The following is a 96596-nucleotide window of genomic DNA, read 5'->3' as shown; positions in this document are numbered from 1 at the left end:
CTCGCTTCGCTTCGGGCACCCTGATGTCACTTCGGACGATACCGCCTTTCCGCGCTGGGGTACTGTGCGGGTGCGGCCGCGTTTTCCGGATGCGCCCTCAGGGTGTCAGCCCGGACGCTCTCCGCAGCGAAGCAAGGAGGGAGCGGAGCGTCCGGGTGACGGGTGCCCCTGCGTAGGCGCGGAGGAAATATGCGGCGCCCCGCCCCTGCTTAGTGAGGGGAGGAACGAGGACGGTCACTGCCCCTCGCCTGTAGCCCTAACCAAGCAGAGAGAGGACTAGTCCTCGTGCGCAACCTTCACGGTCACGCCGTTGAAGGTGACGGTGTCGCCGGGGTGCAGCTGCTTGCCGCGTGCTTCCTCAATGTCGCCGTTGACCTTTACCAGGCCGTGCTGAATGACCTCGCGTGCCTGCGCGCCGTCCTCTACGAGGTTGGCGAGCTTGAGGAACTGGCCGAGGCGGATCATATCGTCGCGAATAAAAATTTCTTCCATGCTTCCTAGTTTATCCCGCCGGGTGCATACTGGCGTCCGGCAAAAATGGGGGAGTGGTGGGTCGGGTAGGCATACCCAGGGGTGGGGTGGTGATGGTACCCTAGTGTCTTGCATCAAAAAGTGTGTATATTGCGCCGATGAGCGCGAATACGGGCGCCCCGTTCTGGGTTGCGTCCCTTATGAACCCGAACTCACGCACGTCACAGCCGGTGGCGGGGCAGAAGGAGTAACTATGGCTGAAAAGTCCACCCTCGATAACGTTATTGCGCTTGCGAAGCGCCGCGGCTTTGTTTTCCAGGCCGGTGAAATTTACGGCGGTTCCCGCTCCGCATGGGACTACGGCCCCCTCGGTGCAGAGCTGAAGGAAAACATCCGTCAGCAGTGGTGGCAGCGTTTCGTCCGCTCTCGTGCGGACATGGTTGGCCTGGACTCCTCTGTTATTCTGCCTCGTGCGGTGTGGGAGGCGTCCGGTCACGTGGCGACCTTCACCGACCCGCTGGTTGAGTGCCTGTCGTGCCACAAGCGTCTGCGTCAGGATCACCTGCTGGAGAACTTTGAGGCGAAGAAGGGCCGCGCGGCTGAGGGCATGGAAGAGATTGCTTGCCCGAACTGCGGTACTCGTGGTGAGTGGACTGAGCCGCAGAACTTCTCCGGTCTGATGAAGACCTACCTGGGCCCGGTTGATAATGAGGAGGGTCTGCACTTCCTGCGCCCGGAGACCGCTCAGGGTATTTTCGTGAACTTCAACAATGTGGTCACTGCTTCTCGTAAGCGCCCGCCGTTCGGTATTGGCCAGATTGGTAAGTCGTTCCGTAACGAGATCACTCCCGGTAACTTTATTTTCCGTACTCGTGAGTTCGAGCAGATGGAAATTGAGTACTTTGTGCACCCTGATGACGCTGATAAGTACTTCAATGAGTGGGTTGAGGACTGCTGGAACTGGTTCGTTGACCTGGGTATTAACCCGGATAACATGCGCCGCTTCGACGTTCCTAAGGAGGAGCGTGCACACTACTCGGCTGGCACTATTGACGTTGAGTACCGCTTCGGCTTCCAGGGTTCCGAGTGGGGCGAGCTGATGGGCGTTGCGAACCGTACCGATTACGACCTGGGCGTGCACAATGAGCACTCCAACGCGAAGCTTGAGTACTTCGACCAGGCTACCGGTGAGCGTTACGTACCGTACGTGATTGAGCCGTCCTTCGGTCTGACCCGCTCCATGATGGCGTTCCTTGTTGACGCGTACGTCGAGGATGAGGCACCGAACACTAAGGGTGGCGTGGACAAGCGCGTCGTGCTGAAGCTTGATCCGCGCCTGGCACCGGTGAAGGCTGCTGTTCTGCCGCTGTCGAAGAAGGCTGAACTGTCTGAGCCGGCAACTAAGCTGGCGAATGAGCTGCGTGGCCTGTGGAACGTGGACTACGATGAGGCGGGCGCTATTGGTCGCCGTTACCGCCGCCAGGATGAGATCGGTACCCCGTTCTGCATCACCGTGGACTTTGACACTCTTGAGGATCAGGCTGTGACCATCCGCGAGCGTGACACCATGAACCAGGAGCGTGTGGCTCTGGATCAGGTGAAGTCTTACCTGGCTGCACGCCTGGCAGGCTAAAAATAATTTATAACATGGTCGGCGGGTAGCCTCTTAGTAGCGAAAGAGGCTACCCGCCGTCGTGTATTTGGGCTACCCTGGTTAGACTGATTGGCACGTTTGACGCGAGCGAAGGAAAGGTGCACGGATATGGCTGAACGCCTCAGCGAAAAATTTGAGATTCGTCCTTGGCAGGAGGGTGATGACCTTGCCCTGCTTGAGATTTGGAACTCTGCCCGCAATGAGGTTGAGGAGCGCCAGCGTGGCCTTTTCGGCCCGGACAGTGACGCGCCGTTTAGCCGCACCCTGGTGGTGACTGTTTCTGGTGTGCCGGTGGCTGCGGGTACTGTGGTTGCTTCGCTGCTGCATCCGACGCGTTTGTGGTCGTATGTGGAGGTCGCAGCTGATCACCGCCGTCAGGGTATTGGTACTGCCCTGTTGAATGCGCTACGTGAGATTGCGGCTGCGCACGGTCAGACCACTGCTCTGCGCGTGAAGCTGTCGCCGTTTAGTGACGGTGAGGAGTTTGCGCATGCTGCTGGTATGAAGCTGATTCAGCGTTCCCGTATGGTACGTGTGGAGCCGGGTGCGATTCCTCCGGTGTCTTTGCGTGAGGACGCTGACGGTAACGAGACTCAGGCGATTGAGGATTTGGCGACCGGTTCGGTTGAGCTGACAGCCGCGCTGTGGGATTTCTACCGCCGCGCCCACGAGTGGGATGTTCCCGCCGAGGTGGGTTTGGGCACCGTGAACCGCTACTTCCTCTCGGATGAGGTGCGTGCCTTTGGTGCCGTGGTGCTTCGTGACCATATTCGTGAGGCTGCTGCCGAGGGTAAGAAGGGCCCGATTGCGGCGTTTGCGGTGAGCTACCACCCCTTCGAGACTGACCCAGAGGCGGCGCTGGTGAATGAGAACACCGCCACCGAACTGCTGCTGGGTTACGACTTCGATAATGAGGGTGCCGTGGAGGCGATTATGCAGGTGCTGTCCCTGCTGAGCGCTAAGTACCCGGTGCTGGTTGAGGTTGACGACGCCATGGAGGCGCTGGTTCAGGTGACCGACGTGCTGCTGCGTGCCGGCACTGCCTCGGTGGAGGGTGACCCGACCTATATTTACGTGACTGAGTAGATTCTTTAGTAGGTTCGTAGGTTGCCAAGTAGATTCTCGGTATCGAGCCTGCTGGCTGACTCTTGCTGAAGGGGCGGGGAAGTGGAATGCTCCTCCGCCCCTCTCGCGTACCTGCGCCTCCCCACGGTTGCTGAGCTTGCACTGCGCTCCTGTACCCCCTCAGCTGAGTCCGGTTCTCGATTTGCCCCCATATGCCACAATATAGGGGTGAATTCTGAAGCACCCCGTCTTACCCTTCCGCCCCTGAAACTGGGCAATCTGACCGTTGATACTCCCGTGGTTCTCGCCCCGATGGCTGGCGTGACCAATAAGGCTTTCCGCCGCCTCTGCAGTGAATATGGCGGCGGCCTGTACGTTACCGAAATGGTGACTGCGCGCGCCCTGGTGGAGCGTAAGCCCGAGTCCATGCGCATTATTGAGCATGACCCGGACGAGAAGATCCGCTCTATCCAGATTTACGGTGTGGACGCGGTCAACGTCGGTAAGGCTGTGCGCATGGTCGTTGAAGAGGACCGTGCCGACCACATTGACTTGAACTTTGGCTGCCCGGCTCCTAAGGTGACTCGCCGCGGTGGCGGTGCCGCTCTGCCCTGGAAGACTGACCTGTTCACTGCGATTGTGCAGACCGCGGTGAAGGAGGCGTCCCGCAATGATATTCCGCTGACTATTAAGATGCGTAAGGGCATCGACGATGACCACATTACGTTCTTGGAGTCCGCCAAGATTGCGCGTGATGCCGGTGTTGCGGCGATTGCTCTGCACGGTCGTACTGCAGCTCAGCATTATTCGGGTAAGGCGGACTGGGATTCGATTGCGCAGCTGCGTGAGCTGATTCCGGATGTGCCGATCCTGGGTAATGGCGATATTTTCTCCGCCGAGGATGCGGTGCGCATGGTTGAGCAGACCGGCGTGGACGGCGTCGTGATTGGTCGCGGTTGCCAGGGTCGCCCGTGGCTGTTTGGCGACCTGCAGAATGCGTTTGAGGGTTCGTCGGAGCGTATCCGCCCGACCCTGACTGAGGTGTCGGACATGATTTACCGCCACGCAGAACTGCTGGTGGAAACCTTCGGCGATGAGACCCGAGGCCTGCGCGAGATCCGCAAACACGTGGCGTGGTACTTCAAGGGTTACCCGGTTGGCGGTGAGCTGCGCGCGAAGATGGCTCAGGTGCCCGACCTGGCGACGTTCCGTGAGCTGATTGCTCAGCTGGACCACTCGATTGGTTACCCGGGTGCCGCTGTGGAGGGTTCGCGCGGTCGCGCCGGTAGCCCCAAGCAACCGCACCTGCCCGATGGCTGGCTGGATTCGCGCATCCTGGGGGACGCTGAGCGTCTGGGCCTGGCGGAGGCTGAGCTGGATATTTCCGGCGGCTAAACACCTGACTTGTGTGCCGCGGCGTGCTGTTTGCGCGTCGCGGCACATCCTTTTTACGCCTGTTCGTGCGTTATTTCCCGTGCCCATAACGCCTGCAGGCGCTACCTGTTGACCCTCACCGTAGAATTGAGTTTATGGCTGGATTAATCCGCAAAGAAGACATTGATGAAGTCCGCGCCCGTACCGATATCCGCGAAATCATTGAAGGCTATGTGAGCCTCAAAAGCGCCGGTATAGGCACCTTCAAGGGGCTGTGCCCGTTCCACGACGAGCGCACGCCCTCCTTCAATGTGCGCCCGCAGGTCGGTTCGTACCACTGCTTCGGCTGCGGTGAATCCGGTGACGTGTACTCCTTCGTCATGGCGATGGAACACACCAGCTTCGTTGAGACGGTGGAGCGTCTAGCCGCCCGTATTGGTTACACCCTGCACTACGAGGGCGGTAAGCCCGGCGACCGCTACGAGGCGGGTATGCGCCGCCGCCTGCTCGACGCGCACAAGATTGCCGCCGAGTTCTTTGAACGCAACCTCTACAGCGCTGATGCTCAGGAGGCGCAGCGCTTCCTCGGCGCCCGCGGTTTCGATCCCGCCGCAACCCGCAAGTTCGGTGTCGGCTACGCCCCGCGCGGCTGGGACCACCTGCTCAAGCACCTTCGCTCCCAGGGTTTCACGGACGAGGAGCTGAAGGCGACCGGCATGTTCTCAGAGGGCAACCGAGGCCTGTACGACCGCTTCCGAGGCCGCATCATCTGGCCGATCCGCACCATCGCCGGTGAAACCATCGGCTTCGGTGCCCGCCGCCTCTTCGACGACGACCAGGGCCCCAAATACCTGAACACCCCCGAGACGCAGCTGTACAAGAAATCCCAGGTGCTTTACGGCATTGACCTGGCAAAACGCGATATGACCAAGACCAAGCAGGTCGTCATCGTGGAAGGCTACACGGACGTCATGGCGGCACACCTCGCCGGCATCACCACCGCCGTTGCCACCTGCGGCACCGCGTTCGGTCCCGGCCACATCAAGATGGTGCGCCGCATGATTACCGACGACGGCTCCGGCGGCGAAATCATCTTCACCTTCGACGGCGACGCCGCAGGCCAGAAAGCCGCCATGGCCGCCTTCCAGGAGGACCAGCGCTTCGTCGCGCAGACCTTCGTGGCGGTTGCCGAGAACGGCATGGACCCCTGCGACCTGCGCCTACACAAGGGCGACGCCGCCGTGCGCTCGCTGATCGCTTCGCGCCGCCCGCTCTTCGAGTTTGCGATTGATTCGACCCTCGCCAAGTACGATTTGGCGACCCTTGAGGGCCGTGTGCTGGCGATGCGCGCTATCGCCCCGATTATTGCCGGCATCAGGGACCGCGACTTGCGCCCCGCCTACATGCGTAAGGTATCCGGTCAGCTCGGTCTGGAGCTTGACGAGATTCAGCGTGCCGTGGCATATGCGCAGAACCACCCGAAGCTTTCTCGCTCCCAGCAGGCGGAGGCTCCCGCAGCCGCGCCGCGTTACGAGCGTCTGAACGAGGGGCCGCAGGGAGTGCCGGGCACGCCGGGCTATGCGGGCGCTCAGGGTTACGTGGGCGCGCCGGGTTACGCGGGTGCTCAGGGCGCAGTTCATGCTGACGCGCCCTACGACCCCGCCTACGACGCACCGCCACCAGAAGACCACGCCGCACCCAGTGCCTACGCCGGTCAGAACGCTGCCGCGCACCCGCCGAGCAGCATTCAGCCCGCCGCACCCCAGCCGGAGGTGACCGCCCCCGCCGTCGAGGAATTCCTCACCCCCGACCCGCGCGACCCGGTTGCCCGCCTCGAAAAGGCGGCGCTCGAGATTGCCCTGCAGCACCCCGAGCTCATCAGTGTGGAACAGTGGCGTAACCTCGCCACCGTGCAGTTCCGCTACCGCACCCACCGTGAGGTGGCCGCCGGCATTATTCACGCGGCAACCGTCATGGCGCCCACCCCCGGCATCGAATGGATTAACTGCGTGCGCTCCGGCGCTGTGGAGGGCGTACATCCCGCCATCGCGGAGCTCGCCGTCTCACCGCTACCGGTCAGCAGCGCTGAGCGTCTGCCCGGTTTTGTGACTGGCGCACTCAATGCCCTGTTTGAACAGCAGATTGCCCGCCAAAAATCCGACCTGATGATGCGCCTAGAGCAGCTCAGCGCAAACCCCGACGACGAAGAGTTCGAAGCGGTACAGCGTCAGCTCCTCGAGCTGGAAATGCGCCGCCGCCAGCTCAGCGCACAGCGCGGCTAAGTACGGTTCCTTGTGAACGCCCCGGCTACCTGCCGAATGTCCTGTGTTCTGCAGGTTGCCGGGGAATACCGCGGGGTAGAAGCCTCCCTCACCACCCAAACCAACCACACACCCCAAAAGTGATGCACTTCATAGCATTTCAAGTTGCGGAGCCCAAACAGCCCCGGTATAGTTATTACTCGTTGCAAGGGAAACCAGCAACGAAAACAAAATAATCCCCCGTAGCTCAATTGGCAGAGCATTCGACTGTTAATCGAAGGGTTACTGGTTCGAGTCCAGTCGGGGGAGCGCATAAAGCAAGAATCCTCAGGGCTCCGCCCTGGGGATTCTTGCTATATACGTTCCTCTGACTCGAACCAGTAACCCCTCGGGCTTGCGCCCTCGGCGAGGCAAAGATTTTTGTTTCCTCGCGCGCTCGGAAAATCTTCGCCTCGCTAGTTCGAGTCCAGTCGGAACGTTCTCCCCAAGTCGTGAACCAGCAACCCCTCGGGCTTACGCCCTCGGCGGGATAACGGTTTTTACTTCCTCGCGCGCTCGGAAAAACCGTCACCCCGCTGTATCGAGTCCAGTCGGAACGTTCTCTCCAAGTCGTGAATGAGTAACTCCTCGGGCTTACGCCCCCGGCGAGGCAAAGATACTTCACCCTGCAAAAATGTGAAGTCTAACGCACAGAGAAGTTCCTCGCCCACATCAACCACACGCCCACTCGGCGCGTAACGGGGGAGCGGCGCATCGGCATCCTCTTACGCCTACTCCAGAGCAAATCCACAGGCGCAACCAAACCCAGAAACCTACGCCTGCAGCTCAACACAACCTCCAGAAAGTCGAAAATACCTGAAGAGATAGTGCAAACCCCCGCCCAAACGGTCACGCGGAGGTATCATAAGGGGCTAAACTATAGGAGGTGGAGTGCGAAAAAGAAGCCTCCAAAAACACGTCACGGAGAGGTGGTCATGACCACTACTACTAATCCCAAGGCACCTAAGCGTTTCTTTGCTGGCATTAGCGGGATTAAGTCCGGCGTCGCGAACATCATCGACGCTGGCAAAACCTTCAAGACCCTCGGACCCAGCCAGGTCAAGGACGAAATCCAGATTGCAAAGCACGAGCTGAAGACCAAGGGCATCGCCGTTGGTAAGGGCGCAGCCTTCTTCGGCGTCGCAGCAGTCTTCGGTCTGTTCCTGATCATTGCGCTGGTCGCCGCAGCAATCCTCGGCCTCGGCACCGTCATGCCCTACTGGGCATCCGCGCTGGTCTTCGCCCTCATCTTCCTCATCGTCCTGGCAATCTGCGCCCTGGTCGGTCTGAAGAAGGTTAAGGCTCAGCTGCCGTTCAAGCCCGAATCCGCAATCTTCGGTCTGCTCTTCGACCTCGGCGTACTCAAGGAAGGTACCGCTATGTCCGCTGAGCGCCTGAAGAAGGAACAGGCAGAGCGCGCTGAGCAGAAGGCTAAGGAAGCTGAAGAGGCAGCAGAACGCGCACGTCAGGAAGCTGAAGAGCGCAAGGCACGCGGTGAGGAAGAGCCCAAGCCGCCGACCTTCGAAGAGCTCAAGCAGCGCACCGCAGAGCGTCGCCAGCATCTGGCAGCCCTGCGCGACGACCTGCAGTCCTACACCGGCGACGTTCAGAACAACACCCAGCAGGCTCTGGACGCTCTCAAGGCAGTGCCCTCCGAGGTTGCCGCAGGTGCAGCAGCTACCGGCCGCGGCCTGGCAGAGAACGTGCGCAAGCCCGAGGTTCTGCAGGCACGCTGGAAGTCCTTCGCAGCACTGGGCGCATCCATTGCAACCGTCCTGCACTTCCTGAACCGCCTGGTTCGCCGCTAAACACTGTTCGCCGCTCAACCGGCACCGGTTAACGCCAAGCGTCTAAACGCCCCGATACTCGTATCGGGGCGTTTGTGCGTCTACGGGCAGGGCGCAGGCTCCAGCCTCAACGTGAGGTTTAGAGGCAACTCCCAGCCAAAGGCCCCGGCCACAAGTCGGAGAAGGACGCAGCTCACAGGTAGAATAGACAAGTGCTGTACGTACTGGACCCACCCGGTTCACGCGGCAGGCAGAGGTAGAAGCGGCGCACCGTCGCACCCGAACCCCCAAAGTCACCGACACACTACACCCCGATGAGGAGCCCCGTCATGGAACAGGCAAAGACGATTCTGATTGGCGCAGAAACCTACCCGCCGGACATCAACGGTGCGGCACAATTCGGTCACCGCCTCGCCACCTCCATGCTCAAGCGCGGCCACTCCGTACACGTAGTCGCAGCCAGCCCCATCCCCGGCCCCAGCTACCGCACCGAAGTAGAAGGCGGCATCGTGGAGCACCGCCTGCGCTCGCACCTGCCCCCGACCCATGAGACGAACCGCATCTGCCTGCCTTGGGAGATTTGGTCCGAGGTCGGCGCGATTCTCGACGAGGTGCGCCCGGACGTGGTGCACGTGCAGTGCCACTACATTATTGGCCGCGCCCTGATTTTCCAGGCGAAGCGCCGAGGTATTCGTGTTATCGCCACCAACCACTTCATGCCCGCGAACCTTGATCCGTTCCTGCCCTTCCCCTCTCCCGTGAAGCGCGTGATTGAGAAGGCAACCTGGAAGGATATGCGTTTCTGCTTCTCCAAGACCGCGGTCGTTACCACCCCCACCCAGATTGGTGCGGATGCGATGCGCGACCTGGGTCATTTTGATCGCCCCGTCATGCCGGTTTCTAACGGTATTGAGATCAGCGACTACGAGCTGGCTGAGGGTGCTGACGCCGGCAAGGTTCCCGGTGAGCTGCGTATCGCCTTCGTGGGCCGCCTGGCTGAAGAGAAGAACGTGGACGTGCTCATCGAGGCGCTCTCCCTGCTGCCGGATACTCTCGAGCACGTGGTGCTGGATATCGCCGGTGGCGGCGAGCTGCGTGAAGCTCTCGAACAGAAGGCGCACGATTGCGGCGTGTCCGACCGCGTGATTTTCCGCGGCTTCGTTCCGGAGGAGCATCTGCCCGAGGTGTACCAGATGGCTGATGTGTTCTGCCAGCCCGGTACCGCCGAACTGCAGTCCCTGGTTTCCCTGGAGGCGATGAGCGCCTCCACCCCCGTGGTGCTCGCGAACGCGCTGGCTCTGCCGCACCTGGTGGAGGACGGTGTGAACGGCTACCTCTTCGAACCCAATAACGCTCAGGATTTGGCGAAGAAGCTGGAGGCTGTGCTCTCCCTGCCCGCTGCTGAGCGTGAGCAGATGGGTCGTGAGTCCCGCCGCATCGTGGGCTTCCACAGCGCTGAGAACACCTGGCGCACCTTCGAGGAACTGTACGTGAGCGACGCTCCGTACCAGCGTTACCTGGATTCGCGCCGCTAAGCTTCTCTAGCCCCTGGGCGGCGGATTGAGCGTTTTTCGTTCTCAGTCACCGTTCAGGTACTCTAGAGGATGGTGCTGGCGTCCATTGCGCGCCGTCACTGCACCGGATGGGGAGTTAGCTCAGCCGGTTAGAGCAGGGGACTCATAATCCCTTGGTCGCGGGTTCGAGCCCCGCACTCCCTACGGCCCCGCCCGTCGACTTCACCCACTTGTCGGCGGGCGGGGCTTTTTCGCGCCCTCTTTTCGTGCTCTTTTGTCATGCTCTCGGAGGCGCGTATTTTCGTGCATGGAATGCATCAACGGTGATGAAAATGAGTAAATGACGAACGAAGACGCACCATAGCGTTCAATACGGTAGGGTTGAAGAGTCTTGTCACGAAAGACAGTGTGATGCCGCCGGTAGATGCCGATTCAGCCGGTAGGTGTTGCTTCCACACACCATACGAGAGGATCTCAATGTCGGAGAACACTCCCAACAACCCGTCGCAGGGTGCCGCCGGGGGCTACGGCTACGATGCTGGCGCGCGTCCCGCACAGGATGCTTCGCTGCCTGCTCAGCCGCAGCAGCCCGTGCAGTCGAGCCAGCAGGGTAATGCTGCTCAGCCTGCCGCACCGGCAGCACCTCAGCAGCCCGTCCAGCCTCAGCAGGCACCCCAGCCCACTCCTGCGAGCGCTCATGCACAGCCGAATGCTGAGGCTCAGGCAGCCCCCGCACAGCCCGGTCAGCCTGCCGCCGCACCCCAGCCCGGTACTGCTCAGCCTGGGGCCGCGCAGCCCGGTCAGCCCGGCCAGGCAACCTATGCGCCGAGCGCACCGCATCCGGCGGTGAAGGCACTGGGCGCTACCTGGAACGCGTTCCTGGACGTTTTCTCCAGCAACCCGGCGACCGCGCACGCCCGCATCTCTGCCGCCGGTGCGTGGGGTTGGATTGTTCCCACGACTCTGCAGGCGCTGGTGGGTGCCTTCTTCTTCAGCCAGCTGATTATCCTGGCTGCCGTTATCGCGATGTCCATGGTGGGCTACATGTTCGGCGGTCGAGGCGGTGCCGCTTACGGTGGTGCCTACGCCGCACAGGCCGTGCCGACCGGACGCATGATTCTGGCGTACGTGCTGATGGCTCTTGCAATCTTCGGTGTGCAGGTTCTGCGCGGTGTGCAGCTGCAGCTGACCGCGCGTATCGGTAAGGCGCCGACCTCCTTCACCGCGAGTATGCACGCCGTGTCGGTGTCTTCCCTGGCGCTGATTCCTTCGTTCCTGGTGCTGAACCTGCTCGTGTTCTTCCTGACCCTCACCCGTAGCGGTGGTGGTGCGTTCTTCCTGACCATGCTCATAGTCCTGGTGCTTGCTTTCGCCGTGTTCTCGGGTGAGGCTCTCACCTATCTGGGTCTGAACCGTCTGGGCCGCTTCGCGAAGTCCCCGATTATCATGCACGCGGCGCTGAGCACCGCATGGGTTCTGGCGTCCATGGTCGTCTATTACGTGGCGATTCGCCTGATGGGAGCCTAGTATGCACGCGATGACTCACGCCCCGAGCGCGCCGACTCGTCAGCGCTGGATGTTCCTGGCGGTTCTGTTGACCATTGCCGCCCTGATTCTGAGCGCCTGCAGCGCAAAGATTGAGACCCAGCTGGGCCTTGAGAGCGCTGAGAAGGGTACCCGCACCATTCTGGTTTCCTTCAACATGAAGGATAACCAGGACAAGGTTAAGGGTGGAACCCAGGCACTGGATGCGTCCGTACGTAAGCACCTGCCCGAGGGCCTGGAATACGAAGGTATTCAGTCTGAGGGTGACAAGGCTCGTGCGACTTTCAAGGTATCCTTCTCCTCCGTGGACGAGTACCACTCCAAGGTGACCTCTCTGCTGAAGGCTTCGGGCTCCGACATCAAGCCGCAGATTAGCATCGTCAACTCTGACCAGGGTCTGGTGCAGGGTATTCAGGTGAAGGAAAACTTCAGCTCGGGCGATCTGCTGGGCTGGCTTCCTGAAGCTCTGGTAGTGGACGGTGTTGTGTCTGCTTCCAATAAGAACAGCGTTCTCAGCAGTAGTGATGAAACCACTGTGAAGTTTGGCGAGAAGGAAGTGAAGAACTCCGGTGGGTCTAAGATTTCCGCGAAGGATGTTCAGGACCGCGGTTTCCGTAACGTCATCCTTGACGTGAAGGAGAAGGACGGCGGTTATGACGTCGCCATCTCCTTCGTTGCGAAGGAAATCATGAACACCGAGACCGCCGCTGCGGTCGACGCCTACCTGAACCAGGTCAAGCCTGAGGGCTCCGAGCTGAAGAAGGGTCTGGAATCCTCGCAGGCGAAGGCATACGCTCCTTCCGCATCGACCGCCAGCGCGAAGGAAGAAGTGGGCCGTACCCTGACCTTTAGCGCTTCTTCGATTGAGGATTTGGGAAATGGTCTCAAGAAGCTGTTTGGTGCAGGTAGTACCGATCTCTCCGCTAGCCGTGAGGTAGTGGCGAAGGATAATAACTTCACCGTTCAGAAGAAGATTTCGGGTCTGCTGGACTGCGCGCTGCTGTGCTCCCCGAGCGGTGATGGCCTGACCCTGACCATCGTGGACAGCAACGATAAGTCCTACATGGTTGACCCCGAGGGTCGCGCTAGCTCCTCCCGTTCGGGCGGTAGCAGTACTCTCATCGCGGTTGACCGTGTTTCTTCACGTCAGATTGAGATGAAGAGCATGAAGGTCGCTACCTCCCTGGGTCTGGACGGTTCCATGGAAGCGCGTTTCCTCTACGCATTCCCGACCGAGGATGTTGCGGGTGCTGAGCAGAAGCTCAAGGACGTTTTCGCAGGCGGCAGCAATGACGAGACTGAGGTCCGTCAGGACGGCGACTCCACCATTGTGAGCGTGAAGGTTCGCGGTAAGGATCAGAACGAGTTCAACCAGCGTCTGAACGAATACCTGCCCGATTCGAAGGTGACCGTTACCCGCCCCGGTGGCTACCACCCCTTCGGCAGTGACTACACTCTGAAGCCGGATATTAAGCTCGTTCAGAAGCTGGGTAACTACTACCGTGTTCCTTACGAACTCACTTTCAAGGCACCGACCTTCTCCTCGCTGGACCAGCAGAAGGTGAACACCCTCAACTATGATTTGGCGCGTGCCGGTGTGCAGTTCACCGTCAATGGTGGCGAGCTGAGCGTCAAGAGTGAGAACGGTGTGTTTAGCGGTAACGCGTTGACTATTCCGGTGTCCGGTCTGAGCATGACTGACGTAATCGTGGATGCGGTTATTGTGGGTCTGCTACTGCTCATCCTGATTCTGCTCTTCCTGTTCCGCAAGAAGATTGCGGCGGCTCGTGCGAAGGGCCGTGAGCGTCGTGCCGCTTCGGCTGCGGCACTGGGCGCGGCGGCGGGTGTTGCGACCGGTTACGGCGCAACCCAGGCTGACGCGCAGAACGGCTACCAGGCACAGGGCGAGGGCGGCTACGCTGCTCAGAATGGCTATGCCGCTCAGCCCGGTTACCAGGCACAGGGGGGCTACCCGGCGCAGAACACCGCCTACGCTGCGGGTGATGATTCGCCGACTCAGGTGTTCACCCCGCAACACGGCCTGAACTACGGCGAGAACGAACCGACCAAGGCAATGCCCGCGTATATCCCTCCGACTGAGCAGCCCGCTCAGCCGGTTCAGCCCGGTCAGACTGCTCAGCAGCCTGCACAGCCCAACCAGCCTGTACAGCCTGTACAGCCTGTACAGCCGAACCAGTTCGGTGCTGATGACGGTGACGTCCTCCAGTAAGTAGCTGCCTCTAGCACCTACGCTAGTGGGCACAACTTAGGCTGGCTCCTGTGGCCCGTTGCCTCCTTCCCCGGAGGTGACGGGCCACAGCTGTATCTGGTTCGGCTCATACTCGGCGCTAATACCCGCGCCTAATATCCGCCCGGCACGGGTAGCAGAATGCTAGGTTTCTTCGACCCCAGCAGGCTCATGGGGTTGATATACTCTGCTTCCTTGCCGCTGCCGTCCCCGCGGGCGCCTCCCTGTCGTACACCCCAGTACAGGCAGGGGGTGGAGCATCGCCGGTAGGGGCGCTCGCTGTTGCCGCCCGCCGTGCCTGCGACGGTGCCGATTACCTCACCGGCTGCAACCGTGGTGCCGACCGGTAGTGCTTCGTCCATGGGTTCGAAGGTGCTGCGCCGCCCATCCGGATGCGCAATGACCAGTACTTTGCGGTTGACGACCGTGCCGCTGAAAACCACTTTTCCCGGTGCCGGTGCGTAGACGCGCCGGTCGTTCTCGGGTACGGCAAGGTCTACGCCGCGGTGCCCTGCGCTCCAGCGTTGGGCGGGCTTCTCAAAGGGATGGATCACCCGCGGTCTGGATTCGGCGGTGGGGGAGCGGTAGCGTAGTCGGCTCGCGGTGAGCTCAACGGTGTGGGGAACGTGTGCGCTGCTGGGAGCTTGTGCACCTGAGGCGGCACCGTCAGTAAAACTAGCCCCGCCTGTAAAACTGAGCCAGCCCGAATAACCCTGACTGCCCAAATAACCCTGCCCACCCGTGTAGACCTGCCCGCCTGCGCTCACAAGTGCACCCAGCAGGCAGCAGGCCGTCAGCGTTGCGTGCCGTAGCGTTGTCGCTAATGTCTTCATGTTCTGCTTCATCTTCTGAGCACATCACGAATTGCCTCGCCCCGCAGCGCCTCACGAAAAATTGTGGATAACCCCGCCGTTTTCGCCTTAAAATCCTTTATCCACAGTGCCCCTGCACACACCCGCCGCGCCTACACAGGTTTTAACCCCAATCCGGCGGATTAATCGCGGAATATACGGTACAATGTCGTATTGCAGTGTGCCTGCGCGGGTATTCTCCCTCTGTGAGGGGGCCGCACAGCTTCACTGACGACGCGCGGCGTGAGCGGCATCCTCAAACGGGGAGCCGATAAGGGACCTTCGGTCCACCCATACGGGGTGGTTAGGGCCTGAGCTAAACGGGTAACCGTGAACGCTAATCGCCGCCAGGAAAAACTGATAACTACTATGCGCGCGTTGGGCTAGCCCGAATGGGAGGTCCGCGCGGCACAAAAAAGGAGACGACATGCCCGTCGTAACTATGCGTGAAATGCTGGACTCCGGCGTTCACTTCGGTCACCAGACCCGCCGTTGGAACCCCAAGATGAAGCGTTTCATCCTGACCGAGCGCAACGGCATCTACATCATCGACCTGCAGCAGTCCCTCGCCTTCATCGACAAGGCATACGAGGCTGTTAAGTCGACCGTCGCACACGGTGGCAACATCCTGTTCGTGGGTACCAAGAAGCAGGCTCAGGAAGTTATCGCTGAGCAGGCAACCCGCGTGAACATGCCCTACGTGAACCACCGCTGGCTCGGTGGTATGCTGACCAACTTCAGCACCATCTCCAAGAGCATTGAGCGCATGAAGGAACTCGAGCAGATTGACTTCGACGATGTAGCAGGTTCTCGCTACACCAAGAAGGAACTGCTCCTCATGCGTCGCGAGTTCGAGAAGCTCGAGAAGACCCTCGGCGGTATCCGCAACCTGTCCAAGGTTCCCTCCCTCCTGTGGGTTGTTGACACCAAGAAGGAGCACCTGGCAGTTAACGAGGCTCAGAAGCTGGGCATCCCCGTTGTTGCTATCCTCGACACCAACTGCGACCCCGACGAGGTTGCTTTCCCGATCCCCGGTAACGACGACGCTATCCGCTCCGTCAACCTGCTCACCCGCGTGATTGCTGACGCAGTGGCAGCCGGCCTGATCGAGCGCAACGCTAAGAAGAACGGCAAGGCTGAAGCAGCTGAGGAGCCCATGGCAGCTTGGGAGCGCGAGCTCCTGGAGCAGCACGAGGCTGCACAGGCTGAAGAGGCAGCTAAGTAAGCTTTCTTAGCCCACTAAGCTTTATGCTTTGTGGCCCCCCGCCCGCGGGGACCACGTTCGGACGGCGCCCGCCCTGACCTGGGCGCGGCGCCGTCCGCCATATGTACCACCGGGATGTCATCCCGATTTATTACAGCAACACAAGGAGTTCACAATGGCGAACTACACCGCAGCAGACATCAAGGCACTGCGCGAGAAGACCGGCGCAGGTATGCTCGACGTCAAGAAGGCTCTGGACGAGGCTAACGGCGACCAGCAGAAGGCTGCCGAGATCATCCGCGTTAAGGGTCTGAAGGGCATCACCAAGCGCGAGGGTCGCGCAACCGCTGAGGGCCTGGTGGCTGCACGCGTTGAGAACGGCGTTGGCTACATGGTTGAGGTCAACTCCGAGACCGACTTCGTGGCAAAGTCCGACCCCTTCATCGCTTTCGGCCAGAACGTGCTCGAGGCTGCTATTGCTGCTGACGCTTCCACCCTGGAAGAGCTGCAGGCTGCATCCTACGAGGGCAAGACCGTTGAGGAGCTGACCACCGACGCTGGTGCACTGCTCGGCGAGAAGATCGTTGTCCGCCGCGTTGCACGCGTTGAGGGCGAGAACGTTGCAGTTTACCTGCACAAGACCTCCAAGGACCTGCCCGCACAGGTTGGCGTTCTGCTGGCTGTCTCCGGTGAGAACACCGACGAGATCGCACACGACGTTGCAGTTCACATTGCTGCAATGAGCCCCAAGTACCTGGATTCCGAGTCCATCCCCGCAGACCAGATCGAGACCGAGAAGCGCGTTGCTCGCGAGACCGCAATCGCTGAGGGCAAGCCCGAGAAGATTCTGGACAAGATCGTTGAGGGTCGCCTGAAGGGCTTCTTCAAGGAGAACACCCTGCTCGATCAGGACTTCGCGAAGGACTCCAAGAAGTCTGTCGCACAGGTTCTGTCCGAGGCTGGCGCAACCGCTACCGCGTTCGCACGTTTCCGCGTGGGCGCATAAGGACTCGTTGCAGTTCTACCCTCCCGTATTGCGGGTTCCCGGTAAGGGAAGTCGTATGAGGTTGGGATTATAGCCTGAAGCCGGGTAGTCACCACTGGTGGCTACCCGGCTTTGCTGTATCCTTGATAAGGACTAGGCGGCAGGAGTCCGCCCCGATCACCTATAACAACCCCTAGGTAAGCCACTGGAGGAACCATGCCCGAAGCTATTTCGCACCCGATTCACCATGACGAAACCGGCCGCCGCCGCGTTTTGCTCAAGCTTTCCGGTGAGGTTTTTGGTGGCGGTGAAGTCGGTATTTCTACCGAGGTCGTGCGCAGCATCGCTAAGCAGATCGCCGCAACCGTTGGCGAAGTTGAGACCTCCATCGTGATTGGTGGCGGCAACTTCTTCCGCGGCGCTGAACTCTCTCAGGCAGGTATGGACCGCTCCCGTGCAGACTACATGGGTATGCTCGGCACCGTGATGAACTCCCTGGCTCTGCAGGACTTCCTGGAGCAGGAGGGTATTGACACCCGCGTTCAGTCGGCTATCACCATGCCGCAGGTTGCTGAGACTTACATTCCTCGCCGCGCGATCCGCCACATGCAGAAGGACCGCGTTGTGATCTTCGGTGCTGGTGCGGGTCTGCCCTACTTCTCCACCGACACTGTGGCTGCTCAGCGCGCCCTGGAAATCCACGCAGATGAGGTTCTGGTGGCTAAGAACGGCGTGGACGGCATCTACACTGCTGACCCGAACAAGGACCCCAACGCTGAGCGTCTGTACAACCTCACCTACGATGAGGCAATGCAGCGTAACATCCGCGTACTGGACCAGACCGCGTTCTCCCTGTGCCGCGACAACAACGTGACCATGCGCGTGTTCGGTATGCAGGGTGACGGTAACGTGACCCGCGCAATCCTGGGCGAGAAGATGGGTACCCTCGTTACTCGCTAACCCCTAATTTTTAGGTTGGGGCGCATGGAATGCCCCCTCACACTGTGACCGTGCCTGATGGTGCGGACTTATTCTGGACGGTACCGCGCGAGTAAGCGCTAAAACTCGCTTATGCCCGCCGGTACCGTCTAGACTTATATCAAATACGACGTTCTGCCTCTTTCCCGTCGACTTCGCCTTATCCTTACGGTTTTCGCCTCGGATGCGCCGCGAACCGGTAGGGAACCGTGAGGGCTGAACGCGCACCCACCGACAATTCTGGTACCCCAGAATACCGACAAAGGAGATCCTTTCGTGATCGAAGAAATCCTTGCCGAAGCCGGCGAGAAGATGGAAAAGACCATCGAAGCAACCAAGACTGAGTTCGCTAAGGTTCGTACCGGTCGTGTGAACCCCGCAATCTTCAGCGGCCTGACCGCAGAGTACTACGGTGCGCCGACCCCGCTGCAGCAGCTGGTGTCCTTCAACGTTGAGGACGCACGTACCGTCAAGATCGTTCCCTTCGACGTGACCGCACTGGCAGCTATTGAGAAGGCTCTGCGTGACTCCGACCTGGGTGTTAACCCCAGCAACGACGGTGCAGCTATCCGCGTTGTCATGCCCGAAATGACCGCTGAGCGCCGTAAGGAATACACCAAGCTCGTCAACCACAAGGCTGAAGAGGCTCGTATCTCCATCCGTAACGTTCGCCGCCACGCTAAGACCGCTATTGACAAGCTGGTCAAGGACAGCGAAATCGGTGAAGACGAAGGCGCACGTGCTGAGAAGGAACTGGACGCACAGACCAAGAAGCACATCGACCAGGTCGACGCACTGTACAAGCACAAGGAAGCTGAACTGCTCGAGGTCTAAACCCTAATGAGTACACGCAAAGAAGCGAAAGAAGAGAGAGGCACGCCGCCTGCTCCACAGCCGAGCCCGCAGACCGCTGCAACGCCGGTGAAGTCGCGCAGCGCCAAAGCTGGCCGTAACCTGCCCGCCGCCATTAGTGTGGGCGTCGGTTTCGGCGTGCTATTGGTGCTGGGCCTGATTTACCAGCCGATTTTTGTGGCGCTTGCAGCTGCCGCGGCTGGCCTGGGCGCCTGGGAAATTGGGCACGTGCTCAATACCCGCCGCGGCTACGGCATCCCGGAATACCTGCTGGGTGCCCTGTCTGGCGCAATTGTGGTGGTGTCTTTCCTGTTCGGTTTTACCGGGCTGGGCATCGCCCTGGCGGTGAGCCTGCTGGCGCTGCTGCTCTCTTCTGCTCTCGTGCGTGCTGACCGTCAGGTCTCACTGGGTAAGTCTTTGAGCGGTAGCGCCCTGGCTCTGCTGTGGGTGCCGCTGATGCTGGGCATTGCCATGGTCTACTTCCAGACGGACCACGGCGAGCGCGGCATCCTCATGATTCTGCTGATGGCCATCTGCAATGACACGTTCGGCTTTATTGCCGGTGTGAATTGGGGTAAGCACCCGATGGCGCCGAAGATCTCCCCGAAGAAAAGCTGGGAGGGCCTGGCTGGTTCCTTCGTCGGCTCGGCGGTTGTTGGCGCTATCGCCTTGGCGGTCATGGGTTCGCCCTGGTATTGGGCTATTCCGCTGGCGGCGGTCATGGTGGTCGCTTCGACTGCCGGTGACCTGGTGGAGTCCGTGTTCAAGCGCCGTATGGGTGTGAAGGACATGTCGAATATCCTGCCCGGTCACGGTGGCATGATGGATCGCCTGGACTCGATTCTTTTCGCTGCGGCGGCTGGTTGCCTGATTTTCCGGTTTATTATGCCGCTCTAAAGCCTGAACCTTTTATCGCTTATGGAGGCGGGGCGTTTCTTCCCACGAATGGGGGAGGGGCGCCCCGCCTTTGCTGTGCCCGCTTTCGCTGTACCCGGTGAATAGAGGCGTAAAAGGCTATATCTAAGACGCCGCCCGCCCACCTTGCACCAGGTAGCCTGCGCATTGGTATTCTTAAAGTTCAATCGTCGAGAGGAGCCCACCTTGGCAAGCACCACCCACGGAGGCGGATTTGCCCGTGCAGCAGAAACCGAACCCGGCTACAAGCGCAGTGAAGTAGACCGCCTGTTCACCCGCCTCGCCGAGGACTACGAGAAGCTCAGCGGAGCCGCCGAGCTACCCGAAGACCTCTACACCTCCCGACGAATCCGCCAGGTCGTCTTCCGCGAAGAACCCGGCGGCTACCAGCTGGATGTGGTCGACCGCGCCCTCGAAAAGATTGAGGAACGCTTCGCCAAGCTCGAACGCAGCCGCTACATTGAGGCGTACGGCCTGGACAACTGGGAACGCTCCCTCGTAGAGACCGGTGAACTGCTCGCAGGCCGCCTGGAACGCCCCGCCGGTGAGCGTTTCCGCCGCCCCAGCAAGCGCCGCCACATGGGCTACTTCGTCGGCGACGTGGACGCCATCTGCGACCGCGTGTACGCCCAGCTCAACAGCGAGGAGCCGCTGGACCCGTCCGTGGTGCGCCACGCAAAGTTTCGCCCCGCCTCGGGCACCGTCAGCTACGAGGAATCCCAGGTGGACGCTTTCCTGGACCGCTGCATTGAGCTGTTGCAGGACCTGCTCTAAAACGTGAAGTGTTGAATCCCCCGCCCCGTATGACAGGGCGGGGGATTCTTCTGCGCTGGGGTCTTCTGTGCTGGGCCTTCTAAGATGAGAGGCGGCGCCAGTACCCGAACGTACCCGCGAGCTCATGAGACACTAGAACCATGAAGTTTGGATCCTCAGCACGCGTCGGCGGCAGCCGCGACCGCCTCACCGACGCCCTCACAGAACTCACCCGCGCACCGCAGCGCGTCACCCTCCTCGGCTCAACCGGCTCCATCGGCACCCAAGCCATGGAAGTCATCGACCACCTCGCCGCACTCAAAGGCACCAGCGCCTCCGCCGCCGACGCACCGCTGAAAGTCGTCGCCCTCTCCGCAGGCTCCCGATCCCTCGAACTGCTCGCACGCCAGGCAGTGCACGTGCGCGCCGAACTGGTCGCCACCAGCGGCACCGCCGACGACGCGCAGCGCCTCCGCGAACTCATCGAAGCGGCAGCCTCCGAAGCAGGCGCCACCGGCTACACCCCGCAAATCGCCCACGGTCCCGAAGCATCCGTACAGGCCGCAGCACACCCGGCAGACACCGTCCTCAACGGCATCACCGGATCCATCGGCCTGGAACCGACACTCACCGCCCTCAACAGCGGCTACCGAGTGGCACTGGCCAACAAGGAATCCCTCATCGCAGGCGGCCCGCTCGTACGCGCCGCCGTCGATGCATCCCCCCTGAACACCCCCATGGTGCCCGTCGACTCCGAACACTCCGCCCTCGCGCAGGCGCTCGCCTCCGGAACCGACGCAGAAATCGACCGACTCATCCTCACCGCATCGGGCGGCCCGTTCCGCGGCTACAAGCGCGAACAGCTACACGACGTGACCCCCGCGCAGGCGCTCGCACACCCCACCTGGGACATGGGCCTGGTCGTCACCACCAATTCGGCAACCATGGTCAACAAGGCACTCGAAGTGCTTGAAGCACACCACCTGTTCGGCGTGGACCTGGACCGTATTGACGTGGCGGTTCACCCGCAGTCCATCGTGCACTCCATGGTGCAGTTCGTGGACGGCTCAACCATTGCGCAGGCGTCCCCGCCGAGCATGGTTCTGCCCATCGCGCTGGGTCTGACCTGGCCGCACCGAATCCCCGGTGCTGTGCCTGCTTGTGACTGGTCGAAGGCTGCATCCTGGACTTTTGAGCCGCTGGACGAGGAAGCATTCCCCGCCGTGCGCATGATCAAGGACGCCGGTGAGGTCGGCGGCACCCATCCGGCAGTGTTCAACGCCGCCAATGAGGAAGCCGTGGCAGCATTCCATGCGGGCGCGATTCGCTTTACCGATATTGTCGATTCGGTGGCGCGAGTGCTGGAGGAGCACACCGGCAGCGCTGAGGCTGTCTCTGACGCTGATTTGACGCTGGATGCGGTGCTGAACGCGGAGCGTTGGGCTCGCGTTCGTGCGAATGAGCTGCTGGGTATGACCGGACGCTAAATCGCTTTTGAGGGCGGTACTTGCCCCCGGATTGGGACTTGGAGGGGTGGTGTTTGTTCTCGCTTCGCTAGTTGGGACGGCACGCCGCATGTTTCCTCCGCGCCTACGCAGGGGCACCCGTCACCCGGACGCTCCGCCCCTCCTTGCTTCGCTGCGGAGAGCGTCCGTGTGACACCCTGAGGGCGCTTCCGGAAAACACGGCGCGCCACCTCGGGGAGCCTAGCGTGCATGCGGAGGGGCGGTGTCGTCCGTAAGTGACATCAGGGTGCCCGAAGCGAAGCGAGGGCGGGTGCCCCTGTAGGAACGAGGACGAACACCGCCCCTCCTCATCTATCCCAGACAAACCCCGCCCAAGCCAACCCCTCCAGAAAGCGGGGGAGAGCGCCTTCACAGGCTAAGCGAGTATCCTAGAAGCTTCGTATCCCCGAACCGAAACGAGAAAAAGCGTGGAAATCCTGCTGTACGCTGTGGGCATTATCCTCATGGCAATCGCTATTGCCGTCTCGATTGCCCTGCACGAGGTGGGGCATCTGGTGCCCGCGAAGCTGTTCAATGTGCGCGTTCCGCAGTACATGATTGGCTTCGGTAAGACCGTGTTCTCTTTCCGCCGCGGCGAGACCGAGTACGGTTTCAAGGCGATCCCGTTGGGCGGTTACATTTCGATGATTGGCATGTACCCGCCGAGCCCTGCTGAGGTGAAGGAACACCATGAGGAGGGCCATTCGGGCAGTACCAGCCCGTTTGCGTCCTTGGCTGAGGAGGCTCGTGCGGCGGATGCTGAGCGCCTGAAGCCCGGTGATGAGGACCGCCTGTTCTATAAGTTGCCGGTGCTCAAGCGCATGGTGATTATGTTGGGCGGTCCGACGATGAACCTGCTGATTGGTGTGGTGTGTACTGCTGTGCTGATTTGTGGTTTTGGTACGGCGCAGGTGACGAATAAGGTGTCGGCGGTGTCTGAGTGCGTGCCGAGCGTGAATGTCACTCATGATTCGATTAGCTATGGCGAGTGTACGGATAAGTCCACCCCGTCGCCGGCGAAGACTGCTGGTGTGCGGGTGGGTGACCGTGTGGTTGCTGTGAATGGTGCGTCGACGGGTTCGTGGGAGGCTGTGTCTTCGGCGATTCGTGCGGCGGGTTCTCACCCGAGCACTTTGACGGTGGAGCGTGATGGTCAGCGTCTGGATTTGTCGGTGACTCCGGTTGAGATGATCCGCCCGGTTTCTGATGGTAAGGGCCAGTATGCGCGTGCTGCGGATGGTTCGATTGCGACGACTCGCGGCGGTTTTGTGGGTGTGTCGCCGTCGAGTGAGTTGGTGCCTGGTTCTATTACTGAGGTGCCTGCGATGGTGGGCGATACGCTCTCTCGTGTGGGTTCGTCGATGTTGTCGTTGCCGCAGCGTGTGTGGGAGTTGACGGTGACTTTGGTGACTGGTGGTGAGCGTAGTGTTGAGTCGCCGGTGTCTGTGGTTGGTGTGAGTCGTATTGCCGGTGAGGTGACGGCTACTGACCGTATTGATGTGAAGGCGAAGGCTGCGATGTTGGTCTCGCTGGTGGCGAATATGAATTTGATGCTTTTTGCGTTTAATCTGATTCCGCTTCTGCCTCTGGATGGTGGCCACGTGTTGGGTGCGCTCTGGGAGGGGGTGCGTCGTTTCTTTGCACGTTTGACTGGGCGTAAGGATCCGGGTCCGTTTGATCCGGTGAAGTTGTTGCCGTTGACGTATGTGGTGGCAGGCGCGTTTATTGTGATGTCTGTCATTCTGATTGTGGCGGATATTGTTAAGCCCATCACCCTGTTTTAGTGTGTTGTTGCGCGCGGTAAGGGTACCCGTATTAGTGCTTTCTTTCGCGTCAGTGGCACAATAAAAAGTTGAACGAAGGATGCGTCGTACGTCCTTCATAACCCATGTATGGAGGAAAACCTTGTCGGTCAGCCTTGGTATGCCGAAGCCCGCTCCCGCGGTTCTGTCCCCGCGTCGTAAAACTCGCCAGTTTAAGGTGGGTTCTGTCGGTGTTGGTTCTGAATCTCCGATTTCGGTGCAGTCGATGACGACCACTAAGACCCACGACATTGGTGCGACTCTGCAGCAGATTGCTGAGTTGACCGCTGCCGGTTGCGATATTGTGCGTGTGGCGTGCCCGACTGATAAGGATGCGGAGGCTCTGCCCATTATTGCGAAGCAGTCCCGTATTCCGGTGATTGCTGATATTCACTTCCAGCCGAAGTACGTGTATGCGGCTATTCAGGCTGGTTGCGGTGCTGTGCGTGTGAACCCGGGTAATATCCGTAAGTTCGACGACCAGGTGAAGGAAATCGCTCAGATGGCTTCGGACCACGGCGTTTCTCTGCGTATTGGTGTGAATGCTGGTTCGCTGGATAAGCGTCTGTTGGAGAAGTACGGTAAGGCTACTCCGGAGGCTCTGGTTGAGTCTGCTGTGTGGGAGGCTTCGCTCTTTGAGGAGCACGGTTTCCGTGATTTCAAGATTTCTGTGAAGCATAATGACCCTGTGGTGATGGTGGAGGCGTACCGTCAGCTGGCTGAGCGCGGTGACTGGCCCCTGCACTTGGGTGTGACTGAGGCTGGTCCGGCGTTCCAGGGCACTATTAAGAGCTCGGTGGCGTTCGGTACTCTGCTGTCTCAGGGTATTGGCGATACTATTCGCGTGTCGCTGTCTGCTCCTCCGGTTGAGGAGGTGAAGGTGGGCACCAAGATCCTGGAGTCGCTGAACCTTCGCCCCCGCAAGCTGGATATTGTGTCTTGCCCGTCGTGTGGTCGTGCGCAGGTGAACGTGTGGGAGCTTGCTGAGAACGTGACTAAGGGCCTGGAGCACATGAAGGTTCCGCTGCGTGTTGCCGTGATGGGTTGCGTGGTGAACGGCCCGGGTGAGGCTCGTGAGGCTGACCTGGGTGTGGCGTCCGGTAACGGTAAGGGCCAGATTTTCGTGAAGGGTGAGGTCATTAAGACTGTGCCTGAGGATCAGATTGTTGAGACTCTGATTGAAGAGGCGACCCGTATTGCTGCTGAGATGGAGGCTTCGGGCGAGTATGTTCCTGAGGGTTCCCCGGCTGTTTCGGTGAGCTAGTTAGCTTTTGTGCGCGGAGGCGCCCTGGTGAGGGCGCCTCCGCGCTTTTCCGGTTATGGTGGTGGCAGGCTTGGTGCTTGCCGCTGCTGGTTGTGGCCGCAGGATCCGGCTGCTTTTTCGGGGGTGCGTGTCCCCGTATTTTCACTTATTTTTTGTCGCTCGTTCTCTATCACTCAACAGGTCATGTTCACTCTTTTTTCTCGCCGCCGTAAGGCTCATCGTGCCCGGCGTGCTGCTGTTTCGTCTGCTGCTGTTTCGTCGATGGATTCTTTCCCTATGCCTGATCGCGTGAAGGAACACGTTTTTGCTCTGGATGCTCAGTGGTGCGATGAGCTGGAGGAGGTCCTTTTTAGCGACCCGGTCCCGAATCTGTACTCCATTGAGCATTATTTGGCGTGCCCTCTTCCGGTGAGGTCCCCGCGTATTCCGCTGCACTACTATCAGGGCTTTGTGGGTTGTGCGCGTGACGGGCAGTTGTGCTGTGTGCTGCTGTTGGGTTCGAATGTGGTGCCGGTGCGGCTGTGCGGTGCCGCGGTTGAACATGCCGCCGTTGAACGTGTCGCGGTTGAACACGCTGAGCACGATGTGGATTCTCCCGTTGCTGAAGCGGCGGATGCCACCACCCTGGACACTCCCGCCCTGGACACAGTGGCGCTGGATGCTACGGCGCTCGCGCATCGTGACGCGCTGGCTCAGCTGCTACTGCAGGTGGGTTCTCGCCTGGATTCCATGTTCGGTGAGAGCGCCTTCGTGATGCCCCTGTGGACGCGCATGCAGGAGCTGTGCGAGCAGACTCGCAGCGGTAAGAGCCCGCTACTGCAGATGCTGCAGCCGAGCCTGGGCGACGGTTGCGATCACCGTGCGCGGGTTCTGTCGGAGCGCCCCGTACAGCCGCTGCTGTATCTGCCGCCGGAGAAGGACCTCGCCCGCTTCTACGAGGCGGAGCTTCCTGAGCTGCCGGCGCACCTGCCAGAGCCCATCAAACCCAGGCCCCTCAAGCCGGGGCAGAGTCCCGTCGGTGCTTTTCAACTCAGCGGTGAGCCTGCCGGGTATGCACGCCTCGCCACCTCCGCGGACCTGGGGGAGCTTCTGCCCGCCGCCGCCGCCATGTTCACCGAGGAGGTCGGCTTCGACCCGATTGCCCGCTACGGTGACGGCTATGCGGCGCGCCTGCGCACGCTCATTGCCGGTCAGCGCAGCGCCATTGTCGCCGATGTGAACGGGCGGGTGATCTTCAAGGCGGATGCGGGCATCGTGAACCTGGACGCCGCGCAGGTGCAGGGCGTGTGGCTGCATCCGGACTACCGCGGCTACGGGCTGGCTAAGCCGTTCTTTGCCGCCGCCGCGCAGGTTCTGCAGCGCCGCTACCCGCATTTGAGCCTGTACGTGAACGACTACAACGCCCGTGCTCTTGCCATGTATCGGGGGACCGGTTGGGAGCAGATTGGGCAGTTCTCGACCATCATTTTTGAGCGCTAAACACGCCGAACCCTAAAACGCTATAAAATTAAAGACGACTGTGCCTATTTACGGCTCACCCGGTGAGCCTCGGGCACCCTACCTAAACCTATCGACCTTTCAAGGAGAATCGTGGTACTTCGCCTTTCCAACCTCTTCGTGCGCACTCTGCGCGAGGACCCCGTAGACGCTGAGGTCGCCAGCCACAAGCTGCTGGTCCGCGCCGGTTATATCCGCCGCGCAGCCCCCGGCGTGTACACCTGGCTGCCCCTGGGCCTGAAGGTACTGCGCAAGGTCGAGAGCATCATCCGCGAAGAGATGGACGCCATTGGTGCGCAGGAAGTTCACTTCCCCGCACTGCTGCCCCGCGAACCCTACGAGGCAACCAACCGCTGGGACGAGTACGGTGACAACCTCTTCCGCCTCAAGGACCGCAAGGGTGCAGACATGTTGCTGGCCCCCACTCACGAGGAAATGTTCACCCTGCTGGTTAAGGACCTGTACTCCTCCTACAAGGACCTGCCTGTTTACCTGTACCAGATTCAGACCAAGTACCGCGATGAGGCGCGCCCCCGCGCGGGTCTGCTGCGCGGCCGCGAGTTCGTCATGAAGGACTCCTACTCCTTCAACATTGACGATGAGGGCCTGAACGAGGCGTACATGGCTCACCGTGCCGCCTACCAGCGCATCTTTGAGCGCCTGGGCCTGGAGATTGTCATTGTGACCGCACAGTCCGGCGCGATGGGTGGCTCCCGCAGTGAAGAGTTCCTGCACCCGACCCCCATCGGTGAGGACACCTTCGTGCGTTCCGCAGGCGGATACGCGGCAAACGTTGAGGCCGTCACCACCGTGGTTCCCGAGGAAATCGAAATCACCGAGGACACCCCGGCGGCACTCGTTGTGGACACCCCCGACTCCGCCACCATTGAGACCCTGGTGGAGCGCATGAACGAACTGCACTCCGAGGTTATCGGCGGCACCCTGGATGCTTCGCAGACCCTCAAGTGCTTCCTGGGCACCGTCATCACCCCCTCCGGCGAGCGTAAGGTCTTCGCCGTGGGCGTTCCCGGCGACCGTGCCGTGGACCTGGGGCGCGTTGAGGTCAACATCGGTGCCCTGCTGGGCATCGGCGGCGAGGTTGAGGTTGAGGCAGCCAGCGAAGAGGACCTGAAGGCATACCCGCAGCTGGTCAAGGGCTACATTGGCCCCGGCCTGAGCCTGGACGCGCCCCTGTTCGGTGCGCACACCGAGGACGAGGATGCGGTAGCTTCCGCAACCGGTATTCCCTTCTTCGTTGACCCCCGCGTGGTGCGCGGTACCCGCTGGGTGACCGGCGCAAACGAAGAGGGCAAGCACGTGGCGAACCTGGTCTTCGGCCGCGACTTCACCGCCGACGGCGTCATTGAGGCGTGCGAGGTGCGTGAAGGCGACCCGGCACCGGACGGCTCCGGTGAGCTGGTGGCAGCCCGCGGTATCGAGATGGGCCACATCTTCGCCCTGGGCCGCAAGTACGCTGAGGCACTGGGTCTGAAGGTTCTGGACCAGAACGGCAAGCTGCAGACCGTGACCATGGGCTCCTACGGCGTGGGCGTGACCCGCGCACTGGCTGCTATCGCCGAGGGTAACCACGACGAGAAGGGCCTGATCTGGCCGCGCAACCTGGCACCGGCAGACGTGCACATCGTCGTTACCGGCAAGGACGCAGCATCCCACGAGTACGCTGAAAAGCTCAGCGCATCTCTGGAATCCGCCGGCCTGCAGGTCATGCTGGACGACCGCCCGAAGACCAGCCCCGGCGTGAAGTTCGGCGACGCCGAGCTGCTGGGCGTGCCCACCATCCTGGTGATTGGTCGCGGCTTCAAGGACGGCGTGCTGGAGCTGAAGGACCGCCGCAGCGGTGAGGCTCGCGAGGTGTCCGTCGAGAACGCGGTGGCTGAGGTCATCGCTGAGGTGCGCGCGCCTAAGGCACGCCACTAGCCCGCTAAGACGTAAAACCGTCGCCACCTGCCCCGCCTCCCCGGAGGTGGGGCAGGGTAGCGGCGGAAGAATGAAAGAAGAGAACTATGGCATATAAGCCGAAGCGTTCTGGCTCTAAGAAGAGCGCCCCGAATGCGCGCGCTCGCCGTGCCGCATCCCGCGTGGCGAATGGTGTGAACGCTCCCCGCACTCGCGCTGATAGCGAGCCCGTGGTGGAGGCACCGGTGCGCGTGGGTACCCGCGCGATCCGCGAGGAGGAGGTCGCCGAGGCGATTGCCCCGGTTATCTCCGAGTTCTCGCTGGTGCTGGAGGGCCTGAAGATTTCGGGTCCGGCGGCGAACCGCACCGTGAAGATTACGGTGGACTACACCGCTGAGCGTACCGATTCGCTGTCGCTGGATTCCCTCGCGGAGATTTCCGGTGCGATTTCGAACGCCCTGGATCGTGCGGATGAAAACGACGAGTTCTTCCCCTATGAGCTGGAGGTGTCCTCGCCCGGTGCTACCCGCGCTCTGACCGAGCGTCGCCACTGGGAGCGTGCCCGTACCCGCCTGATTGCGGTCACCGCACCCGACGGCACCGAGTACCTGGCGCGTCTGCACGAGGTGCAGGATGAGGGTCCGGTGCTGGCTCGTAAGAAGAACACGAAGAAGGGTCAGAAGGAGTCGTACCACGAGCCGAGCTTGCTTCCGTGGGAAAATATTGCTTCTGCTCACGTCGAGATTGACTTCAATTCGCCCGCTGAGCCGGTAGAATAGAGTTATTAAAGCTTCAGGCACGGGGTGCTCCGTGCCAGGTATATACCGTTCGGGAGCCGGGGCGCACTAAGCGTCCCGGCGCCGTGCTAACTGGGAAAGGCTGAAAAGCGTGGAGGATATTAAAACTATTGACCTGGGCGCACTGCGCGCATTGGCGAAGCAGCGCTCTCTCGTCATGGAGGAGCTCTTCACCCTGGTTGAGAACGCCCTGCTGCTTGCGTACATGAAGCAGCCCGGCGCTATTAAGGGCTCTCGTGCCGTCATCGACCACACCACCGGCGAGTTCGTCATTCTGGCTCCTGAGCTTGATGAGGACAACCAGAAGATTGACGAGTTCGACGATACCCCGAACAACTTTGGCCGTATCGCTGCCGCAACCGTCCGTCAGGTGCTCTCGCAGCGTCTGCGTGACGCTGAGGACGCATCCGTTCTGGGCGAGTTCAAGGACCGTGAGGGCACCCTGGTGTCCGGCGTAATCCAGCAGGGCAACAACCCGCGTATGGTTCAGGTTGACCTGGGCACCGTTGAAGCTGTTCTGCCCAGCAACGAGCAGGTTCCGGGCGAGAAGTACCCGCACGGTACCCGCCTGCGCGCCTACCTGGTTGAGGCTCGCCGCGGCCCGAAGGGTCCCTCGATTGTGGTTTCTCGTTCGCACCCGAACCTGGTTCTGCGCCTGTTCGAGCACGAGGTTCCCGAAATCTCTGAGGGCCTGGTTTCCATTAACTCCATCGCACGTGAAGCTGGTCACCGCTCCAAGATTGCTGTGTCCGCGAAGAACCCGACCATCAACGCTAAGGGCGCCTGCATCGGCGATATGGGTGCCCGCGTGCGTGCGGTTGCTGCCGAGCTGAACGACGAGAAGATTGACATTGTCGACTACTCGACCGATCCGGCAACCTTCATCGCTGCGGCACTGTCTCCGGCGAAGGTCACCGAGGTCATTATCGCGAACCCGCGTGAGTACTCCGCTCGTGCCGTGGTTCCGGATGACCAGCTGTCCCTGGCTATCGGCCGTGAGGGTCAGAATGCGCGTCTGGCAGCGAAGCTGACCGGCTGGCGTATCGATATTCTCTCCGAGTCCAAGTACGCTCAGGTTCGTGCCGAGGAAGAGGTTGCAGCTCGCGTGGCTCGTAGCCTGGCTGAAGAAGCTTCCGCTGAGAAGGCAATTGAAGAAGCAGCAGAAGAGTCCGCACAGGACGCTGAATAAGCATTAGCCCCGGTGAGGGGCGTATCCCGCGGCATATCCTTTTGATGCAGGCGCAAGAGATCGGGCAGCAACGTGCCCGGTGTTCTTGCGCCTGCGTCACAGTTTTGCCCATGATTCTTAAAAACGGGATACACTATTAAGATGTGCCGGTGCGTAACCGGGCGCTTTATCGTGCCCTCACGCGCACCGGATAGAGCATCACGAATGTACTGCGAACGCGGTTCTACACACGCTAGAGAGGGGAGAGGACCATGAGCAATCACGACCTCACCGCAACCTCCGAAGCGTTTGAAGGACCGGTCCGCACCTGCATCGGATGCCGTGCCCGCGATGAACAGCGCAACCTGCTGCGCATCGCCCGCACACCCGTCACGTCTGCTACCGAGCAGGCGGACACCCCGCCCTATCAGCCCGATACGGCGGGAACTATGCCCGGACGAGGCGCTTGGATCCATCCGAGCGAAAAGTGCGTAGCCGCTCTGCAGAAAAAGAACGGTCTGGCGCGCGCCTTCAAAAAAGCGGTCCCTGCAGCCCAGCTGCAGGCGTGCTGTGAGCAGATTCGAGCCGTTATTGCGGACTCGACCCCCTCATAGACGCTTTTCGGGTATATGCCCTCTGTAAGTCAACGAGTTTGACGACTTCTTATCTGAAAGCGAGTCAGAAAACTGATGGATATCTAATGAGTGCCGCGAAATGAGTACCCTTTCGTGCTCACCCACCGGCAATTTCACGAATTGGCGCGCCTTCGGGCGTGCACCCCGTAAACATTAGTGTCCGCACCATTCCCGGTGCGGACCGGGAATGGAGAAAATTTGGCTCAGCCTCGAGTACACGAGTTTGCTAAAGAAGTAGGCGTACCTTCCAAGGAAGTTATTGCCAAGCTTAAGGATATGGGCGAGTTCGTTAAGAGCTCCTCTTCCACGCTGAACCCCATGGTTCTGAAGAAGCTGCGCGCGGAATTCCCCGCCGCAGCCGCTAAGCCTGCCGCAAAGGCAGCACCCGCGGAGTCGGCAGCTAAGCCTGCCGCTAAGCCGGCACCCAAGCCCGCAGCAGCAAAGCCCGCCGCTAAGCCTGCGGCAGCCCCCAAGCCCGCAGCGGCAAAGCCTGCCGCTAAGCCGGCACCTAAGCCTGCAGCTAAGCCTGTCGCAGCTGAGAGCGCAGCTCCCAAGCCTGCAGCAGCTAAGCCCGCCGCAAAGCCGGCAGCAGCACCCAAGCCCGGCGGCCCCCGCCCGGGTAACAACCCCTTCGCATCCCAGCAGGGCATGGCACGCCCCGAGGCTGCACCGAAGCCGGCAGCACCCAAGCCTGCCGCTCCGAAGCCCGGCCCCAAGCCCGGTCCTCGCCCCGGTAACAACCCCTTCGCATCCCAGCAGGGTATGAAGCGTGGCGGCGGCGACTCCCAGCGTTCCGGCGGTCCCCGTCCGGCACGTAACGGTCGTCCCGGTGGCAACGGTGGCGCACGCCCCGGCGGTAACGGCGGTCCCCGCCCCGCAGGTGGCGCACGTCCCGGTGGTAACGGTGGCCCCCGTCCGGCAGCTGGCGCACGTCCCGGTGCACCCCGTCCGGCTGGTGGCGGCGGCGCACGCCCGAACCCCTCGATGATGCCCAAGGTATCCAACGTTGGTGGCGGCGCGTCCGGTTCCAACAACGGCGGCGGTAACGGTGGCGGCGGCGCACGTCGCGGCGGCGGTTCCGGCGGCGGCTTCAACCGCGGTCCGGGTCGTCCCGGCCCCGGCGGTCGCGGCAACGCACAGGGTGCATTCGGTCGCGGCGGTTCCAAGCGTAAGGGCCGCAAGTCCAAGGCAGCTCGCCGCCATGAGCAGGAGCAGCTGAACGCACCGGCACCCGGTGGCGTGGTTGTTCCTCGCGGCGACGGCTCGACCGAGATTCGTCTGCGCCGTGGCGCGTCCATCATGGACTTCGCTGAGAAGATTGGCGCAAACCCGGCATCGCTGATTACGGTTCTCTTCCACCTGGGTGAGATGGCTACCCAGACTCAGTCCCTGGACGAGGAGACCTTCGAGCTGCTGGGTGCCGAACTGGGTTACTCGATCAAGATTGTTTCCCCGGAGGATGAGGAGCGCGAGCTGCTCGAATCCTTCGACATCGACCTCGAAGCCGAAGCAGAAGCTGAGGGCGAGGACGTTCTGGAGGTTCGTCCCCCGGTCGTTACCGTCATGGGTCACGTTGACCACGGTAAGACCCGCCTGCTGGACGCTATCCGTAACACCAACGTCATTGATGGTGAGGCCGGCGGCATTACCCAGCACATTGGTGCATACCAGGTCCACACCACCGTTGAGGGTGAAGACCGCGCGATTACCTTCATCGATACCCCCGGTCACGAGGCGTTCACCGCTATGCGTGCCCGTGGTGCGAAGGTCACCGACGTGGCAATCCTCGTGGTCGCAGCGGATGACGGCGTTATGCCCCAGACCGTTGAGGCACTGAACCACGCACAGGCAGCTAACGTGCCGATTGTGGTTGCTGTGAACAAGATCGATAAGGAAGGCGCGTCCCCGGACAAGATCCGTGGCCAGCTCACCGAGTACGGTCTGATCCCCGAAGAGTACGGTGGCGACACCATGTTCGTGGACGTCTCCGCTCGCAACGGCACCAACATCGACGAGCTGCTTGAGGCTGTCACCCTGACCGCTGACGTGCTCGAACTGACTGCTAACCCGAACAAGGAAGCACGCGGCGTTGCTATTGAAGCAAACCTGGACAAGGGCCGCGGTGCGGTTTCCACCGTCCTGGTTCAGTCCGGTACCCTGCGCGTCGGTGACGCTATCGTTGCCGGTGTTGCTCACGGCCGTGTTCGTGCAATGTTCGATGAGAACGGTCAGGCTGTGAAGGAAGCTGGCCCGTCCCGCCCCGTTCAGGTGCTGGGTCTGTCCACCGTTCCTCGTGCAGGCGACACCTTCCTCTCCACCGAGGAAGAGCGTACCGCTCGTCAGATCGCTGAGAAGCGTGAGGCTGCTGATCGTAACGCTCAGCTGGCTAAGCGTCGTAAGCGCGTGACCCTCGAGTCCTTCGATGCCGCTGTGGCTGAGGGCAAGATGGACACCCTGAACCTGATCATTAAGGGTGACGTCTCCGGTGCTGTGGAAGCACTGGAAGAGTCCCTGATGAAGATCGACGCCGGTGGCGACGAGGTTCAGTTGCGCGTCATCCACCGCGGTGTGGGTGCTATTACCCAGAACGACGTGAACCTGGCTACCGTGGACAACGCGGTCATCATCGGCTTCAACGTCCGCCCGGCAGAGCGCGTTGCAGAACTTGCCGACCGCGAAGGCGTCGAGATGAAGTTCTACTCGGTCATCTACCGTGCGATTGAGGAAATTGAGCAGGCCGTCAAGGGTATGCTCAAGCCCGAGTACGAGGAAGTGGAGCTCGGCTCCGCAGAGATCCGTGAGGTCTTCCGCTCCTCCAAGTGGGGCAACATCGCAGGTTCAATCGTCAAGAACGGCATCATCAAGCGCAACGCCAAGGCACGCCTGGTGCGCGACGGTTCCGTGGTGGCAGACAACCTCACCATCGAGTCGCTGCGTCGTTTCAAGGACGACGCTACCGAGGTTCGCGAAGGTTTCGAGTGTGGTATTGGCCTCGGCTCCTTCAACGACATCAAGGAAGGCGACATTATCGAGACTTGGGAGATGCGCGAAAAGCCGCGTGTCTAAGACTCACACGCTGATGCGCCCGTCACCCGCTAGTGTTCCCGCACCCGCAGGCTTCTAAAACTTAGAGCCTGCGGGGCGGATGCTGGCGGGGCGGGCGCTTCCGCATTACCTGGAACGCCTCCGTAACACCCCGAGTGTTCTCGGAAGGCGCCACGATATTTCAAGGAGAAACACATGGCTGATGCAGCCCGCGCGGCACGACTTGCCGACCGCATCAAGGTAATTGTGGCGAAGGCGCTGGAGCGTCGTGTTAAGGATCCCCGCCTCGGTTTTGTGACCATTACCGATGCCCGCGTGACCAACGACCTGCAGCACGCAACCCTGTACTACACCGTGTTCGGCTCCGAAGAGGACGCCGCAAACACCAAGAAGGCGCTGGAATCCGCTAAGGGTATTCTGCGCGCCGAGGTGGGTAAGAACATCACAGCCCGCCTGACCCCCACCCTGACTTTCGTCGCTGATGAGGTTCCCGAGAACGCCTTCCACATTGAGGCGCTTCTGCGTGAGACTCGCGAGCGCGACGCCGCCCTGGCTGCTGCAGCTGAGGGTGCCGAGTACGCTGGTGAGGCTGACCCCTACAAGAAGGATGAGCCTGCCGAGGGTGAGGACGCCTAAGTGGCGAAGAAGCAACCTCAGGGCCCGTCCGGCCTGATGGTCATTGATAAGCCCGCCGGGATGAGTAGCCACGACGCAGTCTCTCAGATGCGTCGTATTGCTGGCACCCGGCGGGTCGGTCACGCCGGTACACTGGATCCCGCCGCGACCGGCGTGCTGATTTTGGGCATCAATAAGGCAACGAAGCTGCTGACCTACCTGGTCGGTCAGGATAAAACCTATGACGCGACGATTCGCCTGGGCATTGAGACGCTGACTGAGGATGCCGAGGGTGAGCACACCGCCGCGCATCCTGATGCCGTCGAGGCGCTGACCGGTCTGGACGCTGAGCAGATGCGTGCGCGCATCCTGGAGGCTGTGGCGCAGCTGAGCGGCGATATTCTGCAGGTTCCTTCTGCGGTGTCCGCTATTAAGATCAACGGTGTTCGTTCGTATGCGCGTGTGCGTAGCGGTGAGCAGGTTGAGTTGGCGGCGCGTCCGGTGACGATTAGCGAGTTCACGGTACATTCCATCAACCCTGGTTTTGCCGAGTACGTGATTGAGGACCCCGAGAATGAGGGCGAACACGCGGCAACCTCGGTTCCCGTGATTGACTGCAAGGTGACGGTTTCGTGCTCTTCGGGCACCTATATTCGTGCCCTGGCGCGTGATTTGGGCAAGATTCTGGGCACCGGTGGCCACCTGACGGCTCTTCGCCGTACCCGTGTGGGCGCGGTGGTGCTTGAGGATGCCGCCGATTTGGCGCAGTTGAAGCAGCGCCGTGAAGAGTCGGAGGCACCGCTGGAAGATTTGCCGCTGCTTCCCCTGGAGGAGGCGGCACGCCGCATCTTTGGTGCGCGTGAGCTCTCTGCCGCGGAGGCGAGCGACATTTCTTACGGTCGTCGTATTAGCCCCAGCGGTGACGGTTCCGTGGTGAAGCGTTCCGTGCACGCGAGCGCGGATGAGTCCGGCGCGGTGCAGCATGCCAGCGTTGAGGGTATTGTGGCGGGCTTCGCCCCGGACGGTACCCTGGTTGCCCTTCTGGAGAATAAGAAGCAGCGCGGGAAGGTGCAGGCCGCTCCGGTGCTGGTTTTTGAGGCGAATCGTTCCTTCAACTAGGCGTTGAAGGCTTATGATAGGCGAAGAAGGTTCGGTGTTTGCGCCTGCCCACACCTGATTCCTTCAAGCCTGATTCCTCAAGCCTGATTGATCCAGTGCCTATTGAATATGCGCCCTACCGAATGTGCGCCCCCTATTCATTCAACACGCTAACGTAAACAACCCCTGAACACACATGACTACTCGTGCGGGTGCCGCCCGGCCCCGCTGAAGGAGAGAAGATGAGCGAGAACCAGAGCTCTGCTAAGAAGGCGAGTGAGCCTCGTACCGCGCCGGTACCCCGCGTGGAGTCTGCACAGGCTGAAGCTACCGTAACCGGGGCTGCTACTCAGAGCGGTGCCGCGAAGGCTGCCGGTGCTAAGAACGCTGAGCCTATTTCTGCGGCGAAGGCACCCGAGGGTGTTCGCGTAGCCGCACCGGCGTCCGGCGATAAGGCGTCGCAGAAGGCGGCTAAGAAGGCTGAGAAGAAGGCAACCCGCGAGGCGTTTGCCCGCCCCAAGAGCCTTGAGGAGGCGGCTAAGCCTCAGAACCGTGCGGCGTTCCGCGCGGCGGTGGCGCTGTACGGTCTGTTCATGATTGCGTACGGTGTGTGGCAGGTTCTGGGCGGTGTCCGCGTCATTCCGGATGCGCCTCAGGACTTTGCGAACGCCTCGGTGCAGTCGAACTACGTGTTCTTCGCGGCAGCCTATGTGGGTGTGGGCCTGTCCTTCGTGTTCATTGCCCTGAAGTTCAAGTGGGTGAACATGCTCGTGTTCTCCTGCCTGGTGGTTTTCTTGGGCGGCGTGGGTCGTATCCTGTCGTGGGCGTTCTTCGGCACCCCGCACTGGTCGCTGATCGTGCTGATGGTGACTGAGCTTGTGATTCCTCCGTGCCTGCTGGTGTGGTACGGCTGGATTAACAAGTCCAATAAGATTCGCGAGGAGATGCTGAAGGCTTCTCGTAACCAGGCTCGTAAGTAGTCGTAACGCCCGGGAAGGTTCCTGCCGCACGGTGGGGTGCCTGCCCGGGCTTTCTTATGGGTGGGTGCTGCGCATGGATTTTCCAGGTGCGGAGGCTGCACAGTTGAGTGCCAGATACCCCGCCGCATCCGCAAAGGTAGGGGAGAGGGCACCGCCTGCGAGGGGCGCCGTTCCATTCCCTGTTGATTCCCGTTTTGAATTCTGCATCCTGCCGCCTGTGGTCTAGGATGGTTAGGTACATTTATCTTTTTCAGGAGAGCCCGTGACCCTCTACACCGCTTTGAGCGAGGTCCCCGCCGGCTACGGCCCCTCGGTCGTGACCATCGGCAATTTTGACGGCGTGCACCGTGGACATGCCCGCGTGATTTCGCGCGTGGTCTCCCTTGCTGAAGAGCACGGTTTGAGCTCTATCGCGGTCTCTTTTGACCCGCACCCGATGCAGGTGCACCGTCCCGAGGCGGCCCACCACGACATTATGGGTCAGGGTTCGCGCCGCTACTTCATGTGCCTGCTGGGTCTGAACGATTACCTGCTGCTGAACTACAACCTGGAGTTCGCTGCGCAGACCCCCGAAGAGTTCGTGAAGTCCACCTTCGTGGATGCGCTGAACGCGCGTTTCGTGGTCATCGGTGACGACGTGCGCTTTGGTAACAACAACTCCGGCGACCTGAACACCATGCGTGAGCTGGGGGAGAAGTACGGCTTTGAGGTGGTTGTCGTTGAGGATCTGATGGTGGATGAGAACACCCGCTGCTCCTCGACCCGCATCCGCCAGCTGCTGCTGGAGGGCGATATGCCCGCCGCAACCGAGCTGCTGGGCCGCCACCACATGATGGCTGGTGAGGTCGTACACGGTCTGGCGCGCGGCCGCGAGTTGGGCTTCCCGACCGCGAACCTTGAGCTTGAGGCACGCGGCCTGATTCCCGCCGACGGTGTGTACGCCGGCTGGCTGGTGGACGAATCCGGTAACCGTCACCCCTCCGCTATTTCGGTGGGTACGAACCCGACCTTTGACGGTATTGAGCACCGCCAGGTTGAGGCGCACGTGATTGACCGCCCGGAAGAGCGCGTGGAGGATTTCAACCTGTACGGTCAGCGTGTGCTGATTGAGTTCGTGAAGCGTCTGCGTCCCATGGTGGCGTACACCGGTGTTGAGGCGCTGATTGAGCAGATTAACGATGATGTGGTGCAGACCCGCGAGGTGCTGGCTGAGGACGCGAAGAACTACTGCCCGCCGGAGTGCCCGGTGCAGGCGGAAGTGAAGCATCCCCAGCTCTAACCCCACCACGGGTAACCCAGCCACAGGGCGCCGCAGCCTGCATTTTCTGCGGTGATGACGTGTGATGCCCCGGCGGTAAGATTTTCGGATCTGCCGCCGGGGCTTTTGCGTACCCGACCGGACGGGCAAAAGCGGGCACCTTCTTCGCGCCTGACCGCCTGCGCCTCCGAAGAAACAACCCGCGCCGCACGCCTTGATGTCCTGCGCCTCCCGTGAGGCACCCCTGTTTTAGTCGTCCTCGTTTTAAGAGAAGATAGAGTCATGGAAAAAATGAACGTCGAATCCTTCAACCTCGACCACCGCGCCGTAGCAGCACCCTACGTGCGTATCGCAGACCGCAAGATCCTGCCCGGTGGCGACACCCTCATCAAGTACGATATCCGCTTCACCCAGCCGAACACCGCGCACCTGGAAATGCCGACCGTGCACTCCATCGAGCACCTGAGCGCCGAGCACATGCGCAACCACACCGACCGTCTGATTGACTTCTCCCCGATGGGCTGCCAGACCGGTTTCTACGCGCTGACCCTGGGCCTGGAGCCCGAGGATTTCTTCCCCATCCTGGAAGCAACCCTCAACGATATCCTCAACGCGACCGAGGTTCCGGCAGCGAACGAGGTGCAGTGCGGTTGGGGTGCCAACCACACCCTCGAAGGTGCGCAGGCTGCGGCTCGCGAGTTCCTCGCGGCACGCGATGAGTGGGCTCAGGTGATGGCGTAATGAGCGCACAGATCCCTGATGCTTTCGCATCCGCCTTCAACCCGGTGGACTTTGACCCGAACGCTTTCGACCCGGCTGAGGCATTCAACAGCATGTTTGAGCTGATGGACGGCATGTCCAACGCCATCATCATTCAGGTGGCTATGGATGAGGAGCTCGCACCCTTCCTGAAGGTGACCGAGGAGCTGCAGCCCTCCTTCACCGAGGGTGCGGCGGTATTCCACCCGCGTTACCTGCAGGTGGGCGAGGACCAGGTTCCGCTGCTGCTGGTTCGCTCCAAGATTGGTCTGGTGAACGCGGCGAGCGCCGTCACCGAGGCGATCAGCTACTCCTCGAACTGCCTGGGCGTCATCAGCGCAGGTACCGCCGGCGGTTTGGCTCGCGGCATTAACGTGGGCGACGTGCTGATTGGCGAGAACTACACCTACACTGACGCCGACGCGACCGCCTTCGGTTACGCGCGCGGCCAGGTTCCGGGCATGCCCGAAAGCTACGACGGCCAGGCGGACGAGTGGCAGGATGCTCTGGAGCATGCGCTCGCCGCACTTGAGCCGGTGCGTGAGCAGGCTGAGAGCGTGTGGGAGGTGCGCCGCGGCCAGATGCTGGCGGGTAACTCCTTCGTAACCGCCCACAACGTGAAGGACACCCGCGAGGCGTTTGAGGGCGCCATCAGCACCGACATGGAGACCACCGCTATTGCGCAGGTCTGCCACAACTACGAGATTCCGTTTATCGGAGTGCGTTGCGTGTCTGATCTGTGCGGCCCGGAGGCTGACCAGGACTTCCACCTCTCCGTGGACGTGGTGGCTCCTCGTTCGGCTCGTTACGCTCTGCAGCTGGCTGCTGAGCTGTGGACCGAGGCGCAGCTGGAGGCGCTGGAGCTGGCTCTCTAAAGCTCTAGAACTAACGATCCAGAGCATGCGGCACGATGTGAGCTCGCATGCGGCAAGTGCCGGGGCGTGAACCGATGGGTTCACGCCCCGGTCTTTTTGTACCGGTCTCTGCGCCCGGTTTTACGCCTGAACCGCGAGAAACGCAGAAATATTAACCGTGGTGAATATACATTCTGTGTGTCGTGGAGTACTATGAATGAGGAAACTGTCCGATCTCACAGAGGAGTACGTCGTGAAGTTCTGCCCGACTCTCGCCTCCGTCACCGGTCTGCTCGGTGGCTACAAGGTTGCATCTAGCACCGGCATCCGCCCGCTCGGTGGCGCTATCCTGGCACTGTGCGGTGCCGTGGCTTACAAGAATTGGAAGCGTAAGGCTGGCGCAGGCCGTGCCACCTTCCTCACCGCTGTCTACCTCGGCGCGTTCGGCGCCGCTCATCCGCTCGCCAAGAAGCTTGGCGCGTGGCCTGCAGTCTACACCGTGACTGCTGCAACCGCTCTGTGCTCTATCGTCATTGGACGTAAGCGACAGAAGTAGTCTTTGACGAAAAGACGGCGGAAAGGCAACGTTGCCTTCCCGCCGTCTTTTGCGTTCCCTCCCACCGTACCGGTTGGGTGGGGATGCGCCGGGGCGACGCGCGAAGGCAACACTTTCTGCGCAACGCCCCATCACTCGATGGGGAGTGAATCAACCGGTACCGCTCTCAGTCACCTGCTGAGCTGCGGCACCGCTCGATAAGTTTCCCCGCCACCGGCGGGTACACCCCACGAGGTAAAGGAAAAGAAGAAGATGAATACCACTCCGGACTCATCCCCGGTACAGGAGGGCGTAGCTGAGGCTACCTCCGAGAGCCCGCAGCTAGCGCGTGGACTCTCCCTGCGTCACATTATGTTCATCGCCCTCGGCTCCGCCATCGGCACCGGCCTGTTCTACGGTTCGGCATCCGCCATTCAGCTGGCGGGCCCCTCCGTGCTGCTTGCCTACGTTATTGGCGGCGCGGCAGTGTTCATGGTGATGCGCGCAATGGGCGAACTCGCCCTGGCGCACCCGGTCTCCGGAGCGTTCTCCGAATACGCCACCCGCTACCTTGGACGCTGGGCGGGTTTTGTGACCGGCTGGACCTACGCCCTGGAAATGGCGCTGGTCGCCATCGCGGACGTCACCGCCTTTGCCGTGTACATGAAGTTCTGGTTCCCGAACAGCCCCTCCTGGATTTGGATCGTCTCGGTTCTGCTGATTCTGCTCGCCATTAACCTGGCGAAGGTCAAGGCGTTCGGCGAAACCGAATTCTGGTTTACCCTCGTGAAGGTCAGCGCCATTATCGCCATGATCGTTGGCGGCGTGGTTCTGCTCTTCGTGGGTGTGCAGGCGCACGACTCCGTGGCGCCCTCGGTTACGAACCTCTGGGCTCTTGAGGGCGGCTTCTTCGCAAACGGATTTACCGGCTTCCTCGCTTGCTTTACCGTGGTGATGTTTGCCTTCGGCGGTATTGAGAACATCGGTATTGCCGCCGGTGAGGCGAAGGACCCGCGCACCTCGATTCCCAAGGCGATTCGCACGGTGCCGTTCCGCATCCTCATCTTCTACATTCTGACCCTGTCGGTCATCATGTCCCTGTACCCCTGGTACTCGGTGACGAAGGCGAACTCTCCGTTCGTACAGATTTTTGAGGGCCTGGGCATTCCGGCGGCTGCTTCGATTCTGAACGTGGTCATCATTACCGCCGCCATCTCTGCGCTGAACGCGGATGTGTACGGTGCCGGCCGCATGATGTATGGCCTGGCGAAGCAGAACCTGGCGCCGGCTTCTTTCGCGAAGGTTACGAAGAACGGTGCGCCCTGGATGACCACCCTCATCATGGTGCTGGTTATGGCGGTCGGTGTGATCGTGAACGTGCTCTTCGAGAACGCGTTCGAGGTGGTCGCCTCCCTGGCAACCTTCGCGACCGTATTCGTGTGGGTCATGATTCTGCTGGCGCACATTGCCTTCAAGCGTAGCGGCGCCGATACCGAGGCGCAGCCGGTACGCCAGCCCCTGTGGCTGAGTTACCTGGCGTTGGCGTTCATGATCTTTATCGTGGTGCTCTTCGGGTGCTTCGCCGACACCCAGCTGGCGCTGGTGATGGGCGCAATCTGGTGCCTGTTCCTGCTGGTCTACTACCGCCTCGTGGTGGTCCGCGCTCGCGCTGAAGCAGCAGAAGCATAGGGAGTAGAAGCGCAGACACCGAATAAACGTAGAGCCACTGAATAAACGTAGAGCCCGGTGCGAGGACTCGGCGTGAGAACCCGGTGTGAGAACCCGACTGCAAAGCCCGGCGACCGGTAGTGTGATGAGCTACCTGTCGCCGGGCTTCTGCTCACCCTTCCACGAAAGCGCCCCGGTAGCGTAGAATGGGAAGAACGCGTCTGCAGTCCGCAGCAGACGACGTGTATTACAGGGCGTAAGCCCACCACCCGGCGGCAACCGTCCGTACGGGACGTATGCGGTACTAACTCTAGGAGTTAAAAGTGGCACTGGATCCCGCTGTCAAGCAGGCAATCATCAAGGAATACGCAACCCACGAGGGCGACACCGGTTCGCCCGAGGTTCAGATTGCAGTTCTGTCTCGTCGTATCGCCGACCTGACCGAGCACCTGAAGTTCCACAAGCACGATCACCACTCCCGTCGTGGCCTGATGATCCTCGTTGGTCGTCGCCGCAACATGCTCGGCTACCTGAAGAGCGTCGACATCGAGCGTTACCGTTCGCTGATCGAGCGCCTGGGTCTGCGCCGATAAAACAGGAGCGTCTTGACGCTTTTGTGGTGATTAATCGCCTTTAGGCGGTGTGTGCGGACGTGCTGTCAGCACTACCAGCCCTCCATTTCGGAGGCGGGTAGCGCCAGCGCGTCCGTACTGCCGCGTTGAGGGGCGCATCTTCCGCTAGCTAGATTCCTGCGCTAGGTTTTTGGGCTAGATTCCAAAGCTGCGCGAGAAGATGCCGCCTCACCTGAAAGAAAGAACACGGGCCGTACCGGCACACACGCCGCGGTCCTCGGTAGCGAATTACGGAACAACACCACCCCCACAACCGTGCCGACACACGTCGAGCACACGAAAAGGCGGGGGAGAGGTGCCGTGGTTTCCTATCGAAGGCCGACTCGTGCGCCGTACGGCCTGCCAAGAAGAAAGAAGGAACCGTGGAAGGTCCCGAAATCAAGTTTGCTGAAGTCGAAATCGACAACGGCATTCACGGTAAGCGCCACGTGCGCTTTGAAACCGGCCGTCTCGCCAAGCAGGCTAACGGCTCGGTGCTCGTCACTATCGATGACGAGACCACCCTGCTCTCCGCAACCGTGGTCGGCAAGTCTCCCCGCGATGGCTTCGACTTCTTCCCGCTGACCGTGGACGTGGAAGAGCGCATGTACGCAGCCGGCAAGATCCCGGCATCCTACTTCCGCCGCGAAGGCCGCCCCAGCACCGAGGCCATTCTGGCAGCCCGCCTGATTGACCGCCCGCTGCGCCCCGCCTTCACCAAGGGCATCCGCAACGAGGTGCAGGTCGTCGTGACCGTCCTGACCTACGAGCCGGACGAAATCTACAACACCTTCGCAATCAACGCTGCATCCGCATCGACCTCCCTGTCCGGTGCGCCGTTCAACGGCCCCATCGGTGGCGTGCGCATGGCACTGATTGACGGCCAGTGGGTCTGCTTCCCCAAGTACTCCCAGCTGGAAAACGCCGTGTTCGACATGGCTGTTGCCGGTCGTATCGTCACCAAGGCTGACGGTACCGAAGACGTCGCCATCATGATGGTCGAGGCTGAGGCCACCGACAACTCCTGGAAGCTCATCAAGGAAGACGGCCAGACCGCCCCCACCGAAGAGGTCGTCGCCCAGGGTCTGGAAGCCGCTAAGCCCTTCATCGCCGCCCTGTGCAAGGCCCAGGCTGACCTGGCCTCCCGCGCCGGCAAGCCCGCTCTTGAGTTGCCCTTCTTCGGCGGCCACGGCGAGGACGTGGACGCAGCCGTGAAGGAATTCGCCGCAGACCGCCTGGTCGAGGTGTACTCCATCGCTGGTAAGCAGGAGCGCGAAGCAGCAGCAGCTGAGCTGAAGGAAGACCTCAGGGAGGCCCTGACCGGCGAGGGTAAGGAATTCGAAGAGCGCGCCGACGAGGTTGACGTGGCATTCGCCGCCCTGACCAAGCACATCGTGCGCCAGCGCATCCTCACCGAGCAGGTCCGTATTGACGGCCGCGGCCTGACCGACATCCGCCAGCTCACCGCTGAGGTTGAAATCCTGCCCCGCGTGCACGGCTCCTCCCTCTTCGAGCGTGGCGAGACCCAGATCATGGGTATCACCACCCTGAACATGCTCAAGATGGAGCAGCAGCTGGACTCCCTGCACCCGCTCAAGTCCAAGCGCTACATCCACCACTACAACTTCCCGCCGTACTCCACCGGTGAGACCGGCCGCGTGGGTTCGCCCAAGCGCCGCGAAATCGGCCACGGTGCACTCGCAGAGCGCGCAATCACCCCGGTGCTGCCCTCCCGCGAAGAGTTCCCCTACGCAATCCGTCAGGTCTCTGAGGCTCTGGGCTCCAACGGCTCGACCTCCATGGGCTCGGTCTGTGCATCGACCCTGTCCCTGCTGAACGCCGGTGTGCCGCTGCGCGCACCCGTTGCAGGTATCGCAATGGGCCTGGTCTCTGACGAGGTTGACGGCGAGACCCGCTACGCAGCCCTGACCGACATCCTTGGCGCGGAAGACGCACTGGGCGATATGGACTTCAAGGTTGCAGGTACCTCCGAGTTCGTGACCGCTATCCAGCTGGACACCAAGCTCGACGGCATCCCCGCATCCGTACTCGCTGGCGCACTGACCCAGGCACGTGAGGCTCGCCTGCACATCCTCGAGGTGCTTGTCAGCGCCATTGACGCACCGGACGAGATGAGCGAGTTCGCACCGCGTATTATCTCCGTGAAGATTCCGGTCGCCAAGATCGGTGAGGTCATCGGCCCCAAGGGTAAGATGATCAACCAGATTCAGGAAGACACCGGCGCAGACATCTCCATTGAGGACGACGGCACCGTGTACATCGGTGCAGCTGACGGCCCCTCCGCCGAGGCTGCACGTTCGGCAGTGAACGCTATCGCTAACCCGCAGGTTCCCGAGGTCGGCGAACGCTACCTGGGTACCGTGGTGAAGGTGACCGACTTCGGTGCCTTCATCTCCCTGACCCCCGGTAAGGACGGCCTGCTGCACATCTCCGAGATGCGTAAGCTCAACGGTGGCAAGCGCGTTGTTGACGCTGAGGACGTTGTCTCCGTGGGCCAGAAGGTCCAGGTGGAGATCACCAAGATTGATGATCGCGGCAAGCTCTCGCTGGCACCGGTCGTTGAGGGCGGCGACGACGAGTAGTCGTAACCCCCGCTAAGTGATGAGGGGCGTTCGGCGCACCCGGTGCGGTTCACTCCCCGCCGGATGCACCGGGCGCCCCTTCGCTGTGCTTGCCCTGCATCTTTTGATGCTCACCCACCCCACCAACTGTGGGACTGCCTACAGGCAGTGGGGCGGGAATGCTTACCTTCAGACGTACCTGTTGAAAGGTTCTTCTCCCTATGTCTATTTCCCTGCCCGTCGAGCTTGAGGCGATTGCCGAAGAGCTCAACTACGAGCACGGCCGCCTCATCTACGAAGGTGTAGGCGGTAACGAGGTGCGCCGTTCCATCCTGCCCGGTGGCGTACGCGTGATTACCGAAAAAATGCCCGGTACCCGCGGCGTATCCATCGGGTTCTGGGTGGGAGTCGGCTCCCGCGACGAAGCCCCCGGCATGCTTGGCTCCACCCACTTCCTGGAGCACCTGCTGTTCAAAGGCACCGGCACCCGCACCGCCCTGGACATCGCATCCTCCTTCGACGCGGTAGGCGGCGAATCCAACGCCCTGACCGCTAAGGAGCACACCTGCTACTACGCGCGTGTGCTCGACGATGACGCACCCATGGCGGTGGACGTCATCACCGATATGGTCACCAACGCACTGCTGGACCCGGCTCACCTGGAGCAGGAACGCGGCGTGATCCTCGAAGAGATCGCCATGGACCAGGACGACCCGACCGACGTTGCTTTCGAGAACTTCGTGGAGCAGCTCATGGGTGAGAACCCGCTGGGCCGCCCCATCGGCGGTACCCCGCAGGAGATTACCGAGGTGCCGCGTGACGCCGTGTGGGAGCACTACAAGCGCTACTACACCCCGGACCGCCTGGTCATTTCTGCCGCCGGTTCGCTGGAGCACAGCACCATGGTCCGCCTCGTGCTGGAGGCGCTGACCCGCTACGGCTGGAACCTGCAGGAGGGCGTGGCACCGGCACCGCGTCGCGTACGCACCGACAGCGGCATTGTTCCGCTGAGCGAGCTGCGTGAGGTGGAGAAGGGCTTCGAACAGACCAACATTGTGATGGGCTGCCCGAGCATTATCGCCGGTGACGACCGCCGCTACGCGATGAGCGTGCTGACCAGTGCATTCGGTGCGGGTATGTCCTCGCGCCTGTTCCAGGAGATTCGCGAGAAGCGGGGCCTCGCCTACAGCACGTTCGCGTTCTCCGGTGCGTACTCGGATGCAGGCTACTTCGGCATGTATGCGGGCTGCCTGCCCGCTAAGACCGAGCAGGTGCGCGAGGTCATGGGCTACGAGTTCGATAAGCTCGCCACCGCCGGTATTACCGAGGAGGAGCTGACGAAGGTCCGCGGCCAGCTGGCTGGCTCCACCGTGCTCGGCAGCGAAGATTCGGGCTCGCGCATGTCCCGCCTGGGGCGCGCCGAACTGGATTCGGGTCTGTTCACCAGCACCGACGAACTGCTGGAGAAGATTCGCGCGGTCTCCCTGGAGGAGGTTCGCGATTTGGCGGCGTACCTGGGTGAGCAGCAGATGATTACCACCATCGTGCGCTAACCCCTGAACATTCCTAACGCACAACGCTTATACGGCACAAAAATGCCCGTTCCCACACCCCTTATGAGGGGGAGGGAACGGGCATTTTCTTTGTCTGAAGCAGCGCTTACGGGCTGTCTGCCGCTGATGCTCTTGACGCTCAGCATGAGGCGGCAGAACCCGAAAAGCTACTGCTGAGAGCTACCCCAGCGCGTTACTTCTGCGCGTTATTATTTCTGCGCCTTGGCGATAGCTTCCATCAGAACCTGTGCGTAGAGCTCCTGACCGGCGGCCTCCGGGTGAACACCGTCGGAGGAGAGCAGACCGCTCTGAGTCTGCAGAGCCTGGCGGATCGTAGAGTTCCAATCCGCAATAATCACACGATCAGAATGCTGAGCCGCAAACTCACGAATCTTACCGTTCGAGTAGTCAATCCAGGTCAGGTTGCGCGGACCGTAACCGGTGACCAGCACCAGCTTAGAATCGGCAGGCATAGCCGCCAGAACCTCGTCGAGCTGACCGTCCAGAATGGTCGAGTTCGCGGTCACCGACAGCACGAAGGTCTTACGAATCTGGCCGTTGGCACCCATGGACTTAATAATCGGCAGGGCCTTGGCGATGGTGCGTGCCTCAGCCGCATCGATGGACGCTTCGGGCATCTTGTCGTACAGCTCGGGGGATACCGCCACCACAATGGAGTCACCCACAATGGTCACCTGCGAGGAGTTCACCGAACCGGTTGAAGCCTTCGACGACGAGGGGCTTGCCGAAGCCTTCGCGTCCTTACCCGCAGCGCTCGGGCTTGCCGATGCGCTCGCAGCCTGCGCCTCCTGACGAGCCTTCAGGCGTTCAGCGGCGGCACGCTTGCCGTCCTCAACGGACTGCTGGGCGGTAGTCATCGCCGGAGCGGTGTGCACCGCCAGACCGGTCGAAGCAGCCGCCACAACAACGGCAAGAGCCACCGAAACCGGCAGGAACTTAGTGCGTGAAGACTGGAAAGCCGCCACCACGCGATTAGCGCTACCGCGGAAACCGTAGCGGCGAATCGGGGTCTCAACCCAGCGGTACGACATCTCCGCAATCGCGAAGGTCGCCACCAAAACGCCCACGTTTACCAGCGGGGAGCGGTCCGCACCCATCAGGTAGTGCATGACCACGGCGAGCGGCCAGTGCCACAGGTACAGGCCGTAGGAACGTTCGCCCACCCAGCGCAGGGGCGCGAAGTTCAGCAGGCGGCGCAGCATCTCGGAGGCACCAGCGAGCATGTCGGGCAGCATACCCTGAATCACGCCCAGCGCCAGCAGGGAGGCGCCGAACAGACCCCAGGGAATCGCGCCGGGTGCCGACTCGGGAACCAGAATTGCGTAGGGAATCAGCGCGAACAGGGACAGCCAGCTAATCATGACGCGGGCGAACGCGACCAGGCCGAAGGGCTGAGCCACACGGTACAGCACGGACTGCTGCAGCGGCGGGTACAGCGACCAGGGGCGCGTGAACGCCAGCAGGGCGCCGAGCAGCAGGCCGTACAGGTGCGTGTCGGTACCGTAGTAGACGCGGCTAATGGGTGCGCCAGACATCAGAAGAGCGGTGGCGGTGCTCAGCGACGCAATAATACCCAGCACCATGACCACGCTAAAACGACGCCAGCGGCGGCGCAGCAGCACGCCGGCGCCAACAATCAGCAGCGGCCATACCACGTAGAACTGTTCTTCCACCGCCAGGGACCAGAAGTTCGTGAAGAGCTCCGGGGAGGTCTGCGCGAAGTAGTCGTTACCGGCAAAAATGGAAATCCAGTTGGACGAGAAGGTCGCCGCACCGGCGAGCTGACGGCCCAGGTTCACCTGAATATCGCCGCCAATGAGCAGACTGACCGGTCCCATGACCAGAATCAGCAGGGTAATGGCGGGAAGCAGACGGCGGGCACGTCGGATCCAGAAATTGCCCAGGGCAATTTTGCCGGTGAGAGCACCTTCACGCAGAAGCAGGGAGGTAATCAGGAAACCGGAGATGACGAAGAAAATATCCACGCCAATCATGCCGCCGGGTAGTACGGTGGGCCAGAAATGGTACACCATCACGAGGAGCACGGCGATTGCTCGCAGACCGTCCAGACCCGGCAGAATATAACGCCGGTTAGCCTCATCTGGACGCACGGAGGAGGTAAAGAGGGACTTCATACTGTCAAAGCACTCCGTAGGATGGAAATTATAGAAATACTTCCTAATTATATGGTTGCTAACTTTAGATAGCGTATTAAACGGCTTGTATGACGGTTAGATTACTTCGCTTTTTAGACCGCTGAGGTTCCGCGGGGTATCTCACCCAGCGTGTGCGATGGCGTGCACCGCGCCCACACGGGGGATAATAGAGGCTGTACGTCACAGCGTCTGCCCCATAGTCGGGGTGCACAAAAGCTACGGAGGAGAGAAGATGGCCCACGAGGGCGACGAAAAAATCTGGAAGGTAGCGGTACTCGGTGCCGCAGGCCGCATGGGCTCTGAGGCGGTGCGCGCCGTCAACACCTCCGCAGACATGGACCTGGTGGCGGCACTGGGCCGTGGCGATGACCTGCAGGAGCTGGTCGATGCCGGCGCAGAGATTGTTATTGACCTGACAGTTCCCGAATCCAGCGAGGCGAATGTGCGTTTCGCGGTGGAGCACGGTATGCACGCGGTGGTTGGTACGACCGGTTGGACCCCCGAGCGCCTGGACTCCCTGCGCGAACTGCTGACCGAGCACCCCGAGGTGGGTGTGCTCATCGCCCCGAACTTCGCGATTGGTTCGATTCTCGCCACCGAGTTCGCGGCGAAGGCGGCACGCTACTTCGAATCGGTAGAAATCATTGAGATTCACCACCCGAACAAGGTGGACGCCCCCTCCGGTACCGCTGTGCACACCGCCCGCAAGGTGGCTGCCGCCCGCGCGGAGGCTGGCGTGGGGGCAAGCCCGGATGCCACCACCTCCGATCCTTTGGGCTCGCGCGGTGCCGTAATCGACGATATTCACGTACATGCAGTACGTCTGCGTGGTATGGTGGCGCATCAGGAGATTCTGCTGGGTGACCCCGGTCAGCAGCTGGTGATTCGTCATGATTCTTTTGACCGTACCTCCTTTATGCCCGGCGTGCTGTTGGGTGTGCGTGAGGTGGCGGCGCATCCGGGTTTGAGCGTGGGCTTGGACGCCTACATGGATTTGTCCTAGGAGAGAGTATTGTCTGAACAGACTTCACCCGACGCCTCGCCGGTACCTTCCGAGGCTCGTAGCCCCTGGTGGACTTCGTTGCGTCTGTGGACTGTCTGCGCCTGCGTGCTGATGGTGCTGACCGTGCTGATTCTGCCGCTGCCTTTGGCGGCGCGTGCCTCTATTTTGGGTGTGCTGATTTTTAGCGCTGTCTTCGTGACGGTGGATGCAGGCGGCTGGGGTAAGACTTTCGCGGCGCTGACCTGCGCACTGTTGGCACTGTACCTGGTGCATATTGCGCAGCAGGGTTTTGTGATGCTCACCTCCGGTTCGGCAGCTGGCATGGTGCTCGGCGCGGGTATGATTCTGCTGCCGATTCTGGGTGCGTGGGCGCTGGTGCGTGAGGTGCTTTTCGGTGCTCGTATTCAGCGTATGGCTCAGGAGCTGGCTGCGTCAGGCGAACTGGCGGAGGATACTCTACCTCGCACCCCGGCGGGTCGCGTGGATCGTGAGGCTGCGGCGGTGGAGTTTGAGGGCTTCGCGGCGGCGGTTGAGCAGGACCCCGAGAACTGGAAGGCGTGGTTCAACCTGGCGTGCATGTACGATGCCGGTGGTGAGCGCAAGCGTGCCCGCGCGGCGATGCGTAATGCGTGGGCGTTGCGTTCGGGCGGTCAGACGAAGGATATGCGCTAGGGGTTGCCCTGGTGATCTGCGCTCAATGCCGCATATCTTTTGATGTGTGGTTGATAACGCCGAGGCTGTGTGCCCGGTTTCATAGGCTCTCGCGGAAGTACCGCGGGTTTGAAAGAGTCCGAATAGTAGAACACGTATGAAAATTTATGCGTTCTATAGCAAAAATCTGCATTTCGGGCGTACTCTGGACATATGTCTGAGAACCTTTCGAACCCCGGTACTTTTGTTGAGCCCGTCTTCGGTCGCCTCCTGACCGCAATGGTGACCCCCTTCGCCAAGGACGGTTCCGTTGACGAAAAGCAGGTCGCGGACCTGGCGAACTACCTTGTGGAGAACGGCCACGACGGTCTGGTGGTCTGCGGTACCACCGGTGAATACTCCACCATGACCGATGACGAGAACGAGCGTGTCTTCCAGATCGTGAAGGACACCGTCGGCTCTCGTGCGAAGATTATTGCCGGTGTTGGTTCGAACGACACCGCACACACTATTGAGCTGGCGCACCGCGCCGAAAAGATTGGTGTGGACGGCCTGCTGGTCGTAACCCCCTACTACAACAAGCCGACTCAGCCGGGTGTCTACGCCCATTTTGCGACTGTTGCTCAAGCAACTGAGACCCCCGTCATGCTGTACGATATTCCGGGTCGTGCGGGCATCCCCATCGCACCCGAAACCTACCGCCGCCTGGCAGAAATTGATAGTATTGTAGCGGTGAAAGACGCCAAGGCAGACTTCGGCGCCGCAACCGAAGTCATGGCAACCACCGACCTGCACTACTACAGCGGCGATGACGGACTGACCCTTCCCTGGATGGCAATGGGCGCCGTCGGCCTCGTTTCGGTGACCGCACATGTGGCACCCGCACTCTTCCGTGCCCTGATTGATGCTGTTGTTGCACAGGATTTGGTGGAGGCGCAGCGTCTTCACCTGGAACTGACTCCGATTGTCCGCGCAACTATGGGCCGTGCGCCCGGTTGCGTTGCCGCCAAGGAAATTCTTTCCTGGCAGGGTGTGCTGGATGAGCCCGTCGTTCGCCTGCCGCACGTACTCTCCGAGCCGGAGGTGGCACAGGCTATGCGAGCTGACCTGCTCTCCTCGAGCATCGCTCACACCCTCAAGAACTCCTAAACTTTGACGCATACCCGGCGCACGCAATGGCGTCGGGAGCGTATATATAGAGGAATTCGGCTACCCTACGCCCCGCTTTCGGGGCGAGTGATGTAGCCAACGGATGCGGACTCCACACCTAACACTAGGTGAGGGGTCCGCTCTGGCGTATTGTCGCGGTTTACCGCCCAATGATTCGGCTCCCACTCAGACAGGGGTCCAACTTAGTCAGAGGCACCCGAGCACTACGCCCCGAATACTTTTGAATACTTTCGGTGATTTGGACGCACCGGCAGCACCACCGCCTCGGCACATGAGAGTCGGCTGGGGTGCTTGCGGTACGAAGCGTCGCCTACGAATCACAGACATCACAAGAAAACATAGAAGAAAGAGGAGACACACGATGAGCGTCTTTGAAGCGAATCTTCCCCTGCCTCCCCGCCTGAAGAAGGACACCCTGCGCGTGGTGCCCCTGGGCGGTCTGGGCGAAGTCGGTCGTAACATGACCGTGTACGAAATCAACGGCAAGCTGCTGATTGTTGACTGCGGCGTGCTCTTCCCCGAAGAGTCCCAGCCCGGCGTGGACCTGATTCTGCCCGACTTCAGCTACATTGTCGACCGTCTGGACGACGTGGTCGCCATGGTGCTGACCCACGGCCACGAGGACCACATCGGTGCGGTTCCTTACCTGCTGCGCCGCCGCCCCGACATCCCCCTGGTCGGCTCCGAACTGACCCTGGCGCTGGTCGAGGCGAAGCTCGCCGAGCACCGCATCAAGCCCTACACCCTCGCGGTGAAGGAACACCAGGTGGAGCGTTTCGGCCCGTTCGAGTGCGAGTTCGTTGCTGTGAACCACTCGATTCCGGACGCGCTGGCTGTTTACATCCGTACCAAGGCTGGCAAGGTTCTGCACACCGGTGACTTCAAGATGGACCAGCTGCCGCTGGATGGCCGCATCACCGACCTGCGCCACTTCGCTCGCCTGGGTGAGGAGGGCGTGGACCTGTTCCTGCCGGACTCCACCAACGCCGAGGTTCCCGGCTTCACCCCGACCGAGAAGCACATCGGTCCGGTGCTGTCGAACGTTTTCCGTGACGCAAGCGGCCGCATCATTGTGGCGTCCTTCTCCTCGCACGTTCACCGCGTGCAGCAGGTGCTGGACGCAGCCGCTGAGCGTGGCCGCAAGGTCGTGCTCGTGGGCCGCTCCATGGTGCGTAACATGACCATTGCTGAGAAGCTGGGCTACCTGAAGGTCCCCGCTAACGTGCTGGTGGACCTGAAGAAGGTTGACGACTACCGCCCCGACCAGATCGTGATGATGTGCACCGGTTCGCAGGGCGAGCCGATGGCGGCACTGTCGCGCATGGCGAACGGTGACCACAAGATTCAGATTGAGCCCGGCGACACCGTGGTGCTCGCCTCCTCGCTGATTCCCGGTAACGAGACCAGCGTCTTCCGCATCATCAACGCCCTCATGAAGCTGGGCGCTAACGTGGTGCACAAGGGCAACGCGAAGGTCCACGTTTCCGGTCACGCTGCCGCGGGTGAGCTGCTGTACTGCTACAACATCCTCAAGCCGAAGAATGTTATGCCGGTTCACGGCGAGGTTCGCCACCTGATTGCTAGCGGTGACCTGGCGATGGAGACCGGCGTTCCGAAGAAGAACGTGCTGCTCTGCGAGTCCGGCACCGTTGTGGACCTGCGCGATGGCGTGGCGTCCGTGGTGGGCGAGGTTCCCTGCGAGTACCTGTACGTTGACGGCCGCTCCGTCGGTGAGGTCACCGAGAGCGACCTGAAGGACCGCCGCATCCTGGGTGAAGAGGGCTTCGTGTCCATCGTGACCGTCGTGGACCGTGCAACCAAGCGCGTGGTGACCGGCCCGGATATTCACGCTCGCGGTATCGCTGAGGACGACTCGGTCTTCGACGAGATTGTTCCGAAGATTACCGCCGCTCTGGAGGATGCTCTGCACCGCGCACCCGAGAAGGTACACACCGTGCAGCAGCTGCAGCAGATTGTGCGCCGCACCATCGGTGCCTGGATTTCTCGCCGTCTGCGCCGCAAGCCCATGATTGTTCCCGTGGTTGTTGAGAACTCCTCGAAGGCCGCGAAGAACTAATACTCTGCGCGAGGCTAGCTGCCCGTAAACAGCGAAAAGGCGGGGTCGATACGTTGTGTCGGCCCCGCCTGCTGTGTATCTACCGAACGTATGCGCGAAAGCTACGCGAAAGCGAACGCGGTAGGGGAGAAGCGCCTCATCAGCGCCCTATCAACGCCCTCACAGACACAGGGCGGGGCACACTTTTTAGCTCACTGATAACGAAAGAATCGGTACATTAACGGGAAGGTTGATACCCTAAAAGGTATGGCTCCACGGACCACGAAGGGTCGTAACACGACCTCTACTAAAGCAAACACTAAGAAGACCACCCGCAAGCGCACCACCTCCCGAGGCGGTGCCCAGCGCGGTGCCAACGCGGCGAACCCTGTAGCGGGCGCTATCTCCTCCGTCTGGCTGAGCATCGCTCACGCTATCGGTGGGCTCTTCCGCTCCATTGGCGCGGTGCGCACCGACCTTGCGCCCGAAGACCGCCGTGACGGCGGCGCGCTCACCATCCTGCTGTTCGGCCTGATTAGCGCCGGAGTGGAGTGGTACAACTGGCGTGCCCACACCTCCCTCGGTTTGTTGCGTGCGCCCCTGGACGCCTGGCACACCATGCTGGGCGGTATTTTCGGTCAGGGCGCCCTGCTTGTCCCGGTGCTTTGCCTCATCATGGCGTGGTGTGTTTTCCGTGGGCCCGACCTGATTAAACGTAATAACCGCGTGGCGTTGGGCTCCTTCATCATCCTGGTGGCGACCTCCCTGTTCTTTGCTCGCCATGCGGGTCACCCGACCTTCGCGGATGGTTTTGACGCCGTCTGGGCTGGTGGTGGCGTGGCTGGCGTGCTGCTGGGCACTCCCATTGTGCGTGTGAGCGGTGGTATTGCGTTCGTTGAGATTCTGATTCACCTGCTGCTGGGTATTGCCGGTCTGATGGTTCTGACGAACACTCCGATTCGTCAGGTGGTGCCGCGTACTTTGCACCTGGTCGGTTTGGCTCTGGGGGAGAAGCCGAACGGCACGACTCGAACCTCCGCGAAGGATAGCCCTTCGGATGCGACTCAGACCGTGGACCTGAACGCTGAGGAGCACGACCGCAGCTACCTGTACGGTGACGATGAGAAGCCGGCGCGCTCGGCTCAGAAGTCTGGTGGACTGCTCTCGCGTCTGCGCGGTTGGTTGGGCATTGCTCCCGCTGCGTCGACCGATTCTTCCCTGGACGAGTACGCCGGTGATGAAGCATTCGTGAGTGCCGTGGTGGATGAGACTCACCCGGAGACCACGCAGATGCCGGTACAGCCGGCGGACTCTGCACAGGATTCTGCGCAGGGATCCGCTCAGCAGACGCGCCCGGCGGCTAAGCCGAACCGTCTGTCCCGTCTGCCCGGTCGCCTCAACCAGGCACCGGCCGCGCAGGGTACGTCCGCCCAGGGTACTTCTGCACAGAACGGTGCTTATTCGAGCAGCCCTGACCTCTTCGACGTTGAGGCGTCGGATGCGCCCGCAGCCCGCCTGGATCAGGTGCAGCGCGCCGCTGTGGCGAACGGCCGCGTGAACCGTATTCCTGGCGAGGAGCCTCTCTTTGATGTTGAGGCATATGACGGCTTCGGCGCTTCTGAGGAAGCTGCACCGCAGACTAAGCCGCACCAGGTGGTGAACCCTGCGCAGTCTGCCGCCTCGGCTTCCGCGTCCCAGGCTCCTGCCGCACCCGCGGCTCAGCCTCCGATTCCGACCCGCATGCACTCGCCGGGTGCTCACCCGAAGAACGCGGCTCCCGCGGCTTCGCGAGCGCCCGAGGCTGGCGCATCCCGCCCGCTGCAGAACAATACTCAGGTGGCGACCACCGAGCGGGCGCGCGGCGAGCAGGTTGTGCAGTCCTCCCGCGGCGCGTACGTGCTGCCTTCTGAGGAGATGCTGGTTTCTGGCCCGCCCGCTAAGGAATCCTCCGAAGTCAACGAGCACGTGGTTGAAGCTTTGACGAACGTGCTGGAGCAGTTCAAGGTGGATGCGCAGGTCACCGGCTTCTCGCGCGGCCCGACCGTGACCCGCTACGAGATTGAGCTGGGTCCCGCCACGAAGGTGGAGCGCGTGACCGCGCTGAGCAAGAACATTGCGTACGCTGTGGCGAGCCCGGATGTTCGTATTCTGTCCCCGATTCCGGGTAAGTCCGCAATCGGTATTGAGATTCCGAATACGGACCGCGAGACCGTGGCCCTGGGCGACGTGTTGCGTTCCCCGCAGGCTCACGCGAACCAGCACCCGATGGTCATGGGTGTGGGTAAGGACGTTGAGGGCGGCTTCGTGCTGGCGAACCTCGCGAAGATGCCGCATATGCTGGTCGCCGGTGCGACCGGTGCCGGTAAGTCCTCGTTCGTGAACTCGATGATTACCTCGATTCTGATGCGTGCAACCCCGGACCAAGTGCGCCTGGTGATGGTTGACCCGAAGCGTGTGGAGCTGACTGCCTATGAGGGTATTCCGCACCTGATTACGCCCATCATTACGAACCCGAAGAAGGCTGCTGAGGCTCTTCAGTGGGTGGTTCGTGAGATGGATGCCCGCTACGACGACCTCGCCCACTACGGCTACAAGCACGTGGACGACTTCAACAAGGCGGTGCGTGAGGGTAAAGTTCAGCCCGATCCCGGTAGCAAGCGCACGGTGCACGAGTACCCGTACCTGCTGGTGATTGTTGACGAGCTCGCCGACCTGATGATGGTCGCCCCGCGTGACGTGGAAGAGGCGATTGTTCGTATTACGCAGCTGGCGCGTGCGGCGGGTATTCACCTGGTGCTGGCGACCCAGCGTCCGTCGGTGGATGTGGTGACCGGTCTGATTAAGGCGAACGTTCCGTCTCGTATGGCGTTTGCGACCTCCTCGGTCACTGACTCTCGCGTGGTGCTGGATCAGCCCGGCGCGGAGAAGCTGATCGGTCAGGGTGATGCGCTCTTCCTGCCGATGGGTGCTTCGAAGCCGATGCGTGTTCAGGGTGCGTGGGTGTCTGAGTCTGAGATTCACGCCGTGGTTGAGCACGTGAAGAAGCAGGCGCCGACCATCTACCGTGAGGACGTGATGGTCTCTGCCGCGAAGAAACAGATTGATGAGGAAATCGGCGATGACCTCGACGATCTGCTGCAGGCGGCGGAGATTGTGATTACGACCCAGTTCGGTTCGACCTCGATGCTGCAGCGTAAGCTACGCATGGGCTTCGCGAAGGCTGGCCGCATCATGGACCTGCTGGAGTCGCAGGGCGTGGTGGGCCCCTCGGAGGGCTCGAAGGCACGTGAGGTGCTCATCCGCCCGGATGACTTGCAGGCGACCCTGGCGCGTATTCGCGGTGAGGAGCCTCCGGCTGCTGACCCTTACGCGAATGCCGTGGACCCGGGCGAGCCGGTCACCGACTATTTCGATGAGCCCGATGATGAGGGCTCGGAGGACGCCTGGCAGCTGACCGGCCGCTAGCCCCTCAGCGCCCTATCCATTCGGCTGAGTCCACTCAGCTGAGTGAGCGTGCGACATGCACCCCGTATCATCCCTGTGATGTCTGCTACGGCACACGTATAATGGACGGTACGGGGTGTTTGCGTATCCCCGATACGTTTAGGTGTCGGTGCGTACGCGGTCTCTCACCGTCGAAAGCCATCTACCCGTAAGGAGCCGTTATGAGTGAAGCTCGCAATTCCGCACCCGCCGGTGCGGTCAGCACAGCGAAGCCTTCGAACTGGAATGTGCCGAATGTGTTGACGGTTCTGCGTATTATTGCGGTTCCTTTCTTCATTGTTGCCCTGGTTGCGGGCGGTACTTTTGGTGCCGCTGATCCGACGCACCGCTGGCTGGCGTGGATTATTTTTATTCTTGCTATGCTCACGGACTGGGCGGATGGCTACCTGGCGCGCTCGCGTAACCTGATTACGAGCTTCGGTAAGATTGCTGACCCGATTGCCGATAAGTTCCTCACTGGCGCGGCGTTCATTGTGCTGTCGGCGCTGGGCGAGCTGTGGTGGTGGGTCACGATTGTGATTCTGCTGCGCGAGTGGGGCATTACGATCATGCGTCTGTTCGTCATTAAGTACGGTGTGATGGCCGCTAGTAAGGGCGGCAAGATTAAGACCGTTCTGCAGACGGTGGCGCTGGTGCTGATGCTTCTGCCGCTGGGCCAGCTGGGTCTTGGCTGGCTGATTCCTGGTTGGGTTCTGATGGGCGCGGTCACCGCGATTACCGTGTGGACCGGCCTGGTGTATGTGCGTGATGCGTATATTTTGCGTCGTAACTGGTTGCAGGCTCAGGCCTCCCAGGGCGGCGGTCATTAGAGGCGAGGGGAGTGGCGTGTGCTGCTCCCCTTCGCTGTACCTGCGGTGCGTTGTGTGCCGCGTGAGGTTTTGAGCGGCGGTTCGCCGCTGAAAGGAGAGAATAATGGTTCCCCTCGTATTTGAAGATGCTCTGTCCCTTGAGCTTTCCTCCGCTGAGGTTTTCTCCGGCACCCCGGAGGCGGCGGCGCTGCTGCTGCGTGATGCGGTGCGGTTGCGTGCCTCCCAGGAAGGCCCGGTGCAGGTGGCGACGGCTGAGTCGCTGACCGGCGGGGATGTTGGCGGCACGATTTGTACGGTGCCGGGCGCATCCGCGTATTACCGTGGCGGCGTGATTTCCTACGCCTACGAGGTGAAGGCGCAGGTGCTGGGAGTGGATGCTCGGCTGCTGGCGCGTGAGGGTGCGGTGCATCCTGCGGTGGCGGTGCAGATGGCGGTCGGTGCGGCGCGTGTGTGCGGTGCCGATTATGCGGTGTCGACCACGGGTGTTGCCGGTCCCGATCCTGCGGATGGGCAGCCGGTGGGCACGGTCTATATTGGCGTGTGTTCCCCGGGTGGTTCTGAGGTGTTTGAGCGCCACTATTCGGGGGATCGCGCGCAGATTCGTGCGGCGGCGAGCGCGGATGCGATTGCTCTGCTGGCGCGTGCGGTGCGTGGCGGTGCCGGTGGGGTTCTGAAGGACGAGCTGGCGTAGCGTGCAGGGCTGTACGGTACCTATCTGAGAAAAAGTTTTACGGTTCAAATATATTCACAGGGTTCTTTCAGCTCGCAGGAATAAAGGCATAGGTTCGCCTGTTTGAATAGATACAAGCCATAAGAAGAGGACGAAAATGGCGAGGCCCCTAGCTCATGCCTCAAAAATCAGTTAGGCTTAACTCTGTACAGTCCCGCAGGTCGGGAATACCTACTCAGGAAAGTGATATAGAAGCTCATGGCTAAGCAGCGCGTATCGATTAATGGCATTACTAAGTGGAAGGAAATCGAGGAGACCCCCCGACAGGTCGCCCCGGTCGTTGAGGAAGCTAAGGTTGTTCCCCTGCGACAGGCAATCGGTGAGGTTCTTCGCGATGTTCGCCAGCGTCAGGGCCGCACCCTGCGCGAGGTTTCCCAGCGTGCCCGTGTTTCCCTCGGTTACCTGAGCGAAGTTGAGCGCGGTCAGAAGGAAGCTTCCTCCGAACTGCTGGCGTGGATTTGCCAGGCTCTGGACATTCCGATGTCCCAGATGCTGCGTGAGGTTGCCGACCGTATGGCGGTTCTCGAGGGCGTTCAGATTCCGGATACTGTTCCGGCTGAAATGTCTGAGCAGTACAAGAGCGATTACTACATTCTCTCGAAGTAACGAGAGGCGGCACATGCCGCGCTAAACGTGAAGCGATGCCGTGCATCCCCGTAAGGTGGGGGTGCGCGGCATCGCTTATTCTCGGTTTATTACCGAGCGATGTGACGAATTATGAAGCAAACTAGCGGTGAAGCGGAAGGAGCGCTTGTGAAGCTGAGCGAATTTTGGGCGTGCATGGAGTATGAGTTCGGTGCCGGGTATGCTCCGGTACTTGCGCGGGACCTGGTGCTGGGCTCGCTGGGTCATGTGACCGCTGCGGAGGCGCTGGACCAGGGCGTTAACCCGAGGGATGTGTGGCTGGCGATCTGTGATGAGCAGGAGATTCCGCAGGAGCGCCGCCTGGGTCCGGATAAGGAACCGCTGCGCTAGGTAGTGAGCCTGGCGTGTTCTAGCGTATGGGCGGTGCCCACCGTCTGTTCCCTAGCGTTTGTTCGAGTGCTGGCGCCTGTGCGGGAGGTATTTTCGAATAATTAGCCGAGAATCCGGGGTTTTTCGAAAATATATGCCGAAACCCTATCCGATTTATTCGAAACCGGGTCGTAATTTTGTTCGACTCATGCTAGACTTTTCCACATCAGGAATTTTTCGGAAAAATCTTCAAAGTTTTCCACAGATTTTAAAAAATGGCCTTATCCTGTCAGGCTGTGACCCTAGAGTAGTCTCAGAAGGAACCGGTAGGCCAAAACCTTCAAGGTCTCGATTACGAGTCCCACCGATTCCGAAGAAACATTACTCCCGTCAACCACTGACAACACAAAGAACGAGGTACTACCGTGGCTAAGAACACCAAGTCTCAGAGCGTAGCTCGCGTTCCCGAAGAGGGTCGCGCCAAGGCACTTGAAGCCGTGATGGCACAGATCGACAAGAACTACGGCAAGGGTGCAGTCATGCGCCTGGGTGATAAGGAAATCACCAAGACCGAGGTTATCTCCACCGGCGCTATCGCTCTGGATGCCGCTCTGGGTATTGGTGGTCTGCCCCGCGGCCGCGTCATCGAGATTTACGGTCCCGAGTCCTCCGGTAAGACCACCGTTGCACTGCACGCTGTAGCGAACGTTCAGAAGGCAGGCGGCGTGGCAGCGTTCATCGACGCCGAGCACGCACTGGACCCGATTTACGCGGCTAAGCTGGGCGTGGACATCGACCAGCTGCTGGTCTCTCAGCCCGACACCGGCGAGCAGGCACTGGAAATCATGGACATGCTGGTTGGTTCCGGTGCCGTTGATATCGTGGTTGTCGACTCCGTTGCAGCACTGGTACCCCGCGCCGAAATTGAAGGCGACATGGGTGACTCCCACGTGGGTCTGCAGGCTCGCCTCATGAGCCAGGCTCTGCGTAAGATTACCGGTCGCCTCTCCGCAACCGGCACCACCGCAATCTTCATCAACCAGCTGCGTGAGAAGATTGGTGTCTTCTTCGGCTCTCCCGAAACCACCACCGGTGGTAAGGCGCTGAAGTTCTACGCTTCGGTCCGTATCGACATCCGCCGCATTGAGACCCTCAAGGACGGCGCTAACCCGATCGGTAACCGCACCCGCGCCAAGATTGTGAAGAACAAGATGGCTCCGCCCTTCAAGCAGGCTGAGTTCGACATCCTCTACGGTGAGGGTATCTCCGTTGAGGGTGGCATCCTGGACCTGGCGGTGGAGAACGACATCGTCAAGAAGTCCGGCGCATGGTTCACCTACGACGGTGAGCAGCTGGGCCAGGGCCGCGAGAACGTTCGTAAGCTGCTCAAGGACAACCCCGAGCTCACCGAGGAACTGCAGTACAAGGTTCTGGTGAAGCTGGGCATCATTGAGGAAGAAGCTGACGAGCAGGTAGCTGCTGAGTCTGAGGGTAACGACCCGCTGGACGAGCTGGCTGAGGAGTTCTAAACCGGCCCGCGTAGCTTCTTGCTAACGCCACGACTGATTGCCGTGTGCTGTGCATTCCGCACGGTGCACGGCAATCTGTCGTTAACGGAAGAAACACGTTAACGGGTGCGCATTAAGGGGAGTATCAGGGGGCGCCGGGACAACGCCTCGTTACAATGGGGGAGCGCTGTATAGCCGGGCGCACGGGTCATCAAGCGAGCGCCAACACAGGGGAGAGGAGGAACTGAACATGACGGAGCAGTGCATGATGGAACAGCGCATGACGGAACAGAACGGTCATGAAGAGCGTGAGCAAAACAGCGCGCGTGACGGCGACGCCGGTTTTGCGGCGCTGGAGGCGACCGAACCGCACTTCGGTTCCTCAGCGCTTGGTAACTTTGTTTCCTTTGAGCCTGTTGCCCCGCCGGTTGAGGTAGACGGCTTCGAGGCCCTCAATTTTGAGGCACCCGCGCCCCTGGCTGAGCCCACCCTCAGCTGGGAGGTGCCTGCCGCTGTTACACCTCCTTCTGTTGAAGAGCCCCCGTATGAGGATGAGCCCCCATACCCTGATGAACCCCCATACCCTGATGAGCCTCCCTATGAGGGCGAACCTCCCTACGAGGACGAACCTGCGTATCCGGCAGAGCCTTCGTACATTGAAGCAGAGTACGCAGGGGAATATTGGGTACCCTCGGACGAAGCGGCACTCGCAGAAGCAATAGCGGAGCAGCGTGGGGGCCAAGAAACCGCACCCCAGAAAACCAAGCCGAAAGCGCGGCAGGCTGAAAAGCCCGCGCCTCAGAAGAAGCCAGCGCCTAAGAAGAAGTCAGCGGCCACAGAAAACGCCCCCAAAAAGTGGGTGCGGAACAGGACCGCGGATTCGGTAGCCGCTGAGGAGTTCCCGGACTGGCACCCCGCCGCGCACGGCTTTGTTGAAGAAAGCATCGCCCGCGATAACGGCGGCGACTACGCCGGGGAGTTCCGCGTACCCGAGCTGCCCCTGCAGGCTGTGCCCGCCAACTTTGAAGATGGCAGTTCTGAGGAAGGTAGTGAATCCCCGCGCCGCAGCCTGCTCGTTGACCCGAACCTGCCCGCCGTCTCCATTGACGAAGCGCCCGCTCGTGCCTTCACCCCCGGCGGTGCCGAGCCGCGCCCTATGGCGGCGGGGCGCATGAGTCGAGCGGGTGCCGCCTCCATCGGATCGGGGCTCACTGCCGAAGAGAAGGAAGAGATCGAGAGGCAAGCCGCTCAGCGGGATAAGCAGAAGAAACGCAAATCTTCGCGTGCCTCCAAGAACACCGACTACAAGCGTGGGTTCCGCCGCATGAGCGCGGTGCAGCAAGAGAAAATGCGGAGCCGTTCGCCCTACGCGCCCGCCTTTGGGGCTCGAAGTGACGACGAGGAAACCCGCAAGAGTCCTGCGGGCCGCGGCTCGGGGAGCAACCTATTTAGGGAGGGAAGTAGTTTGAACGAAGAACTCACCCCCGCCGAAGAAGCACTCATCCGCGGTATTGCCGAGGAGGAGGCGCAGGGCGTTGGTACCGGAAAGCGCCGTGCCGCTTCGGCTGGATCCCCAAAGGGCGGTTCTCGAGCACGCGGCTCCCAACCGGGCGGCTCTCAGATGGGACATGCTTCCTCACAACCGGAAAGTAACGTGCCTTCCTGGAAGCAGAAGGTGCGTGCCGCCCGAGCCGCGGAAGAAACAGACCCCTACACACGCGCTAAAACCATCCTGTACAACCAGCTGGCGTACTCGGCAAAAACCCGAGGTCAGCTGCGGAAGAAGCTGCAGGCAGAAGGCTTCGACGCGGAGCTCATTGAGCCGCTGCTCGATAAGTTCGAGGCTGCAAAACTCATTGACGACGCCGAATACGCCCAAACATTTGTGGCGCAGAAGAGCCGCACCAAGAAGCTCTCCCGCGCCGCGCTACGCCGTGAGCTCGCTGAACGCGGGGTGCGCGGTGAAGAAGCGGAGAATGCACTGGCTCAGCGCACCGACGAGCAGGAACGTGAGGACGCCGCCGAGCTGGTGCGTAAGAAGCTGCGCCCCGGCATGGACCTGAGCGACCGCGCCGAAAAGGATAGGGTGACTCGCCGACTGCTGGGGATGCTGGCTCGCCGCGGGTACTCCTCCTCGGTGTCGATGTCGGTGATTCGTGAGGAACTCGCCGCCTACGGTGCGGAGGACGAGCTCTGGTAGAGGGCGAATTAATACATTCCGCACGCACAGATAGACCCATGCCGGGGTGACCGCAAAAATAGGCACTATAAAGGGTGAGACCGCTACAGACATACTCTGTGGCGGGCTCACCCTTTACGTTTTTGATCCTTATAAAAAGCCTTGTCGAAGGCTATATCCGCTGTTTACTCTGCTGCTTATTCAACGGCCCCCAGACGGTTCGCGAACTCGGCGAGGGTTGCATCCTGAGAACCGGCGATCTCCAACAGCAAGCGCATCAGCTGCGCACCCTCACGGCGAATACGAGGCAACAGATCGGAACGTGCCGAAGAAAAGTACAGCTCCAACAGGGCGCACACGGTCACCGCCGTGCACACCGCCAAATCCTCCGCCAGGTGCTCATCCAGCGGGGCGTCCTCAAAGAGGGCAGAGTACAGCGCCGGTAGCGCCTTTTTGCGGTCCACACGGTAGCGCGGGTACTCCGGCGAGGAGGGGAATCCCAGCATCGCCTCAACGAAGGGGAAGCCTCGGTGGTGCAGGCAGGTGCCCTCCGCATCGACCATGCGCACCTGCGCGCCGTCCGCTGAACCAATCAGCACGTTCTGCGGCGAAAAATCGCCCGACGAGAGCATATAGACACGTCCACGGTTGAGCTTGAACTGCTCGGGCACGGGCGGGCGCTTGGTGAAGAAGGGCAGCAGAACACGGCGGAAGCGGAAGGACAGCTCCTCAACTGCGGCGGGAAGAACGGGCGCATCCTCATGCTCAGCGGAGGCAGAGACGGGGCTAGAGTCAGCACCCTGCTCGGGTGCGCGCGCCTCATCAGCCACACCGTACAGCTTCTTCAAGCCGCGCTCAGCCAGTCCCGGCGAGGCAATAGCGCCCGGGAACTGCGCCTTGCGGTCGGCACGCGCCAGGTTCAGACGGTAATCCTCCACCGCCTCGCCCATAATGCCGCTGGCGGCAAGGGAACGGTACGCCTCAATGTAGTAGTTCAGCGCGTCCAGCGCCTGCTGTTTGGTGCCCTCCAGCAGGGCGTGGGCAACCGAATACTGCTCGCCCTCAACGGTTCCGGCGCTCACATCCTCCAGCGCCAGCACGCGCAGCTCAGGATCCGCGCCGTAGAGCTGCGGGAACAGACCCGGAACCTGCCGGTTCAGCGCCTCCAAACCGTAGCGCTCACGCAGGTACCCGAAACCGCCCGCGTTCACCGTCGAATCCTTACGGCGGTAACGCTTCACAATAATCGAGGTCGGCAAAGACTGTGTAGACTCGAAAGACTGCGCAGACTCGGCGGCAGGCTCATACACCACACGCACCACAACGGAACGCATGCCGGTGCCCAGAATCTGCACGCGCTCAACCGTGCGGGCAGCCACCTGCTCCAAAGAATGCGCCCAGCTGAGCAGCTGCATCAGGGTCTGACGCATCGAGGCAGAATCAGCGCTCGCCTGAGGCGGAACAGGGGAGTAGGCGGCAATCGCCTCCTCAATGAGGGTGTTCAGAAGCTCCCCGTCAGGGGCGGGGGCGGAAGAATCGTTCGGTGACAGAGCCGGAAAGTTGCTACTAAGGGAAACCTGCATAGAGCCATTATCCCCCATCGGATACCCTATAGGGCATGACTTCGACCCTCAGCGATTCCGCCCAGACCCCCGAAACCAGCCCCCGCACCTACGAAGTGCGCACTTTCGGCTGCCAGATGAACGTGCACGACTCCGAACGAATGTCCGGCCTGCTGGAGGCTAACGGCTACGTTCGCGCTGAGGAAGGCACCCAGCCCGACCTGGTGGTGTTCAACACCTGCGCGGTCCGCGAAAATGCTTCCAACCGCCTGTACGGCAACCTCGGTCAGCTGGCGCCGGTCAAGCGCGCCCACAAGGGCATGCAGATCGCTGTGGGCGGCTGCCTGGCGCAGAAGGACCAGGACGCCATCATTGAGAAGGCACCCTGGGTGGACGTCGTGTTCGGTACCCACAACATTGGTTCCTTGCCGGCGCTACTGGAGCGCGCCCGCCACAACCACGAGGCGCAGGCAGAACTGCTCGAATCCCTCGAAGTTTTCCCCTCCACCCTGCCGACCAAGCGCGACCACGTGTACTCCGGCTGGGTGTCCATCTCGGTGGGCTGTAACAACACCTGCACCTTCTGCATCGTGCCGTCTCTGCGCGGTAAGGAGAAGGACCGCCGCCCCGGCGACATTCTCGCCGAGGTTCAGGCGCTGGTCGATGACGGCGCTATTGAGGTGACCCTGCTCGGTCAGAACGTGAACTCCTACGGTGTGGAGTTCGGCGACCGCCAGGCATTCTCCAAGCTGTTGCGTGCCTGCGGCGAGATTGAGGGGCTGGAGCGTGTACGCTTCACCTCCCCACACCCGGCCATGTTTACCGACGACGTGATCGACGCGATGGCCGAAACCCCGAACGTCATGCCCGTGCTGCACATGCCGCTGCAGTCCGGTTCCGACAAGGTGCTCAAGGACATGCGCCGTTCCTACCGCTCCAAGAAGTTCCTGAACATTCTGGACAAGGTGCGCGAGCGCATCCCGAACGCCGTGATTACCACCGACATCATTGTGGGCTTCCCCGGCGAGACGGAAGAGGACTTCCAGGACACCCTGAAGGTTGTGGAGCAGGCTCGTTTCTCCTCCGCGTTCACCTTCCAGTACTCAATCCGCCCCGGTACCCCCGCGGCGACCATGGAGAACCAGATTCCGAAGGAAGTCGTGCAGGAACGCTACGAGCGTCTGATTGCCCTGCAGGACCGCATCGCCGGCGAAGAGAACCGCAAGCAGCTCGGTAAGACCGTTGAGCTGATGGTCGTTGCCGAGGCAGGTCGTAAGGCTGAGCAGACTCACCGCCTCTCGGGCCGCGGCCCGGACCAGCGCCTCGTGCACTTCTCCGTGCCCGAAGGTTGCGAGACTCCGCGCCCCGGCGACATGGTGACCGTGCCGATTACCGAGGCTGGTTCCTTCCACCTGATTTCTGACCCGACCGCCGAGCAGTACCAGCTGCGCCGCACCCGCGCCGGTGACGCGTGGGACCGCTCCCAGGCTGACTCTTGCGGTACCGGCACCACCCAGGTGCCCGGTGCGCCGGTGGGTCTGGGCATGCCGACCATCGGTCTGCGCCCCTAAAACCTATATCGAATCATGCGCCCTGTTCTTCGGGTCCTCATCCTCACCGCAAGTGGGGGTGGGGGAACCGGTAGAATGGGGCGCATGACTATCTCCGAAACTCTGCCCGTTATCGCTATTGTGGGCCCGACCGGCACCGGTAAGAGCGCGCTCGCCATTGAGCTGGCTCTGCGCCTGAATGGTGAGTGCATTAACGCTGACTCCATGCAGTTCTACCGGGGCATGGATATCGGTACCGCGAAGGTCACTGCAGAGGAGACGCGCGGCGTTCCGCACCACCTGCTCGACATTATGGATGTGCGGGATGAGGCGTCCGTGGCGGAGTTTCAGGAGGGTAGCCGTGAGCTGATTGAGCAGATTCGCGGCCGTGGCCGCTACCCGATTCTGGTGGGCGGTTCGGGCCTGTACGTGCGTGCCGCCCTGGATAAGCTGGAGTTCCCCGGCACGGATGCGCGGGTGCGCGAGCGCCTGGAGGAGCAGGTGCGTACCGAGGGTATTGGTGTTCTGCACGCCCGCCTGGCGGAGGTCGATCCTGAGTCGGCTGCGCGCGTGAAGGATGAGCGCCGCATCATTCGTGCGCTGGAGGTGTTCGAGGTGACGGGCCGCCCGTTCTCGGCGTTCATGCCGGTGCGCGAGTACGTGACTGAGAGCGTGCAGATTGGCCTGGATATGGATCGTACCCTGTTGCACGAGCGTCTGCACCGCCGCGTGGAGCTGATGCATGAGCGCGGCCTGCTGGACGAGGTGCGCACCCTGAACGAGCAGGGACTGCAGGAGGGGAAGACCGCCTCCCGCGCGATTGGTTACGCGCAGTTTGCCCGCGCCCTTGAAGATGAGGATTACAGCGTGGAGCAGGCGATTGAGGATACGACGATTGCCACCCGCCAGTTTGCACGCCGCCAGCTGACCTGGTTCCGCGCGGACCCGCGCGTGCACTGGCTGGACGCGCTCTCACCCACCCTTGCCGACGAAGCGGAAGCCATCATCCGCGAAAGCACCCGATAAGCCACAATAACGAGCCGCAGCCGAACAGATACCTCGTCGAGTCGGTCGGCGCGGTAAAATCATAAACGGACAGGTCACCAACCTTAAGGACAGCATATGAGCGAGAACCCTTCCATCTGGGGCGAGCTGGCAGGCCTGACCCTCACCAAGGGTCACGGCACCGGTAACGACTTCATTTTTCTGACGGACGAGAACGCAGAAATTGCCCTCACCCCCGAGCTGGTAGCCCGTGCCTGCGACCGCCACTTCGGCATCGGCGCGGACGGCTTCATTCGTGCTGCCCGCAGCACCGCCTCCCGCGCGGGCCAGAAGCTGCTCGAGGAGCACCCGGACGCTGTCTGGTTCATGGACTACCGCAATGGTGACGGCTCTATCGCAGAGATGTGCGGCAACGGCGTGCGTGCGTTCGTGGAGTACCTGCGCACTGAGGGCCTGATTGAGCTTGAGGTGGGCGAGACCGTCAAGATCGGTACCCGCGCCGGCGTGAAGACCGTCGCACGCACCGAAGAAGGCTACGCGATTGACATGGGTCCGTGGAGCTTCATTCACGGTGACGCTGCCCGCGAGGGTGGCGAGGACTGCCTGGTGTCTGCTCGCGGCCTGAAGACTCCGCGTGCTGGCCTGTCCATTTCGATGGGTAACCCGCATACCGTGGTGATGCTCGGCTCCGACGGTAAGCTGGACGGCCTGGACCTGCACAGCCTGCCTCAGGTGAACCCCGCCCCGGTCAACGGTACGAACGTTGAGTTTGTGGTGCCGGTCGACCTGGACGTTGAGAGCGGCGCGCAGGTGGGTGCTATCCGTATGCGCGTGCACGAACGCGGCGTGGGCGAGACTCTGTCCTGCGGTACCGGCGCGTGTGCGGCTGCTGCTGCGACTCGTTTCTGGGGCGGCGAGGAAGCACCGGATGAGTGGCTGGTGCATGTGCCCGGCGGTACCCTCGCGGTGACTTTCGTGCTGGGCCCGGATGACCTGGAGCATGTTGTTCTGGCTGGTCCGGCGCAGATGGTTGCAACCGTCGTGCTACGATAGTCGGCTGCAATAGCGGGCAGCCCTGGACCAGAGATTTTATAGACAAAAGCGGCGGGTGTTTTCTGACAATAAATTCAGAAAACACCCGCCGCTTTTATGTTTTAAGCAAATAGCGCCAGAGGTTTTAGTCCTCGTAGCGGTGTACCTGCAGAATACGGAAGCCCTTCGAGGTCGCATAGCGCGACACCTCAAACTCGCCGGGGTGCAGCTCCTCAAGCTGCGCGTCCATCCACTTCTGCAAAGAATCAGAGCCCAGGTTCTTCTGAACCACCAGGTAGGCGTCACCACCAGGCGCCAGGCGAGGCAGCCAGGTCAGCAGGATCTCGTGCAGAACCTCCTTGCCCACGCGAATCGGCGGGTTCGACCAGATGGTGTCAAAACGCAGTTCGGGGTCAACCGATTCGGGGGTTCCCACGGTGACGTTGGACAGGCCGAGAGCGGCGGCGTTGCGTTCGGTCAGGCTAATGGAGCGGGAGTTCACATCCACCGCGTGCACCTGCGCCTGCGGTGCGAGCATCGCCAAAGTCAGGGTAATGGAACCCCAACCGCAGCCGATGTCGAGCATGCGTTCGCCCTGCGGGTCGGGTGCTTCCTGCAGCAAAATAGCGGTGCCCTTATCAATACCGGAGGGGCTGAAAATGCCGTTAGCTGTGGTGACGGTGACCTTGCGGCCGGCAAGCTCCACCTGCACCGGGCGGGGCTTGAATTCGGTCTCGGGGGTTTCAGAGAAATAATGCTGCTCGCTCATGCTATCCAGTGTACCGGTAGGGCAAGAACCCGCCGCACACGGGCAGAGAATGCACGGGGCAGGTCAGCAGCTTGCACGCCCTGAGCGCACAGACGACCGAACCCCCTACCTGATGCGGGCAACGGCGGTAGAATTAGAGTCGTATGAATTCTAAGAACATCCCCGTATCTGATACCGAAAAGCTGCCCAGTGATGAGCAGCTGCGCCGCACCGTAGACCGCGTTCTGGGCCGCTCCCAGGCCGCCGCCTCCGTCACGACGTATGACGCCGCCGGTACCGCGCATCACAGCGATAATTCTTCCAGCACTCACGGCAACAATAGCCGCCGTGTGCTGGATACTCGCGCGCGCGAAATTTCTGACGTTCAGCGCGAACATTCCGAATATGACGGTGACCAGGAAGACCTCGCTGAGCGCCGCGCACTGCGCCGTATCGCGAACCTCTCCACCGAACTTGAAGACGTCACCGAGGTCGAGTACCGCCAGCTGCGCCTGGAACGCGTGGTGCTGGCTGGTCTGTGGATTGAAGGCACCGTAGAGGACGCAGAGAACTCCCTGCGTGAGCTTGCGGCACTGGCTGAAACCGCAGGTTCCGAGGTTCTGGACGGCCTGGTTCAGCGCCGCCTCAAGCCGGACCCCGGCACCTTCCTCGGCTCCGGTAAGGCGCTGGAACTCAAGGACATTGTGGAGGCGACCGGCGCCGACACCGTCATCGTCGACTCGGAATTGGCTCCCTCGCAGCGTCGTGCCCTCGAAGACATCGTGAAGGTCAAGGTCATTGACCGCACCGCCCTGATTCTCGACATTTTCGCTCAGCACGCTAAGTCCCGCGAGGGTAAGGCGCAGGTTGAGCTGGCTCAGCTGGAGTACATGCTGCCGCGTCTGCGTGGTTGGGGTGCGTCCCTGTCCCGTCAGGCGGGTGGCCGTGCCGCAGCCGGTGAGGGTATCGGTTCGCGTGGTCCCGGTGAAACCAAGATTGAGATGGACCGCCGCCGCCTGCGCGCTCGCATGGCGAAGCTTAAGCGTGAGATTGCTGCGATGGCGCCGGCGCGTGAGACGAAGCGTCTGAACCGTCGCCGTAACCGCGTGCCTTCGGTGGCTATTGCCGGGTACACGAACGCGGGTAAGTCCTCCTTGCTGAACCGTCTGACCGATGCCGGCGTGCTCGTGGAGAACGCCCTGTTCGCAACCCTGGACCCGACCGTCCGTAAGGCTCAGACCCCGGACGGTATCGGCTATACCCTCTCCGACACTGTGGGTTTCGTGCGTTCGCTGCCGACCCAGCTGGTCGAGGCGTTCCGATCCACCCTGGAAGAGGTCGCTGACGCTGACGTCATCCTGCACGTGGTGGATGCTTCGCACCCGGACCCGGAGGGGCAGATTCGTGCTGTCCGCGAGGTCATCGCGGAGGTCGACGCCCGCCATATCCCTGAGATTATTGTGCTGAATAAGGCGGATGCCGCCGACCCGTTCGTGCTGGAGCGTATGCGCCAGCGCGAGCCGGAGCACGTGATTGTTTCGGCGCGTACCGGTGAGGGTATTGAGGAGCTGAAGCAGAAGATTGCGGACACCATTCCGCGCCCCTCCATTGAGGTGAAGCTGCTGATTCCGTACTCGCACGGTGAGATTATTTCGCGCCTGCACGAGTGGGACGCCGAAATTAAGAGCACCGATTTCGTATCGGATGGCACTTTCGTGGTGGCTCTGGTCCGTGAGGATGTCGCCTCCGAACTGTCCGAGTATGTGCTGGAGGGCGACCTGCTGGAGGTTCTGGAAGAGGAACTTGCGGAGGCACACGCCCTGGCTGAAGCGACCGCTTCTGACTCCGAGCAGTCCTCTACTGCTGAGGCTCTCTAAGGGCGGATGAGCGTGACCGAGAGCATCAACGCGCCCAAAAACGCCCCGGGAACTGTACCCGGACCGGCAACCGACGGCACCCGATTCACCGGGCAGGAGCTTGAGACCCTGCCCGGTTCGAAGGATGCCCTGACCCTGCTGGATGAGGCGGTTGCCGCCACTGGCGGTCAGAATCGTGCCGGTCAGCGCACTATGGTGGCGCATGTGGCGCAGGCTCTTGAACTGCAGCGTCACCTGCTGGTCCAGGCGGGTACCGGTACCGGTAAGTCCCTGGGCTACCTGGTGCCTGCCCTGGCGCGGGTGGGGGAGTCGGACCAGCCGATTGTGGTTGCGACGGCGACTCTTGCCCTGCAGGCGCAGATCGTGAACCGCGATATTCCGCGTCTTCTACAAGCGCTGGAGCCGCGCCCGGAATCGCAGGCGCAGGTGGCTCTGCTCAAGGGCCGCAATAACTACCTCTGCCTCCACAAGCTGGAGGGCGGCTACCCGGAAGACGAGCCGGATGCTCTCTTCGACATGCCTTCTTCGACCTCCCGCGTGGGTGAGGAAGTGGTGCGCCTGCGCGAGTGGGCCGACCGCACGGAGACCGGCGACCGTGACGAGCTGAAGCCCGGCGTCTCTGACCGCGCATGGGCTCAGGTATCGGTGAGCGCCGCCGAGTGTCTGGGCCGCCGCTGCCCGCTGGTGGAAGAGTGCTTTAGCGAGATGGCGCGTAGCCGTGCCGCTGAAGCTGATATCGTCATCACGAACCACGCCCTGCTGGCGATTAACGCTTTCGAGGGCATGAAGGTTCTGCCCGAACATGAGACGGTCATTATTGATGAGGCTCATGAGCTGGTGGACCGCGTGACCGGTGCCGTGTCTGGTTCTTTGACGGTTGCGATGGTTCGCCGTGCGGCGCGTAGCGTAAAGAAGCATTCGAAGGCTGATTCCGGCGCACTGGAAATGGCTGCCGGCACCTTGGAGACCGCGTTCGAGGGTCTTGCCGAGGGCCTGCTGAAGGGCCTGGACGGTCGCCTTTTGACCGCTATTTCTGCGGTCAACGATGCCGCCCGCACCGCCCTGTCCGATACCAAACCGGACGGTCAGGACGTTGACGCCGGCCTGCAGATGGCGCGCTCGCGTGTCTCTGAGGTACACGACATGAGTAGCCGCATTCTGGAGGCTTCGGGCGAGCAGGACGTTCTGTGGATTTCTCGTCAGGGTGGTTGGGAGAACGGCCGCTACGTGGCTGCTTCCGATACCGACCCGGCGACCCTGAACATCGCCCCCTTGAGCGTCGGTTTGCAGCTACGTGACGGTCTGTTCGCTGACCGCACCGTGATTCTGACGAGTGCGACCCTGACGGTGGGTGACTCTTTTGACGTTGCCGCCGGTGCCCTGGGACTGCAGGGCGAGGGCGCGCCGCGCTGGACGAGCATCGACGTGGGTTCGCCTTTCGACTACCGCAAGCAGGGCATCATGTACGTTGCCGGGGATTTGAAGCCTCCGGGATTCGGTGTGCACGAGGGCCAGCTGGAGCGTCTGCGTGAGCTGTGCGAGGCGTCGGAGGGCGGCGCCCTGGGCCTGTTCTCCTCGAAGCGTGCCGCTGAGCGTGCCGCCGAGTACATGCGTGAGCATAGCGACCTGAACATTCTTCTGCAGGGTGAGTCTTCGCTCAAGGCTCTGGTGGAGGAGTTCAGCGAGGACGTTGACTCATGCCTGTTCGGAACGATGAGCCTATGGCAGGGCGTGGATGTTCCGGGTGACTCTTGCCGCCTGGTGGTGATGGACCGCATTCCGTTCCCCCGCCCGGACGACCCGATTGCGCAGGCTCGTACGGAGGCGGTGAACCGTCACCGCGGTAACGGCTTTATGGCGGTTTCTGCTCACCATGCGGCGATTCGTATGGCGCAGGGCGCGGGCCGCCTGATTCGTTCGGTGTCTGACCGCGGCGTGGTGGCTGTACTGGATTCTCGTGTAGCAACCAAGCGTTACGGCGGTTTCTTGATGAAGGCGATGCCGCCGATGTGGTCGACCCAGAATAAGGCAGCCGTAATTGGCGCGCTGGCTCGTCTTTCGGCGAGTATTGAGCGTTAGCTCGGGTGGATTCCATTCCTGGCTGCACCGCACCTTCCGCTTTGGAAATATAGAAATCACCCTGGTGACACGTGAACATTCACGTGTCACCAGGGTGATTTTTATATAGAGCTAAAAGCCTAGCGGTTATGTCTCTAGAGACTGCATCTTTTAGAGACTACGCAGCACGGAGACGACCTTACCCATGACGGTTGCGCGGTCGCCCATAATCGGCTCGTAGTTGGAGTTGCGCGGCATGAGCCAGGTGTGGCCGTCGACCTGACGGAACACCTTCACGGTTGCTTCATCGTCGAGCAGAGCAGCAACGATATCGCCGTTGTCCGCGGTGTGCTGCTCGCGGACAACCACCCAGTCGCCGTCGCAGATTGCGGCGTCAATCATGGAATCGCCCTTGACCTTGAGCATGAACAGCTTGCCGTTACCGACCAACTGGCGGGGCAGGGCGAGCACATCCTCCACGGACTGCTCGGCAGTGATGGGGCCGCCCGCTGCAATTCGTCCAACCAGGGGAACGGGTACGAGGTCCTCATCGCCAACTTCGAAGTTCGGCAGCTCGGGCAGGGACGAGGAGGAGCTACCGTGGATGCCGACGCCGTTCTCATCCAGCACCTCAATGGCGCGGGGGAGCTTGGGATCGCGGCGAATATAGCCCATAGTCTCGAGGCGACCAAGCTGGTGAGTGACCGAGGATAGGGACGCAAGACCCACCATGTCACCAATCTGGCGCATGGACGGCGGGTAACCCTTTTGTTCAATCTCGGTGCGGATCGCGTCAAGAATCTTCTGCTGGCGCGCGGTCAGCGCCGGACGGGGTGCTGTTGCCATTTCTTTTCCTTCGGTCTGTACTCCGACCTTGTATCCCGGTCGGGGCACGGATGGGTGCTTCACACGTTTTCTGATGGTGTCCTAAAAATTTTTTGGTTCTGCCGAAATGGGTCTTATCTCGTCAGGGGGTGGAGGAATTCTATCCGTGCCGAAGCGATACCGAAGCGATACACAGGCAACGAGTATGCGCCTCCGCCCTATAAAACTCAGCCAGCAGCACCTGCATTCGATACAGAACCAAGCTGTAACGGGTACAGAAACCTGCTGTGAGTAGGACTCATCAGGAGCGTGTGGAACGTCTCTTGACACCAGTGTAGAACACTGCACCGAAAAACTCAAACAAATATTCTAGATTTTTTCTTCGAAACTCGAAGAAATTTTTAGCACATCTCTGCTAGACTTTAGAACAAGAGTTCGTATATACTCTTGAATCTCTCCTGAAATTCGGGATTTGCGGGCGAATGTTCGAAAAATATTCGAAGATTCGACCCGGAGTCTTCCGGGAGACGAGAGCGAATGAGTGTTCGAATGTATTCGAATCCTCTGCCTCTCTCTTCGCATGATCTACCTCGGATGCTCTAGGAAGCATCTGGCGAAGAGAGAGCGCGGGGGATGGGGGGCTCAAAACTGGGGTACCCAAATCAACCCGGTGCATCCGAATGCTCTGACCTAACTACTAGGGACTAGCTACCCAATAGTTATCGCCTAACAATCACCACTCCATAGTTATCACTCAACTAGGACCTCCGAGCGGGTATCGCTCGGCATTGCTAGACCCGCGGGGCAACCCCGGGCGAGCTGAGAGAAAGGAACCACAATGACTACTGCAGCACCTATTGCTTCTCACGGCACTTCTGCACACCTTCCGGCAGGTTTGGTGGTACTTCACCCCGCCCGCACAGCGTCCGCCAGCACCGTGTCCGCCAGCACCGTGCAGGGGCGTTCTCGTGTGCCTGCGTCTTCGCAGTCTGTTCGCTCTTCTCGTGCGGCTCATGCACCCCGTCCCGCGCAGGAGGCTCAGCCCGCTCACGCTCCCGCCGTTTCTACCCCTGTTGTTTCTACTCAGGCATCTTCTGCGGCTCAGGCGCCTAGTGCGAAGAGTGTTCTTCTGGCTAAGGGCGGCGAGCTTCTGCGCTCGGTTCCCGGTTCTATTCGTCGTCTTGGCACTGTGCGCGGTTTTCTGAAGGGCCTGCCTCTGCTGACCTTGGCGGCACTGATTGTGCTCGGCGCTATTAGCTTCTTTGGCCCGGCGGCTTCTGCCTCCGTGGAGAACGCTTCGGTGACTCGAACCGTCATTGTGGTCAAGCACGGCGAGACCCTGTGGGATATTGCTCAGGCGGTGAATCCGCAAGGTGACACCCGTGATACTGTGGTTCGTATTATGGAGTTGAACTCGTTGACCAGCACCTCTGTTGATGCCGGTCAGCGTCTGGAAATCCCTCAGACTCAGCGCTAAGTACGGACCCGTGTGTGGTTGGCTTCTGCATGAGGTTGATGTCTTGACTCCGAATCCTTCATCTCTCAAGCTAGAGCGCTTGAGCCGAATTCTTGAGCCTATGAAATAGGAGCGCACCGATGCCTGTTCCCGTTGAACCCACACTCACCGAAATTGAATCTGCACAGGAAACTGAATCTGTACAGAATGCTCAGACTGCTCGTCCTGTGGTTGCTGTTTTGGGGGAACCCGGAACTCGTGGCGCCTTGGTGAAGCTTCTTCAGGATGCGGGGGCGGACGTGATCGTAACCGCTGTGCCCGATCAGCTGCGTGAGGCTGACGGCATGGTGGTTACCGGCGGTGCGAGCTCTCTTGAGGCGTACGAAGACCTGAAAGCTAAGGACGCTGAGCGTGTGATTGGCCGCCGCGTTGCCGGTGGTCGTCCGGTGCTGGTTGCCGGTGCGGCACTGAGCTGCCTCTTTGACTCTATTATGGTGGAGCATCCGCAGATGGGGCAGGTTCAGGTGCAGGGCATGGGGGAGTGGCCCGGCGAGGGCGTGGAGCTTTCTACCCGCGAGGTAACTCCCGGTGTTGCTACTTTGCGCCCGTCCGCCGATAGTACGCTGCTCAAGGATCTTGAGGGCGAGGCTCACTTCAAATCTGAGCACGGCGTTTTTGAGTGGGCTTTTGATCAGAGCATTGAATATATTGCCCCTCCGGCGGTGACTTGGACTGTCACCGAGCCCGCCTATATCGCGGCGGTTGAGAACGGTCCGCTGACGGCGGTGCAGTTCTGCCCGGTGGGCTCTGGCGAGCTGGGGGCGGAGTTTATGCGCCGCTGGGTTGCGTCCCTGGCGGTGACCGGTCGCCTGTCTTCTGAGTCTCTGTCTTCTGGAGACTCCGCTACTGCTGCGGGAGGTAACTAATGTCTGCACCCGTTCTTGAACTTCTGCCCGCTGTTGATATTTCTGAAGGCTACGCGGTGCGCCCGGTGGGTGGCACCCTGTCCGGTGGTGAGCAGCGCCTCGACCCTGTTGAGTCGGCTCTGACCTGGGTGAAGTCTGGTGCCCGCTGGATTCACCTGGTTGACCTTGATTTGGCATTTGGTCGCGGCACGAATACTGAGGTTCTGGCTGAGGTGGTTGCCGCCGTCCGTGCAGAGAATGCCCGCGGCTCCGCTCCGGTTCGTATTCAGGTCAGCGGCGGTGTGCGCAATGCTGAGAGTCTGGAGCGTGCCCTGAGTCTGAATCCGGACCGCGTGAACGTGACCAGTGCGGCGCTGACGGATTCTTCCTGGCTTGAAGGCACTCTGGCTCGTTACGCCGATTCTGATCTTCTGGCTCTTGGTCTCGATGCCCGCTATAACCCTGAGCGGGGCTGGGTGACGGTGGCTCGCGGTACCGACTGGTCGGGCCCTGACCTGGCGGAGGCGCTGGCGTGGCTGGAGAGCGCGGGCGTGCGCCGCTATATCGTTACGGATGTGAGCAAGGACGGTTCCCTGGCGGGTCCCGGTGCGGAGCTGCTGGATGAGGTGCTGGCTCAGACTGCCTGCCGGGTGGTGGCGTCCGGTGGTGTGGCGTCGCTGGCTGATATTGAGAAGCTGCGTTCCATGGTGCCTTATGGTTTGGAGGGCGTGGTGCTTGGCAAGGCGCTGTATGTGGGTAACTTTAGTTTTGAGCAGGCTCTTGAGGCTGCTGGCTTCCGCTAAAGCTACCGTTCCCGCTAACCCGAACGGACTTTATATATGACGAAGCCCCGTCTTCCTCAGCGTGAGGGAGACGGGGCTTCGTGATGACATAAACCAGGGGCGGTTTAGTGGACCAGCTGGTTTAGCGTGCGTCCTGGTTTAGTACACGTGCTGGTTTAGTAGACCGGGCCGGTGAGCTTTTCGCCGGGGCCCTTGCCGGGCTCGTCCGGGAAGGGGGATGCTTCACGGAATGCGAGCTGCAGGGTGCGCAGGCCGTCGCGTAGGGGCGCTGCGTGCTGGGAGCCGATTTCGGGTGCTGCGGCGGTGACGAGGCCTGCCAGTGCGGTGATAAGCTTGCGTGCTTCGTCGAGGTCCTTGAGGTCGTCGGCGTTTTCGTCTGCTGCTAGGCCGCACTTGACGGCTGCAGCGCTCATCATGTGGATGGCTGCGGAGCTGATGATTTCGATGGCGGGTACGTCTGCGATGTCGCGCAGCTGTTCGTTGACGGCTTCGACCTGCTCTTCGGTGAGTTCGGTGTGGCCGTGTACGGGGGTTTCTTCTTCCGCGGTGAAGCGGAAGTTCGTGTTTTCAGTGCTCATAGTCTTAGAATCTCATATTTCGTTTGTTTCGGTAAATGCGTCCTTAAGAGTGGGCACTTCTAGGGACTTTCTGGAGGAGTCCCCGCAATTTTTATGGTGTTTTGCGTCTATTTCCTTGCGTCTGTCGGGGATTCTGCGGTATGGTTGTAGGCAGTTTGCAAGTGGAGCATGCCTCCCACCCGGTTGACCGCCGCAGGCGTTTGTTTGCGAGTTTTGAGGTGAACGGGTTCGTCCGCCGCTTTCGGCGTACGCTGGTTTGTGCCTCCGCTTGTGTAACTGCGGGGGCTTTTTTAGTGCCCGCAACGGATAGTATTCACGGGGAAACCCACAGAGCACAGGAGCTAGTCATTAGCGAACCACGCATTAACGATCGTATCCGCGTTCCCGAGGTCCGTCTTGTCGGTCCCGGTGGCGAGCAGGTAGGCGTTGTCCCTCTGAAGGACGCTCTGCGTCTGGCTGAGGACGCCGAACTCGACCTGGTCGAGGTTGCCCCGAACGCGAAGCCGCCCGTGTGCAAGCTCATGGATTACGGTAAGTACAAGTACGAAGCCGCAATCAAGGCTCGTGAATCCCGCAAGAAGCAGGCTAATGCCGTTCTGAAGGAGATCCGTTTCCGCCTGAAGATTGATACCCACGACTACGAAACCAAGGTTGGACACGCTCGTCGTTTCCTTTCCGGTGGTGACAAGGTCAAGGCAATGATTCAGTTCCGTGGTCGTGAGCAGCAGCGCCCCGAGATGGGTGTGCGTCTGCTGGAGCGTCTGGCGGCTGAGCTGGCTGAGGTGAGCACCGTTGAGTCTCGCCCCCGTCAGGATGGCCGCAACATGGTGATGGTTCTGGCTCCGCTTCGCGGTAAGGCAGAGGCTCGCCGTGAGCAGGGCGCCGGCGGTCGCAAGGGTCGCGAGCGTATTGACACGACCAAGGCGAAGCCCGTAACTAATTCTCTGGCAGACGCTATGCCTGCTGAGTTGAAGGCACAGGCTTCCGCCGAGTAGGGAACCGGGTCGTCACTTTAGGATGGGCACGCGCCTCCACCGTTGGGTGGGTGTTGCGGGTTCACCCGGTGCCGGTTCCGAGGCACCTCGCTGGGGGTGCCTCACCTTTGGTCCTTGGGGCTGATGCGTGTATCGCTCAACCCCACTAAGCTACCCCGCTGTTGTGGCGGGGGATGAATGTAAGGAGAACGGCAGCTATGCCGAAGCAGAAGACCCACTCTGGTGCTAAGAAGCGCTTCAAGCTCACCGGTAGCGGCAAGGTTAAGCGCCAGCAGGCGAACCGTCGCCACTACCTGGAGCACAAGTCCTCTCGTCTGACCCGTCGTCTGGCTTCTGACCAGATCGTTACCGGCGGCCAGGCAAAGGTTGTCAAGAAGATGCTGGGTAAGTAAGCAACGCTTACTCTCTGCACCTGGCGCACCGATAGTGGTGCGCACTGATTAAAGACTCGCTCCTGTTCAGCGTGATATGTGAGCTGTTCAGGACATAAGACGAAGGAGACACACGTGGCACGTGTGAAGCGCGCGGTTAACGCGCACAAGAAGCGCCGTACTATTCTCGATCGTGCATCCGGCTACCGCGGTCAGCGTTCTCGCCTGTACCGTAAGGCTAAGGAGCAGGTCACTCACTCGCTGGTTTACAGCTACGACCACCGTCGTAAGAAGAAGGGTGACTTCCGTCGCCTGTGGATTCAGCGTATCAACGCTGCTTCCCGCGCACAGGGCCTGACCTACAACCGCTTCATCCAGGGCCTGAAGGCTGCTGGTGTTGAGGTTGACCGCCGTATGCTGGCTGAGCTGGCTGTTAACGAGCCCGCTGCCTTCAACGCACTGGTTGAGATTGCTAAGAACAACCTGCCCGAGGACACCTCGGCTCCCAAGGCTTAATTAGCCTAGGTTGTGTTCTTACCTCGAAGATCTAGGTTCGGGGTAGGATACTTAAGCGTCATGAGCGGCCGTCTGCACTTTTGAGTGTGGGCGGCCGCTTTCTGCGTATCCGAGGTTGTGCGTGTGGCTGTTCTGCGTTTTGGGGTGTGCCTTTGCCTGTACCCTTTAAGAGTGAACTTTTTTGAACGTATTAGTACCCCCGTTGTGATGTCCAATCCGCAGGCAGATCGTGTGCGCGATATTGCGAAGCTGCGTACCCGCGCTGCCCGCACGAAGAAGGGCCAGTTCCTGGTGGAAGGCCCGCAGGCTGTGCGTGAGGCATTGAAGGCGCACCTGAAGAGCCCCATCCTGGACGCTGTGTATGTCACGGAGGCGGCTTTTGACCGTCATGAGGATATTGCAGAGCTGCTGGAGCAGGTGTACGGCACCCCCACCCCGGAGGAGGGCCGCCGCGTCTTTATGCGTGTGGTGACCGATGAGGTGCTGGAGGCGATGGCTGATTCGGTGAGCCCGCAGGGTATTATTGCGGTTTCCTTTATGGTGGATGCGTCGTTCTCGCTGCTGTGGGGTGAGGGCGCGTTGAACCCGAAGCTGATTGCTGTGCTGTCTCGTGTGCAGGATCCGGGTAATGCGGGCACCATTCTTCGTGTGGCCGATGCGGCCGGTGCTGACCTGGTGATTACGACTAAGGGTTCGGTGGATTTGTATAACCCGAAGACGGTGCGTTCTACCGCAGGTTCGCTGTTCCATGTGCCGATTATTCAGGGCGTGCAGCTGGAGGATTTCGCGGAGGATGTGAAGTCTCAGGGTACTGCTGTGCTGGCTGCTGACGGTTATGGTGCGGTGAATCTGCAGGAGCTGAGTGAGTACACGGCGGCTCGTCGTGCCGGTGTGGAGGCGAGTGCCCCGTCCGGTGTGAAGGGTAATTTTGATCTTTCTAAGCCGACCATGTGGCTTTTCGGGAATGAAGCGCAGGGCTTGAACGCTGAAGAGAAGGCGGCCGCCACTATGCGCGTGGCTGTTCCTGTCTATGGTTCGGCTGAGTCTTTGAATGTGGGTACGGCTGCTGCTGTGTGCCTGTATGCTTCGGCGATGGCTCAGCGCGGCGTTTCTCGCTAGGCTTTGGGCGGTTCACGGCTGTGGTACAGCGGTGGGCCGCCTTAGCCTCATAGGTTTTAGAGTTTTAGTTTAGGGCTGAGAAAGGGAAATTATGTCTGCTCCTTCTGGTCATTCGGGTTCGGGCGCGATTATTGCCGCGCTGGGTGCGAACCTGGGTATTGCGGTGCTGAAGTTTTTGGCTTTTGCGCTGACTCGTTCTTCGTCGATGTTGGCGGAGGCTATTCACTCGGTGGCTGACTCGGGTAATCAGCTTCTGCTTCTTTTGGGCGGTCGCGCTTCGCAGAAGCAGGCTGATGAGGAGCACCCGTTTGGTTATGGCCGTAACCGCTATATTTACGCGTTTATTGTTTCGATTATTATCTTTGCCCTGGGTGGCTTGTTCGCTCTGTATGAGGGTTATGAGAAGCTGCATGACCCGCACGGTATTACTGAGTGGCAGTGGGTTCCGGTGGCTGTTCTGGTGGGTTCGATTCTGCTGGAGGGTAATTCGTTCCGCGTGGCGGTGAAGGAGTCGCGTGATCTGAAGGGCAAGCAGAGCTGGATGCGTTTCTTGCGTACTTCGAAGAACCCGGAGCTTCCGGTGCTTCTGCTGGAGGATGCGGGTGCGCTGCTGGGTCTGATTTTCGCGCTCTTTGGCGTGGGTCTGACTCTGTTGACCGGTAATGGTCTGTGGGATGCATTCGGCACCCTGGCTATTGGCGTGCTGCTGGTCTTTATTGCCGTGTTCCTTGCGGTGGAGATGAAGTCTCTGATTTTGGGTGAGGCGGCTTCTCCGGAGGATTTGGCGAAGATTCGTGCGGCGATTGAGGATGGCGATAGCGAGCGCATTATCCACATTAAGACCGTGCACTTGGGTCCTGAGGAGATTCTGGTGGCGGCAAAGATTCGCATTCATGATGCTGACACTGGTCGTGCGGTGGCTGATGAGATTGACGCGGCTGAGGTTCGTATTCGCGAGGCTGTTCCTGCGGCACGCATCATTTATTTGGAGCCGGATATTTTCCGGGCTTAGTTCTAGGAGATTTTTGTTATGACCGTTGAGATGATCGTTTATCGTTTGCTAAAGATTTTCGTTGGCCTGATCATTCTTTTGGTGTACCTGCGTCTGACTCACCGTTCTCAGGCGGGGAACCAGACCCCGATTGATACCATCGGTAACTTTGTCATCGGTGGTGTGTTCGGTGGCGTGTTGTACAGCGAGCAGATTAGCCTGTTCTACTTTGTCATCTACATGGTGTTTACGCTGTGCATGATTCAGCTGCTGAACGTGGCGACCACGAAGATTCGTTTTCTGCATATGGCGGTGCGTGAGCAGCGCGTGCCGGTCATTACGGATGGTGATATCGATATTAAGAGCTTCCAGCAGGCAGATGTGGTTCTTGATCCGATGCGCCTGATTGCTGACCTTCGTGCGCAGGGTATTTACGACCTGGAAGACATTGAGTTCGCTCAGATTGAACCGAACGGTGCGCTGAGCGTGATCCGTAAGGGTGACGGTGTGCCGAACTTTGCTCTGATTGTGAAGGGTAGCTTGGTCACTCGCGATATCGCGGATGCGCACAAGACCGAGGATTGGGTGTACCTACAGTTGCGTGCCGCTGAGGTCGAGCTTGAGGATGTCTTCCTCATGGAGTTCAAGAACGGTAACCGCCTTCTGATTCTGCTGAATGACGGCACTAATATTCGCCGTGAGGTGGCAGAAGCCTCGAATATGAATGATAAGGAAGAAGAGTGGCAGGAAGGCGTGGAGGAAGCTCCTGAGCCGGAGGATACTGAGGATGCTAAGAAGGAAGTAGCGGAGCACGCTGCTGAGGATGCGCATCCGACGAAGGATTCTAAAGCGTAGAAGAAGGTAGAGAAAGATGAGTGAAGTGTCGCCCTCGTTTGAGGTTCAGGTGGTTGGCGCCGCTGTGGTCGATTCTTTGGCGGCTCCGACCCGTATGCTGGTGGCTCAGCGTTCTGAGCCGCAGACTGTTGCCGGCATGTGGGAGTTCCCGGGCGGTAAGGTCGAGCCGGGGGAGAGCTGCGAGCAGGCGCTGGTGCGTGAGCTGAAGGAGGAGCTGGGCGTGCAGGCGCGTTTGGGTGCTGAGGTGCCCGGCGCGTACCCGCAGGGCTGGCGTCTGAGCGAGCGTCTGGCGATGCGCGTGTTCTTCGCGGAGATTCTTTCGGGTACTCCGGATACTTTGGAAGATCATAGCGCGCTGCGGTGGATGCCGTTGCCGAAGTCTAAGGATGACGCGCAGGCGTACGATGATTTGCTGGGTTTGCCGTGGATTCCGGCGGATTTGCCGATTGTTGTGGCTCTCCTGCAGCAGCTGCAGGACACTGGTACTGGTGAGGCGTAGACCCAAAGTCTGACCTAATGCTCTGCGCTAGTTCGTTGCGAGGCTAATTCGCCGTTGTGTGACACATTCGCGGCGGTAACAGGATAAATTTTCTCTATCTTTTGTGACACTGTTTGAAGGCGGGATTCCCTATGAGGAGTCCCGCCTTTATTCATATTTTGAGGGCGATTTATGCGCCAGGTGATTCTGACTTGTGTATTTGTTGGGGAGGGGATTTTGTCATATATGGGTTCGACACGGATACATACTTTGGAAACCTTCCGGTAGGCGGGTAGTATTGAGGGAGAAATCACATACGTATTGGGAGACAATGATGACTGCTCAACCCCCGTTTGATCCGGGTGCCTACCGCTCCGACGCGGTTCCCTCGGACACTCAAGCTATTTATATTCAGGAAGGCGGCGCTGAGCCGCGCGGAATTCTGTTCCACTCGCCGACCAAGCACCCGAAGATTCTGCGTCTGCAGGAGATTATGATTGTCTCCGCACTGCTCTGCTTGATCCACGGTGTTATTTCCGCGTTCGCACCGGATAACCTGTCCCCTCTGAAGGGTTTGCCGGAGGTCGGCGTTGCAGGCGGTATCGGCCTGCTGGTTGTTTCTGCGGTTGTGTACATCTGGGTCTACTTCACGATTCAGAAGGGCAGGCGTCTGGGCCTGACTGTTGGTCTGATTTTTGCGATTCTGGGTGCGTTCGTGGCGATTTTGTCTCTGATTGGTAATGTCATTGACGCTCAGCGCTACGGCTTCGTGCCTCTGTACGCGGCATGGTTCATTGCGAACGTGCTGTGGATTCGTGCTTCTTTTGACCCGGCTGTGAAGCAGGCTCTGAAGTAGAAGTACCCTCTTCAACCCTGTTGTTGAAAAGATATACTCTAGAACGCCCGGATGGACTATCCGGGCGTTCTGCTGTTTGCGCTTGCCTCTCTGGTCTAAAATAGATAGGATATGCGCCCGTCGCCTTCCCCCTGTTCCGCACCCTGTGCGGGTAGCCGGGGGAGAGCAGATGGTGCTGCCTAAGGTGTATAACGAGCCAGCCGGTATAGTGCCGGTGGTATGCAGAGAAGAGTGACAATGACCGATTCCGTGCAGGAACACGAGGGTCTTAACGGCCCGGCTCAGGTTCTCGCCCGCATTGCGCAGGTTCTGGAGGAGAACCCCGAGAACGGTTTGGACGCTATCCGTGAGGCTTTTGAGGCTGAGCGTGAGCGCGCCCGCCAGGAGATTCGCGAGAAGGCTAAGGACTTTGACAGCCTCAAGGAGGTGCGCCTGAGCTTCTTCGGTGAGAAGGGCATCATGAGCATCGCGAACCGTCAGATGCGTGATCTTCAGAACCAGCACAAGGGCCCGGTGGGTAAGCTGATGGGTCAGGCTCGTGCGGCTCTGACTGAGGCTATTGAGGCTCGTACCGCTGAGCTGGAGGCTGAGCGTGAGGCTCGCATCCTGGCTGAGGAGGCTGTGGATGTTTCGGCTGCGTCGCCTCGCCGTTCTCTGGGTGGCCGCCACCCGATTGCTCTGATGCAGGAGCGCCTGACCGATATTTTCGTTGGTATGGGTTGGGAAGTTGCTGACGGCCCGGAGCTGGAGTCTGAGTGGTACAACTTTGACGCTCTGAACATTAAGCCGGATCACCCGGCACGCGAAATGCAGGACACTTTCTACGTTGAGCCGAAGAACGCTCACCTGCTGCTGCGCACCCACACGTCGCCGGTGCAGATGCGCTCGCTGCTTTCTCGCGAGTTGCCGCTGTACATTGTGTGCCCCGGCCAGGTGTACCGCACCGATGAGCTGGACGCGACCCATACTCCGGTCTTCCACCAGATTGAGGGCCTTGCGGTGGATAAGGGCCTGACCATGGCTGATCTGAAGGGCACCCTGGAGTACATGGCACGCGCCATGTTCGGTGAGGACGCTAAGATTCGCCTGCGCCCGAACTTCTTCCCGTTCACTGAGCCTTCCGCTGAGCTGGATTTGTGGCACCCGAACGCTAAGGGCGGCCCGCAGTGGATTGAGTGGGGCGGTTGCGGCATGGTGAACCCCAACGTTTTGCGTGCTGCGGGTATTGATCCTGAGGAGTACTCGGGCTTCGCTTTCGGTATGGGTATTGAACGTACCCTCATGTTCCGTAACAACGTCGCTGACATGCATGACATGGTTGAAGGCGACATCCGTTTCTCTGAGCAGTTCGGGATGGAGATCTAAATTATGCGTGTACCCCTGTCATGGCTGCGCGAGTTCGTGCCTGTAGCTGAGGATGCTTCGGCTGAAGATTTGATGGCAACCCTGGTGAAGGTTGGCCTGGAAGAAGAAGACGTTCACCGCCCCTCTGATGAGCTGTCCGGACCAATTGTGGTTGGCCAGGTGCTCTCTATGGAGCCGGAGACTCACTCTAACGGCAAGACCGTGAACTGGTGCCAGGTGCGTGTGGTTCCGGAGGGCCAGGAGCAGACTCTGACCGGTAAGGGCATTGAGCCTTCCGGCGTTCAGGGCATTATTTGTGGTGCCCACAATTTCAAGCCCGGCGACAAGGTTGTTGTGACCCTGCCCGGCGCTGTTCTGCCCGGTGGTTTCGCGATTACTGCCCGTAAGACTTACGGTCACAAGTCGGCTGGCATGATTGCTTCGACTCGTGAGCTGGGTATTGGCGATGATCACGGCGGCATCCTGGTGCTTTCGACCCTGGGCCTGGACCCGGAGCTTGGCACCGATGCGATGGAGCTGCTGGGCCTGTACGATCAGGCTGCCGAGGTGAACGTGACTCCGGACCGCGGTTACGCGTTCTCTCTGCGCGGTATCGCTCGCGAGTGGTGCCACGCTACCGGTTCTTCCTTTGAGGATTTTGTGCTGGCGTACGGCGAGCGCGCCCCGGAGGCGAACGAGTCCGGTCACCCGGTTTCTCTGCGTGATGACGCCCCGATTCACGGTAACCCGGGCTGCACTCGCTTCGTGATGCGTGAGGTGTCGGGCGTGAAGGCGGACGCGCCGGTTCCGACCTGGATGTCTTCGCGTCTGCGTCTGGCGGGTGTGCGCTCGCTGTCGCTGCCGGTGGATATTTCGAACTACGTGATGCTGGAGACCGGTCAGCCGCTGCACTTCTACGATGCTGACAAGGTTCAGGGTGAGATTGTGGTGCGTCGCGCCGCTGCTGGCGAGAAGCTGGTGACCCTGGACGGTGTTGAGCGTACTCTGCACCCCGAGGATATTGTTATTGCTGATGATTCCGGCGTGATTGGTCTTGCCGGTGTGATGGGTGGCGCCTCGACTGAGGTGACCGATTCGACCACCCGCATTCTGGTGGAGTCTGCTCGTTTTGATGAGGTGTCGGTGGCTCGTACTGCTCGCCGTCACAAGCTGATTTCTGAGTCTTCGAAGCGTTTTGAGCGTGGCGTGGATCCGCAGATTCAGGCAGCGGCTGCTCAGCGTGCGGTTGAGCTGCTGGTTGAGCTGGCTGGCGCTCAGGTTGAGCCGGGCGTGACCGACGTGTCCCTGGGCTACGAGCCGGTCGTGATTGACCTGCCCGCTGATTACACTGCTGGTCGTATTGGCGTGGATTACTCGCCGGAGCAGATTGAGTCTTGCCTGCGTGAGATTGGCTGCTCGGTGGAGCGTACCGAGTCTGGTTACGCGGTGACTGTCCCGTCGTGGCGTACTGACCTGCGTGCGAAGGAGGACCTGACTGAGGAAATCGCACGTATTGACGGTTACGAGAACATCCCCTCGACTCTGCCGGTGGCTCCTGCGGGTCGCGGTTACACTCCGGAGCAGGCGGGTAAGCGTCGTGCGCTGAACGCGCTGGCGGCTTCGGGCCTGACTGAGGTTTTCGCGTACCCCTTCGTGTCGGCTGATGCGAACAACCTGTGGTCGGCTCCGTGGGTGAGCACCCCTGAGAACCCGGTGACTGAGGTTCCTTCGGTTCGCCTGGAGAACCCGATTTCTTCGGCTGAGGGCTGGATGCGCCGCTCGCTGCTGCCGGGCCTGGTTGAGGTTCTGAAGCGTAACCTGTCTCGCGGTTTCAAGAACCTGGCTATTTTTGAGGCGGGTCACGTGTTCATCCCGGGTGAGCAGCTGGGTTCGGAGTCTATTCCGCCGCTGGGTGCTCGTCCTTCGGATGAGGTTCTGGCTGATTTGAATGCCGGTATTCCGCATCAGCCCACTTTCATTGCTGGCCTGTTTGCAGGTACTGAGCATGAGGTGATGCCCGGCGCTACTCCGCGCGCTTACGATTGGCGTGACGCCCTGGACGCTGTGCGTCTGGTCGCTGACGCTGTTTCGGCTGAGATTCAGATGCGTAACGGTGTGCATACTGCATTCCACCCGGGCCGTGTGGCTGAGGTTCTGAACGCTGCCGGTGAGCGTGTTGGTTTCGCTGGTGAGCTGCACCCGAAGCTTCTGCAGGAGCTGAACCTGCCTGAGCGTACCTGCGCGTTTGAGCTGGATTTCTCGGCGCTGTTTGCTGGTCGTGTTGAGGCGCGTCAGGCTACTCCGGTGCTGACTTTCCCGGCTGCTACTCAGGACGTGGCGCTTCTGGTGGACCGCGATCTGCCTGCTTCTGAGGTGGAGCGTGTTCTGCGTGAGGGCGCTGGCGAGCTGCTGGAGGACATCCGCGTCTTTGATGATTACCGCGGTGTCGGTATTGATGAGTCGAAGAAGTCTTTGGCGTTTGCTCTGCGTTTCCGCGCGCCGGATCGTACGCTGACTGCTGATGAGGCATCGGCTGCTCGTGAGGCTGCTGTGGCTGCGACTGTTGAGCAGCTGGGTGCGGAACCGCGTGTCTAACCGGGTCTAACCCTAAGGCGTAATGCCTAGTGCTGACGGGGTGGGAGTTGTTGGCTCCCACCCCGTAGCTTTTGGCGTTGCGTGGTGGGTTTACCTGTTGGGTTGGTTTATGAAGCGTTGATAAGCGCTTTCAGTGGTGAACTCATGTGGTTATGGGTACCCTAGAAGATAGATGAAGTGAGGGAGAGAGTAATGGCTAATCGAGAGAACTCGCGCGAACAGGATGAGCTGTCGCAGTCTACTGAGGTCGAAGAAACCTACTTTGAGGATTCTGAGTACGAGGATTCTGAATATGAGGAGTACGACGAGTACGAGGATTACGACGATGAGGAAGAGAACTCCTCCCTTTTCGCGATGAGTGAGGAAGAGCTGGATGACCGCCCGGGCGTAAACTGGCTGTCGGTTCTTTCTGCTGCTGTCGCGGTTATTCTTTCCATTGTTTTGGCTATTGCGGGTGTCCGTGCTTTTGCGTCGGTGAATAATAACGCCGAGTATGCCGGTAAGAGCTGGGTCATTCAGGGCACCTACCAGGATTTGACTCCTGACCTGATTACGAAGGGCAATGTTGCTCGTTATAAGGGCAACTTGCCGGCTGATGACGCGCTGAACGGTAAGACGTATGTGTCGAACCTGAAGGATAAGTATCAAGTGACTTCGGGTGCTCCGATTGAGTTCCGTGGTTCGCAGACTGGTGACGTTCCTTCGGAGTTCCCGCGTGAGGTAGACGGCCTGTTGGTGGAGAAGGGCGGCACTCTTGAGGTCGTCTACACCGCCGAGAAGGGCACGTTGAAGCCTGTGACTGAGGACAGCGTGAACGCCGAGCGTTTTGCCGGTATCGCAAGTATTGTTGGTGCGGTGCTGGTGCTTCTGCTGGGTCTGGGTTTTGCTGTGTGGCTGAACCGCCGTTCGCGCGATGTCGAGTATGAGGACCTGGATGGTCTGGTGGAGGATGAGCGCTAGGCGTTCTGAGTCCTGAGGATTCACCTCGAAGTTTTGTTGAAGGAGCCTGTTTCTGGCGCACATGATGTTGCTGGAGGCGGGCTCCTTTTTCGCGCTCGCCTACCGGAGGTCTCTTGACCGGCGCAGCGCACCAGTCCACAATGTTCTTGCACGCTATGCATTCATTGTGAGGTTATGCGCCCGAATGTGTAGATACACGCTACATTCGCGGCATTTTGCGTGACAGTTGGTGAGATAAACCCTGAAATTTCCCCCATATCTTGGAATAATCCATATTTGGTGCGCATATTTATGTGCATATGTATTATCTTGGGTAGTAAAGAATGTCGCGCTGCGCCACCGTTGGGCAGCTCCGTTCTGAATTCGTGATTGGCACCGTAGGAAGAAGAGATATTATGCCTTTCCCCTCGACCAAGATCGCGCGTCAGGCACGCATCGTTGAATTGCTGCAGACCCGACGTGTCCGCTCCCAGGCTGAACTGGCGCAGTACCTGGCCGATGATGGTATGAAGGTTACTCAGGCGACCCTTTCCCGTGATCTTGTTGAAATTGGCGCTGAGCGCATCCGTGATGAAGGCGCTGGCTTGATTTATGCTGTGCCGAATTATCCTGCTCGTCGTGGCGGCGGTACTGCACCTGATGCCCGTATGATTTCCCTGTTTAAGGAACTGCTGATTACCGCTGAGGGTTCGGCAAATATTACGGTTCTGCGTACTCCTCCGGGTGCTGCGCAGTTCTTGGCGTCGTCTATTGATCAGGGCGGTCTTGAAGCGATTATGGGCACTATTGCCGGTGACGATACGGTAATAGTGATTACTCGTGACCCCAATGGTGGGGCTGCGCTTGCCGAGAGCTTCTTGGATTGGTCTGCTGCTCAGTAGTAGCTGGGGCGTATCTTGCGCTGTTCTTCTGATATTTCGGGGGGAGCGGTTGAAGGTACGCCCTTCTGCTGTCTTCGGGTTCTTTGCCGGGCTTCTAGCTCGTCTTCTCCTTTTCTAGATATACCGATTTTTCTGTGGTGAGAGTTTTCTATCATGTCTGAAATACACGATTCAGCGAACAATATTGCCTACCTTTTGGCTGAGGCTGCTTCTGGTTCGGGGGCTAAGACAGCTTTGGCGATTCCGGCTTCTGAATCTGCTGATATGCGGGTGGTGAGCTACGCGCAGTTGGCGTCTGCGGCCGCGCAGGTTCAGCGTCATTTGGCGGCGCTCGGTGTTGAGCGTGGTGACCGTGTGGCGTTGTCTATGCCGAATGTGGCGTTGATGCCTGCACTGTATTACGGCATTGTGGCTGCGGGTGCGATTTGTGTTCCGTTGAATCCGCTGTTGTCGGGTGCTGAGCTGGAGTATCATCTGCGCGATAGCGGGGCGAAGGTGCTTTTTGCGTTTGCGGGTACTCGTCTGGCGTCGGAGGCATCCTCGACGGTGCTGGTGAAGAACGGTTCGGTTCGTTGCGAGATTTTCACCGGGGGAGAGGGCTCGCCGGTGGCTCCTTTTGACGTGCCTGCCGATAGCGCGCTGTCGGCTACTGATTCGTCGGATGCTGTTCTGGAGCCTGTCCCGGTGGCGGCGAGCGACCCGGCGATTATTCTGTACACTTCGGGTACGACGGGCAAACCGAAGGGTGCGACGCTGACCCACGCGAATATCCTCTCGAATGCTCGTAGCTGCGTGAGCGTTTTTGGTTTTACCGCTGAGGACGTCATTTTTGGTGGCCTTCCGCTGTTCCACGCGTTTGGTCAGACGGTGTCGATGAACGCGGCGTTTGCGGCGTCGGCTACGGTGGCTTTGCTGCCGCGTTTTACCCCTGATGGTGCGCTGAATCTGATTGAGAGTGCTGGGGTGTCGGTGTTGGCTGCGGTCCCGAGCATGTATGTGTCGTTAGCGGCGGCGCTGGAGGCTGAGCCTGAGCGTGCGCGCTCGCTGCGTGGTCGCATCCGTTTCGGCATTTCGGGTGGTTCGCCGTTGCCTGCGCCGGTGCATTCTGCGTTGAAAACGCTGATTGAGTGCCCGGTGTATGAGGGCTACGGTTTGAGTGAGACGTCGCCGGTGGTTTCGTTTAACCAGGCGGAGTTTGGCATGGTGCTCGGTTCGGTGGGTCGTGTGCTGCCGGGTGTGCAGGTGCAGGTCCGTTGCCCGCAAGGTTCCGAGTGCGCGCCGGGTGTGAGCGGTCAGCTGTGGGTGCGCGGTGAGAACGTAATGGCTGGCTACTGGAATAATCCGGCGGCTACTGCTGAGGTTTTTGACGGCGAATGGTTTGCGACCGGCGATGTTGCTCGTGTTGATGAGCAGGGCAATATTTTTATTGTGGATCGTATTAAAGACATGGTTCTGCGTAACGGCTATTCGGTGTATCCGCGTGAGATTGAGGATGTTCTCTATACCCATGAGCATGTGCAGTCGGTAGCGGTATTGGGTGTGCCGGATGAGCGCGTGGGCGAGGAGGTTGTCGCCGTGGTGATGCCGCGTCCTGGTGCCGATGAGGGCGTGCTGCAGGCTGAATTGAATGCTTTGGCGCGTACTCGTTTGGCGGCGTATAAGTATCCTCGCCGCTACGTGATGGTGGAGAGCATGCCGCTGGGGCCGACCGGCAAGATTCTTAAGCGTGACTTGCGGGTTGTGATTCAGAGAGGCTAATCCCGGCAGATGGTTCTTGTCGCTCATCTGAGGACAAGCGCGGGTGAAGAGGGTAGAATTTTGTAGGCGGCTTCTACCGCGTTATTGTTCCCGGGTAATTTTTCCGGGGCTATCCCCTTCACGAAAGAGAGAGCATGAGCGTTCCCGCTTCTGAGGCTTCGCGAACCCCTATTGAGCAGTTGATTCCGACTGCTTGCGCTACGATTCCGAATTACCCGCATGAGGGTATCCTCTTTTACGATGTGACCACTCTCTTCGCTGATGCTGAGGTGTTCAAGGCGTGCATTGATGAGCTGGCTGCTCGTTTTGATGGTCAGTTTGATGTGGTGGCTGGTGTTGAGGCTCGCGGTTTCTTGCTGGCTTCTGCGCTCGCGTACGCTACGGGCACTGGCATTATGACGGTTCGTAAGGCGGGTAAGCTTCCGCGTGAGACGTACCGTGAGGAGTATGCGCTGGAGTACGGTAGCGCCGCGATCGAGATTCACTGTAGTGATTTCGCGCCGGGCACCCGTGTTCTTCTGCTGGATGATCTGCTGGCGACTGGCGGTACTCTGGTGGCTGCCGCGAAGTTGGTGGAGCGCGCGAACCTGAAGGTTGCCGGCGTTGGTGCTCTTCTGGAGCTGGAGGGCCTGGGCGGTCGTGAGGCGCTGGACGGTTACCGTCTTGAGACGCTGAGCTTGGTCTCTGAGTACCCGCTGCCGTCGAAGTAGTTTTATAGAGTTTGAGGCGTACCGTCCTTTGGGCGTGTGCAGCTGATATTGATGAGGGGTGCCCCGCCGGTTGAGCCGGTGGGGCACTTTTCTGTGGGGGTAATATTTCGGCGCTACGGAGCCTGTCCTGTAAAATAGTGACCCGTATTTTTGGGTGCCTGTCGCACCCTGTCTTTGAGACACCATAGGTTTAAGGAGCTTACGTGTCATCTGAATCTTTGCCCCAGCAGTCTGCTGATTCTTCGGCGGCTGAGAAGCTGTTTGCTGAGCAGATGGCTGCGGAGCGTGAGTATGTTGCTCGCGTATATGCCCGTCTGGATGAGCTCCGTGAGGAGACGGCTGAGAAGCTGGCTGCTGTGCGTAAGAATCAGGCGGTGGGCGGTCATCAGAACCGTTCGGAGCGTGACTCTTTTGCTACCCACTATGAGGATCGTTTGGCGCAGCTGAATGCTGTGGATTCTCGTCTGACCTTTGGACGCCTGGATATGGACCGTGAGGGTGCTGATGCGGTGCGCTATATCGGTCGTATCGGTATTACGGATAGTAATCAGCAGCGTCTGCTGATGGATTGGCGTGCCCCGGAGGCGGGTACGTTCTATCAGGCAACTGCTTTCCACTCGATGGGTGTGCGCCGTCGCCGTCACCTGATGCTTGAGGGCCGTACTGTCGTCAATATTGAGGATGAGGTCTTCGATTCGGAGATGCTGCAGGATGAGGACACCCTCCACGGTGAGGGTGCTCTGCTGGCGGCGTTGAACAAGAAGCGTACCGGCCGCATGGGCGATATTGTGGCGACGATTCAGGCTGAGCAGGATGCGATTATCCGCTCGGAGCTGCCGGGTGTGCGTGTTGTGCAGGGTGGTCCGGGTACCGGTAAGACTGCTGTGGCGCTGCATCGTGCGGCGTACCTGCTGTACACGAACCGTGAGCGCCTGTCGAAGGCTGGCGTGCTGGTGGTTGGTCCGTCGAATTCGTTCATGTGGTATATCGAGCGTGTGCTTCCTTCGCTGGGTGAGACCGGCGTGGTGATGGCTTCGTTGGCGACCCTGTACCCGGGTCTGCGTGCTGTGCCTGAGAAGGACCGCGCGGTTGCCGCGTTGAAGGGCGATTTGCGCATGGTGAAGGTTATCAAGCGTGCGGTGGCGGATCGTCAGAAGGTGCCGGCTCAGGTTCAGCGTCTGAATGTTGAGGGTACTGATGTTGAGCTGACTCCGGAGATGGTTCGTTCGGCTCGTTCTCGTGCTCGTTCGACCGGCAAGCCGCATAATGAGGCTCGTGAGACGTTCGTGAAGATTCTGTTGAAGGAGCTGACCGCGAAGCTGGATGATCAGCTGAACCGTGCGGCGGGTCGCGTGGTGGAGCGTCCGTATCTGCAGGATGACGTGCGTGCCTCGATGGATGTGCGCCGTGCCTTGAACCTGGCGTGGATGCCGCTGTCGCCTGAGACTCTGTTGCGCTCGCTGTTCTCGAAGCCGCACTATCTGGAGTCTGCTACTCGTGAGTTGTCGAAGGCTGAGCGTGCTCTGCTGGCTCGCCCGGCGGATGCCCCTTTCACGGAGGCTGATGTTCCTCTGTTGGATGAGGCTGCTGAGCTTTTGGGTGATTTTTCGAAGGTGACCGGTGTGGCTGCTGCGGCTCGTGCTGCGGCGGAGCATCGCGCGAACCTTGAGAATGCGGCGAAGGCTTTGGAGAATGTTCACCAGTCGCTGGAGGATATTGGCGCTGATGGCGTGATTACTCCTGAGCAGATTGCGATGATGAATGAGGTTCGTGGCGAGCGTATGACTGCTGCGGCTGCGGCGTCTGCTGATCGTACGTGGGCGTATGGCCATATTGTGGTGGATGAGGCTCAGGAGCTTTCACCTATGCAGTGGCGTTTGCTGATGCGTCGTTGCCCGATGAAGTCGTTCACGATTGTGGGCGATATTGCTCAGGCGTCTTCTGCGGCGGCTGCTTCTTCATGGTCGCAGGCGTTGGAGCCGTTCGTGGGTGAGCGTTTCACTCTGGAGGAGCTGACGATTAATTACCGTACCCCGGCTCAGATTGCTGAGGCGGCGGTATCGGTTGCTCAGGCTGCTGGTTATGAGGTGTCTGCGCCTCGTGCGGTGCGTGAGGGCCAGTGGCCTCCGCAGGTGCATGAGGTTGCCGCCGAGTCTGTTGTGGAGCAGACCGTGTCCGTGGTCAGTGAGGAGGTCGCTCATTCGGGTGGTGCTCTGATTGGTGTGGTGTGCCCGCCGAGCCTGTATGTTCAGACGGCTCAAGCTGTGGCTCGTGCTCATGCTGATCGTACGGGTACCGCGCAGACTGCGTTGGAGAATCAGGTGCTGGTTCTGACTCCGTGGGAGGCGAAGGGCCTGGAGTTTGATGTTGTGGTGATTGTTGAGCCGCAGCAGCTGATTGATGATGCTGATGGTGCTGTGGGCGACTTGTACGTGTCGATGACTCGTCCGACTCAGCGCCTGCACATGGTGGGTTCGCGGATGCCCGCGGGTCTGTAGCCTTGCGGCTCGTGTAGCCTCTATCTGTTATTTCTTTGAGCCGGTGCCGCACCGGTTTGGGCGCTCGCTTGGGTTTTTCTGAGCGTTTGGGCTGGTGCGGTGCTAGGCTTGTTACATATTTTGTTCGAGCGCCTTCGGGCGTTGTTACCTTGTGAATGGGAGAAGCATGTCTGCCGAGATCCTCAACGCGCAGCATAATGACGATACCTTCGAGAATATTTGGCAGGAGCTGAAGTGGCGCGGCCTGGTGCACGTGAGCACTGATGAGGCTGCTTTGGAGAAGGCGCTGAGCGAGGAGAGCCTGACTTTCTATACGGGTTATGATCCGACTGCGGCTTCTTTGCACCTGGGTCACTTGGTGCAGCTGCTGGTGATGCGTCGTCTGCAGCTGGCCGGTCACAAGCCGCTGGGTTTGGTGGGTGGTTTCACCGGTTTGATTGGTGATCCGCGTCAGACGTCTGAGCGTGTGCTGAACTCTCCTGAGGTTGTTGCTGAGTGGGTTAAGTCTCTGCGTGCTCAGATTGAGCGTTTCCTGTCTTTCGAGGGTGAGAACGCTGCCCGTATGGTGAATAACCTGGACTGGAGCGGTCAGATGTCTGCTCTGCAGTTGCTGCGCGATGTTGGTAAGCACTTCCGCGTGGGCACCATGGTGAAGAAGGAGATTGTGGCGAAGCGCCTGAACTCCGACGAGGGCATTTCGTACACCGAGTTTTCGTACCAGATTCTGCAGGGCCTGGACTTCTTGGAGCTGAACCGTCGTTTCGGTTGTACTCTGCAGACCGGTGGTTCTGATCAGTGGGGTAACCTGACCAGCGGTACCGAGCTGATTCGTAAGGTGGAGGGTAAGAGCGTTCACGCTATTGGTACCCCGCTGATTACTAACTCTGATGGCACTAAGTTCGGTAAGAGCGAGGGTAACGCTATTTGGCTGAACCCGCAGATGTGCTCGCCGTACGCTTTCTACCAGTTCTGGCTGAACACTGCGGATGCGGATGTTGTGGATCGTCTGAAGGTGTTCACCTTCCTGACTCGCGCTGAGATTGCTGAGTTTGCCGAGAAGGTTGAGAAGGAGCCATTCAAGCGTGAGGCTCAGAAGACTCTGGCGTACCTGGTGACTTCGCTGGTTCACGGTACTGAGGCTACCGATCAGGCTGTGGCTGCTTCGGAGGCTTTGTTCGGTAAGGGCGATTTCGCTGCTCTAGATGAGGCTACCTTGGAGTCTGTGGTTGCTGAGCTTCCTTCGGCTAAGCTGTCCGAGGACCGTCTGGACATGATTTCTGTTCTGACTGAGCTGGGCTTTGCGAAGTCTAACTCTGAGGCTCGTCGCATTCTGAAGGAGGGCGGCGCTTCGGTGAACGGCGTGAAGGTTCAGGGCGAGGACGCAGCGATTTCTAAGGATGATCTGCTGCACGGTCGTTTTGCGATGGTTCGCCGTGGCAAGAAGAACCAGGGCGCTGTAGAGCTTGTCTAGTCTTTTCTGACTTTCTCTATACATATAGAGGGGGAGGGGTTCTTCTCTACTGAAGTATTCATTACTGAATGTTCGGTGGGGGGAGTGCCCCTCCTTTTCTGGTCCCTATATACATTCCCTATATGCACAGGGCCCCTCCGTCAGGAGGGGCCCTTCTTGTATCGTTCTGCTGCCCTCTGGCTCTGGGTTTTCTTGGTTTGTCTTTGTTGGTGAGGGCTTTGGGCGCCTTTCGACCATGTTTTGGGGCTCCAGAGAGGGGAATTCGCAGATTTTTGAGGTTTTTTGGAAGTTTTTTGAAGATTTTTTAGTACCCATAAAACGCACTGACTAGGCATTTTGATGTTTGTGAGGGTATTTGAGACCCTTTCAAGACCCTGTTTGTGTCCCACTTCACCCATTTTCGGGTTGCAGGGGCGTTT

General features: G+C 60.4%; 76 protein-coding genes and 2 tRNA genes. 71 read left to right on the top strand and 7 right to left on the bottom strand.

Annotation, left to right across the window (positions count from 1 at the left end):
- Positions 1-276: 276 nt before the first annotated feature.
- The gene (locus tag HMPREF2894_RS07155) at positions 277-492 is read right to left on the bottom strand and encodes an RNA-binding S4 domain-containing protein (protein WP_005508828.1); all 216 of its coding nucleotides are present in this window, start codon (positions 490-492) and stop codon (positions 277-279) included.
- 232 nt (positions 493-724) lie between these two features.
- Between HMPREF2894_RS07155 and HMPREF2894_RS07150 the strand changes: the two genes are divergently transcribed.
- The 10 genes from HMPREF2894_RS07150 (at position 725) to HMPREF2894_RS07105 (ending at position 13940) form a co-directional block, all read left to right on the top strand.
- A complete protein-coding gene (locus HMPREF2894_RS07150) occupies positions 725-2104 on the top strand; it encodes a glycine--tRNA ligase (RefSeq protein WP_005507052.1) in 1380 nt (459 codons plus the stop codon).
- 129 nt (positions 2105-2233) lie between these two features.
- On the top strand, positions 2234-3211 hold the full coding sequence (locus HMPREF2894_RS07145; protein ID WP_070678538.1) for a GNAT family N-acetyltransferase: 978 nt from the start codon (positions 2234-2236) through the stop codon (positions 3209-3211).
- A 207-nt stretch (positions 3212-3418) separates the two neighbouring features.
- Positions 3419-4585, top strand: coding sequence for a tRNA dihydrouridine synthase DusB (dusB, locus tag HMPREF2894_RS07140; protein ID WP_049355088.1), 1167 nt, complete (start codon positions 3419-3421; stop codon positions 4583-4585).
- 134 nt (positions 4586-4719) lie between these two features.
- Positions 4720-6846: a DNA primase gene (gene dnaG / locus HMPREF2894_RS07135; RefSeq protein ID WP_070678534.1), complete on the top strand. Its 2127-nt coding sequence runs from the start codon at positions 4720-4722 to the stop codon at positions 6844-6846.
- 215 nt (positions 6847-7061) lie between these two features.
- Positions 7062-7134 (top strand) — tRNA-Asn (locus HMPREF2894_RS07130).
- Positions 7135-7799: 665 nt separating this feature from the next.
- Positions 7800-8672: a phage holin family protein gene (locus HMPREF2894_RS07125; RefSeq protein ID WP_005508823.1), complete on the top strand. Its 873-nt coding sequence runs from the start codon at positions 7800-7802 to the stop codon at positions 8670-8672.
- Between the two features lie 308 nt (positions 8673-8980).
- Complete coding sequence (locus HMPREF2894_RS07120) at positions 8981-10186, top strand: glycosyltransferase (protein ID WP_070594106.1); 1206 nt, start codon at positions 8981-8983, stop codon at positions 10184-10186.
- Positions 10187-10295: 109 nt separating this feature from the next.
- Positions 10296-10369 (top strand) — tRNA-Ile (locus HMPREF2894_RS07115).
- Positions 10370-10642: 273 nt separating this feature from the next.
- Positions 10643-11692 carry a hypothetical protein gene (locus tag HMPREF2894_RS07110; RefSeq protein ID WP_049341677.1) on the top strand — a complete coding sequence of 350 codons (1050 nt, stop codon included), beginning with the start codon at positions 10643-10645 and terminating at the stop codon, positions 11690-11692.
- Position 11693: 1 nt separating this feature from the next.
- Positions 11694-13940, top strand: a complete 2247-nt coding sequence (locus HMPREF2894_RS07105) for a flagellar motor protein (protein ID WP_070678529.1) — start codon at positions 11694-11696, stop codon at positions 13938-13940.
- Positions 13941-14071: 131 nt separating this feature from the next.
- Here HMPREF2894_RS07105 and HMPREF2894_RS07100 read toward each other — a convergent pair whose 3' ends face one another.
- Positions 14072-14512 carry a M23 family metallopeptidase gene (locus HMPREF2894_RS07100; RefSeq protein WP_070678728.1) on the bottom strand — a complete coding sequence of 147 codons (441 nt, stop codon included), beginning with the start codon at positions 14510-14512 and terminating at the stop codon, positions 14072-14074.
- Positions 14513-15236: 724 nt separating this feature from the next.
- Here HMPREF2894_RS07100 and rpsB point away from each other — a divergent pair.
- The 26 genes from rpsB (at position 15237) to HMPREF2894_RS06970 (ending at position 46639) form a co-directional block, all read left to right on the top strand.
- Positions 15237-16034, top strand: a complete 798-nt coding sequence (gene rpsB, locus HMPREF2894_RS07095) for a 30S ribosomal protein S2 (RefSeq protein ID WP_005508818.1) — start codon at positions 15237-15239, stop codon at positions 16032-16034.
- 154 nt (positions 16035-16188) lie between these two features.
- Entirely contained in the window at positions 16189-17019 is an 831-nt protein-coding gene (gene tsf / locus HMPREF2894_RS07090) for a translation elongation factor Ts (protein WP_070678526.1), read from the top strand.
- A gap of 195 nt (positions 17020-17214) precedes the next feature.
- A complete protein-coding gene (pyrH, locus tag HMPREF2894_RS07085; protein ID WP_049350194.1) occupies positions 17215-17958 on the top strand; it encodes a UMP kinase in 744 nt (247 codons plus the stop codon).
- Positions 17959-18252: 294 nt separating this feature from the next.
- Positions 18253-18810, top strand: a complete 558-nt coding sequence (frr, locus tag HMPREF2894_RS07080; protein ID WP_044150664.1) for a ribosome recycling factor — start codon at positions 18253-18255, stop codon at positions 18808-18810.
- Positions 18811-18897: 87 nt separating this feature from the next.
- Positions 18898-19725: a phosphatidate cytidylyltransferase gene (locus HMPREF2894_RS07075; protein ID WP_246824075.1), complete on the top strand. Its 828-nt coding sequence runs from the start codon at positions 18898-18900 to the stop codon at positions 19723-19725.
- Between the two features lie 204 nt (positions 19726-19929).
- Positions 19930-20517, top strand: coding sequence for a cell division protein DivIVA (locus HMPREF2894_RS07070; RefSeq protein WP_012903944.1), 588 nt, complete (start codon positions 19930-19932; stop codon positions 20515-20517).
- 140 nt (positions 20518-20657) lie between these two features.
- Positions 20658-21983, top strand: a complete 1326-nt coding sequence (gene dxr, locus HMPREF2894_RS07065) for a 1-deoxy-D-xylulose-5-phosphate reductoisomerase (protein WP_070678523.1) — start codon at positions 20658-20660, stop codon at positions 21981-21983.
- Between the two features lie 446 nt (positions 21984-22429).
- Positions 22430-23785 (top strand): M50 family metallopeptidase, encoded by a 1356-nt coding sequence (locus tag HMPREF2894_RS07060; RefSeq protein ID WP_070678520.1) that lies wholly within the window; start codon positions 22430-22432, stop codon positions 23783-23785.
- A gap of 139 nt (positions 23786-23924) precedes the next feature.
- Positions 23925-25067, top strand: a complete 1143-nt coding sequence (gene ispG, locus HMPREF2894_RS07055) for a flavodoxin-dependent (E)-4-hydroxy-3-methylbut-2-enyl-diphosphate synthase (RefSeq protein ID WP_044142245.1) — start codon at positions 23925-23927, stop codon at positions 25065-25067.
- Between the two features lie 183 nt (positions 25068-25250).
- The gene (locus HMPREF2894_RS07050) at positions 25251-26546 is read left to right on the top strand and encodes a GNAT family N-acetyltransferase (RefSeq protein ID WP_246827028.1); all 1296 of its coding nucleotides are present in this window, start codon (positions 25251-25253) and stop codon (positions 26544-26546) included.
- Between the two features lie 111 nt (positions 26547-26657).
- Positions 26658-28502, top strand: coding sequence for a proline--tRNA ligase (locus HMPREF2894_RS07045; RefSeq protein ID WP_070678514.1), 1845 nt, complete (start codon positions 26658-26660; stop codon positions 28500-28502).
- A gap of 86 nt (positions 28503-28588) precedes the next feature.
- Positions 28589-29260, top strand: a complete 672-nt coding sequence (gene rimP / locus HMPREF2894_RS07040; protein WP_070604796.1) for a ribosome maturation factor RimP — start codon at positions 28589-28591, stop codon at positions 29258-29260.
- 109 nt (positions 29261-29369) lie between these two features.
- Positions 29370-30467, top strand: a complete 1098-nt coding sequence (gene nusA, locus HMPREF2894_RS07035) for a transcription termination factor NusA (RefSeq protein WP_049362942.1) — start codon at positions 29370-29372, stop codon at positions 30465-30467.
- Positions 30468-30718: 251 nt separating this feature from the next.
- The gene (locus HMPREF2894_RS07030) at positions 30719-31060 is read left to right on the top strand and encodes a YlxR family protein (RefSeq protein WP_049341695.1); all 342 of its coding nucleotides are present in this window, start codon (positions 30719-30721) and stop codon (positions 31058-31060) included.
- Between the two features lie 219 nt (positions 31061-31279).
- The gene (gene infB, locus HMPREF2894_RS07025) at positions 31280-34147 is read left to right on the top strand and encodes a translation initiation factor IF-2 (protein WP_070678511.1); all 2868 of its coding nucleotides are present in this window, start codon (positions 31280-31282) and stop codon (positions 34145-34147) included.
- Positions 34148-34321: 174 nt separating this feature from the next.
- Positions 34322-34762, top strand: a complete 441-nt coding sequence (gene rbfA / locus HMPREF2894_RS07020) for a 30S ribosome-binding factor RbfA (protein WP_005507090.1) — start codon at positions 34322-34324, stop codon at positions 34760-34762.
- Entirely contained in the window at positions 34763-35860 is a 1098-nt protein-coding gene (gene truB / locus HMPREF2894_RS07015) for a tRNA pseudouridine(55) synthase TruB (RefSeq protein ID WP_049338489.1), read from the top strand.
- A gap of 221 nt (positions 35861-36081) precedes the next feature.
- Positions 36082-36819 (top strand): DUF4345 domain-containing protein, encoded by a 738-nt coding sequence (locus HMPREF2894_RS07010; RefSeq protein WP_070594119.1) that lies wholly within the window; start codon positions 36082-36084, stop codon positions 36817-36819.
- Between the two features lie 262 nt (positions 36820-37081).
- Positions 37082-38098: a bifunctional riboflavin kinase/FAD synthetase gene (locus tag HMPREF2894_RS07005; protein ID WP_049345127.1), complete on the top strand. Its 1017-nt coding sequence runs from the start codon at positions 37082-37084 to the stop codon at positions 38096-38098.
- A 261-nt stretch (positions 38099-38359) separates the two neighbouring features.
- Positions 38360-38818, top strand: a complete 459-nt coding sequence (locus tag HMPREF2894_RS07000; RefSeq protein ID WP_049341699.1) for an S-ribosylhomocysteine lyase — start codon at positions 38360-38362, stop codon at positions 38816-38818.
- A complete protein-coding gene (gene mtnN, locus HMPREF2894_RS06995; protein WP_049341700.1) occupies positions 38818-39711 on the top strand; it encodes a 5'-methylthioadenosine/S-adenosylhomocysteine nucleosidase in 894 nt (297 codons plus the stop codon). The genes HMPREF2894_RS07000 and mtnN overlap by 1 nt, the downstream gene beginning before the upstream one ends.
- A 196-nt stretch (positions 39712-39907) precedes the next feature.
- Positions 39908-40246 carry a hypothetical protein gene (locus tag HMPREF2894_RS06990; RefSeq protein WP_049344379.1) on the top strand — a complete coding sequence of 113 codons (339 nt, stop codon included), beginning with the start codon at positions 39908-39910 and terminating at the stop codon, positions 40244-40246.
- A 252-nt stretch (positions 40247-40498) separates the two neighbouring features.
- The gene (locus tag HMPREF2894_RS06985) at positions 40499-41914 is read left to right on the top strand and encodes an amino acid permease (protein ID WP_070678508.1); all 1416 of its coding nucleotides are present in this window, start codon (positions 40499-40501) and stop codon (positions 41912-41914) included.
- 302 nt (positions 41915-42216) lie between these two features.
- Positions 42217-42486: a 30S ribosomal protein S15 gene (gene rpsO, locus HMPREF2894_RS06980; protein WP_005507098.1), complete on the top strand. Its 270-nt coding sequence runs from the start codon at positions 42217-42219 to the stop codon at positions 42484-42486.
- Positions 42487-42887: 401 nt separating this feature from the next.
- The gene (locus HMPREF2894_RS06975) at positions 42888-45107 is read left to right on the top strand and encodes a polyribonucleotide nucleotidyltransferase (RefSeq protein WP_070678505.1); all 2220 of its coding nucleotides are present in this window, start codon (positions 42888-42890) and stop codon (positions 45105-45107) included.
- A gap of 200 nt (positions 45108-45307) precedes the next feature.
- Complete coding sequence (locus HMPREF2894_RS06970) at positions 45308-46639, top strand: M16 family metallopeptidase (protein ID WP_070678502.1); 1332 nt, start codon at positions 45308-45310, stop codon at positions 46637-46639.
- 209 nt (positions 46640-46848) lie between these two features.
- On the opposite strand, the gene HMPREF2894_RS06965 is transcribed toward HMPREF2894_RS06970, so the two are convergent.
- Positions 46849-48795 carry an acyltransferase family protein gene (locus HMPREF2894_RS06965; protein ID WP_070678499.1) on the bottom strand — a complete coding sequence of 649 codons (1947 nt, stop codon included), beginning with the start codon at positions 48793-48795 and terminating at the stop codon, positions 46849-46851.
- Positions 48796-49048: 253 nt separating this feature from the next.
- On the opposite strand from HMPREF2894_RS06965, the gene dapB reads away from it, so the two are divergent.
- From dapB to HMPREF2894_RS06910, 11 genes are all read left to right on the top strand, one after another.
- Complete coding sequence (dapB, locus tag HMPREF2894_RS06960) at positions 49049-49819, top strand: 4-hydroxy-tetrahydrodipicolinate reductase (RefSeq protein WP_070678497.1); 771 nt, start codon at positions 49049-49051, stop codon at positions 49817-49819.
- A 9-nt stretch (positions 49820-49828) separates the two neighbouring features.
- Positions 49829-50491 (top strand): tetratricopeptide repeat protein, encoded by a 663-nt coding sequence (locus HMPREF2894_RS06955; RefSeq protein ID WP_070678492.1) that lies wholly within the window; start codon positions 49829-49831, stop codon positions 50489-50491.
- Between the two features lie 192 nt (positions 50492-50683).
- Positions 50684-51619: a 4-hydroxy-tetrahydrodipicolinate synthase gene (gene dapA / locus HMPREF2894_RS06950; RefSeq protein ID WP_070600699.1), complete on the top strand. Its 936-nt coding sequence runs from the start codon at positions 50684-50686 to the stop codon at positions 51617-51619.
- A 382-nt stretch (positions 51620-52001) separates the two neighbouring features.
- Positions 52002-53717, top strand: coding sequence for a ribonuclease J (locus tag HMPREF2894_RS06945; protein WP_070678489.1), 1716 nt, complete (start codon positions 52002-52004; stop codon positions 53715-53717).
- 246 nt (positions 53718-53963) lie between these two features.
- Positions 53964-57161: an FtsK/SpoIIIE family DNA translocase gene (locus tag HMPREF2894_RS06940; RefSeq protein WP_070678486.1), complete on the top strand. Its 3198-nt coding sequence runs from the start codon at positions 53964-53966 to the stop codon at positions 57159-57161.
- A 200-nt stretch (positions 57162-57361) separates the two neighbouring features.
- Complete coding sequence (gene pgsA / locus HMPREF2894_RS06935) at positions 57362-58009, top strand: CDP-diacylglycerol--glycerol-3-phosphate 3-phosphatidyltransferase (protein ID WP_049345100.1); 648 nt, start codon at positions 57362-57364, stop codon at positions 58007-58009.
- A 100-nt stretch (positions 58010-58109) separates the two neighbouring features.
- Positions 58110-58700 carry a CinA family protein gene (locus HMPREF2894_RS06930; RefSeq protein ID WP_070678483.1) on the top strand — a complete coding sequence of 197 codons (591 nt, stop codon included), beginning with the start codon at positions 58110-58112 and terminating at the stop codon, positions 58698-58700.
- A 237-nt stretch (positions 58701-58937) separates the two neighbouring features.
- Positions 58938-59345, top strand: coding sequence for a helix-turn-helix domain-containing protein (locus tag HMPREF2894_RS06925; RefSeq protein ID WP_005507109.1), 408 nt, complete (start codon positions 58938-58940; stop codon positions 59343-59345).
- Positions 59346-59492: 147 nt separating this feature from the next.
- Positions 59493-59714, top strand: coding sequence for a DUF3046 domain-containing protein (locus HMPREF2894_RS06920; protein ID WP_049351797.1), 222 nt, complete (start codon positions 59493-59495; stop codon positions 59712-59714).
- Between the two features lie 404 nt (positions 59715-60118).
- A complete protein-coding gene (gene recA / locus HMPREF2894_RS06915) occupies positions 60119-61222 on the top strand; it encodes a recombinase RecA (protein ID WP_012903908.1) in 1104 nt (367 codons plus the stop codon).
- 229 nt (positions 61223-61451) lie between these two features.
- Positions 61452-63401, top strand: coding sequence for a regulatory protein RecX (locus HMPREF2894_RS06910; protein WP_246827027.1), 1950 nt, complete (start codon positions 61452-61454; stop codon positions 63399-63401).
- 176 nt (positions 63402-63577) lie between these two features.
- Here HMPREF2894_RS06910 and HMPREF2894_RS06905 read toward each other — a convergent pair whose 3' ends face one another.
- Complete coding sequence (locus HMPREF2894_RS06905; protein ID WP_070678480.1) at positions 63578-64963, bottom strand: hemin ABC transporter substrate-binding protein; 1386 nt, start codon at positions 64961-64963, stop codon at positions 63578-63580.
- Positions 64964-64998: 35 nt separating this feature from the next.
- Here HMPREF2894_RS06905 and miaB point away from each other — a divergent pair, with 35 nt between their 5' ends.
- The 3 genes from miaB to dapF all read left to right on the top strand — a co-directional run bounded on the left by miaB (position 64999) and on the right by dapF (position 68550).
- Positions 64999-66513: a tRNA (N6-isopentenyl adenosine(37)-C2)-methylthiotransferase MiaB gene (gene miaB, locus HMPREF2894_RS06900; protein WP_049341725.1), complete on the top strand. Its 1515-nt coding sequence runs from the start codon at positions 64999-65001 to the stop codon at positions 66511-66513.
- A gap of 84 nt (positions 66514-66597) precedes the next feature.
- On the top strand, positions 66598-67518 hold the full coding sequence (gene miaA, locus HMPREF2894_RS06895) for a tRNA (adenosine(37)-N6)-dimethylallyltransferase MiaA (RefSeq protein WP_049345096.1): 921 nt from the start codon (positions 66598-66600) through the stop codon (positions 67516-67518).
- A gap of 96 nt (positions 67519-67614) precedes the next feature.
- Positions 67615-68550: a diaminopimelate epimerase gene (dapF, locus tag HMPREF2894_RS06890; RefSeq protein WP_070643906.1), complete on the top strand. Its 936-nt coding sequence runs from the start codon at positions 67615-67617 to the stop codon at positions 68548-68550.
- Between the two features lie 124 nt (positions 68551-68674).
- Here the strand turns inward: dapF and HMPREF2894_RS06885 are convergent, their stop codons facing one another.
- Positions 68675-69298, bottom strand: a complete 624-nt coding sequence (locus HMPREF2894_RS06885) for a class I SAM-dependent methyltransferase (RefSeq protein ID WP_070678477.1) — start codon at positions 69296-69298, stop codon at positions 68675-68677.
- Positions 69299-69441: 143 nt separating this feature from the next.
- Here HMPREF2894_RS06885 and hflX point away from each other — a divergent pair, with 143 nt between their 5' ends.
- Together hflX and HMPREF2894_RS06875 are read left to right on the top strand one after the other, a co-directional pair.
- The gene (gene hflX, locus HMPREF2894_RS06880; RefSeq protein WP_070678474.1) at positions 69442-71154 is read left to right on the top strand and encodes a GTPase HflX; all 1713 of its coding nucleotides are present in this window, start codon (positions 69442-69444) and stop codon (positions 71152-71154) included.
- Between the two features lie 6 nt (positions 71155-71160).
- On the top strand, positions 71161-73233 hold the full coding sequence (locus tag HMPREF2894_RS06875) for an ATP-dependent DNA helicase (protein ID WP_070678471.1): 2073 nt from the start codon (positions 71161-71163) through the stop codon (positions 73231-73233).
- Positions 73234-73383: 150 nt separating this feature from the next.
- Here the strand turns inward: HMPREF2894_RS06875 and lexA are convergent, their stop codons facing one another.
- Complete coding sequence (gene lexA, locus HMPREF2894_RS06870) at positions 73384-74058, bottom strand: transcriptional repressor LexA (RefSeq protein ID WP_070614766.1); 675 nt, start codon at positions 74056-74058, stop codon at positions 73384-73386.
- Between the two features lie 817 nt (positions 74059-74875).
- On the opposite strand from lexA, the gene HMPREF2894_RS08965 reads away from it, so the two are divergent.
- The 3 genes from HMPREF2894_RS08965 to HMPREF2894_RS06855 all read left to right on the top strand — a co-directional run bounded on the left by HMPREF2894_RS08965 (position 74876) and on the right by HMPREF2894_RS06855 (position 77201).
- A complete protein-coding gene (locus tag HMPREF2894_RS08965; protein WP_083309139.1) occupies positions 74876-75514 on the top strand; it encodes a LysM peptidoglycan-binding domain-containing protein in 639 nt (212 codons plus the stop codon).
- A 119-nt stretch (positions 75515-75633) separates the two neighbouring features.
- Positions 75634-76419 (top strand): type 1 glutamine amidotransferase family protein, encoded by a 786-nt coding sequence (locus tag HMPREF2894_RS06860; protein WP_083309140.1) that lies wholly within the window; start codon positions 75634-75636, stop codon positions 76417-76419.
- Complete coding sequence (locus tag HMPREF2894_RS06855) at positions 76419-77201, top strand: HisA/HisF-related TIM barrel protein (RefSeq protein WP_070678468.1); 783 nt, start codon at positions 76419-76421, stop codon at positions 77199-77201. Before HMPREF2894_RS06860 ends, HMPREF2894_RS06855 begins: the two co-directional genes overlap by 1 nt.
- Positions 77202-77356: 155 nt before the next feature.
- Here the strand turns inward: HMPREF2894_RS06855 and HMPREF2894_RS06850 are convergent, their stop codons facing one another.
- Positions 77357-77779, bottom strand: coding sequence for a DUF1844 domain-containing protein (locus tag HMPREF2894_RS06850; protein WP_005507125.1), 423 nt, complete (start codon positions 77777-77779; stop codon positions 77357-77359).
- A 293-nt stretch (positions 77780-78072) separates the two neighbouring features.
- Between HMPREF2894_RS06850 and infC the strand changes: the two genes are divergently transcribed.
- The 16 genes from infC (at position 78073) to tyrS (ending at position 96177) form a co-directional block, all read left to right on the top strand.
- Positions 78073-78774 carry a translation initiation factor IF-3 gene (gene infC / locus HMPREF2894_RS06845; RefSeq protein WP_005507875.1) on the top strand — a complete coding sequence of 234 codons (702 nt, stop codon included), beginning with the start codon at positions 78073-78075 and terminating at the stop codon, positions 78772-78774.
- A gap of 197 nt (positions 78775-78971) precedes the next feature.
- Positions 78972-79166: a 50S ribosomal protein L35 gene (gene rpmI / locus HMPREF2894_RS06840; RefSeq protein WP_004006287.1), complete on the top strand. Its 195-nt coding sequence runs from the start codon at positions 78972-78974 to the stop codon at positions 79164-79166.
- A 114-nt stretch (positions 79167-79280) separates the two neighbouring features.
- The gene (gene rplT, locus HMPREF2894_RS06835) at positions 79281-79661 is read left to right on the top strand and encodes a 50S ribosomal protein L20 (protein ID WP_005507127.1); all 381 of its coding nucleotides are present in this window, start codon (positions 79281-79283) and stop codon (positions 79659-79661) included.
- A gap of 117 nt (positions 79662-79778) precedes the next feature.
- The gene (locus tag HMPREF2894_RS06830) at positions 79779-80780 is read left to right on the top strand and encodes a TrmH family RNA methyltransferase (protein ID WP_049345356.1); all 1002 of its coding nucleotides are present in this window, start codon (positions 79779-79781) and stop codon (positions 80778-80780) included.
- A 91-nt stretch (positions 80781-80871) separates the two neighbouring features.
- Positions 80872-81792, top strand: a complete 921-nt coding sequence (locus HMPREF2894_RS06825; protein WP_005507873.1) for a cation diffusion facilitator family transporter — start codon at positions 80872-80874, stop codon at positions 81790-81792.
- Positions 81793-81810: 18 nt separating this feature from the next.
- Positions 81811-82626: a DUF421 domain-containing protein gene (locus HMPREF2894_RS06820; protein ID WP_070678465.1), complete on the top strand. Its 816-nt coding sequence runs from the start codon at positions 81811-81813 to the stop codon at positions 82624-82626.
- A gap of 16 nt (positions 82627-82642) precedes the next feature.
- Complete coding sequence (locus HMPREF2894_RS06815; RefSeq protein ID WP_070678462.1) at positions 82643-83125, top strand: (deoxy)nucleoside triphosphate pyrophosphohydrolase; 483 nt, start codon at positions 82643-82645, stop codon at positions 83123-83125.
- A 313-nt stretch (positions 83126-83438) separates the two neighbouring features.
- Positions 83439-83960 carry a hypothetical protein gene (locus HMPREF2894_RS06810; protein WP_049356064.1) on the top strand — a complete coding sequence of 174 codons (522 nt, stop codon included), beginning with the start codon at positions 83439-83441 and terminating at the stop codon, positions 83958-83960.
- 237 nt (positions 83961-84197) lie between these two features.
- Complete coding sequence (pheS, locus tag HMPREF2894_RS06805; RefSeq protein WP_049341754.1) at positions 84198-85325, top strand: phenylalanine--tRNA ligase subunit alpha; 1128 nt, start codon at positions 84198-84200, stop codon at positions 85323-85325.
- 3 nt (positions 85326-85328) lie between these two features.
- Complete coding sequence (pheT, locus tag HMPREF2894_RS06800; protein WP_070678459.1) at positions 85329-87899, top strand: phenylalanine--tRNA ligase subunit beta; 2571 nt, start codon at positions 85329-85331, stop codon at positions 87897-87899.
- A gap of 192 nt (positions 87900-88091) precedes the next feature.
- Positions 88092-88859, top strand: a complete 768-nt coding sequence (locus tag HMPREF2894_RS06795) for a hypothetical protein (RefSeq protein ID WP_049345348.1) — start codon at positions 88092-88094, stop codon at positions 88857-88859.
- 395 nt (positions 88860-89254) lie between these two features.
- Complete coding sequence (locus tag HMPREF2894_RS06790; RefSeq protein ID WP_049345349.1) at positions 89255-89740, top strand: arginine repressor; 486 nt, start codon at positions 89255-89257, stop codon at positions 89738-89740.
- Between the two features lie 153 nt (positions 89741-89893).
- The gene (locus tag HMPREF2894_RS06785) at positions 89894-91498 is read left to right on the top strand and encodes an AMP-binding protein (RefSeq protein WP_070678456.1); all 1605 of its coding nucleotides are present in this window, start codon (positions 89894-89896) and stop codon (positions 91496-91498) included.
- Between the two features lie 134 nt (positions 91499-91632).
- The gene (locus HMPREF2894_RS06780; protein WP_044150631.1) at positions 91633-92208 is read left to right on the top strand and encodes an adenine phosphoribosyltransferase; all 576 of its coding nucleotides are present in this window, start codon (positions 91633-91635) and stop codon (positions 92206-92208) included.
- A gap of 203 nt (positions 92209-92411) precedes the next feature.
- On the top strand, positions 92412-94706 hold the full coding sequence (locus HMPREF2894_RS06775) for a HelD family protein (RefSeq protein ID WP_141754535.1): 2295 nt from the start codon (positions 92412-92414) through the stop codon (positions 94704-94706).
- A gap of 166 nt (positions 94707-94872) precedes the next feature.
- Positions 94873-96177: a tyrosine--tRNA ligase gene (gene tyrS / locus HMPREF2894_RS06770; protein ID WP_049350166.1), complete on the top strand. Its 1305-nt coding sequence runs from the start codon at positions 94873-94875 to the stop codon at positions 96175-96177.
- Positions 96178-96596: the final 419 nt, after the last annotated feature.

This window comes from Rothia sp. HMSC066G02 (assembly GCF_001813145.1).
Taxonomy (GTDB): Bacteria; Actinomycetota; Actinomycetes; order Actinomycetales; family Micrococcaceae; genus Rothia.
This window is presented reverse-complemented; position numbering and strand designations above follow the sequence as displayed.

What these genes read in the sequence shown, in the direction of transcription:
- HMPREF2894_RS06850 (WP_005507125.1), bottom strand. Translation starts at nt 77,779, where the DNA reads ATGAGCACTGAAAACACGAACTTCCGCTTCACCGCGGAAGAAGAAACC.
- rimP (WP_070604796.1), top strand. Translation starts at nt 28,589, where the DNA reads ATGGCATATAAGCCGAAGCGTTCTGGCTCTAAGAAGAGCGCCCCGAAT.
- HMPREF2894_RS06810 (WP_049356064.1), top strand. Translation starts at nt 83,439, where the DNA reads ATGACTGCTCAACCCCCGTTTGATCCGGGTGCCTACCGCTCCGACGCG.
- HMPREF2894_RS06790 (WP_049345349.1), top strand. Translation starts at nt 89,255, where the DNA reads ATGCCTTTCCCCTCGACCAAGATCGCGCGTCAGGCACGCATCGTTGAA.
- HMPREF2894_RS06815 (WP_070678462.1), top strand. Translation starts at nt 82,643, where the DNA reads ATGAGTGAAGTGTCGCCCTCGTTTGAGGTTCAGGTGGTTGGCGCCGCT.
- HMPREF2894_RS06875 (WP_070678471.1), top strand. Translation starts at nt 71,161, where the DNA reads ATGAGCGTGACCGAGAGCATCAACGCGCCCAAAAACGCCCCGGGAACT.
- pheS (WP_049341754.1), top strand. Translation starts at nt 84,198, where the DNA reads ATGACCGATTCCGTGCAGGAACACGAGGGTCTTAACGGCCCGGCTCAG.
- rpsB (WP_005508818.1), top strand. Translation starts at nt 15,237, where the DNA reads ATGCCCGTCGTAACTATGCGTGAAATGCTGGACTCCGGCGTTCACTTC.
- rpmI (WP_004006287.1), top strand. Translation starts at nt 78,972, where the DNA reads ATGCCGAAGCAGAAGACCCACTCTGGTGCTAAGAAGCGCTTCAAGCTC.
- HMPREF2894_RS07105 (WP_070678529.1), top strand. Translation starts at nt 11,694, where the DNA reads ATGCACGCGATGACTCACGCCCCGAGCGCGCCGACTCGTCAGCGCTGG.
- HMPREF2894_RS07155 (WP_005508828.1), bottom strand. Translation starts at nt 492, where the DNA reads ATGGAAGAAATTTTTATTCGCGACGATATGATCCGCCTCGGCCAGTTC.
- HMPREF2894_RS06780 (WP_044150631.1), top strand. Translation starts at nt 91,633, where the DNA reads ATGAGCGTTCCCGCTTCTGAGGCTTCGCGAACCCCTATTGAGCAGTTG.
- mtnN (WP_049341700.1), top strand. Translation starts at nt 38,818, where the DNA reads ATGAGCGCACAGATCCCTGATGCTTTCGCATCCGCCTTCAACCCGGTG.
- hflX (WP_070678474.1), top strand. Translation starts at nt 69,442, where the DNA reads ATGAATTCTAAGAACATCCCCGTATCTGATACCGAAAAGCTGCCCAGT.
- HMPREF2894_RS06785 (WP_070678456.1), top strand. Translation starts at nt 89,894, where the DNA reads ATGTCTGAAATACACGATTCAGCGAACAATATTGCCTACCTTTTGGCT.
- dapB (WP_070678497.1), top strand. Translation starts at nt 49,049, where the DNA reads ATGGCCCACGAGGGCGACGAAAAAATCTGGAAGGTAGCGGTACTCGGT.
- pheT (WP_070678459.1), top strand. Translation starts at nt 85,329, where the DNA reads ATGCGTGTACCCCTGTCATGGCTGCGCGAGTTCGTGCCTGTAGCTGAG.
- lexA (WP_070614766.1), bottom strand. Translation starts at nt 74,058, where the DNA reads ATGGCAACAGCACCCCGTCCGGCGCTGACCGCGCGCCAGCAGAAGATT.
- HMPREF2894_RS06825 (WP_005507873.1), top strand. Translation starts at nt 80,872, where the DNA reads ATGTCTGCTCCTTCTGGTCATTCGGGTTCGGGCGCGATTATTGCCGCG.
- HMPREF2894_RS07050 (WP_246827028.1), top strand. Translation starts at nt 25,251, where the DNA reads ATGTTCACTCTTTTTTCTCGCCGCCGTAAGGCTCATCGTGCCCGGCGT.
- HMPREF2894_RS07120 (WP_070594106.1), top strand. Translation starts at nt 8,981, where the DNA reads ATGGAACAGGCAAAGACGATTCTGATTGGCGCAGAAACCTACCCGCCG.
- HMPREF2894_RS06860 (WP_083309140.1), top strand. Translation starts at nt 75,634, where the DNA reads ATGCCTGTTCCCGTTGAACCCACACTCACCGAAATTGAATCTGCACAG.
- HMPREF2894_RS06940 (WP_070678486.1), top strand. Translation starts at nt 53,964, where the DNA reads ATGGCTCCACGGACCACGAAGGGTCGTAACACGACCTCTACTAAAGCA.
- rbfA (WP_005507090.1), top strand. Translation starts at nt 34,322, where the DNA reads ATGGCTGATGCAGCCCGCGCGGCACGACTTGCCGACCGCATCAAGGTA.
- tyrS (WP_049350166.1), top strand. Translation starts at nt 94,873, where the DNA reads ATGTCTGCCGAGATCCTCAACGCGCAGCATAATGACGATACCTTCGAG.
- HMPREF2894_RS07125 (WP_005508823.1), top strand. Translation starts at nt 7,800, where the DNA reads ATGACCACTACTACTAATCCCAAGGCACCTAAGCGTTTCTTTGCTGGC.
- miaB (WP_049341725.1), top strand. Translation starts at nt 64,999, where the DNA reads ATGACTTCGACCCTCAGCGATTCCGCCCAGACCCCCGAAACCAGCCCC.
- ispG (WP_044142245.1), top strand. Translation starts at nt 23,925, where the DNA reads ATGCCGAAGCCCGCTCCCGCGGTTCTGTCCCCGCGTCGTAAAACTCGC.
- HMPREF2894_RS07145 (WP_070678538.1), top strand. Translation starts at nt 2,234, where the DNA reads ATGGCTGAACGCCTCAGCGAAAAATTTGAGATTCGTCCTTGGCAGGAG.
- HMPREF2894_RS06965 (WP_070678499.1), bottom strand. Translation starts at nt 48,795, where the DNA reads ATGAAGTCCCTCTTTACCTCCTCCGTGCGTCCAGATGAGGCTAACCGG.
- dnaG (WP_070678534.1), top strand. Translation starts at nt 4,720, where the DNA reads ATGGCTGGATTAATCCGCAAAGAAGACATTGATGAAGTCCGCGCCCGT.
- pgsA (WP_049345100.1), top strand. Translation starts at nt 57,362, where the DNA reads ATGAGTGAAGCTCGCAATTCCGCACCCGCCGGTGCGGTCAGCACAGCG.
- HMPREF2894_RS06905 (WP_070678480.1), bottom strand. Translation starts at nt 64,963, where the DNA reads ATGCAGGTTTCCCTTAGTAGCAACTTTCCGGCTCTGTCACCGAACGAT.
- HMPREF2894_RS06985 (WP_070678508.1), top strand. Translation starts at nt 40,499, where the DNA reads ATGAATACCACTCCGGACTCATCCCCGGTACAGGAGGGCGTAGCTGAG.
- tsf (WP_070678526.1), top strand. Translation starts at nt 16,189, where the DNA reads ATGGCGAACTACACCGCAGCAGACATCAAGGCACTGCGCGAGAAGACC.
- HMPREF2894_RS07110 (WP_049341677.1), top strand. Translation starts at nt 10,643, where the DNA reads ATGTCGGAGAACACTCCCAACAACCCGTCGCAGGGTGCCGCCGGGGGC.
- dxr (WP_070678523.1), top strand. Translation starts at nt 20,658, where the DNA reads ATGAAGTTTGGATCCTCAGCACGCGTCGGCGGCAGCCGCGACCGCCTC.
- HMPREF2894_RS06925 (WP_005507109.1), top strand. Translation starts at nt 58,938, where the DNA reads ATGGCTAAGCAGCGCGTATCGATTAATGGCATTACTAAGTGGAAGGAA.
- pyrH (WP_049350194.1), top strand. Translation starts at nt 17,215, where the DNA reads ATGCCCGAAGCTATTTCGCACCCGATTCACCATGACGAAACCGGCCGC.
- HMPREF2894_RS08965 (WP_083309139.1), top strand. Translation starts at nt 74,876, where the DNA reads ATGACTACTGCAGCACCTATTGCTTCTCACGGCACTTCTGCACACCTT.
- HMPREF2894_RS06885 (WP_070678477.1), bottom strand. Translation starts at nt 69,298, where the DNA reads ATGAGCGAGCAGCATTATTTCTCTGAAACCCCCGAGACCGAATTCAAG.
- dapA (WP_070600699.1), top strand. Translation starts at nt 50,684, where the DNA reads ATGTCTGAGAACCTTTCGAACCCCGGTACTTTTGTTGAGCCCGTCTTC.
- miaA (WP_049345096.1), top strand. Translation starts at nt 66,598, where the DNA reads ATGACTATCTCCGAAACTCTGCCCGTTATCGCTATTGTGGGCCCGACC.
- HMPREF2894_RS06990 (WP_049344379.1), top strand. Translation starts at nt 39,908, where the DNA reads ATGAGGAAACTGTCCGATCTCACAGAGGAGTACGTCGTGAAGTTCTGC.
- dapF (WP_070643906.1), top strand. Translation starts at nt 67,615, where the DNA reads ATGAGCGAGAACCCTTCCATCTGGGGCGAGCTGGCAGGCCTGACCCTC.
- HMPREF2894_RS06795 (WP_049345348.1), top strand. Translation starts at nt 88,092, where the DNA reads ATGGCTAATCGAGAGAACTCGCGCGAACAGGATGAGCTGTCGCAGTCT.
- HMPREF2894_RS06910 (WP_246827027.1), top strand. Translation starts at nt 61,452, where the DNA reads ATGACGGAGCAGTGCATGATGGAACAGCGCATGACGGAACAGAACGGT.
- HMPREF2894_RS07030 (WP_049341695.1), top strand. Translation starts at nt 30,719, where the DNA reads ATGAGCAATCACGACCTCACCGCAACCTCCGAAGCGTTTGAAGGACCG.
- HMPREF2894_RS06855 (WP_070678468.1), top strand. Translation starts at nt 76,419, where the DNA reads ATGTCTGCACCCGTTCTTGAACTTCTGCCCGCTGTTGATATTTCTGAA.
- HMPREF2894_RS07150 (WP_005507052.1), top strand. Translation starts at nt 725, where the DNA reads ATGGCTGAAAAGTCCACCCTCGATAACGTTATTGCGCTTGCGAAGCGC.
- HMPREF2894_RS07010 (WP_070594119.1), top strand. Translation starts at nt 36,082, where the DNA reads ATGAGCGAGAACCAGAGCTCTGCTAAGAAGGCGAGTGAGCCTCGTACC.
- HMPREF2894_RS07000 (WP_049341699.1), top strand. Translation starts at nt 38,360, where the DNA reads ATGGAAAAAATGAACGTCGAATCCTTCAACCTCGACCACCGCGCCGTA.
- HMPREF2894_RS06820 (WP_070678465.1), top strand. Translation starts at nt 81,811, where the DNA reads ATGACCGTTGAGATGATCGTTTATCGTTTGCTAAAGATTTTCGTTGGC.
- HMPREF2894_RS06970 (WP_070678502.1), top strand. Translation starts at nt 45,308, where the DNA reads ATGTCTATTTCCCTGCCCGTCGAGCTTGAGGCGATTGCCGAAGAGCTC.
- HMPREF2894_RS06945 (WP_070678489.1), top strand. Translation starts at nt 52,002, where the DNA reads ATGAGCGTCTTTGAAGCGAATCTTCCCCTGCCTCCCCGCCTGAAGAAG.